At 60.9% G+C, this 98,379-nt stretch carries 90 protein-coding genes and 1 pseudogene (1 of these 91 only partly in view); 52 read left to right on the top strand and 39 right to left on the bottom strand.

Going from position 1 to position 98,379, the window contains the following annotated elements; translation table 11 throughout:
- Positions 1 to 87 precede the first annotated feature (87 nt).
- Together ACI77H_RS27085 and ACI77H_RS27080 are read right to left on the bottom strand one after the other, a co-directional pair.
- Positions 88 to 1,581, bottom strand: a complete 1,494-nt coding sequence (locus ACI77H_RS27085; protein WP_008031364.1) for a CoA-acylating methylmalonate-semialdehyde dehydrogenase — start codon at positions 1,579 to 1,581, stop codon at positions 88 to 90.
- Positions 1,582 to 1,646: 65 nt separating this feature from the next.
- Positions 1,647 to 2,996 (bottom strand): aspartate aminotransferase family protein, encoded by a 1,350-nt coding sequence (locus tag ACI77H_RS27080; RefSeq protein WP_407014776.1) that lies wholly within the window; start codon positions 2,994 to 2,996, stop codon positions 1,647 to 1,649.
- 124 nt (positions 2,997 to 3,120) lie between these two features.
- On the opposite strand from ACI77H_RS27080, the gene ACI77H_RS27075 reads away from it, so the two are divergent.
- The 6 genes from ACI77H_RS27075 to ACI77H_RS27050 all read left to right on the top strand — a co-directional run bounded on the left by ACI77H_RS27075 (position 3,121) and on the right by ACI77H_RS27050 (position 9,618).
- On the top strand, positions 3,121 to 4,041 hold the full coding sequence (locus ACI77H_RS27075; RefSeq protein ID WP_007940170.1) for a LysR family transcriptional regulator: 921 nt from the start codon (positions 3,121 to 3,123) through the stop codon (positions 4,039 to 4,041).
- A 196-nt stretch (positions 4,042 to 4,237) separates the two neighbouring features.
- Positions 4,238 to 4,888 (top strand): TetR/AcrR family transcriptional regulator, encoded by a 651-nt coding sequence (locus tag ACI77H_RS27070; RefSeq protein ID WP_407014774.1) that lies wholly within the window; start codon positions 4,238 to 4,240, stop codon positions 4,886 to 4,888.
- A gap of 7 nt (positions 4,889 to 4,895) precedes the next feature.
- Entirely contained in the window at positions 4,896 to 5,477 is a 582-nt protein-coding gene (locus ACI77H_RS27065; RefSeq protein ID WP_407014773.1) for an IMPACT family protein, read from the top strand.
- 531 nt (positions 5,478 to 6,008) lie between these two features.
- The gene (locus ACI77H_RS27060) at positions 6,009 to 7,574 is read left to right on the top strand and encodes an ABC transporter ATP-binding protein (protein WP_407014771.1); all 1,566 of its coding nucleotides are present in this window, start codon (positions 6,009 to 6,011) and stop codon (positions 7,572 to 7,574) included.
- An 11-nt stretch (positions 7,575 to 7,585) separates the two neighbouring features.
- Positions 7,586 to 8,692, top strand: coding sequence for an ABC transporter permease (locus tag ACI77H_RS27055; RefSeq protein WP_407014769.1), 1,107 nt, complete (start codon positions 7,586 to 7,588; stop codon positions 8,690 to 8,692).
- Positions 8,692 to 9,618 (top strand): ABC transporter permease, encoded by a 927-nt coding sequence (locus ACI77H_RS27050; RefSeq protein WP_407014767.1) that lies wholly within the window; start codon positions 8,692 to 8,694, stop codon positions 9,616 to 9,618. The genes ACI77H_RS27055 and ACI77H_RS27050 overlap by 1 nt, the downstream gene beginning before the upstream one ends.
- Here ACI77H_RS27050 and ACI77H_RS27045 read toward each other — a convergent pair.
- A complete protein-coding gene (locus tag ACI77H_RS27045) occupies positions 9,615 to 10,064 on the bottom strand; it encodes a hypothetical protein (RefSeq protein WP_407014766.1) in 450 nt (149 codons plus the stop codon). The genes ACI77H_RS27050 and ACI77H_RS27045 overlap by 4 nt on opposite strands.
- A gap of 82 nt (positions 10,065 to 10,146) precedes the next feature.
- On the opposite strand from ACI77H_RS27045, the gene ACI77H_RS27040 reads away from it, so the two are divergent.
- The 3 genes from ACI77H_RS27040 (at position 10,147) to ACI77H_RS27030 (ending at position 12,816) form a co-directional block, all read left to right on the top strand.
- Entirely contained in the window at positions 10,147 to 10,497 is a 351-nt protein-coding gene (locus tag ACI77H_RS27040) for a MerR family transcriptional regulator (protein WP_192227000.1), read from the top strand.
- Positions 10,498 to 10,522: 25 nt separating this feature from the next.
- A complete protein-coding gene (locus ACI77H_RS27035; protein WP_407014765.1) occupies positions 10,523 to 11,209 on the top strand; it encodes an SDR family oxidoreductase in 687 nt (228 codons plus the stop codon).
- Positions 11,210 to 11,457: 248 nt separating this feature from the next.
- The gene (locus tag ACI77H_RS27030; protein ID WP_407014764.1) at positions 11,458 to 12,816 is read left to right on the top strand and encodes an 8-oxoguanine deaminase; all 1,359 of its coding nucleotides are present in this window, start codon (positions 11,458 to 11,460) and stop codon (positions 12,814 to 12,816) included.
- 75 nt (positions 12,817 to 12,891) lie between these two features.
- On the opposite strand, the gene ACI77H_RS27025 is transcribed toward ACI77H_RS27030, so the two are convergent.
- Complete coding sequence (locus ACI77H_RS27025; RefSeq protein WP_407014763.1) at positions 12,892 to 13,980, bottom strand: calcium:proton antiporter; 1,089 nt, start codon at positions 13,978 to 13,980, stop codon at positions 12,892 to 12,894.
- A gap of 306 nt (positions 13,981 to 14,286) precedes the next feature.
- Between ACI77H_RS27025 and ACI77H_RS27020 the strand changes: the two genes are divergently transcribed.
- The 3 genes from ACI77H_RS27020 to ACI77H_RS27010 all read left to right on the top strand — a co-directional run bounded on the left by ACI77H_RS27020 (position 14,287) and on the right by ACI77H_RS27010 (position 17,510).
- A complete protein-coding gene (locus ACI77H_RS27020) occupies positions 14,287 to 15,366 on the top strand; it encodes a BMP family ABC transporter substrate-binding protein (RefSeq protein WP_407014762.1) in 1,080 nt (359 codons plus the stop codon).
- Positions 15,367 to 15,509: 143 nt separating this feature from the next.
- Positions 15,510 to 16,478: a 2-oxoglutarate and iron-dependent oxygenase domain-containing protein gene (locus ACI77H_RS27015; protein ID WP_407014761.1), complete on the top strand. Its 969-nt coding sequence runs from the start codon at positions 15,510 to 15,512 to the stop codon at positions 16,476 to 16,478.
- A 78-nt stretch (positions 16,479 to 16,556) separates the two neighbouring features.
- A complete protein-coding gene (locus tag ACI77H_RS27010) occupies positions 16,557 to 17,510 on the top strand; it encodes an adenosine deaminase (protein WP_407014760.1) in 954 nt (317 codons plus the stop codon).
- A 114-nt stretch (positions 17,511 to 17,624) separates the two neighbouring features.
- Here the strand turns inward: ACI77H_RS27010 and ACI77H_RS27005 are convergent, their stop codons facing one another.
- The 3 genes from ACI77H_RS27005 to ACI77H_RS26995 form a co-directional block, all read right to left on the bottom strand.
- Positions 17,625 to 19,007, bottom strand: a complete 1,383-nt coding sequence (locus ACI77H_RS27005; protein WP_407014759.1) for an MFS transporter — start codon at positions 19,005 to 19,007, stop codon at positions 17,625 to 17,627.
- Positions 19,008 to 19,136: 129 nt separating this feature from the next.
- Complete coding sequence (locus tag ACI77H_RS27000) at positions 19,137 to 19,871, bottom strand: ArsR/SmtB family transcription factor (protein WP_407014758.1); 735 nt, start codon at positions 19,869 to 19,871, stop codon at positions 19,137 to 19,139.
- Positions 19,872 to 20,186: 315 nt separating this feature from the next.
- Entirely contained in the window at positions 20,187 to 21,116 is a 930-nt protein-coding gene (locus tag ACI77H_RS26995; protein ID WP_407014757.1) for a LysR substrate-binding domain-containing protein, read from the bottom strand.
- A 117-nt stretch (positions 21,117 to 21,233) separates the two neighbouring features.
- Between ACI77H_RS26995 and ACI77H_RS26990 the strand changes: the two genes are divergently transcribed.
- The 3 genes from ACI77H_RS26990 (at position 21,234) to ACI77H_RS26980 (ending at position 22,878) form a co-directional block, all read left to right on the top strand.
- A complete protein-coding gene (locus tag ACI77H_RS26990) occupies positions 21,234 to 21,527 on the top strand; it encodes a putative quinol monooxygenase (RefSeq protein ID WP_407014755.1) in 294 nt (97 codons plus the stop codon).
- Positions 21,528 to 21,559: 32 nt separating this feature from the next.
- Positions 21,560 to 22,573, top strand: a complete 1,014-nt coding sequence (locus ACI77H_RS26985) for a zinc-binding alcohol dehydrogenase family protein (protein WP_407014753.1) — start codon at positions 21,560 to 21,562, stop codon at positions 22,571 to 22,573.
- A 134-nt stretch (positions 22,574 to 22,707) separates the two neighbouring features.
- Complete coding sequence (locus ACI77H_RS26980) at positions 22,708 to 22,878, top strand: hypothetical protein (protein ID WP_191623755.1); 171 nt, start codon at positions 22,708 to 22,710, stop codon at positions 22,876 to 22,878.
- A gap of 8 nt (positions 22,879 to 22,886) precedes the next feature.
- Here the strand turns inward: ACI77H_RS26980 and ACI77H_RS26975 are convergent, their stop codons facing one another.
- On the bottom strand, positions 22,887 to 24,083 hold the full coding sequence (locus ACI77H_RS26975) for a multidrug effflux MFS transporter (protein WP_407014751.1): 1,197 nt from the start codon (positions 24,081 to 24,083) through the stop codon (positions 22,887 to 22,889).
- Between the two features lie 237 nt (positions 24,084 to 24,320).
- Positions 24,321 to 24,518: a heavy-metal-associated domain-containing protein gene (locus ACI77H_RS26970; RefSeq protein ID WP_407014750.1), complete on the bottom strand. Its 198-nt coding sequence runs from the start codon at positions 24,516 to 24,518 to the stop codon at positions 24,321 to 24,323.
- A 147-nt stretch (positions 24,519 to 24,665) separates the two neighbouring features.
- Here ACI77H_RS26970 and ACI77H_RS26965 point away from each other — a divergent pair, with 147 nt between their 5' ends.
- From ACI77H_RS26965 to cueR, 3 genes are all read left to right on the top strand, one after another.
- The gene (locus ACI77H_RS26965) at positions 24,666 to 25,049 is read left to right on the top strand and encodes a hypothetical protein (protein ID WP_407014749.1); all 384 of its coding nucleotides are present in this window, start codon (positions 24,666 to 24,668) and stop codon (positions 25,047 to 25,049) included.
- Positions 25,050 to 25,277: 228 nt separating this feature from the next.
- On the top strand, positions 25,278 to 27,671 hold the full coding sequence (locus ACI77H_RS26960; protein ID WP_407014748.1) for a heavy metal translocating P-type ATPase: 2,394 nt from the start codon (positions 25,278 to 25,280) through the stop codon (positions 27,669 to 27,671).
- Positions 27,668 to 28,081, top strand: coding sequence for a Cu(I)-responsive transcriptional regulator (gene cueR / locus ACI77H_RS26955; RefSeq protein ID WP_407014746.1), 414 nt, complete (start codon positions 27,668 to 27,670; stop codon positions 28,079 to 28,081). The genes ACI77H_RS26960 and cueR overlap by 4 nt, the downstream gene beginning before the upstream one ends.
- Here the strand turns inward: cueR and ACI77H_RS26950 are convergent.
- Together ACI77H_RS26950 and ACI77H_RS26945 are read right to left on the bottom strand one after the other, a co-directional pair.
- Positions 28,035 to 29,291, bottom strand: coding sequence for an MFS transporter (locus ACI77H_RS26950; RefSeq protein ID WP_407014744.1), 1,257 nt, complete (start codon positions 29,289 to 29,291; stop codon positions 28,035 to 28,037). The two genes, cueR and ACI77H_RS26950, sit on opposite strands and share 47 nt — an antisense overlap.
- Before the next feature lie 192 nt (positions 29,292 to 29,483).
- A complete protein-coding gene (locus ACI77H_RS26945; RefSeq protein ID WP_010463815.1) occupies positions 29,484 to 30,377 on the bottom strand; it encodes a PA4780 family RIO1-like protein kinase in 894 nt (297 codons plus the stop codon).
- 444 nt (positions 30,378 to 30,821) lie between these two features.
- On the opposite strand from ACI77H_RS26945, the pseudogene ACI77H_RS26940 reads away from it, so the two are divergent.
- Positions 30,822 to 31,910 (top strand): annotated as a pseudogene (locus ACI77H_RS26940) (cache domain-containing protein); the annotation flags it as partial.
- Positions 31,911 to 32,000: 90 nt separating this feature from the next.
- Positions 32,001 to 32,768, top strand: a complete 768-nt coding sequence (locus tag ACI77H_RS26935; RefSeq protein ID WP_390959830.1) for a methyl-accepting chemotaxis protein — start codon at positions 32,001 to 32,003, stop codon at positions 32,766 to 32,768.
- 101 nt (positions 32,769 to 32,869) lie between these two features.
- On the opposite strand, the gene ACI77H_RS26930 is transcribed toward ACI77H_RS26935, so the two are convergent.
- Both ACI77H_RS26930 and ACI77H_RS26925 read right to left on the bottom strand, forming a co-directional pair.
- Positions 32,870 to 33,661 (bottom strand): AraC family transcriptional regulator, encoded by a 792-nt coding sequence (locus ACI77H_RS26930; protein WP_407014741.1) that lies wholly within the window; start codon positions 33,659 to 33,661, stop codon positions 32,870 to 32,872.
- A gap of 134 nt (positions 33,662 to 33,795) precedes the next feature.
- Complete coding sequence (locus ACI77H_RS26925; RefSeq protein ID WP_407014739.1) at positions 33,796 to 35,073, bottom strand: acetyl-CoA C-acetyltransferase; 1,278 nt, start codon at positions 35,071 to 35,073, stop codon at positions 33,796 to 33,798.
- A 206-nt stretch (positions 35,074 to 35,279) separates the two neighbouring features.
- Between ACI77H_RS26925 and ACI77H_RS26920 the strand changes: the two genes are divergently transcribed.
- From ACI77H_RS26920 to ACI77H_RS26905, 4 genes are all read left to right on the top strand, one after another.
- Positions 35,280 to 36,632 (top strand): 3-oxoacyl-ACP reductase, encoded by a 1,353-nt coding sequence (locus tag ACI77H_RS26920; protein ID WP_407014737.1) that lies wholly within the window; start codon positions 35,280 to 35,282, stop codon positions 36,630 to 36,632.
- A gap of 2 nt (positions 36,633 to 36,634) precedes the next feature.
- Positions 36,635 to 37,489 carry a MaoC family dehydratase gene (locus ACI77H_RS26915; protein WP_407014736.1) on the top strand — a complete coding sequence of 285 codons (855 nt, stop codon included), beginning with the start codon at positions 36,635 to 36,637 and terminating at the stop codon, positions 37,487 to 37,489.
- A gap of 430 nt (positions 37,490 to 37,919) precedes the next feature.
- The gene (locus ACI77H_RS26910) at positions 37,920 to 39,398 is read left to right on the top strand and encodes a collagen-like triple helix repeat-containing protein (protein ID WP_407014734.1); all 1,479 of its coding nucleotides are present in this window, start codon (positions 37,920 to 37,922) and stop codon (positions 39,396 to 39,398) included.
- 128 nt (positions 39,399 to 39,526) lie between these two features.
- The gene (locus ACI77H_RS26905; RefSeq protein WP_407014733.1) at positions 39,527 to 41,197 is read left to right on the top strand and encodes a ShlB/FhaC/HecB family hemolysin secretion/activation protein; all 1,671 of its coding nucleotides are present in this window, start codon (positions 39,527 to 39,529) and stop codon (positions 41,195 to 41,197) included.
- Between the two features lie 78 nt (positions 41,198 to 41,275).
- Here the strand turns inward: ACI77H_RS26905 and ACI77H_RS26900 are convergent, their stop codons facing one another.
- Both ACI77H_RS26900 and ACI77H_RS26895 read right to left on the bottom strand, forming a co-directional pair.
- Positions 41,276 to 41,689: a response regulator gene (locus ACI77H_RS26900; protein WP_407014731.1), complete on the bottom strand. Its 414-nt coding sequence runs from the start codon at positions 41,687 to 41,689 to the stop codon at positions 41,276 to 41,278.
- 86 nt (positions 41,690 to 41,775) lie between these two features.
- The gene (locus ACI77H_RS26895; protein ID WP_407014729.1) at positions 41,776 to 41,976 is read right to left on the bottom strand and encodes a Flp family type IVb pilin; all 201 of its coding nucleotides are present in this window, start codon (positions 41,974 to 41,976) and stop codon (positions 41,776 to 41,778) included.
- 315 nt (positions 41,977 to 42,291) lie between these two features.
- On the opposite strand from ACI77H_RS26895, the gene cpaB reads away from it, so the two are divergent.
- The 8 genes from cpaB to ACI77H_RS26855 are packed head-to-tail and all read left to right on the top strand — an operon-like array spanning position 42,292 to position 49,796.
- Positions 42,292 to 43,242, top strand: coding sequence for a Flp pilus assembly protein CpaB (gene cpaB, locus ACI77H_RS26890; RefSeq protein ID WP_407014727.1), 951 nt, complete (start codon positions 42,292 to 42,294; stop codon positions 43,240 to 43,242).
- Between the two features lie 21 nt (positions 43,243 to 43,263).
- Positions 43,264 to 44,535 carry a type II and III secretion system protein family protein gene (locus ACI77H_RS26885; RefSeq protein WP_407014726.1) on the top strand — a complete coding sequence of 424 codons (1,272 nt, stop codon included), beginning with the start codon at positions 43,264 to 43,266 and terminating at the stop codon, positions 44,533 to 44,535.
- Entirely contained in the window at positions 44,532 to 45,728 is a 1,197-nt protein-coding gene (locus ACI77H_RS26880; RefSeq protein WP_407014725.1) for a CpaE family protein, read from the top strand. The genes ACI77H_RS26885 and ACI77H_RS26880 overlap by 4 nt, the downstream gene beginning before the upstream one ends.
- Positions 45,725 to 47,005 (top strand): CpaF family protein, encoded by a 1,281-nt coding sequence (locus tag ACI77H_RS26875; protein ID WP_407014723.1) that lies wholly within the window; start codon positions 45,725 to 45,727, stop codon positions 47,003 to 47,005. The genes ACI77H_RS26880 and ACI77H_RS26875 overlap by 4 nt, the downstream gene beginning before the upstream one ends.
- Positions 47,006 to 47,015: 10 nt before the next feature.
- Positions 47,016 to 47,900 (top strand): type II secretion system F family protein, encoded by an 885-nt coding sequence (locus ACI77H_RS26870; protein ID WP_407014721.1) that lies wholly within the window; start codon positions 47,016 to 47,018, stop codon positions 47,898 to 47,900.
- A complete protein-coding gene (locus ACI77H_RS26865) occupies positions 47,897 to 48,787 on the top strand; it encodes a type II secretion system F family protein (RefSeq protein ID WP_407014720.1) in 891 nt (296 codons plus the stop codon). Before ACI77H_RS26870 ends, ACI77H_RS26865 begins: the two co-directional genes overlap by 4 nt.
- Before the next feature lie 10 nt (positions 48,788 to 48,797).
- Complete coding sequence (locus ACI77H_RS26860; RefSeq protein ID WP_407014719.1) at positions 48,798 to 49,508, top strand: hypothetical protein; 711 nt, start codon at positions 48,798 to 48,800, stop codon at positions 49,506 to 49,508.
- A gap of 12 nt (positions 49,509 to 49,520) precedes the next feature.
- The gene (locus ACI77H_RS26855; RefSeq protein WP_407014718.1) at positions 49,521 to 49,796 is read left to right on the top strand and encodes a DUF3613 domain-containing protein; all 276 of its coding nucleotides are present in this window, start codon (positions 49,521 to 49,523) and stop codon (positions 49,794 to 49,796) included.
- A gap of 134 nt (positions 49,797 to 49,930) precedes the next feature.
- On the opposite strand, the gene ACI77H_RS26850 is transcribed toward ACI77H_RS26855, so the two are convergent.
- Positions 49,931 to 50,713 (bottom strand): response regulator transcription factor, encoded by a 783-nt coding sequence (locus tag ACI77H_RS26850; RefSeq protein WP_407014717.1) that lies wholly within the window; start codon positions 50,711 to 50,713, stop codon positions 49,931 to 49,933.
- Positions 50,714 to 50,827: 114 nt separating this feature from the next.
- Positions 50,828 to 51,298: a prepilin peptidase gene (locus tag ACI77H_RS26845; RefSeq protein WP_407014716.1), complete on the bottom strand. Its 471-nt coding sequence runs from the start codon at positions 51,296 to 51,298 to the stop codon at positions 50,828 to 50,830.
- Positions 51,299 to 51,373: 75 nt separating this feature from the next.
- Between ACI77H_RS26845 and ACI77H_RS26840 the strand changes: the two genes are divergently transcribed.
- Together ACI77H_RS26840 and ACI77H_RS26835 are read left to right on the top strand one after the other, a co-directional pair.
- Positions 51,374 to 51,814, top strand: a complete 441-nt coding sequence (locus tag ACI77H_RS26840; RefSeq protein ID WP_407014715.1) for a TadE/TadG family type IV pilus assembly protein — start codon at positions 51,374 to 51,376, stop codon at positions 51,812 to 51,814.
- Positions 51,811 to 54,555 (top strand): ATP-binding protein, encoded by a 2,745-nt coding sequence (locus ACI77H_RS26835; RefSeq protein WP_407014714.1) that lies wholly within the window; start codon positions 51,811 to 51,813, stop codon positions 54,553 to 54,555. Before ACI77H_RS26840 ends, ACI77H_RS26835 begins: the two co-directional genes overlap by 4 nt.
- Here the strand turns inward: ACI77H_RS26835 and ACI77H_RS26830 are convergent.
- The 5 genes from ACI77H_RS26830 to ACI77H_RS26810 form a co-directional block, all read right to left on the bottom strand.
- Positions 54,540 to 56,462: a pilus assembly protein TadG-related protein gene (locus tag ACI77H_RS26830; RefSeq protein ID WP_407014713.1), complete on the bottom strand. Its 1,923-nt coding sequence runs from the start codon at positions 56,460 to 56,462 to the stop codon at positions 54,540 to 54,542. The two genes, ACI77H_RS26835 and ACI77H_RS26830, sit on opposite strands and share 16 nt — an antisense overlap.
- 129 nt (positions 56,463 to 56,591) lie before the next feature.
- The gene (locus tag ACI77H_RS26825) at positions 56,592 to 57,149 is read right to left on the bottom strand and encodes a DUF4136 domain-containing protein (RefSeq protein ID WP_407014712.1); all 558 of its coding nucleotides are present in this window, start codon (positions 57,147 to 57,149) and stop codon (positions 56,592 to 56,594) included.
- Between the two features lie 54 nt (positions 57,150 to 57,203).
- A complete protein-coding gene (locus ACI77H_RS26820; RefSeq protein ID WP_407014710.1) occupies positions 57,204 to 57,818 on the bottom strand; it encodes a DUF4136 domain-containing protein in 615 nt (204 codons plus the stop codon).
- A 12-nt stretch (positions 57,819 to 57,830) separates the two neighbouring features.
- On the bottom strand, positions 57,831 to 58,580 hold the full coding sequence (locus tag ACI77H_RS26815; protein ID WP_253435857.1) for a methyltransferase domain-containing protein: 750 nt from the start codon (positions 58,578 to 58,580) through the stop codon (positions 57,831 to 57,833).
- The gene (locus ACI77H_RS26810; RefSeq protein WP_017336358.1) at positions 58,580 to 58,882 is read right to left on the bottom strand and encodes a MazG-like family protein; all 303 of its coding nucleotides are present in this window, start codon (positions 58,880 to 58,882) and stop codon (positions 58,580 to 58,582) included. The genes ACI77H_RS26815 and ACI77H_RS26810 overlap by 1 nt, the downstream gene beginning before the upstream one ends.
- A 144-nt stretch (positions 58,883 to 59,026) precedes the next feature.
- Here ACI77H_RS26810 and ACI77H_RS26805 point away from each other — a divergent pair, with 144 nt between their 5' ends.
- Positions 59,027 to 59,320, top strand: a complete 294-nt coding sequence (locus ACI77H_RS26805; protein WP_150634530.1) for a hypothetical protein — start codon at positions 59,027 to 59,029, stop codon at positions 59,318 to 59,320.
- A 47-nt stretch (positions 59,321 to 59,367) separates the two neighbouring features.
- Positions 59,368 to 60,717, top strand: coding sequence for an MATE family efflux transporter (locus ACI77H_RS26800; protein ID WP_407014708.1), 1,350 nt, complete (start codon positions 59,368 to 59,370; stop codon positions 60,715 to 60,717).
- On the opposite strand, the gene ACI77H_RS26795 is transcribed toward ACI77H_RS26800, so the two are convergent.
- From ACI77H_RS26795 to ACI77H_RS26745, 11 genes are all read right to left on the bottom strand, one after another.
- Complete coding sequence (locus ACI77H_RS26795; protein ID WP_407014706.1) at positions 60,711 to 61,586, bottom strand: alpha/beta hydrolase; 876 nt, start codon at positions 61,584 to 61,586, stop codon at positions 60,711 to 60,713. The two genes, ACI77H_RS26800 and ACI77H_RS26795, sit on opposite strands and share 7 nt — an antisense overlap.
- An 18-nt stretch (positions 61,587 to 61,604) precedes the next feature.
- Positions 61,605 to 62,387, bottom strand: coding sequence for a DUF4123 domain-containing protein (locus ACI77H_RS26790; protein WP_407014705.1), 783 nt, complete (start codon positions 62,385 to 62,387; stop codon positions 61,605 to 61,607).
- The gene (locus tag ACI77H_RS26785; protein ID WP_407014704.1) at positions 62,384 to 63,700 is read right to left on the bottom strand and encodes a contractile injection system protein, VgrG/Pvc8 family; all 1,317 of its coding nucleotides are present in this window, start codon (positions 63,698 to 63,700) and stop codon (positions 62,384 to 62,386) included. Before ACI77H_RS26785 ends, ACI77H_RS26790 begins: the two co-directional genes overlap by 4 nt.
- A 233-nt stretch (positions 63,701 to 63,933) precedes the next feature.
- The gene (gene speA, locus ACI77H_RS26780) at positions 63,934 to 65,847 is read right to left on the bottom strand and encodes an arginine decarboxylase (RefSeq protein WP_407014703.1); all 1,914 of its coding nucleotides are present in this window, start codon (positions 65,845 to 65,847) and stop codon (positions 63,934 to 63,936) included.
- A gap of 218 nt (positions 65,848 to 66,065) precedes the next feature.
- A complete protein-coding gene (locus ACI77H_RS26775) occupies positions 66,066 to 66,437 on the bottom strand; it encodes a translation initiation factor Sui1 (protein ID WP_008031278.1) in 372 nt (123 codons plus the stop codon).
- A 178-nt stretch (positions 66,438 to 66,615) separates the two neighbouring features.
- Positions 66,616 to 67,173 (bottom strand): NUDIX hydrolase, encoded by a 558-nt coding sequence (locus ACI77H_RS26770; protein WP_407014701.1) that lies wholly within the window; start codon positions 67,171 to 67,173, stop codon positions 66,616 to 66,618.
- 3 nt (positions 67,174 to 67,176) lie between these two features.
- A complete protein-coding gene (locus ACI77H_RS26765; protein WP_407014700.1) occupies positions 67,177 to 68,244 on the bottom strand; it encodes a DUF2333 family protein in 1,068 nt (355 codons plus the stop codon).
- Positions 68,245 to 68,396: 152 nt separating this feature from the next.
- Complete coding sequence (locus ACI77H_RS26760; RefSeq protein WP_407014699.1) at positions 68,397 to 68,873, bottom strand: hypothetical protein; 477 nt, start codon at positions 68,871 to 68,873, stop codon at positions 68,397 to 68,399.
- Positions 68,870 to 69,376: an Hcp family type VI secretion system effector gene (locus tag ACI77H_RS26755; protein ID WP_407014698.1), complete on the bottom strand. Its 507-nt coding sequence runs from the start codon at positions 69,374 to 69,376 to the stop codon at positions 68,870 to 68,872. The genes ACI77H_RS26760 and ACI77H_RS26755 overlap by 4 nt, the downstream gene beginning before the upstream one ends.
- A gap of 15 nt (positions 69,377 to 69,391) precedes the next feature.
- Entirely contained in the window at positions 69,392 to 70,075 is a 684-nt protein-coding gene (locus ACI77H_RS26750; RefSeq protein ID WP_407014697.1) for a hypothetical protein, read from the bottom strand.
- A complete protein-coding gene (locus ACI77H_RS26745) occupies positions 70,072 to 71,223 on the bottom strand; it encodes a DUF2515 family protein (protein WP_407014695.1) in 1,152 nt (383 codons plus the stop codon). Before ACI77H_RS26745 ends, ACI77H_RS26750 begins: the two co-directional genes overlap by 4 nt.
- A gap of 326 nt (positions 71,224 to 71,549) precedes the next feature.
- Here ACI77H_RS26745 and gcbA point away from each other — a divergent pair, with 326 nt between their 5' ends.
- The 14 genes from gcbA (at position 71,550) to ACI77H_RS26675 (ending at position 90,178) form a co-directional block, all read left to right on the top strand.
- Positions 71,550 to 73,220, top strand: coding sequence for a diguanylate cyclase GcbA (gene gcbA / locus ACI77H_RS26740; RefSeq protein ID WP_407014694.1), 1,671 nt, complete (start codon positions 71,550 to 71,552; stop codon positions 73,218 to 73,220).
- Between the two features lie 52 nt (positions 73,221 to 73,272).
- A complete protein-coding gene (locus ACI77H_RS26735) occupies positions 73,273 to 75,219 on the top strand; it encodes a methyl-accepting chemotaxis protein (protein WP_407014693.1) in 1,947 nt (648 codons plus the stop codon).
- 163 nt (positions 75,220 to 75,382) lie between these two features.
- On the top strand, positions 75,383 to 77,122 hold the full coding sequence (locus ACI77H_RS26730) for a protein-disulfide reductase DsbD (RefSeq protein WP_407014691.1): 1,740 nt from the start codon (positions 75,383 to 75,385) through the stop codon (positions 77,120 to 77,122).
- Between the two features lie 131 nt (positions 77,123 to 77,253).
- A complete protein-coding gene (gene aroQ, locus ACI77H_RS26725) occupies positions 77,254 to 77,709 on the top strand; it encodes a type II 3-dehydroquinate dehydratase (protein ID WP_056852465.1) in 456 nt (151 codons plus the stop codon).
- A gap of 24 nt (positions 77,710 to 77,733) precedes the next feature.
- Positions 77,734 to 78,192: an acetyl-CoA carboxylase biotin carboxyl carrier protein gene (gene accB, locus ACI77H_RS26720; protein WP_407014689.1), complete on the top strand. Its 459-nt coding sequence runs from the start codon at positions 77,734 to 77,736 to the stop codon at positions 78,190 to 78,192.
- Positions 78,193 to 78,209: 17 nt separating this feature from the next.
- Positions 78,210 to 79,568, top strand: coding sequence for an acetyl-CoA carboxylase biotin carboxylase subunit (gene accC, locus ACI77H_RS26715; RefSeq protein WP_283189788.1), 1,359 nt, complete (start codon positions 78,210 to 78,212; stop codon positions 79,566 to 79,568).
- A gap of 271 nt (positions 79,569 to 79,839) precedes the next feature.
- Complete coding sequence (prmA, locus tag ACI77H_RS26710) at positions 79,840 to 80,718, top strand: 50S ribosomal protein L11 methyltransferase (protein ID WP_150633365.1); 879 nt, start codon at positions 79,840 to 79,842, stop codon at positions 80,716 to 80,718.
- A gap of 30 nt (positions 80,719 to 80,748) precedes the next feature.
- Positions 80,749 to 81,990, top strand: coding sequence for a DUF3426 domain-containing protein (locus ACI77H_RS26705; protein WP_407014687.1), 1,242 nt, complete (start codon positions 80,749 to 80,751; stop codon positions 81,988 to 81,990).
- A 185-nt stretch (positions 81,991 to 82,175) separates the two neighbouring features.
- A complete protein-coding gene (gene dusB / locus ACI77H_RS26700; protein WP_407014685.1) occupies positions 82,176 to 83,186 on the top strand; it encodes a tRNA dihydrouridine synthase DusB in 1,011 nt (336 codons plus the stop codon).
- On the top strand, positions 83,183 to 83,503 hold the full coding sequence (gene fis / locus ACI77H_RS26695; protein ID WP_007907419.1) for a DNA-binding transcriptional regulator Fis: 321 nt from the start codon (positions 83,183 to 83,185) through the stop codon (positions 83,501 to 83,503). The genes dusB and fis overlap by 4 nt, the downstream gene beginning before the upstream one ends.
- 81 nt (positions 83,504 to 83,584) lie before the next feature.
- Positions 83,585 to 85,192 carry a bifunctional phosphoribosylaminoimidazolecarboxamide formyltransferase/IMP cyclohydrolase gene (gene purH, locus ACI77H_RS26690; protein ID WP_407014683.1) on the top strand — a complete coding sequence of 536 codons (1,608 nt, stop codon included), beginning with the start codon at positions 83,585 to 83,587 and terminating at the stop codon, positions 85,190 to 85,192.
- Positions 85,193 to 85,344: 152 nt separating this feature from the next.
- Complete coding sequence (purD, locus tag ACI77H_RS26685) at positions 85,345 to 86,640, top strand: phosphoribosylamine--glycine ligase (RefSeq protein WP_407014681.1); 1,296 nt, start codon at positions 85,345 to 85,347, stop codon at positions 86,638 to 86,640.
- A 99-nt stretch (positions 86,641 to 86,739) separates the two neighbouring features.
- The gene (locus ACI77H_RS26680; protein WP_407014680.1) at positions 86,740 to 89,517 is read left to right on the top strand and encodes a response regulator; all 2,778 of its coding nucleotides are present in this window, start codon (positions 86,740 to 86,742) and stop codon (positions 89,515 to 89,517) included.
- 64 nt (positions 89,518 to 89,581) lie between these two features.
- Complete coding sequence (locus tag ACI77H_RS26675) at positions 89,582 to 90,178, top strand: MarC family protein (RefSeq protein ID WP_007937197.1); 597 nt, start codon at positions 89,582 to 89,584, stop codon at positions 90,176 to 90,178.
- Positions 90,179 to 90,232: 54 nt separating this feature from the next.
- On the opposite strand, the gene ACI77H_RS26670 is transcribed toward ACI77H_RS26675, so the two are convergent.
- From ACI77H_RS26670 to ACI77H_RS26645, 6 genes are all read right to left on the bottom strand, one after another.
- Entirely contained in the window at positions 90,233 to 91,024 is a 792-nt protein-coding gene (locus ACI77H_RS26670; protein WP_407014679.1) for a hypothetical protein, read from the bottom strand.
- A 419-nt stretch (positions 91,025 to 91,443) separates the two neighbouring features.
- Entirely contained in the window at positions 91,444 to 93,147 is a 1,704-nt protein-coding gene (gene cobJ, locus ACI77H_RS26665) for a precorrin-3B C(17)-methyltransferase (protein ID WP_407014678.1), read from the bottom strand.
- Positions 93,147 to 93,878, bottom strand: coding sequence for a precorrin-2 C(20)-methyltransferase (locus tag ACI77H_RS26660; RefSeq protein ID WP_407014778.1), 732 nt, complete (start codon positions 93,876 to 93,878; stop codon positions 93,147 to 93,149). Before ACI77H_RS26660 ends, cobJ begins: the two co-directional genes overlap by 1 nt.
- Positions 93,878 to 94,504 (bottom strand): precorrin-8X methylmutase, encoded by a 627-nt coding sequence (locus ACI77H_RS26655; RefSeq protein ID WP_407014677.1) that lies wholly within the window; start codon positions 94,502 to 94,504, stop codon positions 93,878 to 93,880. Before ACI77H_RS26655 ends, ACI77H_RS26660 begins: the two co-directional genes overlap by 1 nt.
- A complete protein-coding gene (gene cobG / locus ACI77H_RS26650; RefSeq protein WP_407014676.1) occupies positions 94,497 to 95,804 on the bottom strand; it encodes a precorrin-3B synthase in 1,308 nt (435 codons plus the stop codon). The genes ACI77H_RS26655 and cobG overlap by 8 nt, the downstream gene beginning before the upstream one ends.
- Positions 95,805 to 95,949: 145 nt before the next feature.
- Positions 95,950 to 96,702, bottom strand: coding sequence for a hypothetical protein (locus ACI77H_RS26645; RefSeq protein ID WP_407014675.1), 753 nt, complete (start codon positions 96,700 to 96,702; stop codon positions 95,950 to 95,952).
- Between the two features lie 168 nt (positions 96,703 to 96,870).
- Here ACI77H_RS26645 and cbiE point away from each other — a divergent pair, with 168 nt between their 5' ends.
- Both cbiE and ACI77H_RS26635 read left to right on the top strand, forming a co-directional pair.
- Positions 96,871 to 98,082, top strand: coding sequence for a precorrin-6y C5,15-methyltransferase (decarboxylating) subunit CbiE (gene cbiE / locus ACI77H_RS26640; RefSeq protein WP_407014674.1), 1,212 nt, complete (start codon positions 96,871 to 96,873; stop codon positions 98,080 to 98,082).
- A protein-coding gene (locus ACI77H_RS26635; protein ID WP_407014673.1) for a cobalt-precorrin-5B (C(1))-methyltransferase crosses the window boundary here: on the top strand, positions 98,075 to 98,379 show its 5' portion. 793 nt of this gene lie beyond the right edge of the window; only the first 305 of its 1,098 coding nucleotides appear in the window; its start codon is at positions 98,075 to 98,077; the stop codon falls past the right edge of the window. The genes cbiE and ACI77H_RS26635 overlap by 8 nt, the downstream gene beginning before the upstream one ends.

The following is a 98,379-nucleotide window of genomic DNA, read 5'->3' as shown; positions in this document are numbered from 1 at the left end:
TCTAATTTCACATTTCTGTCATATAGGTCAAAAAAGCCCAGAAACACGAAGGCCGAGCCCAAGGGGCTCGGCCTTCTTCCCTTCTACTTACAAGCTAGGGAACGCAAATTGCGACGCTTCATGGCTCGCCCGTTGCGGCCAGCGCTGGGTGATGGCCTTGCGACGGGTGTAGAAGCGCACGCCATCCGGGCCATACGCATGCAGATCGCCGAACAGCGAACGCTTCCAGCCGCCAAAGCTGTGATAAGCCACCGGCACCGGCAACGGCACGTTAACGCCGACCATGCCGACTTCGATCTCATCGCAGAACAACCGCGCCGCTTCGCCATCACGGGTAAAGATGCAGGTGCCGTTGCCATACTCGTGATCGTTGATCAGTTGCATCGCTTCTTCGAGGCTATTGACCCGGACGACACAAAGCACAGGACCAAAGATCTCTTCTTTATAGATACGCATCTCTGGCGTGACGTTATCGAACAGGCAGCCACCCAGGAAGAACCCTTCCTCATGACCGGCCACGCTCAGGCCACGACCATCCACCACCAAGGTTGCCCCCGATGCAACGCCGTCTTCTACATAGCCACTGACTTTGTCACGAGCCTGACCGGTGACCAATGGCCCCATGTCCAGGCCACAAGTGGTACCGGCACCGATCTTCAATGCCTTGATCTGCGGCGTCAGTTTCGCCACCAACGCATCCGCCACCTGGTCGCCGACACACACGGCTACCGAAATCGCCATGCAACGCTCTCCGCAAGAACCGTAAGCCGCGCCCATCAGTGCGCTGACGGCGTTATCCAGGTCCGCGTCCGGCATCAGCACCGCGTGGTTCTTCGCGCCGCCCAGTGCCTGAACGCGTTTGCCGCGTTTGGTGCCTTCGGCATAGATGTATTCGGCAATCGGCGTCGAACCGACAAAACTCAGCGCTTTGACTTCCGGCGCTTCGATCAGCGCATCTACGGCAGCCTTGTCGCCATGCACAACGCTCAGCACGCCTTTCGGCAGACCGGCTTCCAGCAACAACTGAGCGATCAACAGCGTCGAGCTTGGATCACGCTCGGACGGTTTGAGAATGAAGCAGTTACCGCAAACGATCGCCAGTGGATACATCCACAGCGGCACCATCGCCGGAAAGTTGAACGGAGTAATACCGGCAACCACGCCCAACGGCTGGAAGTCCGACCAGGCATCAATGTTCGGGCCGACGTTACGGCTGTATTCGCCCTTGAGGATTTCCGGTGCCGCGCACGCGAACTCGACGTTCTCAATACCGCGCTTCAGTTCACCGGCTGCATCTTCCAGGGTCTTGCCGTGTTCTTCGCTGATCAGTTGAGCGATACGCGCTTCGTTCTGTTCCAGCAGTTGCTTGAAGCGGAACATCACCTGCGCACGTTTGGCCGGCGGAGTATTGCGCCAGGCCGGGAACGCAGCCTTGGCCGAGTCGATGGCTTTCTGGATGGTTTCACGGCTGGCCAATGGCAGCTTGTGGATCGCCTGGCCGGTAGACGGGTTAAACACGTCGGCGGTGCGACCGTCTTCGGTCACCAGTTCGCCGTTGATCAAATGCGGGATAAGGCTCATGCGGGGCTCCTGAAAAGTTGTCCACAGGCGCCCGTCACCGGGCGCCTCTATATAGAAGGGAAAAATCAGTCGATTTTGTTCAGCACTTCGCCGACCGCGTCGAACAGACGATCAAGGTCTTGCGGCTTGCTGTTGAAGGTTGGGCCGAACTGCAGGGTGTCGCCGCCGAAGCGCACGTAGAACCCGGCTTTCCACAGCGCCATGCCCGCTTCGAACGGACGTACGATGGCGTCGCCGTCACGCGGGGCGATCTGGATTGCACCGGCCAGACCGTAGTTGCGAATGTCGATGATGTTTTTCGAACCCTTCAGGCCGTGCAGCGCATTTTCGAAATGCGGTGCGACGTCGGCCACGCTCTGCACCAGGTTTTCCTTTTGCAGCAGGTCGAGGGCGGCCAGGCCTGCAGCGCAAGCCACCGGGTGCGCGGAGTAGGTGTAACCGTGCGGGAATTCCACGGCGTACTCAGGCGTCGCCTGGTTCATGAAAGTCTGGTAGATCTCGGAACTGGCAATCACCGCGCCCATCGGGATCGCGCCGTTGGTGACTTGCTTGGCGATGCACATCAGGTCCGGGGTCACGCCGAAGCTGTCAGCGCCGAACATCGAACCGGTACGGCCGAAACCGGTGATCACTTCGTCGAACACCAGCAGGATGTTGTGCTGATCGCAGATTTCGCGCAAACGCTTGAGGTAGCCCTCAGGCGGAACCAGCACACCAGCGGAACCGGCCATTGGTTCAACGAATACGGCAGCGATGTTCGACGCGTCATGCAGTTCGATCAACTTGAGCAGCTCATCGGCCAGCGCGATACCGCCCTCTTTCGGCATACCGCGCGAGTAAGCATTGCTCGCCAGCAAGGTGTGCGGCAGGTGATCGACATCCATCAAACCCTGGCCGAACAATTTACGGTTGCCGTTCACACCGCCAAGGCTGGTGCCGGCGATGTTCACGCCATGGTAACCACGGGCACGGCCGATCATTTTGGTTTTGGTTGCCTGGCCTTTCAGGCGCCAGTACGCGCGGACCATCTTCACTGCAGTGTCAGCGCACTCGGAACCCGAGTCGGTGAAGAACACGTGATTCAGATTGCCCGGCGTCAGGTCGGTGATTTTTTCCGCCAGTTGGAACGACAACGGGTGACCGTACTGGAAGCCCGGCGAGTAATCGAGCGTGCCCAGTTGCCTGGCAACCGCTTCCTGGATTTCCTTGCGGGTGTGCCCGGCGCCGCAGGTCCACAGACCAGACAGCGAATCGTAGACCTTGCGCCCCTTGTCGTCCGTCAGCCAACTGCCTTCAGCCGCCACGATCAGTCGCGGATCGCGCTGGAAATTTCGGTTGGCGGTGTAGGGCATCCAGTGAGCATCGAGCTTGAGCTGGCTGGCCAGGGAAGTCGGGGCGTTTTCAGGCAAGTTCATGGGCAAAACCTCGCAAGGCAATAAGCGGCGTGGAGATGAAAAGCGTTCTTGCAGCTAAATTGCCATGGGGATAAAGTCTGTGAAATCCAACTTTTCTAACGTTCAGTCAGGCCGCTACTAAACTATGAGCACTCGTCGCCCCGATCCGCTGGCACAAGTCAGCGACTTTGATATCCGCCTGCTACGGATTTTTCGCAGCGTGGTGGAGTGCGGCGGTTTCTCTGCGGCGGAATCGGTGCTCGGGATTGGCCGCTCGGCGATCAGTCAGCAAATGAGCGACCTGGAACAGCGCCTCGGCCTGCGCCTGTGCCAACGCGGTCGCGCCGGGTTTTCCCTGACAGAAGAAGGCCGCGAGGTCTATCAATCGGCGTTGCAGCTATTGAGTGCGCTGGAAAGTTTCCGCACCGAGGTCAACGGTCTGCATCAACACCTGCGCGGCGAATTGACCATTGGCCTGACCGACAACCTCGTCACCCTGCCCCACATGCGTATCACCCACGCCCTGGCGCAATTGAAGGAGCGCGGACCGGACGTGCAGATTCAGATCCGCATGATCGCGCCAAATGAAGTCGAGCAAGGCGTGCTCGACGGCCGTTTGCATGTCGGCGTGGTGCCGCAGGCCAGCGCACTGTCGGGGTTGGAATATCAGCCGCTCTACAGCGAACGTTCGCTGTTGTATTGCGCGGTCGGCCATCCATTGTTTTATGTCGATGACAAACAACTGGACGACGAGCGCCTCAACAGTCAGGACGCCATCGCCCCGACTTTCCGTTTGCCGGCCGAGATTCAGGCGCATTACCAGGCACTCAATTGCACCGCCAGTGCATCGGACCGCGAAGGCATGGCGTTTCTGATTCTGACCGGGCGCTACATCGGTTACCTGCCGGATCATTACGCCAGCCTCTGGGTACAACAAGGTCGCTTGCGTGCACTGAAACCGAAAGCACGTTTCTATGACTTGAGCCTCGCATCCGTCACTCGCAAGGGTCGTCGCCCGCATTTGGTGCTGGAAAGCTTCCTTGAGAGCCTGGCCGCAACACGATGAAACCTTGTGGGAGCGGGCTTGCTCGCGAAAGTGGTGGGTCAGTCAATATTCATGCGGCTGACCCACCGCCTTCGCGAGCAAGCCCGCTCCCACAGGGGGTGTGGTGTTCGGGTTTTATTGCTTCGGGACTTGTCTGAAAACTGTGGTTGCGCTATCAACGCACTGGTTGCACCCACCCACTTGTCCGGAAGTGCCTATGACCTTTGAAGTCCCCGCTCACGGCGGCAAACCTGCCAGCCGCATTCGTCAGAAGAACGAAGAGACCATCATCAAAGCCGCCGAAGACGAGTTCGCCCGTCACGGATTCAAAGGCACGAGCATGAACACCATCGCCCTGAATGCCGGGTTGCCCAAGGCGAACCTGCATTACTACTTCACCAACAAGCTCGGCTTGTATGTGGCGGTGTTGAGCAACATCCTGCAGTTGTGGGACAGCACCTTCAACACCCTCACCGCCGAGGATGATCCGGCCGAAGCGCTGACGCGGTACATTCGCGCCAAAATGGAATTCTCCCGCCGCCAGCCGCAAGCCTCGCGAGTCTTCGCCATGGAAGTGATCAGCGGCGGTGAGTGCCTGACCGAATATTTCAACCAGGACTACCGCGCCTGGTTCCAGGGCCGGGCGGCGGTGTTTCAAGCGTGGATCGACGCTGGCAAAATGGACCCGGTCGAGCCGGTCAACCTGATCTTTCTGCTGTGGGGCAGCACCCAGCATTACGCGGACTTTGCCACGCAGATTTGCCGGGTCAGCGGCCGTACCAAGTTGACCAAGCAAGACATGGAAGACGCCGGCGACAACCTGATCCGCATCATTCTCAAAGGCTGCGGCCTGACTCCAGCCATTTAAGACTCTTATGCCATTTACCCTCAGCGGCGTTTGCGAATACCGCGAAGAAATTCGCAAAAGCCGCTTCATCACCTTAGCCGCACCGATCAGCAGCCCATCTGAAGCCCAGGCCTTCATCGAACAGCACAGCGACCTGAACGCCACGCACAATTGTTGGGCATGGAAGCTCGGCGCCCAATACCGCAGCACCGATGACGGAGAACCTGGCGGCACGGCCGGGCGACCGATTCTGGCGGCCATCGACGCACAGGATTGCGATCAGGTCGCGGTGCTGGTGATCCGATGGTATGGCGGCATTCAACTCGGCACCGGCGGCCTCGCCCGAGCGTATGGCGGCGGTGCGAACAAGTGCCTGCAAGCGGCACCGAAAGTTGAGCTGATCAGCCGTGTGCCGCTGAGTTGCAACTGCGGGTTTGGCGAATTGACCCTGGTGAAACTTCGGGTGAGCGAACTGGGCGGATTGGTGGTGGAAGAAACGTTCACGGCCAACGGTGTGGAGCTGAAACTGGCGATGGGCGAAGCGCAAATCGAGCAGCTACAAAGCCAGCTCGCGGACCTGAGTCGCGGGCGCATTCTGTTGCAGCGCTGATCGCACCAACAACGCTCAACAGCCTTTCGTCGATCCAGCGTATTTGCCCACATCTACTGTGCACCCGGCTGTGGATAACCTGAGCACATTCCGCTGTAACCCTTCTGTCATGCGGCTTTGCGGCCGTTGTTCATTTTTCATCCAATCTGCGATCAAAACGATCAAATCCACGCAAAAACAATAAGTTAGGGTGGTTTAGCACCTTTAGAAGAAAGCCGGTCAGTGCTTATGCCCGAGCTTTGCGCTTGCGCACAAATACTGTGGAGCAATCTGTGGATAACCCGTTCATGGCTGGCGCGGCCCCATATCCGGCATGGCTTGCAGTGGGTTGCTCGTTTTTTGACCAAATCTGCCTGCGCAAAACCGGAGCCTGTTCAACGGCTTCGCCCTCATGTGGTGCCTGGTTCGGGATCGAAAGATGTCGAAGCAGCCCACCGGAGCCTCGGCCCATACGCTTTTTCATTTTTCCTGACTCAATGGCCAGGAAATTGCTTTATCCACAGGCACAACTTCCATCGACCCGAGCCTGTCATGCCCAACCCCGTGCCGATCCCCGACCAAACGCCTCGCCTGCAACTGCGCAGAATCAGCAAACGCTACCCGGGTTGCCTGGCCAACGATGCCATCGACTTGAGTATTGCGCCGGGAGAAATCCATGCGCTGCTCGGCGAAAACGGCGCGGGCAAAAGTACGCTGATGAAAATTATCTACGGCGTCACCCAAGCCGATGCTGGCGAGATGATCTGGCAAGGCCAACGCGTGACCATGCGCAACCCGGCCCAGGCTCGCGGTTTAGGAATCGGCATGGTGTTCCAGCACTTCTCGTTGTTCGAAACCCTCAGCGTGGCGCAAAACATTGCGCTGGCGATGGGCGCAGCCGCCGGCACACCGAAACAACTTGAGCCAAAAATTCGTGAAGTGTCCCGGCGCTACGGCATGGCACTGGAACCGGAGCGAATGGTCCACAGCCTGTCGATTGGCGAACGGCAGCGGGTTGAAATCATTCGGTGCCTGATGCAGGACATCCGCCTGCTGATTCTCGATGAACCGACCTCGGTGCTGACCCCGCAAGAGGCCGACGAATTGTTCGTCACCCTGCGCCGGCTCGCGGCCGAGGGTTGCAGCATTCTGTTTATCAGCCACAAGCTCGGTGAAGTGCGTGCGTTGTGCCACAGCGCCACGGTGCTGCGCGGCGGTCGCGTGGCCGGGCATTGCGTGCCGGCGCAGTGCTCGGATCAGCAACTGGCGCAGTTGATGGTCGGGGAAGCGGCCGAGCTGATTACTGATTATCCAAAGGTGGTTGGCGATCAGGCATTTTTGAACGTGAGCGGATTGTCGTGGCACAACCCCGATCCGTTTGGCTGCTCGCTGAAGGACATCGATCTCGAAGTGCGCGGCGGCGAAATCGTCGGCATCGCCGGGGTGGCCGGCAATGGCCAGGATGAGTTGCTGGCAATGCTCAGCGGCGAACAACGCCTGCACCGCAATGACGGTGCAACCCTGCGTTTTGGCGGGCAAGCGGTGGCTCATTTAGCCCCAGATGCCCGTCGCACACTCGGCCTGGCATTCGTCCCCGCCGAACGTCTGGGTCACGGCGCGGTGCCGGAGTTGAGCCTGGCCGACAACGCCCTGCTCACTGCATTTCAACAAGGTCTGGTCAGCTACGGGTTGATTCAGCGAAGCAAGGTCAACGCGCTGGCCGAAGACATCATCCGCCGCTTCGGCGTCAAGACACCCGACGCGCAAACGCCGGCCCGCAGCCTGTCCGGTGGCAACTTGCAGAAATTCATCCTCGGTCGGGAAATGCTTCAGCAACCGAAATTGCTGGTGGCCGCGCACCCGACCTGGGGCGTGGACGTCGGCGCTGCCGCGACCATTCACCGCGCGCTGATTGCCTTGCGCGATGCTGGCGCGGCGATCCTGGTGATCTCCGAAGACCTCGACGAACTGTTCCAGATCAGCGACCGGCTCGGCGCCTTGTGCAGTGGACGCTTGTCGCCACTCAAGGCAACTGTCGACACCTGCCTGATCGACGTCGGCGGCTGGATGGCCGGCCAGTTCGACACCCCAACATCACTTGCACCGGCAACGGTTTAACGGAGTTTCACATGCTGCTTTCTCTCGAACCCCGTGGCCAGCAATCGCGGCTGATGCTCTGGTGCTCGCCGTTGTTGGCGGCGGTCCTGACGTTGGGCTGCGGCTCGCTGCTGTTTATCGCGCTCGGCCATGACCCGTTATTGACGTTGCATACATTGCTGATCGCACCGGTCAGCGACCTGTACGGCGTCTCCGAATTGCTGGTCAAAGCGCTGCCGATTCTGCTTTGCGCGTTGGGCCTGGCCGTGGCGTATCAGGCGCGGATCTGGAACATCGGCGCCGAAGGTCAATTGCTACTCGGCGCGCTGGCCGGCAGTGCGTTGGCGGTCAACCTTATCGGCCTGCAAAGCCGCTGGGCATTGGTCTTGATCCTGCTCGTCGGCACGCTGGCCGGCGCAGCCTGGGCCGGGCTGACGGCGTGGTTACGCACACGCTTCAATGCCAACGAAATCCTTACCAGCATCATGCTCAACTACATCGCCCTGAACCTGCTGCTGTTTTGCGTGCATGGGCCGTTGAAGGACCCGGCCGGGTTCAACTTTCCGGAGTCGGCGATGTTTGGCGACGCCAGCCGTTTGCCGCTGTTGATGGAGGACGGTCGGGTTCATGCCGGGGTGTATTTCGCGTTGCTCGCGTTGGTGGCGGTGTGGGTTTTGTTGCAGAAAAGCTTCATCGGTTTCCAGATCAAAGTGCTCGGGCTGGACAAGCGCGCGGCGGGTTTTGTCGGGTTTCGCGAGAAGCGCCTGATCTGGCTGGCGCTGTTGATCAGCGGCGGATTGGCCGGGCTGGCCGGGGTGTGTGAAGTCACCGGGCCGATTGGCCAACTGGTGCCGCAAGTCTCGCCGGGGTACGGCTACGCCGCGATCACCGTGGCGTTTCTCGGGCGACTCAACCCCATCGGGATTTTGTTTTCCAGCCTGTTGATGGCATTGCTGTATATCGGTGGCGAGAGCGCGCAGATGAGCATGAACCTGCCGCAAGCGATCAGCCAATTGTTCCAGGGCATGATGCTGTTTTTCCTGTTGGCCAGTGACGTGCTGATTCTCTATCGACCGCGTTTGAATCTGCGCTGGGTGCGCCGTTCGCCCGCCACCGCCGTTCATGCAGGAGCGCTGTGATGGATATCGATCTGCTGAGCAATATTTTCTACGCCATGGTGCGCTGCGGCACGCCGTTGCTATTGGTGGCGCTGGGTGAACTGATCTGTGAGAAAAGCGGCGTCCTCAACCTCGGCCAGGAAGGCATGATGCTGTTTGGCGCGGTGATCGGTTTTATCGTCGCGTTGAACAGCGGCAACCTCTGGCTTGGCGTGTTGCTGGCGATGCTCGCCGGGATGTTGCTGTCGTCGCTGTTTGCGTTGGTGGCGCTGGTGTTCAACGCCAATCAGGTGGCCACCGGGTTGGCGCTGACGATCTTCGGCGTGGGCCTGTCGACGTTTGTCGGGGCGGCATGGGTGGGTAAACCGCTGGCGGGTTTTGAGCCGGTGGCGATCCCCTGGTTGAGCGAGATCCCGCTGATCGGGCGGATGCTGTTTGCGCAGGATCTGCTGGTGTACCTGTCGTTCGCGTTGTTTGCGCTGGTGGCGTGGGTGATTGTGAAAAGTCGTGTCGGGCTGATCATTCAGGCCGTCGGCGAAAACCCGGATGCGGCCAGTGCGATGGGCTTGCCGGTGTTGGGCGTGCGCACCTTGGCGGTGTTGTTCGGCGGGGCGATGGCCGGGTTGGCCGGGGCTTATCTGTCGCTGGCTTACACGCCGATGTGGGCGGAGAACATGAGCGCGGGCAGAGGCTGGATTGCGTTGGCGCTGGTGGTGTTTGCCAGTTGGCGGGTGTGGCGGTTGCTGCTGGGGGCCTATCTGTTCGGGCTCGCCAGCATCCTGCACCTGGTGGCGCAGGGGTTGGGGCTGGCGATTCCATCGAGCCTGCTGGCGATGCTGCCGTATGTTGCAACCATTGTGGTGCTGGTGCTGTTGTCGCGGGATGCCGTGCGCACACGGTTGTATGCGCCGGTGTCGTTGGGGCAGCCGTGGCAGGCGGGGCACTAGAGGTTGCCTGCACCGGCCCCTTCGCGGGCACCGCTCCCACTTGCCCGCGAAGGGGCCCGAACAGGTAACACTTGAACCACGCCCCACGCCAATTCAAAGACCAGGAAAAGCACCAACAGCGAACTGGCGCCATGGAGCAAGGCATAGAGCTGCCAAGCCGAAAACAGAAATCTGCCGACTGCGTCATAACGGCCATACACCTGCTGCGGATCACGAATCCGCAGCACCGCCCACACGCACACGATCGAGCCCAACAGGTTCGCCATCAGCATGTGCATCGGCTCAAACGCCGGCAGTTCACCGGGCAAATCCAAAGCCTGGCTAACACTCGCCAGCACCCCATGCAACGCCGCAAAACTCCATGGCGTGGCAAACGCGGCCGTCACGATCAAGTCATACCAGGCGCTGCCGCGCACCAAACGGCGATATTGCGCTGAAGTCCACATCCGTCTTGCTCCAAAAAATCAGGGAGCAACAAGGCTAAAGCCTGGAGTATGCTCCAGGGTCAAGCCCTCTCGAGACGTCAGAATGCGCATCGGTGAACTAGCCCAGGCCAGCGCCGTCAGCCGTGACACGCTGCGCTTCTATGAGCAGCGCGGATTGATCGCGGCGCAACGCAGCGCCAATGGTTATCGCGAGTATCCAGACGACATGGTGCAACTGGTGCTCTACATCAAGACCGCTCAACGGCTGGGCTTTACCCTCGGCGAGATCGGCAACAGCGTCGCCGCGTTGTGGCAGTCGCCCGATCCGGACAGCGCCGTCACGCAATTGCTGCAAGACAAACTCAAACTGATCGAAACCCGAATGGACGAACTCGGCGCGTTGCGCAACGAGTTGCAACAACGGCTCGGGCAGCGTTGTCCATTGAATCCGTGATCCTCACTTACCAAGGAAGCCACTCATGTCTACGGCAAAAACCGCACTCATCATCGGCGCCTCCCGGGGCTTGGGCCTCGGTCTGGTGAAAACCCTGCTGGCCGATGGCTGGCAAGTCACCGCCACCGTGCGCAACCCGCAGAACGCCGACGCCTTGCAGGCGCTGGGCAAGGTGCGGATCGAAAAACTCGACATGGATGATCAGCAGGCCGTCATTGCCTTGAGTCAGCAGCTCAAGGGCGAAGTGTTTGATCTGCTGTTCGTGAATGCCGGGGTCAAAGGACCTGACGTGCAGACACCGGGCGGCGCAACGCTGGCGGAAGTCGGTCAGTTGTTCTTCACCAATGCGGTGGCGCCGATCAACCTGGCACAGCGTTTTGTCGGGCAGATTCGCCCGGACAGCGGCGTCCTGGCGTTCATGAGTTCAGTGCTCGGCAGCGTGACCATGCCGGACGCGCCGGAACTGGCGTTGTACAAGGCGAGCAAGGCTGCGTTGAACTCGATGACCAACAGTTTTGTGACGCAATTGGGCGAGCAGAAACTGACCGTGTTGTCGCTGCATCCGGGCTGGGTGAAGACCGACATGGGTGGTGAGGGTGCCGACCTGGATGTGGAAACCAGCACGCGTGGCTTGGTTGATCAGGTGAATGCCTACACCGGCAAGGGCGGTCACCACTTCGTCAATTACAAGGGCGAAACCATTCCCTGGTAATCACCGCCGCCCTTCTGTAGGAGCCGGCTTGCCGGCGATGGTGTGTCAGCTGCATGGATGTCGACTGACACACCATCGCCGGCAAGCCAGCTCCTATAGGTTATTGATCGTCTGGTCGGGCGGGGCTTGCCCGTTTCGCGGTTTTGTTTGAAACTCCGCACCTCGTCCTCGCGGCGACCCTGGATCAGCAGACAGGGTAATCACTGAGCTGGCTAACCTGAACCCCACTTTCAGAGGAGCCGGCCAACATGCCTGCGACCCGTACCTGGTTAAAAAACCCCCTCGCGATCTTCACTGCCAATGGCCTCGATGCCCGTGGCGGTTTGGTGCTGCAAGACGGCTTGATCGTCGAAGTCCTCGCTGCCGGCCAGCAACCGTCCGCGCCCTGTGGACACGTGTTCGATGCTCGTGAACATGTGATCCTGCCGGGGCTGATCAACACTCATCACCACTTCTATCAAACCCTGACCCGCGCCTGGGCGCCGGTGGTCAATCAGCCGTTGTTCCCGTGGCTGAAAACCCTGTACCCGGTCTGGGCACGCCTCACCCCTGAAAAGCTCGCCCTCGCCACAAAAGTCGCGCTGGCCGAGCTCCTGCTGTCCGGCTGTACCACCGCCGCCGATCACCATTACCTGTTCCCGAAAGGCCTGGAAAATGCGATCGACGTGCAAGTCGAAAGCGTTCGCGAACTGGGCATGCGCGCCATGCTGACGCGCGGTTCCATGAGCCTCGGCGAAAAGGACGGCGGCTTGCCCCCGCAGCAGACCGTGCAGGAAGGCGAAGTAATCCTCGACGACAGTCAGCGCCTGATCGCCGAGTACCACGAGCGTGGCGATGGCGCGCAAATCCAGATCGCCCTGGCGCCGTGCTCACCGTTTTCGGTGACCCCGCAAATCATGTCCGCCAGCGCCGAACTGGCGAACAAACTCGACGTGCGTTTGCACACGCACCTGGCGGAGACCCTCGACGAAGAAGACTTCTGCCTGCAACGCTTCGGCCTGCGCACCGTCGATTATCTGGACAGCGTCGGCTGGCTCGGCCCGCGCACCTGGCTGGCCCACGGCATCCACTTCAACCCGGATGAAATCGCCCGCCTCGGCGCGGCCGGCACCGGCATTTGCCATTGCCCGAGCTCGAACATGCGCCTCGCTTCCGGTATCTGCCCGACCCTGGAGCTGACCGCCGCCGGCGCGTTGCTGGGCTTGGGCGTCGATGGCTCGGCGTCCAACGACGCGTCGAACATGATGCTCGAAACCCGCCAGGCGCTTTACATCCAGCGGCTGCGTTACGGCGCCGAGAAGATCACGCCGGAATTGGTGTTGGGCTGGGCGACCAAGGGCTCGGCCAGTTTGCTCGGGCGTAGCGACATCGGTGAACTGGCGGTGGGCAAGCAGGCGGATCTGGCGTTGTTCAAGCTGGATGAACTGCGTTTCTCCGGTAGCCATGATCCGGTTTCGGCGTTGCTGTTGTGCGGCGCGGATCGGGCGGATCGGGTGATGGTCGGCGGGAAATGGCGAGTGATTGACGGGCAGGTTGAGGGGCTGGATCTCAAAGGCCTGATCGCCGATCACAGCCAGGCGGCGCGGCAGTTGATCAGCGGCGCCTGACAGACGCAATCGCCGGCAAGCCGGCTCCTACAGGTTATGCGCGGTGCCTGTAGGAGCCGGCTTGCCGGCGATGTTTTACAGGCCCAACACCGACAACATGATGAACGTCGCAAACAGCACAAAATGGGTCATGCCTTCGATGGCATTGGTTTCGCCATCGTTGAGATTGATCGCGCTGACGATCAGGGTGAGGAAGATCATCACCGTCTGCACCGGCGTCATTGCCATCTGAAACGGCTGGCCGGTGTAGAGCGCCATCGCTTCCATCACCGGCACCGTGAGGATCACCGTCGACAACGATGCCCCCATGGCGATGTTGACCACCGATTGCATGCGATTGGCCAACGCGGCGCGCAACGCGGTCAGAATCTCGGGCGCAGCGGAAATCGCCGCCACCAGAATCGCCGTGATCACCGGCGGCGCACCCGTGCCCTCCAGGCCCAGGTCGAGGGTTTTCGACATCACCTCGGCCAAGGCGCCGATCACCACCACGCCAAACACCAACGTGCCGATACTCAAGGCAAGATTGACCGGCGGCGCTTCATCCTCCGAGGCTTTCTTGCGCCGTTTTTCCGGGTAGCTGTAGCTGAAGAAATAGCTGTGCGGCCCGACCTGCATGCGCAGGAACAGGGTGTAAAGCACGACCATCGCGCCAATGGTGAACGCCGAATACACCTTCCAGTTCGCCTCGGGAATGAACTCCGGCACCACCATGGAAACGCCCATGGCGGTGAGGATCATCACGCTGTAGCTGCGCGCCGAGTCATCGTTGTAAGACTGCTCGCCGTGCTTGATTCCGCCCATCAACGCGGCGAGGCCGAGGATGCCATTGATGTCGAGCATCACCGCCGAATAGATCGTGTCGCGCACCAGCGTCGACGAGGCTTCGTTGCTCATCATGATCGCCAGGATCACCACTTCGACCAGCACCGCGGCCAGGGTCAGGATCATCGTGCCGTAAGGGTCGCCGACCTTTTCCGCCAGCAGTTCGGCGTGATGGGCGACGCGCATGGACGCGGCGACGATGAAGGCGATCAGGGCCAGGCCGGCGGCCAGCGCAATGGGCTGGCCGCTGTGCAGCATCCATGGCTCCAGCGGATAGGCGATGAACGCGGCGATCAGGGCCAGCAGCAGAAATTTTTCTTGCTTGAGGAGTGTGAGCATTGCGGGCCTTTTGCCGAGTGGAGCGAAATCAGTGCGATGAGCTACTGACTGCGGGGCGGCGCTAACGTTTCGTTACACCTTAGCGCACCACGGGCAGGCAGGAAGATTCAGCGGCGCACCGCAGTGCGTCATCGCCAGCAAACTGGCTCCTGCAAAAGCCGATCACCGCGTCCCTGTAGGAGCCGGTTTGCCGGCGATGGCGCCCTCCCAATCACCACAAAACCTGAAACCTGAATTTTAGTTGTCCTGTTGGTCAGCAATTTGCATTACCCCCTCCAACCTCAAAACAAAATGGAGTTGGAATTCATGCATAAACGTCCGTTGAAGCTGCTGTGCGCCGTCGCCGCAACCCTTGGTCTGAGCGTCAGCCTGACCGCCAGCGCCGCCGACCCGCTGAAAGTCGGCTTCGTCTACATTGGCCCGATCGGCGACCACGGCTGGACCTATCAGCATGAACAGGGGCGCAAGGCGCTGGCGGAAAAACTCGGCCCACAGATCACCACCCACTACGTGGAAAACGTCGCCGAAGGCGCCGACGCCGAACGGGTGATCCGCAACATGGCCAAGGACAACTACGACCTGATTTTCACCACGTCTTTCGGCTACATGAACCCGACCCTGAAAGTTGCGAAGCAGTTTCCCAAAGTGACCTTCGAACACGCCACCGGCTACAAGCAGGACACAAACCTTGGCACCTACCTCGCGCGCACCTATGAAGGTCGCTACGTCGGCGGCTTCCTCGCGGCGAAAATGACCAAGACCAAGAAGATCGGTTACGTCGCCTCGTTCTCGATCCCGGAAGTGATCCGCGACATCAACGCCATTCAACTGGCCCTGAACAAGTACAACCCCGGCACCGAGATCAAAGTGGTGTGGGTCAATTCCTGGTTCGATCCGGGCAAGGAAGCCGACGCCGCCAACGCGCTGATCGACCAAGGCGTGGACGTGGTGTTCCAGCACACCGACAGCCCGGCGCCGATTCAGGCGGCCGAACGTCGCGGCGTGTATGCCGTGGGCTACGCTTCGGACATGGCGCACTTCGGGCCGAAAGCGGTGCTGACCTCGATCGTCAACGATTGGGCACCGCACTACATTCAGGCGACCCAAAGCGTGATCGATCATGCGTGGAAATCGCAGGACTACTGGGGCGGTCTGAAGGAAGGCACGGTTGAACTGCCGATCAGCGACCTGGTGCCGGCGCCGGTGAAAGCCGAGGCCGAACAGCTCATCGCGGACATCAAGAGCGGTGCGCTGCATCCGTTTACCGGGCCGATCAAGGATCAGGCCGGCGTCGAGAAAATTGCGGCGGGCGCGACGGCGAGCAACGCGGAACTGGCCTCGATGAATTACTACGTTGAAGGCATGAAGGCCGATATTCCGAAGTAATCCTTTCAATGGAAACACAGTACCTGTGGGAGCGGGCTTGCTCGCGAAAGCGGACTGTCAGTTAACATCTTGCCACCTGACACACCGTTTTCGCGAGCAAGCCCGCTCCCACATTGGATCTTCAGCGTTATTAAGGATTGCGCATGAACAGCCTTCCGATCATCGACATCGCCCCGCTCTACCGCGACGACCAAACTGCCTGGCAAACCGTCGCTACGCACATCGACCGCGCCTGCCGCGAGTGGGGCTTTTTCTACATCAAGGGTCACCCGATCAGCACCGCACGCATCGACGCCGTGCTCGATCACGCCACCCGTTTCTTCGACCTGCCCGCCGCCGAAAAGCTCACCATCGACATCACCCAGACCCGACACCATCGCGGCTACGGCGCGATAGCCACGGAACAGCTCGACCCGAGCAAGCCCAGCGACCTCAAAGAAACCTTCGACATGGGCCTGCACCTGCCCGCCGATCACCCGCAAGTCCTCGCGGAAAAACCGCTGCGCGGCCCCAACCGTCATCCCTCGATACCCGGTTGGCAAGCGCTGATGGAGCAGCACTACGTCGACATGCAGGCGCTGGCCCAAACCCTGTTGCGCGCGATGACGATGGCGCTGAACATCGAGCGCGACTTCTTTGACACGCGCTTCCACGAACCGGTCAGCGTGCTGCGAATGATCCACTACCCGCCGCGCCACACCGCCAGTTCCGCAGAACAACAAGGCGCCGGGGCCCACACTGATTACGGCTGCATCACCCTGCTGTATCAAGACGCGGCCGGTGGCCTGCAAGTGCGCAACGTCAAAGGCGACTGGATCGACGCGCCGCCTATCGAAGGCACGTTCGTGGTCAACCTCGGCGACATGATGGCGCGCTGGAGCAACGACCGTTACCTGTCGACGCCGCACCGGGTGATCAGCCCGCTGGGGGTGGACCGTTACTCGATGCCGTTCTTCGCCGAGCCGCACCCCGACACGCGCATCGAATGCCTGCCCGGTTGCCAGGATGAGTCGCACCCGGCGAAATACCCGGCCACCACCTGCGCCGAATTCCTGCTCTCGCGCTTCGCCGAGACCTATGCGTACCGGCGGGAACAGGACGCGGGAAGATGAACCGCTTGGTCAGGTTTTACCAATTATTGCAGTCAGCATCTGTAGAATGCCGGCATTGCACCTGATGAGATGTCGAAAATGTACGATTGGCTGAACGCCCTGCCCAAGGCAGAACTGCACTTGCACCTGGAGGGTTCGCTGGAGCCCGAGTTGCTGTTCGCCCTGGCCGAACGCAACAAGATCGCCCTGCCGTGGAGCGATGTCGAAACCCTGCGCAAGGCGTACGCCTTCAACAACCTGCAAGAGTTTCTCGACCTGTATTACCAGGGCGCCGACGTGCTGCGCACCTCTCAGGATTTCTACGACCTGACCTGGGCCTACCTGTTGCGTTGCAAGGCGCAGAACGTGATTCACACCGAGCCGTTCTTCGACCCGCAAACCCACACCGACCGTGGCATCCCGTTCGAAGTGGTGCTCAACGGCATCGCCGCCGCGCTGAAGGATGGCGAGCAGCAACTGGGCATCAGCAGTGGTTTGATCCTGAGTTTCCTGCGCCACTTGAGTGAAGAAGAAGCCGAGAAAACCCTCGACCAGGCGCTGCCGTTCCGCGATGCGTTTGTGGCCGTCGGCCTCGACAGTTCGGAAATGGGTCACCCGCCGAGCAAGTTCCAGCGTGTGTTTGATCGCGCCCGTCACGAAGGCTTCCTGACCGTCGCCCACGCCGGTGAAGAAGGCCCGCCCGAGTACATCTGGGAAGCCCTCGACCTGCTGAAAATCCAGCGCATCGACCATGGCGTGCGCGCCATCGAAGACGAGCGCCTGATGCAGCGGATCATCGACGAGCAGATCCCGTTGACCGTGTGCCCGTTGTCGAATACCAAGCTCTGCGTGTTCGATCACATGTCCCAGCACAACATTCTCGACATGCTTGAACGCGGCGTGAAAGTCACGGTGAACTCGGATGACCCGGCGTATTTCGGCGGGTATGTGACCGAGAACTTCCATGCGTTGTACACCGATCTGGGCATGACCCAGGATCAAGCCAAGCGTCTGGCACAAAACAGCCTGGATGCGCGGTTGGTAAAACCGTAAGCCTCACCGCATAACCCCTGTGGGGGCGGGCCCGCGATGACGGAGTGCCAGTCAAGATCGTTGGCCCCTGATACACCGCGATCGCGGGCAAGCCCGCTCCCACAGGTTATGCGTTCAGCCGATGACAGAAGATTCAGTCAACTCCTCCAGCGTCTTGCCCCGCGTCTCCATCCCGAACACCCACACCACTGCCGCCGCAATCGCAAAACACATCGCCCCCAGCGCAAACACCCCACCCTGCCCGGTCATCGGGAACACCAGCCCGGTCACCAACGGCCCAAGCAATGAACCCACGCGGCCAATAGCCGAGGCGAACCCCGAACCCGTGGCCCGCGCCGATGTCGGGTACAACTCCGGCGTGTAGGTGTAGAGCACCGCCCACATGCCGAACAGGAAGAACTGCATCAACAGCCCCGAGGTAATCAGCAAGCCGACATTGCCGCCAAATACCGCGCTCTGACCGTAAAGAAACGCCATCACCCCGCCACCCAGCAGCGTCACCACGCACACCGGTTTACGCCCCCAGCGCTCCACCAGCCACGCCGCCATGAGGAAACCGGGGATCCCGCCGAGGGAAATCAGCACCGTGTAATACACCGATTGCGTCACGGCAAAACCCGACTGTTGCAACAGCGCGCTGAGCCACGACGTCAGGCCGTAGAAACCCAGCAAGGCAAAGAACCAGACGCTCCAGATCATCATCGTGCGTTGGCGATACAGCGGCGACCAGATCTGCTGCAAAGCCGAGAAGAAGTTGCCCGGCGTACTCTCCACACGCGGCAGGCGCACAGGCTCAGGTAAATCCGATTGACCCAGCGAAGCCCGGACCCGCTCTTCGATGCCCAGCAACACCTTGTCTGCCGCCTCATGCCGCCCGGCCTGTTCCAGCCAGCGCGGTGACTCGGGGATGAAAAAGCGGATCGCCAGGACGAACACCGCCGGCACGGCCAGGACCAGGAAGATGTCCCGCCAACCGATCACCGGCAACAGGAAGTACGACAGCACCCCGGCCGCGACGAACCCGAGCGGCCAGAAACCGTCCATCAACGCGATGTAACGCCCGCGTCGTTTGGCGGGAATCAGCTCGGACAGCATCGACTGCGCGATGGGAAACTCCATACCCATGCCGATCCCCAGGAGGATGCGGAACATGGTCAGCGTTTCGACGTTCTGTGCCGTGGAGCACAGATAACTGGCGATGCCCCACAACACGATGCTCCACTGGAATACCGGTTTGCGACCGAAACGGTCGGCGAGCATGCCGGACAGCGACGCGCCCAGCACCATGCCGAAGAAACTCGAACTGGCCAGCAACCCGGCCTGCGCCGTGCTGAGGCCGAACTCGGTTTTGATCGAGCCGAGGAGGAAGGTCATCATCGCCAGGTCCATGGAGTCGAAGAAAAACGCCAAGGCAATGATGATGAAAATGATCCGGTGATACCCACTGACAGGCAGCCGTTCCAAACGTTCTGCCGCGCTGAAGCCACGTGTTTCCATGCCACATCCCCCCCAATCCGAAAGTCCCTGGATCGAGTGTGCGCGATAGCCGCAGAGGGTTATTGCTGGATGCGACATGGCCACAGCTCTGAACGACGCCCGAGATTCCAGACGTCGCTCCCGAGGCCTCTACAACGCCATTTCCAGCTCGGTCTCCTTGGCGAACCGATGGATTTCACGCTGCCCCGCCGCCGTCACGTGCAAGGCCCGCGAATCGTTCGGCAAGCTCAGCCAGCCGGATTGCATGAACAATTGCAGCAACGCCGCGCCCAGCGAACCGCCCATGTGCGGACGTCTTTCGCTCCAGTCGGGACAGGCGCAAGCGGCTCGGCGGGGGCTGTGCGCCAGCGCCTGGACGAACACACCGCGCTTGGCCAACTGCGTGGCGCCCTTGTGAGTGATCGACACCCGCTGATCGAACTGTTCGATCCAGCCCGCATCCAGCAAACGCTGGTAAAGGTCGGCGGCCAACGTGCCCCCCAAATGATCGTCGCAGAGTCGCGCGCGCAACAACGACGAAGGTGCCGCCTGAGGTTTCGAGAGGGGGGCCGTGCTTTTGAAAATGTCCGGGACGTCACGGGGTGTGCTGGCAATCGTTGCACTGGCCAAAGCTTCTATCGCAGCGCCAACTTCGGGTGCGGCCAAGCGGAAAAACCGCTTGCGGCCACGGGTTTCGATTTTCAACAGACCTCCGGCGGACAAACGCCCCAGGTGTGCACTGGCCGAAGACGGTGACAGGCCGGCCAGCAAGGCCAGTTCTTCGGTTTGTCGCGCGGTGCCGTCCATCAAGGCCCACATCATTGCGCTGCGCTTTGGGTCAGCCAGCAACGTGGCGATCTGGCTGATGCAAGGTGCATGTTCCATGTATTCACTCCCTGTTGAATCGTTTCGTCTACTGCTCAGAGACATCTTGACCAGTAATGTGTCGTCGGCCAAGACGCGGAATCCGCGACAAACCGGACAAAGCCATCCACTCACACAAGCCAATGCCTTGCGGATTGTGCAAAGGCTCGGCGATCGACCGCTGGCCTGGGGACTCGAACGCCGGCTCACCATGGCGAGATCGACCGTGCGCCCCTGAGGCGAGCGCTAGTATAAGCGCGTTAACCGTCGGTTCCTGCCCTCTGAAATCGCTTGATGGTGATAGTTCCTGAGTGAAATTTCGCTATTTGCCTGCGACTAATGATCGGTGACCGCCAACATCGGAAATTGACTACTCAAACCGGCGCATCGGCTGGCGAGCATTTCCCGCAAAAGGTTCACCGGCTTACTCAATTGCGCGCGATGGGCGCACAGCAAATTCAGCGGTGCGCGCTCACACAGCAGCTCTGGCATCAGCACTTTCAAGCGACCGGCCAACACATCGGCGGCGACATCCAGCCAGGATTTGTAAGCGATTCCGGCGCCCGCCACGGCCCACAGGCGCACCACATCGGCATCGTCACTGAAACGATCGCCGCTGACGGTCAGGCTGACATCGCGTTTGCCGTCGTGAAAACTCCAGTGGTCGTGAACCCGGCTGCCGAGCATGAACAGCAAACAATTGTGCTGCGCCAGTTGCTCCAGTTGCCGCGGCTCGCCGTGTCGGGCCAGGTAACTCGGGGCGGCACACAGCACGCGGCGGTTTTGCGGGGCGATGGGCAGCGCCACCAGGCTTGAGTCTTCCGGCTCGCCATAACGCAGGGCGATGTCCACCGGTTGGCGAAACAGGTCAGCAATGCGGTCGCCCAACAGCAGGCGTACCGTGAGTTTCGGGTGCTCGCGCTGAAACTCGTCCAGCCACGGCAGCAACAGGTTGCGGCCGAAGTCCGACGGCGCCGACAGTTGCAACACCCCGCTGACCTGATCCTGGCCGCTGGCCAGCAAACGGCGGCCCTCGTCGAGGTTGCTCAGAGCGGCCCGGGCGTATTCGAGAAACCCCTCGCCCTCCGCGGTCAGGCGCAGGCTGCGGGTGGAACGGGCGAGTAGCCGGGCGCCGAGTTGCTGTTCGATGCGCTTCAATGCGGCACTGGCGACCGCCGCCGACAGGTCCATTCCCCGCGCCGCCGCCGACAGACTGCCCAGGTCTGCGGCCCGGACAAACAACTGCAAGTCATCAAAACGCAGCATTCCAGCCTCGATTATCAAAAAAATATTGAAAGAGACTGCTCTTTTAGCGGGTTTTATCTTGCAGAGAAATAGCCAATCATCTGCCCCATCGAAATCATCCCGTTATCGGAGTCGAACATGTCCCAGCCGTTTACCGTCATTGCCACCCTGATCGCCAAAACCGGTCAGCAAGACGCCCTCGAACAGCACCTGCGTGCACTGCTGGAACCGACCCGCGCCGAAGCCGGTTGCAGCCAATACGACCTGCATCAGGACCTGGCCAATCCACTCGCCTTCTACATGATCGAGCAGTGGAGCAGCGACGAAGCCCTGCAGGCCCATGACGCCAGCGCGCACATTCAAGACTTTCGCGCCAAGGCCGGCGACTTTCTCGAGCACTTCGAACTCAAGCGCCTGCGCTCCGTGGCTTGACCCCTTCTTCTATTACTGTTCGGAAATTCCTTATGAAAGCCGTTGCCTACTACACCGCGTTGCCGATCAGCGACGCCAATTCCCTGCAAGACATCGAACTGCCAGAACCGGTCGCCGGCCCGCGCGACCTGTTGGTGGAAGTCAAAGCCATCTCGGTCAACCCGGTGGACACCAAGGTCCGCCAGAACGTCCAGCCTGAAGGTGGCACGGCCAAAGTGCTGGGCTGGGACGTGGCCGGTGTGGTCAAGTCAGTCGGCAGTGACGTGACACTGTTCAAGGCCGGCGACAAGGTGTTCTACGCCGGTTCCATCGCCCGTGCCGGCGGGAACAGCGAGCTGCACGTGGTGGACGAGCGGATCGTCGGCCATATGCCGAAAACCCTCGGTTTCGCCGAAGCCGCCGCGCTGCCGTTGACGGCGATCACCGCCTGGGAATTGTTGTTCGACCGCCTGCAAGTGCGCGAAGGCAATACTGACGAAGGCCAGAGTTTGCTGATCGTCGGTGCGGCCGGCGGTGTCGGTTCAATCCTTACGCAACTGGCCAGCCAGCTCACAGGGCTGAAAGTCATCGGCACTGCGTCCCGTGCGCAAACCCAGAGCTGGGTGCGAGAACTGGGCGCTGACCTGGTGATCGATCACAGCCAACCGCTGAGCGAAGCGCTGAAACGCGAGGGCGTGAATTCGGTGACCCACGTCGCCAGCCTGACCCAGACCGATCAGCATCTGGATCAATTGGTCGAGGCGTTGGCACCGCAGGGCAAACTGGCGCTGATCGATGACCCGAAAGCCCTGGACGTGACCAAGCTCAAGCGCAAAAGCCTGTCGCTGCACTGGGAGTTCATGTACACCCGTTCGCTGTTCGAAACCACGGACATGATCGAGCAGCACAAACTGCTCAACCGCGTGGCAGCACTGATCGATGCCGGGACGTTGAAAACCACGTTGGGCGAACACTTCGGAACGATCAACGCGGCGAATTTGCGGCGTGCGCATGAGCTGCTGGAGAGCGGCAAGTCCAAGGGCAAGATTGTCCTCGAAGGCTTCTGAAACAGATTGATACAAGTGTCGTCCGAATGGACGACACCGTCAGTCCGAAGGTTGACCGTTGTCATAATTGCGATCGTATTCGGGTCTACAATCGAGAACTCTGCGATGCAATCTTTTAACCGAGGAGGTCAGTAATGAAGATCCTGATAAAAGAATTGGCAAAATCCCAGTGGCAGGTCCGCCTGGACCAACACGCGGTGACGTTCCGTAGCGAAGCCGAAGCGCGCGCTTTCACCCGAACCCTCGAAGCACGATTGCTCGCCCCCCATCAGATTCCCGCCCAACAGCAACGCGCTGCTGGCTGAGGCCTTCCTCACACCTGAGCTTTCACTAATGCCCGGGCATTTTGCAAACGCCGGGTGAGCATCGCGATGCTCACCACCAAAATTCCACACAGGCTGATGACCATGGCCATCGGCATGGCGCTGCCGTCGTACAAAATCCCCACCAGCGACGCGGCCCCGGCGGCGACGCTGAATTGCAGGCAACCGAGCATTGCCGACGCACTGCCCGCGCGCGCGCCCTGCCCGTTCATGGCGCAGGCCGAGGCGTTGGGCAGGATGCAACCGAGGCTGGCAATGCAGATAAACAGCGGAATCAGCAACGGCCACAGTTGCTCGGTGTGCAGCGAGCTGACCGCTAACAACGCCAGACCCGCCGCAAGGTAGATCCACACGGTGCGCGCCAGCAGGAACGCCGGGCCACGCTTGGCCAGTAGCCGTGCGTTGACCTGCGCTACCAGAATGAACCCCGCCGCATTGGTGCCGAACAACCAGCCGAAGTGCTCGGCCGGCACGCCGTAGAGTTTGATGAAGACGAACGGCGAACCGGCGATGTAGGCAAACATCCCGGCGATGGCGATGCCACCGGTCAGGGCGTGGCCGAGGTACACCGGGTCCGATAACAGCCGACCGTACTGACGCAGTGCGCCGGACAACGGCTGGCGCGGCACATCCGCCGGCATGCTTTCCGACAAACCCAGTGCCACGGCCAGCGCAGCCAAGGCACTGAAACCGGTCAGCACGAGGAAGATCGATTGCCAGCCCGTGGTGTTGACCAACAACCCGCCGAGCATCGGCGCGAGAATCGGCGCCAGGCCCATGACCAGCATCAGCTGTGAAAAGACTTTCGCCGAACCCACCGCATCGCATTTGTCACTGACGATCGCCCGTGAAATCACCATCCCCGCACAACCGCCCAGCGCCTGGACGAACCGCGCGCCGAGCAGCCATTCCAGGTTTGGCGCGTAGGCGCACGCCAGGGAAGCAACGGTGAACAGGCCGACACCCGCCAGCAACGGAATGCGTCGGCCAAAACGATCCGCCACTGGGCCGTACATCAGCTGACCGATGGACAAACCGAGGAAATACGCTGCCAGCGTCAGTTGAACGTGTTGTTCATCGGTGCCGAACGCCAGCGCCATGGCCGGGAACGCAGGCAGGTAGAAATCGATCGCGAGCGGCCCAAAAGCGCTCAGGGCGCCAAGTATCAAAATGGTACGGAAGTTCATCGGGCATCCAGTGGGACGGAGGTCGGCGGCCCCGCAGTTTAGCCGCGCATCGACGCCTTGAACATTCAGATAGCTCGCTAACTATTAAAAAACCACGGACAGCTGATACCTGTCAGTTAAAACTCAGAAACTGTGGGAGCGAGCTTGCTCGCGATAGCGATGCAACATTCAACATTTCGGTGACTGTCAAACCGCTATCGCGAGCAAGCTCGCTCCCACAGGTTTTTGCGTTTGGCCTTAAGCGACTTTCACTTCGTAGCCTTCTTCGCTGATCGCGGCGATCACTTGATCCGCAGTCAACGCACTTTCGACGCCGACTTCCTTTGCCGCCAGGTCGATCCGCACGCTGGCCGCAGGATCCTTGGCTTGCAGCGCTTGAGTGATCGCTTTGACGCAATGACCGCAGGACATGCCTTGAACGTTGAACACTTGCATGGAATGACTCCTTGAGTGAGGTTGCGAGCAGTCTCGAGCTTGCCACCATGGCAAGGTCAAGTTCTGAAGTGATCTGCCGGGCTGGCAATCGGCGCCGCGCTCGGCCAAGCTGCGTGCATCAATGACTCGATCTCAGGAGATTCAGCCATGCGCTGGTCAGCTCTCAGCCTGTTTGGCTTACTTAGCCTTTTCGCCGCCGTGCCCTCGGTCAATGCGGCCGGGGAGGATTACGGCGTGTTGATCATTTCCCGCGAGCGCCTGGAAGTGTCGACCAACTGCGAAATCGGCGTGTACCTCCAGGATCAACTGTCTGCACGGCTGTTTCAGGAGCAAACCACCTCGTTCAACCTGCCGCCGGGTAATGTTTCCCTGCGTTTGAAACTGCTGCCGGGCCAGGCGCCGGGCTGCAATCCAGGCATGCTCGCGCCGGGGTCGCAGATCATCACGCTCAAGGCCGGCGATGTGTTGAAGTTCCGGATTGCGATGACGCAGGAAGGGATGTATCTGAAGCCGACAGCCCTCGATTACTGATCTTACCTTCGATGTTGAACGTTATGGCCTCTTCGCGAGCAAGCCCGCTCCCACATTGGTTCTGCGGTGTACACAGATCCAATGTGGGAGCGGGCTTGCTCGCGAAGGGCGCGACTCGGTCCTCCTGCCCAAACCAAACCGAGCCTGCGACAATCTGCAGATTGGCGCTTGACCTTACCAGCATGGCAAGGTTGATTCTGTAGACATCTTCTACAGGGAGCGCGACCGATGTCCGAATCCACCACGTTTGATCTGCCGATTGCCGGCATGACCTGCGCCAGTTGCGCCGGGCGTGTCGAGCGTGCCTTGAGCAAAGTCATCGGCACCAGCGCTGTCAGTGTCAACCTGGCCACCGAGCAGGCACGGGTTCAAGCGTCCAGCGACAGCTTGCCGGCGTTGATCGACGCGGTGCAGCAGGCCGGTTACAGCGTGCCGCAGCAGACTCTTGAATTGAGCATCGACGGCATGACTTGCGCCTCCTGCGTCGGTCGGGTCGAACGGGCGCTGGCCAAAGTGCCCGGGGTCAACAGCGTCAGCGTCAATCTGGCCAACGAACGCGCCCACCTCGAACTGCTCGGGCAGATCGACCCACAAAGCCTGATCGCTGCCGTGACCAAGGCGGGCTACAACGCCAGCGTCCGGGAGGTCGAACACCCGTCAACCGACACGCAACATCAGCGCCTGCACCGCGAACGCTGGGTGTTGATCATGGCGATCGCCCTCGCCTTGCCGCTGGTGTTGCCGATGCTGCTGCAACCGTTCGGTGTGCACTGGATGCTCCCGGCCTGGGCGCAATTCGCGTTAGCCACGCCGGTGCAGTTCATCTTCGGCGCACGCTTTTATGTAGCCGCCTGGAAAGCGCTGCGCGCCGGCGCCGGCAACATGGACTTGCTGGTCGCCCTCGGCACCAGCGCCGGTTATGGCTTGAGCCTCTACGAATGGGCCACCGCCGCCGGGCACATGCCGCACCTGTATTTCGAAGCCTCTGCGGTTGTGATCGCCCTGGTGCTGCTGGGCAAATACCTCGAAAGCCGCGCCAAGCGCCAGACGGCCAGCGCCATTCGCGCGCTCGAAGCCTTGCGCCCGGAGCGGGCGATTCAAGTCATCGACGGTCGCGAGCAGGACGTGGCCATCAGCGCCCTGCGCCTGAATGATCTGGTGTTGGTCAAACCCGGTGAACGCTTTCCGGTGGACGGCGAAGTGGTCGAAGGCCAGAGCCACGCCGACGAAGCGCTGATCAGCGGCGAAAGCCTGCCGGTGCCGAAACAACCCGGCGACAAAGTCACCGGCGGCGCGATCAACGGTGAGGGTCGCCTGTTGGTTCGCACCCTGGCATTGGGTGCGGAAACCGTGCTGGCGCGGATCATCCGTCTGGTCGAAGACGCGCAAGCGGCGAAAGCACCGATCCAGAAACTGGTGGATAAAGTCAGCCAGGTGTTTGTGCCGACGGTGCTGCTGATTGCACTGGCGACCTTGATCGGTTGGTGGCTGTACGGCGCACCAATGGAAACCGCGCTGATCAACGCCGTCGCGGTCTTGGTGATCGCCTGCCCTTGCGCCCTCGGTCTGGCCACGCCAACCGCGATCATGGCCGGCACTGGCGTGGCGGCGCGCTACGGGATTCTGATCAAGGACGCCGAAGCACTGGAACGTGCCCATGAAGTCAGCGCGGTGGTGTTCGACAAGACCGGCACGCTGACCTCGGGTGCGCCGCGCATCGCTCATCTAAGCGCCATCGACGGTGACGAAGCCGCCCTGCTGCAAATGGCCGGCGCCCTGCAACGCGGCAGTGAGCATCCATTGGCCAAGGCGGTTCTGGATGCCTGCGCCGAACGCGGGTTGACCGTGGCCGATGTCAGCGACAGCCAATCCCTGACCGGGCGCGGCATTGCCGGCAACCTCGACGGTCGGCGCCTGGCGCTGGGCAATCGTCGTTTGCTGGAAGAAAGCGGGTTGAGCGCGGGCCCATTGGCCGATGCGGCAACTGCATGGGAAACCGAAGGCCGGACCCTGTCCTGGCTGATCGAGCAAAGCCCCGCGCCGACCGTGTTGGGTCTGTTCGCCTTCGGTGACACCCTCAAACCCGGTGCGCTGCAAGCGGTGCAACAACTCAGCGCCCGCCACATCAGCAGCCACTTGCTGACCGGCGATAATCGCGGCAGCGCCAAAGTGGTCGCCGAGGCATTGGGCATCACCGACGTGCACGCCGAAGTGCTGCCGGCCGATAAAGCCGCCACTGTCGCCGAACTGAAAAAAACCGGGGTGGTGGCGATGGTCGGTGACGGCATCAACGACGCCCCGGCCCTGGCCGCTGCCGACATCGGCATTGCCATGGGCGGCGGCACCGATGTCGCCATGCACGCAGCGGGCATCACCCTGATGCGCGGCGATCCACGGCTGGTGCCGGCGGCGCTGGAGATCAGCCGCAAGACCTACGCGAAGATTCGTCAGAACCTGTTCTGGGCTTTTGTCTACAACTTGATCGGCATTCCGCTGGCAGCGTTCGGTTTCCTCAACCCGGTGCTGGCCGGCGCGGCGATGGCGTTGTCGAGCGTCAGCGTGGTGAGCAATGCGCTACTGTTGAAAACCTGGAAACCCAAGGACCTGGAGGACAACCGATGAACATCGGCCAAGCAGCCCGCCAAAGTGGCCTGAGCGCGAAGATGATCCGTTATTACGAGTCCATCGGTTTGCTCAAGGCGGCCCATCGCACCGACAGCGGTTACCGGGTTTACGGCGCTGACGACTTGCACACGCTGGCCTTTATCAAGCGTTCGCGGGACTTGGGGTTCTCCCTGGAAGAGGTCGGCAAACTGCTGACCCTCTGGCAGGACCGTCAGCGCGCCAGTGCTGACGTGAAGGCCTTGGCTCGTCAGCACATCGACGAGCTCAACCAGAAAATCCTCGAACTCGGCCAATTGCGCGACACCCTGCAGGACCTGGTCGAACACTGCCACGGCGATCACCGCCCGGACTGCCCGATCCTCAAAAATCTTGAGTCGGGTTGCTGCGCCGGACCCGCTCGCCCCTGATCGCGAGCACCTTCACCACCAGCAAGGTGGTAAGGGGAATGCCGTGAAACAACAGCACCACCGCGCCGGGCGTCCACCATGAATAGAACGGCGCGGCGATCAGCATGCCGATGCCGAAGCCGGTCATTTGCAGCAAGGTCAGGAAGCTGAAAATCGGCAGGCGCAGATTGTCCGGTTCCCGTTGCAGACGCGACATCAGGCCGACTTCAGAGAAACCGTCGCCCAACCCTGCTGGGAGCGAGAACAGCAACAAACCGTAAAGGGTCTGTTGCTGGAACATCAGGATGAAGCCGCAGGACATCAGCAGCACGCCGAAGAAAAACCGCCGCTCCAGATTGACGTTGTCCGAGCCTTTCAAGCGGCTGGCGATCCGCGCGCCGATGAGCTTGCCAACGGCCCATACCGCCAGCATCAGGCCCAGGGTGGTGCTGGCCGATTCCGGCGTCATTAGCTTTGAAACAATCGGCAAGCCGACGTTGTGTGCGGCGCTGCCCAAGGTGTCGGCCATGGCGACCACGAGCATGGCCGCCACCACCGGTGCAGTGCGCAGGCCTTGGCGCAGCGCTGACCATTCGCCGCGTTCATGATCGGGCTTGGCACCGGGAGACGGTCCGGCAAACCGCAGCGGCAGGATGAACAACGCGGCCAGCAGATAAGTGACCACGTTCAGCGCAAAAACCGTTTCAAAGCCGAACGCCGCCACCAACAGCCCCGCCACCAGACTTCCGCCGACCATCGCCGCCGACGAGGCGGAGGTGATCCAGGCGTTGGTCTTGAGCAAGTGCTCGCCATCGATCAAATGCGGCAACTGGCTGTTGAGGCCGATGGCGAACATTGAATTGCCCAAGCCCAGACCAAACGCGATCACCGGCAGCAGAAGCGCTTGTTGGCTGACGGGCAGTACCAGCAGCAGGCCCAGCAATCCGGCGCGCAGCAGATCGAAAGCGATCAACGGCAGGCGCCCGGCCCAGCGGCGATAAAACCTCGTGCCGATCAGGCTGGCGAAAATCCCTCCACCCACGCGACTGGCGAGGAAGATACCGACGCTCATGGCACTGTTGCTGAGCAGGTAAACGTAGGTGGCCAGGGCGACCATGTTGAGGAACGCCCCGAAGTCCGAGACCAGACGGGCGGCGATGATCAACTGGGCGTTGCGGGTGGAGGTGTTCACATTCAATCCTTGAGTGTGGGATGCATGGCCGTTGCGCATTGTCTGGTCTGACGCCATCGCGGGCAAGTCGGATCGCCGCACCGCACGCTCCCACAAGTTGAGTGTCAGCCGCTAATTCAATGGACGACACATGACCTGTGGGAGCGTGGCTTGCCCGCGATGCAGGCGACGCGGTTTCAAAACAGTGCATCCATAAAAAACCCGGCCGAAGCCGGGTTTCTTTTCAACCGATCACTGCATCCACGGTGGAGGCGGCTCTTCGGTTTTGCCCGGTGGCGCATCATCTGCCGCTCGGACCGCTTGTTTGCGTTCTTCATCCAAGCGTGCCGCCTCGATTTCGCGTATGACCCCGCCAACGTCGGCCAACTCTTCCGGCTCATCGAACTCGCCGGTCAAGACACTGGCCGGGTGCAAGGTGCCGGCTTCGTACAAGGCCCACATTTCCTTGGCGTACTTGGTCTTTTTCAACTCCGGGGCAAACCGCCCGAAGTAGGAGGCCATGTTGCCCACGTCGCGCTCCAGCATGCTGAACGCGTGGTTGTTGCCCGCCGCGTCGACCGCTTGCGGCAAGTCGATGATGACCGGGCCGGTCGGCGTCAACAGGACGTTGAACTCGGACAGGTCACCGTGCACCAGACCGGTACACAACATCAGCACGATCTGCGAGATCAGGAACGCGTGATATTCGCGCGCCTGGTCCGGCTCCAGCACCACGTCGTTCAGACGCGGCGCGGCATCGCCGTACTCGTCGGCGACCAGCTCCATCAACAGCACGCCTTCAAGGAAGTCGTAAGGCTTAGGGACCCGAACACCCGCGCCGGCCAGACGGAACAGCGCCGCCACTTCGGCGTTCTGCCAGGCGTCTTCGGTTTCTTTCTTGCCGAACTTGGAGCCCTTGGCCATCGCCCGGGCCTGACGGCTGTTGCGCACCTTGCGGCCTTCCTGATACTCGGCCGCCTGACGGAAACTGCGTTTATTCGCCTCCTTGTAGACCTTCGCGCAACGTAACTCGTTGCCGCAGCGCACCACATAAACAGCTGCTTCTTTACCACTCATGAGTGGGCGCAGCACCTCGTCGACCAGACCGTCCTCGATCAGGGGTTCAATGCGTTTTGGAGTCTTCATCAGCTTTTATTGTGGGTCCTTTATTACCAAACACGCGAAAGTCATTCGTTATACGGCAATCCACTCATTCGGGGGAGGGGTTGCCGACCTATGAACGTAGCGGAAGCACACAATGTGCCGAAAAAAACCGGTAAACCCGCCGATGTTCATCGACCGACAAGGATCATAGCTGAGCCGCCAGCACTTGTTGGAGAAGGAATGCGAGGGGATTTACGACAGAGTCCGACATACCTATCCCTATCCGCCGCAGGATTTTTTTCAATGACCCTAAATTTCCGCCTTCAGCGGCCGAAGTCATCAGTAACAAAGTGAATTGTCCGACGATCGTTCCGACAGAAAACGATGACGTACCCAAGGGATCGGGTTCAAAAATACGTTTACGGCTGCCAATAATTCCGCGAGTCATCTGCACTGCGTGGGCCTACAAGAAAATCTGGAGCGCGGATGAACATCAAACAGAAGTTGACGTGGGCGTTTGCAATCATTGCCTGCTTGCCCGTGGTACTGGTCGCCACCCTCGTTGTGCTGAACTTGCGCAGTGATGCCAAGGACGAATTCGTCGACAACAGCGGTCGCGAAATCCGTCAGGTGAGCAATGCCATGCAGCTGTTCTTCGACGGCATCAGCCAGAACGTCGAATACCTGGCCAAGCAACCGCTGATCACGAACTCCGACGACAGCCTCAAGACCTACATGAATGCCAACGCCGCCAGCATTCCTCAGGGCGAGACGGACAAAAAAGTCTTCGGCTTCCTGCAAGACCTGGGCAACGCCCATCCGTCCTACGCCTACGCCATTCTCGGCACTGCGGCCGGCGGTTACGTGTCGTGGCCGGATGATGCCAAGCTGGCCAACTACGACCCGCGCCAACGTCCGTGGTACAAGGCGGCCCAGGCCAAACCGGGCAAGCCGTTCCGTACCGAGGCCTACTACTGGGCCGAAAATGATACGTCCTATGTCAGCACCGTGCGCACCATCGACAACAAGCTGGGCACCAACGGCGGCGTGGTCAGCATCGACGTGTCGCTCAAACAGCTGACCGAACTGGTCAAACAGATCAAGCTCGGTGAAACCGGCTACCTGATGTTGCTGGAAAACTCCGGCACCGTACTGGTCGATCCGAAACAACCGGAGCACAACTTCAAGGCCCTGGGCAGCCTCGGCGAGGGTTATGCGCAACTGGCCAAGGCCGGCAAAGGCCTGGTCGAAGTCGAACTCAACGGCGAGCGCTACATGGCCAACGTCTGGCCGTCCGAGCAACTGGGCTGGACCTTCATCGGCCTGATCAAGCAAAGCGATGTGATGAGCACCGCGACCCAACTGACCTGGTTGATCGCAATCATCGCCGCCGTGCTGGCCGTGGTCTTCGCCATCGTCGGTGCCAGTTTCGCCAGCGTCATCGTGCGTCCGATCCGCAGCGTGGCCGAAGGCCTGGAAGGCATTGCCCAGGGTGAGGGCGACCTGACCAAGAACCTGCAAATCCGTGGCAGCGACGAAACCGCGCAACTGGCCAACTGGTTCAACCAGTTCCTGACCGCGATTCGCAACCTGATTCAAAGCATCGGCGGCGCCGCGACCAAAATCCTCGCCACCTCCAAGAGCTCGACCCAGGTCTCCAGCGACATGGCCGAGGCGGCCGGACGTCAGCGCGAAGCGGTGGACATGGTGTCCACCGCGTTCCACGAAATGGTTGCCACCGCCAACGAAGTCGCACGCTCGTGCAGCCAGGCGGCAGAATCGGCCGACAGTGGCCAGCGCCAGGCGCGTGAAGGTCAGCAACAGATCGATGCGGCCGTGACCAGCGTTGATCGCCTGAGCCAGGAAATCGAGCAATCGGCCCAGTCGATGCAACAGCTGGAGCGCGACAGCAACGACATTCAATCGATTCTCGGGACTATCCGTTCAATCGCCGAACAGACCAACTTGCTGGCGCTGAACGCCGCCATCGAAGCGGCGCGGGCCGGTGAACAAGGTCGTGGTTTTGCGGTGGTGGCGGATGAAGTGCGGGCCCTGGCCAAGCGCACTGCCGATTCCACGGCGGAAATCGACGGTCTGCTCGGCAACCTCGCCAAGCGCACCAGCCAGGTGACTCAGCAAATGCACGCGAGCCTGGAAGTGTCGCAGCAGTCGGTGACTCGCATCGGCGAGGCGCGCAGCAGCTTCGGGCAGATTCGTGAATCGGTGGACGTGATCCGCGACATGAACACCCAGATCGCCACGGCCGCTGAACAGCAGCATCAGGTGGCCGAAGACATCAACCGGCACATCAGCCAGATTCATGGCGATGCACAGTTGGTGGCAGAACTGGCGAACTCGGCGCGGCTGGATTCGCAGAGCCTGGCCGGGTTGTCGAATGAGCTGGATGGGTTGGTTCGCCGTTTCCGCACCTGATTCAAAATCCCGGTGGCCGCTCGCGGCCATTCGCGAGCAAGCCCGCTCCCACAGGATTTGCGTGATCCCTTGTGGGAGCTGGCTTGCCAGCGATGGCGGTCTCACTGCCGAAACAATTCTCCCGGGGTAAACCCAAACAACCCTTTAAACGCCGCTATAAACGCCGACGTCGAGTCATATCCACAAGACAACGCGGCATTCGTCACGCTGTCCCCCTGCTCCAACAAATTCAACGACGACAGCAGTCGCATCCGCTGACGCCAGCCGCGAAAACTCAGCCCGGTTTCACGCTGGAACAGGCGCATCAGGGTTTTCTCCGACGTGCCCAGTCGCTCCGCCCACTCCTGCAAGGTCACGCTCCGCTCCGGACTTTCGATCAGCTCGTTGCACAGGCCCAGCAAGCGCTCATGACGCGGCAACGGCAGCGAGAAACCGACTTCGGGCAGATTCGCCAACTGGTCCAGCAACACACTCACCAGCCGCGCTGGCGGGCTGTCGCCCTGGGGGTATTCCACCGGCAGCGCACAAAAACTCTTGATCAGTTCCCGGGCCAGCGGCGTCACTTCCAAAACACGACAACGTCCGTCCGCCCATTGGCAATCCTCGCGACGCACATAAAGGCTACGCATCTCGGCCCGCATCGAGGTCACGACCTGATGTTCGAGATCCGCCGGAATCCAGATCCCCCACTGCGGCGGCGCAAAGAAACTTCCCTCGGCGGTGTGCACGCCGAGAACGCCGCTGATGGCGTAGGAAAATTGCACCCAGTCGTGGCGGTGAGACGGCGTCCACGAACCGGCGTTGAGGCTTTCCGCCCGCGCATACAGTGGGCGCGGCAGCACGGTCAGCGCGGGAATCGACCGTTCGAGGGATTGTTGTCCGTTAGTCGGCATTGACTGGCCTTGTGTCGCGAGATGGCATTTAGGAGGCCGACGTTAGGGCATGTAACACATGTATTCAACACCGCTGATCCCCCTGTGGGAGCGGGCTTGCTCGCTCCCACAGGTCTCGGTTTCACCTAATGAAATCAGCGCTCGATGATTGCGGTGACGCCTTGCCCACCCGCCGCACAAATCGAAATCAAACCCCGGCCCTTGCCGGCGGCGTCGAGCAACTTCGCCAGGCTCGCCACAATCCGCCCGCCAGTAGCAGCAAACGGATGCCCCGCCGCCAGTGAACTGCCTTTGACATTGAGCCGGCTGCGGTCGATGGAGCCCAGTGGCGCATCGAGGCCGAGGCGGGTTTTGCAGTACTCCGGATCTTCCCAGGCCTTCAAGGTGCAGAGCACTTGCGCGGCGAAGGCTTCGTGGATTTCGTAGTAATCGAAGTCCTGCAAGGTCAGGCCATTACGCGCCAACAATCGCGGCACCGCGTACACCGGCGCCATCAACAGCCCTTCGGCACCGTTGACGAAATCCACCGCCGCCGCCTCGCCATCACGCAAATACGCGAGGATCGGCAAGCCACGCTCCTTCGCCCATTCTTCACTGCCCAGCAGCACCAGCGACGCGCCGTCGGTGAGCGGCGTCGAGTTACCGGCGGTCAGCGTGCCTTGGGCGCTTTTCTCGAAGGCGGGTTTGAGCGAGGCGAGTTTTTCCAGGGTCAGGTCCGGGCGCAGGTTGTTATCGCGGGTCAGACCGAGGAACGGCGTCATCAGGTCGTTGTGCCAGCCTTCGGTATACGACGCTGCCATTTTCTGATGACTTTCCAGCGCCAGTTGATCCTGCTCGGCGCGCGCAATGCTCCAGGTCTGCGCCATCAACTCGCAATGCTCGCCCATCGACAAGCCAGTGCGCGGTTCGCCGTTGCGCGGAAACTCCGGAATGAGATGCCCAGGTCGCAGTTGCAAAAAGGTTTTCAGTTTGTCGGCGGTGGTCTTGGCACGGTTGGCTTGCAGGAGGATTTTGCGCAAACCTTCGTTGATGCCGATCGGCGCGTCGGACGTGGTGTCGACGCCACCGGCAATGCCGCACTCGATCTGGCCCAGAGCGATTTTATTGGCCACCAGCAACGCCGCTTCCAGACCGGTGCCGCACGCTTGCTGAATGTCATAGGCCGGCGTGGTCGGCGACAGCCGTGAGCCGAGCACGCATTCGCGGGTCAGGTTGAAGTCCCGGGAGTGCTTGAGCACCGCGCCCGCCGCCACTTCGCCCATGCGCAAACCGTGCAGGTTGAAACGCTCGATCAGGCCTTCGAGGGCGGCGGTGAGCATCGCCTGGTTACTCGCGGTGGCGTACGGCCCGTTGGAGCGGGCGAAGGGAATCCGGTTACCGCCGATGATCGCGACGCGGCGCAGCTGAGTCATGAAAAGCTCCTGATGAAAATCCAAATGTGCGCACCACCCCCCTGTAGGAGCCGCCCGCAGCAAGCCGGTTCCTACAAGGATTACGCTACAAAATCCCGGAATAAAACCAATCTGCAATGTCCAAGCGTAGGCCTTATCTCGTGGATCGAACGACTGATTGCCATTCGTGGTCCACACTTTGAACCCCAGCTGCTGGAGCGCGTTCCATGTCTGACCGCTATATCGACTTCGCCAATTCATCCATCGGCCATCGTTTGGTCGGGGCCTTGGGTCTGCCGGCGCCGGTTCGGCTGGAACGCTGGCAAGCGGGCCGGCTGCGCCCTGTCGAAGGGGCGCTGCTGATCGGCGGCGGGCCGCTGGCGCAGAACGTCAGCGCTTTCGCCCAGCGCCTGACCGATGCGATTTACAGCTACGGCAGCGAGCCCTCGATCGCCACCGCGTGGATTCCCGGTCACGGCCCGAAACTCAAGGCGGTGGTGTTCGACGCCAGTCATCTGGTGCACACCGATCAGCTCAAACAGCTGCGCGAGTTCTTCCAGCCACTGATGAAAAACCTCGACGACTGTGCGCACCTGGTCATTCTCGGGCGCGCGCCCCAGACGTTGAGCGATCCGTTTGCGGCCAGCGCTCAGCGTGCCCTGGAAGGCTTCAGTCGTTCGCTGGCCAAGGAACTGCGCAGTGGCGGCACCTTGCAACTGATTCACGTCGGCGTAGGTGCCGAGGATCAATTGGAAGGCCCGCTGCGGTTTTTCCTTTCGCCCAAAAGTGCGTTCGTCTCCGGGCAAGTCATTCACCTGAACCCCTGCGCCACGCCGGTGACGGACTGGACGCGTCCGTTGTCGGGGCGCAAGGCGCTGGTCACCGGCGCCGCGCGCGGCATCGGGGCATCGATTGCCGAAACCCTGGCCCGTGAGGGCGCCGAAGTGATCCTGCTCGACGTGCCGCCGGCGAAAACCGATCTCGACGCCCTCGCCGCACGCCTCGGCGGGCGTAGCATCACCCTGGACATCTGCGCCGACGACGCCGCCACGCAGTTGATCGAGCAGTTGCCTGACGGCGTTGACATCGTGGTGCACAACGCCGGCATCACCCGCGATAAAACCCTGGCCAACATGACTCCGGAATTCTGGGACGCGGTGCTCGCCGTCAACCTCAATGCCCCGCAAGTGTTGACCAAGGCAATGCTCGACAGTGGCACCTTGCGCGACAACGGCCGGGTGATTTTGCTGGCGTCCATCAGCGGCATCGCCGGCAATCGCGGGCAAACCAATTACGCGGCGAGCAAGGCGGGTTTGATCGGTCTCGCCGAGGCGTGGGCGCCGCTGCTCAGCGAGCGCGGCATCAGCATCAACGCGGTGGCACCGGGTTTCATCGAGACGCAAATGACCGCGCACATTCCATTCGGCCTGCGTGAAGCGGGCCGGCGCATGAGTTCGCTGGGCCAGGGCGGCCTGCCGCAAGACGTTGCCGAAGCGGTGGCCTGGCTGGCGCAACCGGGCACCGGCGCGTTTACCGGACAGGCGTTGCGGGTCTGCGGCCAAAGTGTTTTGGGGGCTTAGTGATGATCACCGATTGGCACACACTCAACCGCGAACCAAGCCTGCCTGGGTTGTACGTGCAGGCCGCGATGCGCCGCAAGATCACCGGCACCACGCTGCCCGATTCGGCATTGCGTTGCTGGGTCGATGTCGATCCGAAACGCCTGGCGGCTTATCGTAAGGTCTGCGGGTTTGTCGACAACGGTTTGTTGCCGCCGACGTATCCGCACATCCTGGCGTTCGCGTTGCAGATGCAATTGCTGACTGACAAGGATTTCCCGTTTCCGCTGCTGGGCTTGATTCACCTGAGCAACCGCATTCGCGTCTTGCGGCCCATGGGCGGGGTGAACCGTGCGCGCGTCAGCGTGCAGGTGCAGAATCTGCAACCCCACGCCAAGGGTGCGACGTTCGATCTGCTGACCACGCTCGATGATCAGTTGGGGCCGTTGTGGGAGGCGCAAAGCCGGATGCTCTGTCGTGGGGTCAAACTGCAAGGGGAGCCGGTCGAGGACGTTCTCGCTCCAACGCTGCCGTTGACCGAAGTCACTCGCTGGAAAGCGCCGACGGACGTTGGCCGGCACTACGCCAAAGTGTCCGGGGACTACAACCCGATTCACCTGAGTGCGGTCAGCGCCAAACTGTTCGGCTTCCCGACAGCCATTGCCCATGGGCTGTGGAACAAGGCGCGGACTGTGGCTGCGCTAGCCGATCATTTGCCCACGGCGAACGTCGAGATTGCCGTGCAGTTCCGCAAGCCGGTGCGGCTGCCCAGCGAGGTGACATTGCTCGCCAGCGCGGCGGGCTCCAGTGGCGATTTTCAGTTGGTGGGCGCGGGTGATCTGGAGCACATGGTCGGGCATTGGCGACCGGTTGCCTGACACCCGCTTCGAACCCCACACATAACCTGCAGGAGCTGGCTTGCCAGCGATGAGACCTTCGGATGGGCATTGATTTTCAGGCCGCCATCGCTGGCAAGCCAGCTCCCAAAGGATCGCGTCGGGTCAGTGACTCGGGAGGGATACATGGTTAATTGTGTGTATATAACTTAAGTTTTCCTGCTGCCTCCAACCCCCTCCCCCCAAACCGCCCCATTGATTTAAAACAGATTTTTCTTTGACACCTCTCCCAAGGTATTAGTCCTTAGGCGGCAGCCGCACGCCCGTATACAAGGGGTTAATACCAACTTGAGAATGGCGCTGCAGAGCCCTTGCGATTGTGATGTGGACAACGGACGAAGGCATCGCCGACGACAGAAACGGCGAGCTATCGAAAACAACGACGTTGTTACAGGTGCAAGGAATCTCACTCATGAACACTCAGGTTATCTACAAATCGGCAACAGCATTGGCGCTCATTCTGTCTCTTGGTCTGACCGGTTGCAGCAGCGGCGGTGGCGGTCATCACAGCAGTTCCGACAGTTCATCCCCGGACAGCACGACCGCCGCAGGCGCCGGCGGTGCAAGCGGTGGCGGCACCGGTGGTGGAACTGGCGGTGGGGGCACCGGTGGTGGAACTGGCGGTGGGGGCACCGGTGGAGGTACAGGCGGTGGTGGCACGCCCACGCCGACGGTCTCGCCGCTGGTGACCACCACACTGGTAAAGGATCTCGGCACAACAGTCAGCGGCCTCGGCGATGGCGTCGGGCAGCTCGGCAACTCCCTGAGTTCAGTTCCCGTGGTGGGTGGCGTGGTTCAAAGCGTCGCCAACACCGCAGGCAATGTGGTCACCACACTGGGTGACGGCTTGGGCAACGGCATTGGCAAACTGGCCACCGACCCGAATGGCCTTGGCGTCACGGCCGCCTCGGTGGGTGGCGTGGTGCAGGATGTCGGCAACGGTGTCTCCGATGTCAGTGGCAAGCTCGCCACCGCGACCAGCAGCGTCCCGCTGGTGGGCGGCGTGGTAACCAAAGTCGCGCCAGTGCTGGATGGCGTCGGCGAGAGAGTCACCATGCTCGGCGATACCTTGAGCACTGCAACCACCACAGGTCCTTTGGGTTCGGTGACCAAGGAAGTAGGCAGCAAACTGGTACCGGTGATTGCTCTGGTCGAGAACACCACGGACAAAGTGGGCGACGCCACCGGCCTGGGCGATCCGCTCAAAGGCGTGATCAAGAAAGTCGGCGATACCGTCGATGGCGTGGGTGACAACGTCGCCGATGCCGGCAATGGCAATCCAGTGACGGACACCCTCGGCAACGCCCTGAGCAACACCGGCACCACGGTCGGCAAGGCCGGTGGCCTGGTGTCCAACGGCAAAGGTTCAGGCACCGGCAGCGGCGGTGGTCTGGGTGGCAACGGCCTGCTGGAAACTGTCGGCGGCGCGGTGGTCAATCTCGGCCAGGGCCTGAGCGGCAGTAACGGGGTGGTCGGCACGGCTGGCAAAAACGCGGTTGCCGGCGGCAATCTGGTCGCCACTGTCGGCGGCGGCCTGGGCGGCAGCGGTGTCGCCAATCTCGGCCCGACTGCAGCACTGGCCAGCGTCGGTGGCAACATCGGTACAGCGCTCAACCCCGTGACCAGCGCCGTCACCGGCCTCACCCAAAACGTCGGCGCCGCCACCGGCCTCGGCAGTCCGATCGCGGGTCTGACCGGCCAGGCCGGCGGCGCGGTCGCCAACCTCGGCGGCGCCATTGCCGCCAGCAATGCCAACCCGGTCACCGCTGCACTCGGCAACACCGTGACCTCATTGGGCAACACCGTCACCGCCGCTGGCGGGATCGTCAACGGCGGTACTGGCGGTGGCCTCGGCGGCCTGCTCGGTGGCCTGACCGGCAACAAACGCTGATTTGCACCTGGCCGATTCGACGGCCTTACATACAGCGCCTACGCTTGGTTGAAGGCGGAAGATTCGAATGAGTCTCCCGCCTTTTCTTTGGACATGAAGGTCCAGGCAAATTGAACAGGGAGTGTCCTATGCGCGTCATGGCTTCGTTGCTGTTGTTCACCGTTAGCACCTGCGCCCTTGCAGATACCCTTCCCGGCTTTCTCAACAGCAACGACACCATCCGCAACCTCCCCGTCCCGAACCTTCCCGCCGACGCCTACCGTCCGACGGCCACGCCGTTGCAGGTGCCGGAGCCCGGAGCGACCCAGAGCCAACCGTTGATGATGGGGACCAAAGTCACCCTCAAAACCGTGCAGATCGAAGGCGGGACGATTTACCCGCTCGGCGAACTGGCAACGCTCTTCCAGCCGTTGCTCGGCCACGAAACCAGCCTCGCCGATCTGATCGAAGCCACCCGCAGCATCACTCGTCGTTATCAGCAGGACGGGTATCTGCTGTCCTACGCGTTTCTGCCTCAACAGTCGTTCGATAATGGCGTGGTGCGCGTGGTGCTGGTGGAGGGTTACATCAAGGATTACCGGTTGCAGGGCGACGTCGGACGGGTCAAGGGCCTGCTCGACAAACTGGTGGCCAAACTGCAAACCGAGCGGCCCCTGACGCGCAAGACTTTCGAGCGCTACACCACGTTGATGAGCCGCATTCCCGGCGTGACCCTGCAGGCACAAGTGCCGCCGCCAGGCACCACCGACGGCGCGGCCTACCTCGTTGCCCAGGCCAGTCGAAAGCCGTTTACCAGCTCACTGAGTGCTACCGAGGACAACCGCAACGGCACCCAGGCCTTGCTCGGCGCGAGCAGCAACTCGCAGACGGCCATGGGCGAACAACTGAGCCTCAGCGGACTGTTTCCACCCGGGGACGACGATGAGCATTACTACCGTCTGGACTACAACCAGTTCCTCAACGCAGAAGGCACGCAGCTGGCCTTGTCCGCCTCGCGTTACCGCGCCGACCCGGGCACCAACGTGCAACTGGACAACGGCATCGAACTCAAACCGCACCGGGAAAACGATCGCTATTCCATCGGCTTCAGTCACCCGTTAATTGCTTCACCCAACGAGCTGCTCAGCGCCGGCGCGCGGTTGTACGCGGTCAACGACAAGACGCGTTACCAGGTCGTCGGCTTCCCGCTGACCCTCGAAGAACGCACCGACATTCGTGCCCTCGCCTTCGAAAGCGACTGGCGCAAGGCCGATGAAAAACAACTGCGTATTCTCAGCGGCGGGCTGTATCAGGGCATCGACGGCATGGGAGCAAAAACCAACAACTCTGGCCTCGACCTGGACTTCTTTCGCTTGCGCTTCTCAGGGGTGCAGAGCGACAAGTTTTTCGACAATTGGCAGGGGGTAATTTCGGCCGCGCTGTACTGGAGTGACGACACCTTGCCCGAAAGTGAACGCGCGGTTTTCGGCGGACAAAACTTCGGTCGTGGTTACCCAGACGATCAGTCCTCGGGCGACAAAGGCTGGGGCGTGGCGTATGAGCTGAACTACAGCTTCAACCGCGACGGCAACTGGGTCAGGGTTCTGCAACCTTATGTGGTGATGGATCGCGCCAAGACCTGGTTCAACGAGTTGCCGATCAAGGGCAGCAACCTGTCCTCGGCGGCGGTCGGATTGCGATTTGGCGACGCGAAGTACTACAACATCGCGCTGGAAGCGGCCAAGCCGATGTCGGATGAGGCGCTGGATACGTTCAATCGCAAGCCGAGGTACAGCATCAGTTTCAGTTATCAGCTGTAGGTCGTAACGAACCGGATGAGGGCGGTTGTCAGACCGCCTTCGCTGGCAAGCCAGCGCCTGACGGGTCCGGGGGGGGATTTACAGATTGACCAGATTCAACCGTGGCTGCGGAAACAGGTTGTTCAGCGTCTCCAGCAGCCGCACGTGATAGATCGGCTTGCGGAACAGGTCGAGCACCTGCAGTCGCAGCAGGTCGCTGACGTCCTCCATGTCCGCGTGGCCAGACGTCACGATCACCGGCAAATGTTGCCGGGACGTATGTTCGCGCAACCGTTTGATCAGCGACATGCCGCTCTCTTCAGGCATCCGCAGATCGGTGATGACCAGCGCGATATCCGGGTGGCGAGTCAGATGGTGCAGCGCGAGCTTCACCGAAGTGGCGGCAAAACAATGAAAGCCCTCGCCTTCCAGCAACTCTGCCAACTCCAGCAACGCGTCCTCTTCATCATCGACCAGAAGAAGTTGTTGGCGTGGAAGTGCGGGAGCGTTCATGGGCAACACCTGAAATGAACTAAGCGCTGACGTTAGAACCCCTTGGAGGGGGATCGGCAAGTTGCCCTGCGGCACTTCCACCGCGGTTATGTCAGCGCCGTCCTGATGTTGTTGAACAGGGTGGTGATCGCCCCTTCGATACCCGAACTCAACCCCGCAATTACCAATGCAACCATTGCGGCCACGACCGCGTACTCAATACCCGAAGCACCCTCGGTATCTTTGGCCAGCCCTTTGTAAAAAACGATTTCGGATTTGATCTTCTGAGCGAGCTTGGTGAAGGTCATGACATTTCTCCTTGATGACGACGGGTGTTGCGCAGTCGCAACATGATTCCCCTATGCCAGCATCAGCATTGTCGGCATTCCCCCTGTCAACAACTGTAAAAACGAATTATCACTAAAGTATTAGCCCTTTCGTTGACGCCAAAAGACCGCGTCTTTTGCGCCCTCCGTTAGTTATTTTCACAACAGTAATGGCGTTTCGCTCTAGCTGCGCTACCGTCAAATAGCGAAATAGTTCAAGTTCATAGCTGCCTGTTTGAGAAGTTGCCTCGTTGGATAAGACGGGGTTGTTTGAGCAGCAGGAAAAGGAGAGCCGTTATGAACAGTCGTGTCACCCTGGGCCTGGCCGGCGTGCTGCTGGTGGGCGCCATGATTGCCGGTTACTGGGGCCTCACACTGAGCCGTCAACCCACTGCCGAACCAGTCGCGCAAGTTGACAGGGGCTCGTCCGATCCAACCCCACCGGCACCTGTTTCCGTCGAGGATCCCACCCGTCATCCGGTGGTAGTGCTGCTGCGTGACGTCGCGCCGTTCGAGCAAATCACCGCCGCCGACGTGGCCGTGGAAAAACTCGCCATCGTCCCCGCCGGCAGCCTGAGCCGGATCGATCAAGCCATCGGCAAGACAACCTGGCGCGCCCTGACCGCCGGCACCTGGCTCAATGACGAAAGCTTCGAGGCCGGCAGCAAACTGGCGCGAATGATTCGCCCCGATGAGCGCGCCCTCGCCGTGGCCGTCGATGAAGTTATCAATGCCGGAGGGCAGCTGACACCGGGGGACTATGTGGATGTGCTGCTGTTTTTGCGCCTGGACAGCAACAACCCGCAGCCATCGGCTCAACTGGTGGTCCCGGCCCTGCGCGTACTTGGCGTCGGCGAACAGTTGGGGCTGACCAACGACGGCCAACCCGCCAGCCCGGCGCGCAGCAGCGAAGAAAAGCTCAAGCAGGAACAGTCGCGCGTCAGCGCACGAACGGTGGTGCTCGCCGTTCCCGAAGCACTCTTGAGTCGTCTGATGCTTGCGGCTCAGGCCGGGGTGTTACGCCTGGCGGTGCGTAGCGCCGAGGAGAAACGCCTGGCCCGTTACTGGGCTGGCGCAAGCGATGCTTCGGCCAAACTCGCCAGCGCCAACCGCGAGCTGATCCAGTTCAACCAACTGGCCATGACGCCCGCGCCCAAGCCCATCACCACCAACAGCAGCGTCGCAGCAACGCGTAAGTCGAGTGTGGAAGTCATTCGCGGCAACGAAATCACGCAACAAACTCCCTGAGTCGAGCAAGGACGCATCTAAATGCGCAGACGTTCCATGCCAATGTTTCAAGGCCTGCTCTGGGTCTGGTTATTAAGTGGACTACCGTTCACCGTGACGCTCGCCTCAGTCGGTAATTGCGCCGCACTCGGCCCGTTGCCGGCAGTGCTGGAAGTTGGCGAAGGGCTGCAACAGGCGTTGCAATCGCCGGTGGCAATTACTCGGGTAGCCGTCGGCGATCCGAAAGTCGCCGATGTGCGGGTCAATGGCAATCAGGCGCTCCTGCTGACCGGCATGGCGCCCGGCGCCACCAGCCTGATGGTCTGGACCGCCTGTGCCAGCGCGCCGCGCCAAAGCATGGTGTTCGTTCAGGGCCGGGCCACCGCGGCCATGACCAGCACCCCGCAATTGCCGTCCGATGACCCGCTGCTGCCGTCGCAAGTGCAGACCGATATTCGCTTCGTCGAAGTCAGTCGGACCAAACTGAAAGAGGCCGGCACCTCGATTTTCGGCAAAGGCTCGAATAACTTTCTCTTCGGTGCTCCCGGCACCGTCCCCAACACCGCTGTGACGCCGGGCGTAGTGCCGCTGTTCAACATCGACCCACGGATTGCAGTACCGAGCATCCCGTTGCTCAACGACAGTTTCAATATTGTCTGGGGCGGTGGCAGCAGCAAATTCCTCGGCATCGTCAATGCACTGGAAGGCAGCGGCTTCGCTTATACGCTGGCTAGACCGAGCCTGGTGGCCCTCAGCGGGCAGAGTGCGAGTTTCCTCGCGGGCGGCGAAATCCCGATCCCGGTGCCCAGCGCCAACAGCAACAGCTACTCCATCGAATACAAGGAATTCGGTATCCGTCTGACGCTCACGCCGACCGTGGTCAGCCACGACCGCATCGCTCTCAAAGTGGCACCGGAAGTCAGCGAACTGGATTACAACAACGGCGTGACCATCGGCGGCACTACCGTGCCGGCGTTCACCATTCGCCGCACCGACACCAGCATCTCGCTGGCCGACGGTGAGAGTTTCGTCATCAGCGGTTTGATCAGCACGCACAACGCGTCCGAAGTCAGCAAGTTTCCCGGGCTGGGCGATATTCCGATTCTCGGCGCGTTCTTCCGCAACTCTCAGCTCAAGCGCGAAGAACGCGAACTGCTGATGATCGTCACACCGCACCTGGTGCAACCGCTGGCCGCCAACGCACAGTTGCCCTCGTTGCCCGGGGAAAAACTGCGCAACTACGACCCGAACTGGTATCGCTTGTATTTCCTCGAAAACGGCAACTTCGACAAACGCAGCGGGTTATCGCAATGAGCCAGAGTCCAAGCCTGAGTCAGACCTTCCTCGCGATCACACGCAACAGCACCGACCTTGAGTGGCTGCAAGGCGCCCTCGCGCCCTTGGGCCAGGTGGTCAGCGCCGGTGGCGGCAGCCTCGACGAGTTGCTGGCGCTGGTGGACGTGACCTTCGCCAGCCTGGTGTTCGTCGGCCTCGATCGTGAACACCTGGTGACCCAGAGCGCATTGATCGAAGGTGCGCTGGAAGCCAAACCGATGCTCGCGATCGTCGCGTTGGGCGACGGGATGGACAATCAGCTGGTGCTCAATGCCATGCGCGCCGGGGCCCGGGACTTCGTCGCGTATGGCTCGCGCTCCAGTGAAGTCGCCGGCCTGGTGCGCCGGCTGAGCAAACGGATGCCGTCGGTGGCGCCGAATACGCAACTGGGCGGGTTGACCGTGCTCTACGGCGTGCAGAGCAACGCCGACGGGGCACTGCTTGCCACCCACATGGCGCAAGTGGTGCAGAAGAGTGGCCAGCAAACGCTGTTGCTCGACCTCGGCCTGCCACGCGGCGACAGCCTGGCACTGCTCGGCCTGGAAAGCTCGTTTCACTTCGGCGATGCCCTGCGGCATCTGCGACGCCTCGATGCGACGCTGATCGACAGCGCGTTCACCAGCTGCGATGCCGGGCTGCGAATCCTCGCCTACGCCAACAACGATGAACCTCTGGAACACACTAGCGCCGCCGAGTTGTACATGTTGCTCAGCGCCTTGCGCCAACACTTCCAGCACATCGTCGTGAACCTCACCGGCCAGCCCGACAGCGAAGCCTTGCGCACCTTTGTCAGCCATTGCGACAAGTTGATCTGGTACACCGACCAGAACGTGATCGACTGCCGCCGCAATCTGGCCCTGCTCACCCTCTGGCGCGAAAAAGGCATGAAGCTCGATCACGCCAAACTGCTGGTGGACCGCTACCTGCGCAATGTCGCACCGGACTCGGAAACCCTCGGCAAAAGCTTCGGCATGGAGGTTATTGCGACCCTCGCCTACAGCCCGGAAGTGCGCCTCAATGCCAAAAACCAGGGCGTGACCCTGTTCGAACTGGCACCACGCGAAGGTCTGACGCAAAGCCTGCGCAGCCTCGGCGAACGCTTGGCCAAACGCTCCGAAGGGCTGGCCAAACCCAAGGCGGGCTGGTTCACCCGCTTGAGGGGCACGCCATGAACGGCGAAAAACTGTTCGGTGCTCCGGTGCGCACCACCACCGGCAACACAGACCACGAAGGCCTGAAACTGGTGCTGCACCGCTACATCATCGACGCTATCGAAGAGTCCGGAAAAAACCTGCTGGAAGGCTCACGGCAAGTGCTTTCGCAATTCGTCATCGACAAAGTGGCCGAGTACATCGCCCGTTTGCACCTGGCGATTTCCCGTTATGAGATGGAGCGTCTGGCCGAAGAAATCGTCGATGAGCTCACCGGATTCGGTCCACTGGAAGTGTTGTTGCGCGATCCGGCGGTCAGCGAAATCCTGGTCAACGGGCCGCATCGGGTGTTCGTCGAACGCGACGGCGTCCTGCATCAGAGCGATCTGCGTTTTATCGACGCGCATCACGTCGAACGCGTGATGCAGCGGATCCTCGCGCCCCTCGGCCGACGGCTGGACGAGTCGTCACCGATGGTCGATGCGCGCTTGCCGGATGGCAGCCGGGTCAACGCGATCATCCCGCCGATCGCCCTCGACGGCCCGTGCCTGTCAATTCGAAAGTTCCGCAAGGACATGCTCAAAAGCACCGACCTGATGGCGATGCAAACCATCGATCAGGCGATCCTGGATTTCATTCAGGAGGCCGTGGGCAAGCGCTGCAACATCCTGATCAGCGGCGGCACCGGCACCGGCAAGACCACGTTACTGAACATCCTCAGCCAGTTGATCAACCCACATGAGCGGCTTGTGACCATCGAGGACGTGGCCGAGCTGCAACTCGGCCACCCGCACGTTGTGCGCCTGGAGACACGCCCGCCGAATGCCGAGGGCCACGGCGAAGTGAAGGCCAGCGACCTGATCCGCAACGCCCTGCGGATGCGTCCCGACCGGATCATCCTCGGCGAGATTCGCGGCGTCGAAGTGGTCGATGTGCTCACCGCGATGAATACCGGCCACGACGGTTCCATGAGCACCGTGCACGCCAACAACGCCCAGGACGCGCTGTTGCGCCTGGAAACGCTGGTCGGCCTGACCGGACGCACCATCGCCGAACGGACCCTGCGGCAAATGATCTGCGCGGCGCTGGACGTGGTGATTCAGTTGACGCGCATGCCCGATGGCCGCCGCTGTGTCAGCGAAGTGGTGGAGGTAATCGGCATCCGCGACGACGTCTACGTCACCAACACCTTGTTCCGTCTCGACCGGCGCAGCGGTGTCGGTTTCCTGCGCGAGGCGGTCAACCCCGCCGGCGACAAACTGCGCCGCGAGTCGGCGCTTTCTCCCTCCGCGTATTGAAGGCCACGGCATGCTCAAACCGCTGTTGCTGATCCTCGTTTGCCTGGGTTTGTTCGGGTGGTCGGTGCGCTTGTTCTATCGCGGCCTTCGCCAGTCCGGGACCGATCGGGTCCTTGATCGACTGGCCCATGAGCAGCCGCAGCGAGTGATCGAGAAATCCTCATGGGCCGGCCTGGAACGGGCGTTTTTGCGCGCCGGACTCGGCCGCCCCACCGAGCGCATCGGCCTGTGGCTGACACTCTGGGTGTTTGGCATCCTGCTCGGTTTTGCCGTCGGCAGCTGGATCGGCGCCCTGCTGTTGTTACTGGTGCCGCCCCTGGCGGTGCGGCTGTATGTCAGTTGGCGTTATCAGCGCCGGCTCAAACGCATGATCGAACAACTGCCGCAGCTACTCGATCACGCGGTACGCAGCCTGAAGTCCGGGCGAACCCTGGCGGATGCGGTGCTGGGCGCCATCGAGACCGCGGAACATCCGCTGAAACAGGCCATGGGCCGGGTGCAGCGCAACGTGCAATTGGGGGTCAGTTTGCCGGACGCCGCTTCTGACCTCGCCAAGTTGTATGAAAGAGACGAACTGCATTTGTTTGCCCTCGGCTTGAAGGTCAACCATCGCTACGGCGGCAACGCCAGCGAGCTGCTGGAGAACCTGATCAAGATGATCCGCGAACGCGAACAGGCTGCGCGCCAACTCAGCGCCATGACCGGTGAAACCCGCGTCACAGCGTGGGTACTGGGCTGTTTGCCTATTGGCCTGGCCGGCTATTTCCTGATGGCCAATCCTCACTACTTGCTTGCCATGTGGCACGACCATTCCGGGCGAATCATGCTCGCGACGGCGTTCGGCCTGCAGTTGGTGGGCAGCCTTGCGCTCTGGCGCATGTTGCGCAGCGTATGAAGATCCCCTTGCTGATCAGCGCGCTGCTGTTTTTGGCCGCCGGGCTCCTGCTCATTAGTGGATTGCTGAAGCAGCAGCGGCAGGTCCGACAGGTGTCTCAAAGGCTGGACGGCAAATCGCCGAGCGACAACCGCGTCGGGCATTGGCTGCAAGCCTTGGGCAGCAGCCGCATCGGCCAGCGCTCGGTCAATCTGGACAATGAAACCCAGATCCTGCTCAACCGTCTGGGCTGGCGCAGCACCCGGCGACGCTCGTTGTTCGCGGCGTTCCAGGTGGGCGTGCCGGTGCTCGCACTGGCCTTGAGCTTGCTGGTCCAAAGCCTGTTCTTCCCGCCTGTGGAAAACCACTGGATCGCCCCTGCCTTCGCCACCGGCATCGGCTACCTGCTGCCCAAACGCCTGCTGGCTGCGGCCGCCAAACGTCGACAAAAACAACTGGCCATCGAGATTTCCACCTTCATTGCGCTGCTGCGCATCCTGTTCGAATCGGGCATGGCAGTGGAGCAGTCGCTGCGCGTCCTGAGCAACGAAGGCAAACAGTTGCTGCCGGCGCTGACCCATGAACTGCGCCTGGTGCTGGCCCGTGTCGATTCCGGCCTGGAGCTGGGCGACGAACTGAACAAGGCCGCCCGGCTGCTGGCGGTGGAAGAGTTCACCGACACCTGCGTGATCCTTCAGCAGTTGATCCACCAGGGCGGCGGCGCGATGAAATCCCTGCAGGCCCTCAAACAGTTGCTCGATGACCGGCGCCTGACGCGCTTGCAGGAATACATATCGAAGATGTCCGCCAAAATGTCCGTCGTGATGATGCTGTTTCTCTTCCCGGCGTTGTTGATTGTGCTGGCCGGCCCCGGCTTTACCGCCCTGGCCCGGGCCTTTGCTTCCTAGAGGGAACCTGATGAAAGCCATGATTGCCGGTTTGAGTCTGCTGCTGTTGAGCGGTTGTGCGAGCAACGGCCAGACGCCCTGGAGCGCCCTGACCAACACCACCAGTTGCGGCAAGCTGAGTTCCGATGAGCAGCTGTCGATGAACCTGGCCGACGACATGGCCAACGACGGCAAACTGCACGCCAGCCTGGCCAACCTGCAAAGCCTGCCCGACAACCTCGCCGACGTCCGCCTGCGCAAGGCCAAGGTCTACCGACTGTTGGGCCGCAGCGAAGCCGAGCCGTTGTACCGCAGCCTGCTCGGCAGTTGCCTCGCTGCCGAAGCCGAACACGGCCTGGGCCAACTCGCCGCCACGAAGGGCGATAACGGTCAGGCTCAAGCCCACTTGCAACGGGCTGCGCGGCTGGCACCCACCGACGAAAAAATCCGCAACGACCTCGGCGTGGTGTACCTCAATCAATTGCGCGTCGAGGATGCGCGCTTCGAGTTTCTGACGGCGATGGAACTCAAGCAAAGCGATCAACTGGCGGCGTTGAATATGGTGACGTTGCTGATCTACCAGGACGATTGGAGCCGCGCCGCCCAACTGGTCAGCCGCCTCGGCCTGAGCCCCGCCCAAGTCACCGAAGCCCAGGCCCGCGCGGAAAAACTCAAGGCCCCGGGCAAAACAGTCCCGACCAATGCCAACCAGGTCGCCGCCGTCACGGCCCCGAACCTTTAATAGGGAGACGTCATGAAAATGACACTGATCTGCTGCCTCGGCCTGCTGACCCTGCCTATCGCTGCGCACGCAATCGACGCTGGCCCCGCGTCGCCGCAACAACAGGAAACCGAAGGCTGGCTGCAACTGCAAAGCCGCAACAAGGCTGCATCCACCAAACAGCAAACCTCAACCGCGACGGAGCGCGAGTTGAGCATGCAGCGCTGGCTGAAGAGTTATGAGCATGAGATCCCACAGTTCTTCGATCAGGATGAGGGCGGGAAGGTTGACAGTGGATCGGGGGGATAACAGCCCCCTTAACGAGCCTAAGTGGCGCGATGGATGCGAAAGTCCCGATCATGCAGGCAACAGCTTGCCAGCGAAAGATTTGGGATTCTGGATGCCTTCGCTGACAAGCCCATGCATTGAGACGGCGCACAGCGCTAGTGAGCCGTAACCCTCTGGCGCAAACCCGAATTGCTGGGCGACAACGCCAACGCCAGCTGCGTCCGATTATGCATGTGCGTCAACCGCAACACCTGCGACACGTAAAGCTTCACCGTGTTCTCGGTAATCCCCAGCTCACAGGCAATCTGATAGTTGGTCTGTCCCTTGCCCACCAAACGCGCCACATCCAACTGCCTGGGCGACAGTTGATTGAAAACCGCCGGGATCTCAATCCGATCCAGATCACTGACATCGCTATCAGAAGAATCCGATAACTGCGGACGACGCCGAACCTTGTCCAGATCCTGATACAGGTCATCGATCGACTCGGAAAGATACTGCAACTTCTGATTCAAATGCCCCAGCTGCAAATTCTTCTGCCGCTCCTGCAACGCCACCTCCTGTCGCGCAATGCCCTCGAGCAACTCATCCAGGTCAATCGGCTTCTGATAGTAATCGGCAATCCCGGCACGCAAAGCCTTGATCACATCCTGCTTGTCCGCGCGCCCGGTGAGCATGATCGCTTCGAACGCTCGATGCTTGCCGGACAGCCGCTGCAGCTCCTGGACCAACTGGATGCCGTCCAGGCCGGGCATGTGCAAATCGCAAAGCACCAGGCCGATGTCCGCGTCTTCAGTGAACCGCTCGACCGCCTGTGCGCTGGACTCACATGGCACGCAACGGTAACCGCTACTTTCAAGAAACTCGCAAAGCTCTTCAACAATCAAAGGTTGATCATCAACCACAAGGACTTTCACCGCGGAGGTAGGCTTGTTCACACACAACTCCCTGCAAAACCAAAGGCTGGCTGTTCCTATACCGACAGCCACGGGCTGTACAACTACTGATTTGAAAGTAGACGTACTTTTTGACTATGTACATAGAACAGGTGACTAGTGGATCCAGGCGAGGGAGAGCAAAAAACCGAGCAGCACGAACGGTGCAAATGGCTGCTTATTTGACGTTCCGGGCCCTAGATATCGAAGATGATTCCTAAGGCCTTGACTCATATGAAGCCAGACTCTTGGCGCCAGCAGCAGCCAACACACACTGGCCAATCCGGCGCCAATAAATGTGCCAAGTACAAGCCTACCGTCCGTCGCAAGAGCCAATGCTGTCATCAGTTTCACATCGCCTGCGCCCAGGCGCCGCGCCGCATAGCCGGGCAACGTGAAGGCCAGCGCCAACAGAAAAGCCCAGCCGCCCTGCACGGCTTCGGCCCCGAGCCAGGTGCGGCCGGTCCACCCCATAAACACCAGTGCCACCACGCTTGCACCCAGGGTCAGGTGATTGGCGATGTGCCGCTGCCGGATATCCTGCGCGGCGCATAGGATCAGCCACATCAGTAGGAAAAAACTCTGCATTCGGTAAAAAACGTCCGTTTTGGCTGAATGATTCTATGCTGACATTACGCAGTGATTGTCAGGGTAGACGCACTCATGAAAACCAACCTCCCCCACCAGCAAAAAGGTGCCATCGCGATTGAATTCGCCCTGGTGTTCGTCATGTTTTTCGCTGTTTTCTACGGCATCGTCACGTACAGCCTGCCGCTGTTGCTCATGCAATCGTTCAACCAGTCGACCGCCGAAGCCGTGCGCCAAAGCGTCGCGCTCGACCCGAACACCCCCGGTTACGACACCGTAATAAAGACCGTTGCCACGGCTGAACTGAGCCGGCAACTGGCCTGGATTCCGGCGGCGCTGAACTTCAACGTCGCCACCGATACCACCACCACTTACGCAGGCGGGGTATTGAAGGTCTCCATCAACTACCCCACCAGCAAACTCAGGCAAGTCATCCCGTTTCTGACCCTGCCGGGGATCGGTTCGGTACCCAATCTGCCGGCCACGCTCACCGCCAGTTCGAGCCTGCAATTTTGAGTTCCGGGGACAGACTGTTCGGGCGCCTGCTCAACCGCCGACCGCCACCGACCCAGGACGCTCCGGGCGGCTTGAGCGTGCCGGATGTCGGTTTACAGATGCATCTGGATGCCGAAGGCCGGGTGCTTTATCTGACCGGTCCGCTGCGGCATGGGCTGGCCCAGCAACTGACCGCCGCGCGGGCGCCGCACCTGATGGATTTTCTCCTGCCCCACAGCTGCCTCGCCGTTGAAGGCACACCGGCCGATTGGCAAGGGCAACCGCTGGATCTGGACTTTTACAGCCTCAGCGGGCAACCCCTGCACCTGCGTGGCTGGGTGCAGCCGTGGGCTGACGCGTGGTTGCTGCAGTTGCTGGACATCGGCGACCTGTTGCACGAACGCCAGCAATCGCGCAGCCGCGAACAATCCCAATGGCTCGCGACGCAGATCGGCGACCAGTTGCGCCTTTGCAGCCTGGCCCGTCTGCCCGAGGTGTTGGCGGAGCAATTGCAGAGTCTGGCGCAGCGTTATCACATCCCCTGCATCGCCCTGGCGTTGCTGGATGAGCACGAAGACGGTTGGCAGATCCACCAGCACTACGCGGGCTTCGACGCCCCACAACTGTGGCAAAACGGTCAGCGCCTGGGCACCGGGCTCGACAGTTTGAACGGTTCCGCCCCGCAGCCTCTTGCCCTCGGCGAGCACCCGCGCCTGCAAGCCACTTTCGGCAATGCTGAAGGGTTTGCAGTGCCCTATCACGATGCGCAAGGCGTGGTCGCGTGGTTGCTGTGCGGGTTTTACCCGGTGCAGCAGCGAGCACCCGACGTCGGCGTCCGCGACTGGTTGCAGCTCGCCGCGGCACTCGCCGGCCCGTTGCTGGAGCGCTTGCGCGAGCATCAGCACCATGTGCAACTGGAGCGGCTGGACTCGTTACAATCCCTGCTGGGCACCGGTTGGTGGGAAGTCTTCAGCGACCGTGCCGAGGTGCAATTGGCGCCATCGCTGGCCAGCACCCTCGACCTGCCCGGCACACGCCTGCCCCTGCCTGACTGGCTTGAGCAGATCCATCCCGCCGACCGCGAAGAACTGCGCAGTCGCCTGCAAGACTTGCAGGATGAGGACACGCCTTTGCTGCTCTGTGTGCGCCTGCATCACCGCGACACGCCGATCTGGTATCGCCTGCAGGGCCAAGCCTTGGGCATCGGCAAAAACCGGCGGCTGGTGGGCTTCATGCTCGACATCAGCGACATCAAGAATCAGGAGCAGCAGGCGGCGGCAGCCCATGCCCGACTGGACAACCTGATCGCCAGTTCACCGGCGGTGATCTATGTGCAGCGCTATGCAGAAGGCGCGCTGCAACCGAGCTTTTTCAGCGACAGCCTGTTGCCTTTGCTGGGGTGGACCCTCGCAGATTGCGCAGCTGTAGCGCTGGTAGAACGGGTTCATCCCGAGGACCGCGACCGCTATTTCGAACGCTCTCGGCAACTGCTTCGCGAAGGGTCAGTCCGTGCGCGCTACCGGCTGCGTGACAGTCGCGGCGACTACCACTGGTTGCTCGACGAAGCCAAGCTGTTACGCGACGACCTTGGCCTGCCGGTCGAAGCCGTCGGGTTATGGCTGGACGTGACCGACGCAACCCTGGCCGCCGAGCAAGTCAAACAAAGCGAAGAGCGCTATCGGATTCTGGTCGAGGATTCCCCGGCGATGATCTGCCGTTATCGGCCGGACCTGACCCTGACCTTCGGCAATCGCCCGTTGGCAACGTATCTGGAATGCCAGCCCGAGCAACTGCCAGGCGTGAACCTGGGCAGCTGGATGTCGGCGGAACAACAGGAAGCGTTTCTGCACCGACTGGGCCAACTGAGTCCGGAGTTTCCGGTCAGCACGGCGGAAATCAACCTGCAGCTGCCGGGACGGGAACACGCCTGGTGGGTCTGGTCGGATCGCGGCGTATTCGATGCGCAAGGTCGCTTGCTTGAGGTTCAGGCCGTGGGCCGCGATAACACCGAAGTCCGCCGTTCGCAGCAGCAACTTGCCCAGAGCGCGAAAATGGCCACGCTCGGCGAAATGGCCACCGGCCTGGCCCATGAGATCAACCAGCCGCTGAACGTGATGCGCATGGCCATCGTCAATGTGCTCAAGCGCTTGAGTAACGGCGATGTGCAGATTGATTACCTGACCGACAAACTCAACCGCATCGATGCGCAGGTCCAGCGAGCGGCGCGGGTGGTGGATCACATGCGGGTGTTCGGCCGCCGCTCGGAGATCGAACAGCACCCTTTCAATCCGGTTCAAGCCATCGAAGGCACGCTGTCGTTGCTGGCCGAAGGCATGCGCGGCAAAGGTGTCGAGTTGCGGGTCAGCGAGACCGGCTTCGAAGCTCTGGTGCGCGGTCATGTCGATCAGCTGGAACAGGTCCTGATCAACCTGATGGTCAACGCCCGGGATGCGCTACTCGGCAAACGTGAGGCTGATCAACAATTCAAACCGTGGATTTCGCTGTACGCCGAACGGGATGCGCAGTCGGTTCGACTGTGGGTCGAGGACAACGGCGGCGGGATCGATCCACGCCTGTTGGAGCGGATCTTCGAACCGTTTTTCACCACCAAGCCAGTCGGCGTCGGTACCGGGCTGGGCTTGTCGGTGAGCTATGGGATCGTCGAGAACATGGGCGGCAAACTCAGCGTACGGAACTCGGCCGAGGGCGCACGGTTCTGTATCGAGCTGCCGATTGTCGCGGACGATCAGATCACCAGATAGGCTTTGCCTTTTTGCCCGCAGGTCAGGTTAAAACCCACGTCGACCTTGTTGACGTCAATCCCGAGGTTGAGCAGCAGATTGTCGACGATCGGGTCAATCAGTGGCGCGATCAGGCCACTGATGGCCGTGACCAAAAGCTGGGTCACGTCGGCCAGGGTCGACAGCAAGGTATTGAGCAGCGCGCCTAACAGACTGCCAATGGTTGGAGGGTGTTGAATCAACGTGATCCCTGTGAGCGTCCCCTTCAAACTGCCCACGACACCCGACACCGTCACCGGGTGCGTAGGGGCTGGCGCCACATTGACCTCATGCGGATTGGCGAAGGTGTAATTGGGCTCGCTGGTGCCGGCAACGGGGCTGTCGATCATGAGTTCCGAACCGCCGCCGCCGAACGGTGTGCGCGCGCCGCAGCTGAGCAAGTGGCAAGTCTTCGACCCGATATCCACCAAGGTCAACGGCGACAGGCTGGGCGCCGCAGAAGAGGAGAGCCAGATCACCGGATCGATTTTGCCGACCTTGAGTTGCACCGCAGAAATATTGGTGGTGGCGGTGAGGCTTTTGTTTGCAGGGCTGGCGCAGGAGTAATTGGTGACGTAGCTGCTGCCGACACCGGCTTCAAGACCGACGTTGAGGTTCAATCCATTGGGCAGTAATAGCAGGTCCGTCTGGGTGCAGTTCCCCAGGATGCAGCCCGGCGCCAGAGCTGTATTGATCAGGCCTATCACCGTCTGCAACAGCGCATTGACGGTTTGCAGGACGCTATTGATCAGCGTCAGGTCCACCGACACAAGGATGCGGATTTGTGCAGTGCGCACGTATATTTTGTTCGCACCCAGCGGTGCCAGTTTCGCCAGCGCGGGGTCCCCTACCGCAGAAAACTGCGGCGGCTGAATGACCTTGATGCGGGTGGTCATGCCGGCCAGCCCCAGCACATTCACCGGCAATACCGCGGCCACCGCGCTGTTCTTGTTCGCCAGTTGCACAAACCCTTGAACCAACTGGAACAGTTGCACCGTCGCGTCGAGACCGGCCGCTTGTGTGCCGGTTTGCAGCTGGAGCAAGTCACCCAACTTGATCGGTGAGGCATTGGTGGCCGCCAATTGCAGATTACCCAGCGCGGTCTTGACGGTCGCCGTGGAGCCGTTAGCGGGAAGTACGTCGGCGGCGGCCTGGATGAACTGGGTCACGCTGGCTTGCGTATTCAACAACGTGGTGTAGTCACCCGCCGCCACGCCCAGTTTTATCGCCAGTCGATCCATGAACTTCAGCAAGTTGACGTCGGTTTTGATCAAACCGTCCCAGCCCACGGCCGTGAGGTTGACGTTGCCGCCCAACAGAGTCGAGAACAATGGGTTCAACAGGTTCGATCGGGAGGTATCGGCGCCCACGAGGCTGCTTCGAATGCTGAGTTGCGCCAATGTCAGCTTGGGCTCGGCCGCCACGGCGGTGGCACTGAGCCGGGTGGTGAGCGCGACGGGCCCGCCGGACAGCAATGCGCCGATGCCGGCGGCCACGCTGGTGGCAACGGCTTGGGTGGCGATGACGCGCACGGCGGCGCTTTTTGTCGAGTCGACGGTGAAAGCGCGCAGGTTGTCCGCGCCGGTCTGCAAGATGCCGCAACTGACCGTCAGCGTGCCGTTGGCGTTGACGGTAAAACCGTTACGTGTCGCACTTTGCGTGGCGTAACTGGCAGCGCTGAGCCCGGACAGGCAATTGCCATCGCGCGTCACGGCCTCGAGTGCCGCGGTATCCGCCACCCGCTGCAATTTCCGTTGTTCCAGATAGAGCCGGCCGCTATCGATGACCAGCAACGTGAATCCCAGGGCCATGGCCAGGGTCAGCGCCGCCATCAAACCGATCGCCCCCCGTTGTCGGACCGGGCTGCGAAACTGCAAGCGGGGAGACATGGCCACTCCTTTGCCGGCGCACTGCCGAGCGCTACCTCCATTGGTGAAAAGCAGTGTAGACAAGGCTGGGAGAGCCTGCTGGCAACCCGCCATTCCAGCAAAAAAAACCTGTGGGAGCGGGGTTCCGATTTACCTGGGTGGGTAGTTGGCAAGTATCCGGCCGACCGTTTCGCGTATCGCCGTGCTGCGGTCCGAAGGGTTCGGTGAGCGGCTGAGAATTTGTTCGTCACTGCCGCGCCACACCAGTTTGCCGTCCTTGCCGTCGAGCAGGTCAATCTGGATGATCGCCACCTTGTAGCTGATGTTGCGGGTTTCGTTGTACATCGGCCCGCCCCAGTAGCCATTCCATGGGCCACCCCAACCGCCGCCGTAGTTGGTCGTCACTTGTTGCTGACGGTCTTCGACGATCAGGTAGGTTTGCACGCTCACATCGCCCTTTTTGCCCGCAGCGGCCGGGCGCAGGCCACGCTGATCCAGTTGATCGGCCACCGACTGACGAATGCGTTGCTCGGTCAGGTCGCTCTTGATCCGTGGGTCATCGGGGCGATATTGCAGGGCGGGGTCTTTCCAGCTCCAGCTGCGATAGGCGGCGAAATCGCGGCTGGCATCGAAGTCATGATTGACCTGGTTGCCGGCGCAGGCACTGAGGAGCGCGGCCACGGCCAGTAAAACGAGACGGCGGAACATGATGATTCTCCGGTTGAAGACATGAACCTGCGGAGCGCTTCTCGATTGCAGAAGCTAACTGGGAGGATACGCCGACATGGCCTTTTCCACAGCCTCCCGAATGGCATCGGCGCGTGCACTCTGGCTGCCTTTGTTGCTGGTTTCGGCGCTCGCACTCCAGACAGGTTGACCGCTTTGCGCATCGAACAGGTCCACCCGCACCACCACAACCTGCTCCGAATAAGTGCGAACAATCGGCACCGTGTTGTACATGCCATAACCGCTGCCGTAGCGGTTGTAACCGCCATACCCGCCGCCGTAGGAGCCGTAGTCGTCCTGAACCTGCCGCAAGCGGGTTTCCAGATGCAGATTGGCGCTGACGAACAGGTCTGCCGGGCGATTGTCGTGCAGCGGGCGCAAGCCGCGCTGATCGAGGGCATTGCTCACGGCTTCGGCGACTTGTGCCGAATCCGCCCAGGCCGACCCCGGCGGCAGTTGCCCATTGAGCCAGGCCCAGCTGCGGTAGCGACCGTAGTCACGCGGCGCCGCCGGATAGGCGCTGCGGTCGAACGTGTTGGCGGCCTCGGGCGGCGCCGGCGGCAAGGGTTTGGAACTTGCCACATAGGGATTGGTGCTCTGGCAGGCAGCCAACCCCAGACAGATCACCAGTAACCCTGAACGAGTTTTCATTTCGCGCTCCGATCAGACCGGCCGACAGATCCAGTGCAAGTAACGCCCAAGCCCGGCAAAACTTGGGTGACGCCGGTGGGCCAGTTCCATTTCCAGCAAATCCACCAGTTCGGCGCGGGCCTGGAACTCGACCGGCATGTAATCGTGGAAAACCCGCACCCCGCTCTGGGTTTCGACCTGCCACAGGCCTTCAAGTTGCGCCGCCAATTCACGCGGATCAAGCGGCTGTTGCGGCGTCAGGCTCTGCTTTTCGCCGGCCATGTCATTCTTGCGCATTTTGCGGAAGTGGCCCTTGAGCAGGTTGCGGTAGATAAGCGCATCGCGGTTGTAGAAGGCCAGGGACAACCAGCCGTCCTGTTTCGTCAGTTGATGCAGCACCGGCAGAATCGCGTGGGGTTCGGCCAGCCATTCCAGCACCGCGTGGCACAGCACCAGGTCGTAGGGTTCGGTGAGCTGACCGAGCAGGTCTTGCCACGGCGCCTGAATAAAAGTGGCCGTCTGGCCGGCTTCGGCAAAACGCTGGCGGGCGCCTTCGAGCATTGGCTCGGCGGGTTCGGCCAGTGTCACGTCGTGCCCGCGCTGGGCCAGCCACAACGACATGTGGCCCAGACCAGCGCCGATGTCGAGTACTCGCAAGGGTCGGTCCGGCAGGGTTTCCGCCAGGTCGGCCTGAAGCACCGCCAGACGGATCGCACCTTTGGCGCCACCGTAGATCTTTTCGGCGAAGCGCGTCGCCAGTTGATCGAAATGACGGTCGCTCATCAGCTGAACCTCCGTTCACTGTCCGCGAGCTTGCTGCGCACCACTTCATTCATGTCCAACCCCAACTCGCTGCACAACAGCAATAGATAGAGCACGATGTCGCCGACTTCCTGCCCGGCATGGGCCAGTTTGTCCGCCGGCAATTGGCGCGACTGGTCTTCGCTCAGCCATTGGAAGATCTCCACCAGCTCGGACATTTCCACGCTCGCGGCCATGGCCAGGTTTTTCGGGCTGTGAAATTGCCGCCAGTCATTGCGGTCACGGATGGCGTGCAGGCGTTCGGTCAGTTCAACAAGGTTCATCGGGCTCTCCTGAAGGCGTATAGCTTCGGGGGGATGATGCGTGAAGGCAAGCGGCACACGCCGCAAAACCACTATGCTTGCAGGGAACTCGCCACCGCGTTCAATGGCCCAAGGCTCAACCACTTACATCAGGACGTTAACGACATGCAGGTAGAAAGTTTTTTCGAATGGCTCGGCCAGGCGCTCGGTTCGGTCATCCGCTTTATCATTGACGCCCTCAGTGGCCTGTTCAATCTGTTGAGCAACGCCGGCGGCAACTTCGTCGAAGGATTGTCCCGCGCGCTGGGCATGGATACGTCGATCATCAACATCATCGCGTTGATCCTCGGGCTGATGCTGTTGTGGTCGGCGATCCGGGCATTCATGAATGCGTCGATCATCATGGGGATCATCTGGTTGCTGCTGGGGTTGTGGTTGTTGAGCTGGATAATCCACTAGCCCCGCCCCTCCCTGTCGCTACAATGCCCGCTCCCCGAGGAGCCCGCATGTCCAACCTGATTGCCGACTGGCGCGACCGTCCGACCCATCGCCGGGTCTGGGCGCTCGCCGCACCCATGATCCTCTCGAACATTTCCGTGCCGCTGGTGGCGCTGGTCGACAGCACGGTCATCGGCCACTTGCCCCACGCCCATCAACTGGGCGCCGTCGCGGTCGGGGCCAGCCTGTATACCTTTCTCGCCTGGGCCATGGGCTTTCTGCGCATGGGTTCCACCGGGTTTGCCGCCCAGGCCGCCGGACGCGGGGACGGCGCGGCGTTGCGGCAGATCCTGTTGCAGGGGCTGTTGCTGGCCATGGGGCTGGCCATTGTCTTGGGTGCGCTGGGTGTTCCGTTGAGCGGTGTCGCGTTGCACTTCATGCAACCTTCGGCGGAACTGGATCAGTTGACCCGCGAATTCTTCCACACGCGATTGTTCGGCCTGCCCGCGGCGCTGGCCAGTTATGCACTGGTCGGCTGGTTCCTCGGCACGCAAAACGCCCGGGCGCCACTGGCGATTTTGCTCAGTACCAACCTGGTCAACATTGCGCTGAACCTGTGGTTCGTCCTCGGCCTGGAATGGGGCGTGGTCGGTGCGGCCCGGGCCTCGGTGATTGCCGAGTGGACCGGTGCGCTGATCGGCCTGCTGATGACCCGCAAGGCCCTGCGCGCCTACCCCGGCCACATCGCTTGGGCCGCGCTGGCGCTGTGGCAGAGTTGGCGACCGCTCCTGGCCGTCAACCGCGACATCTTCATTCGCAGCCTGTTGCTGCAATCGGTGTTTTTCCTGATCACCGTGCAAGGTGCGCGGCTGGGTGACGCCACGGTCGCCGCCAACGCTTTGCTGCTCAATGGTTTGCTGCTGACGGCCCACGCGCTCGATGGCTTGGCCCACGCCGTGGAAGCGCTGTGCGGGCACGCGATTGGCGCTCGTGATCGGGATGCCCTGCGCCGTTCTTTGGTTGTCGCCTGCGGCTGGTCGTTGTTGGCGAGCGTGGGGTTTGCCGTGCTGTTCCTGTTCGCAGGGAACCTGTTCATCGAGATGCAGACCGACATTCAGAGCGTGCGCGACACGGCGTTCATCTACCTGCCCTACCTCGCCACCCTGCCCTTGATCGCGGTCTGGAGCTACTTGCTCGACGGGCTGTTCATTGGCGCAACCCGCGCCCGGGAAATGCGCAACGGCATGCTGTTAACCGTGATTCTGCTGCTGCCGTTTGGCTGGGCATTACAAGGTTTGGGCAACCACGGACTGTGGATAACCTTCCTGTTGTTCATGGTGCTGCGCAGCCTGACCCTTGGTGTGATTGCCTGGTTTTTGCGCAACAACGACGGCTGGTTCAGCGGTCGGGCTCACTGACCCGGCGTCGCCTTCACGAACGCGGCGACCTGCTCCAGCACCGGCGCCAGACCGCGCATCGGTCGTGACAGCGACGCTACCAGCGTGGCATGGCCGGGACGCGAAAAGTACAGGTCCTGCACCGGCACGCCCGCCTCGCGCAGCTTGCGTGCCAGCCCGCCGGTGTTGCGCGTCGGGTTGACCAGATCATCGTCCGTCGCGGCCATCAACAAGGCTGGCGGCGCGCCAGGACTGACGTGATTGATCGGCTGCGACTGCGGCGGTGAATCCGGCCAGAAAAACACCGGGCGTACGTGCGGATTCTTGATCGGCAAAAAATCATACGGTCCGGCCAGACCGATCCAGCCGCTGAGATTGTGCGGCGACAGGCCCACCGCGCCGAGCAGGCCGGGGTCCAGCGCCAACATCGCCGCGTTGTACGCCCCGGAACTGTGGCCCATCAGGTACAACCGCTGCGGATTCCCGGAAAACTGCCGAATGTGTTCGTGTGTCCAGGCAACCGCCTGTGCGCCATCCTCCAGGAACAGCGGATAACGCACCTGCGGATACAGCCGATAGTCTGCCAGCACCGCGACAATCCCCCGAGACGCCAACGCCTCGCCGACAAACGCGTAATCGCTGCGCGAACCGCTGTTCCAGCTGCCGCCATAGAAAAACACCACCACAGGGGCGTTTGCCATGAGATGGCGCGGCACATACACATCGAGTTTTTGCCGTGGATCAGCACCGTAGGCGATGCCCTCGGTCTTGTCGAAACTCCCGTCGGGGGTCAGGGCATTGAGCAATTTCAGCGGCGAGCACGCCGTCAGCGCGAACAGAAGATACCCGCCGATTGCCAGGCTGAACATTCGCCGCAGCGTACTTGCCATCAATGCAGAACCTCGTGTTCAGGGTTGATCGTTCTGCCACCGCTTGCGCAGGCTATCGAGGCGCTCCTGCTGGGTCAGCCCCGACAACGGCGGCACCAGCGAAGCGCGGGGGTACTGCAAGCGTAGCCATAACCAGCCATCGAGTACCGGCCGCTCGCTGAAACCCAGCGCCAGCCCTTCCTGCACATGGGACCACAGGCGGCTGTAATCGGTCCCGGTGGATTGGCTCCAGTGCCAGGTATGCTGTTCCAGCAGGCAGGTTTGCAGGGTTTCGCGCTGACGGGGGCTGAGGCTTTCTTCGACCGCCAACGGGCTGACGGCGAGCCCCGGATTGAGCAAGTGCTGCCAGCCCTGACTGCCAATCGCGCGATCGGCCCACGTCCCGCCGAACCAGTGCAACTGGCTGATCGGACCCAGCCAGCGACTCAGCTCCCGGGCATCGCAGGCGTCGAAAAAGTAACTGGCTGTGTTCGGGTTGTAATAACTCAACAAGGCCCGATGGTGCAGCCCACAACTTACGGTGAGCATGCGGCGTAAATGCTCCAGCAATTGCGATGACGGCACCTCGCTGACGATCAGCAAGCCACGCCAGGCCTGCGTTTGGCTGTAGCACAACTCGGCCAGCGCCGGGCACGTTCGAAGGTCGACCAGCGCCGGGCCGTCTTCGCGCAACGCCTGCAGTTCGGTGCCCTCGAACAACCAGAACCACTGGGCCTGCGAGAACGCCTGTTGCAGTGCTGCGCTCGCTTGAGGCGCACTCGGGACGTCCAGCAACAGCCATTGCGGGGTTGCGCCAATCATGCAGCACCGCTCTGGCCAAACAGCGTCGCTGCCCGACAGGTACAGTGCGCCTGCGAGCAGTGACTGAAGCTGCCGCCGCCGGGCAACAGACACAACAGCACCAAGGGCTCGCCCGAGCGCAGGAGCTCCAGCAAGCCGTCATGGGGTGAGCCGGCCTCAGGCGGGCTGGGCTCCTCAACCGCCTCGATCGACGACGGCGTGTGAAGAAACCCGCAAATCAGCGGCTGATCCGGATCGCCCTCGATAAAGCTCACCACCACCTCGGTCCCTTCGCTCAGCGGCGAGACGGACGGCCCTTGCAGTTCAGCCGCCAGCGGCAGCCAGCAATGACTGGGCGTCGCGCCTTCGCCCTGATAGAGCCAGTCAAACTGCACGGCAATCGGTCTGGAGGGATCGGGCCGTGGCTCATCGATATTAACCACCCAGGCCCGTTGCAGGCTGTGCATCCGTGGTTTCGCCGCGCAATGCGGCGAGACGAAAGGCAACTGCCAGTGAATCGCGCGGATCTGGTTGCTGTACGGGGCCAGTGGATCCTGACTGCCCTGGTGGTCGACATGGGTCAGCAACCACAGATGATTCCACTCGCCGAGCGGATGGCCAGACAACGGCATCAACTGACCGCTGCGCAGCGTCGGCAGATCCGTGCAACCTTCGGCACTTTGCGCGGTGCGTTGCCCCGCCTGACGCTGAAACTGGCGCACCGCAGGGGAAGCTTGCTCGACCGCGAACACCACGTTTTCGCCGAGGCGAAAATGCCCGTGACCGTCGCCAAAAACCACACAGTGCCCATCGGGCTGATGCTCGAAATGGTAGTGAAGGCGTTCCTGGGCGCACAGCCGCTGGAGAAACTGCAGATCCGATTCCCGATACTGCGTACAGAAATCACGGGGCGGGTAAGCGCCAGACAATTCGAAGCGCCGATCCTTGCCGGTAATGCCGTGTTCCTTGAGCACCTGGCTGAGGATCTCAGGCACCGACAGCGCACTGAAAATGCGCTGGCTGAAACGTTGGGACAGGCACGCCAGCTTCGGCCCCAGTCGGACGTGGCAAAGCCTGACCTCCGGGCCATGGTCACGCTGGACCAGTTCATGCAATTGCCCGTGAAAAACGCTGCCCTCAGGCCCGACCTGCAAAACGGCCGGACGGTACAGCAAGCTTGCAAGGTCGAGCGTCGGGTCATCGATCAGCAGATCCACATCGAACACAAAGGGCTCGCTGATCGCTTCTTTACCGGTAAAGGCCAGGACTTCGAAAGGGTCGGGCAGACCGGCTACATCCAGACGAAATGAAGGTTCGTTGACTGGATCGAACATCGGCGATTCTCTACAGGAGGGGCGGCCGGGGATTCTCGCCGAGAGACATGGCCGAGTAGAGTGCCGAAGTACAACTTAGGAAATGGCCTACGAGAAAAGAAGACCATATGGCTTTGATAGTCGGGAGTGTGGGACGTTTCGCTGAAAAATAGAGAACCGTCGCACCAGGTCATCTGAAATTTCCGCAGCGTGCGGAACATTTTCAGACAACCTGGCGAGAACGGCGCCTTACCTCAAGAAGACAGGTAAGACGAACGGGTCAGGCCCAGGCGCAGGGCGTCAAGGAACTGCGTGCGTTCGGCGGCGGTGATGCGCGCACTGGCGCACTTGTCGCGGTAGTGGGTCATCAGCTCTTCCGGCGACAAATGCACGTAGCGCAGCATGTCTTCGATGGTGTCGTGGGTTTCGATACCCGCGTGGTACACGCTGCCGTCGGCATTCTGGTAGATGTTCACCGAGTCGGTGTCACCGAACAGGTTGTGCATGTCGCCCAGAATTTCCTGGTACGCGCCCACCAGGAAGATCCCCAGCAGGTAGTCTTCGCCCTCGTTCAGTGCGTGCACTGGCAGGCTGGTTTCGATGCTCTGCTCGTCGACGTATTGCTTGATCTTGCCGTCGGAGTCGCAGGTCAGGTCTTGCAGCACCGCGCGGCGCAGCGGCTCTTCGTCGAGACGGTGCAGCGGCAGGATCGGCAGGACCTGGCCGATGGCCCAGGTGTCCGGCAGACTCTGGAACACCGAGAAGTTGCAGATGTATTTGTCGGCCAGTTTGTCGTTGAGTTCGTCGAGCACCTGACGGTGAGAACGCTGACGCGCCTTCAACGAGTTGTGCAGGCGACGGCACACGGCAAAGTAGCATTGCTCGGCCAGGGCTTTTTCGGCCAGGGTCAGCTTGCCGTCGGCGTACTGGGTGGCCACGTCGCTCATGTAGTGGGTAGCGCGCCAGTAGGTTTCGGTGACCATTTCGATGTCGGTCGGGCCGAGCAGGTCAACCAGCCACTGCACGGTTTCCGGCAGCGCTTCCTTGTTTTCGATCTGCGGCACGTCGTCGTTGTGTTTCTCAACGTCGGTGACTTGCACCACCAGCATGGCGTGGTGCGCGGTCAGGGAACGGCCGCTCTCGGAGAAAATGTTCGGGTGCGGCAGGCTCTGCGCGTCGCAGAACTCCTTGAGCATCCCAACCACGACACCGGCGTAATCGTCCATGTCGTAGTTGATGGAGCTGGCGTTACGCGAGTGCGTGCCGTCGTAATCGACGCCCAGACCGCCACCGACGTCGATGTGATCCACCGGCAAGCCAAGGTTGCGCAATTCGCCGTAGTAACGGATCGCTTCCTTGAAGCCGTGCTGGTAGTCCGCCAGGTTGGCGATCTGCGAGCCCATGTGGAAGTGCAACAGACGGATGCCCTGGTCCAGGCCCGCCGCGCGGAAACGCTCGACCACCGACAGCAATTGCGCCGCCGACAGACCGAACTTGGATTTCTCGCCACCGGTGTCCGCCCACTTGGACGATGCCAGCGACGACAGACGCACGCGCAGACCGACCTGCGGCTTGACCTTCAGCGAGGCGGCTTCTTCGATCACCAGGCCGACTTCGGATTCTTTCTCGATCACGATGAACACGTTGTGGCCGAGCTTCTGGCCAATCAGCGCGAGGCGGATGAACTCGCGGTCCTTGTAACCGTTGCAGACGATGGTGCCGCCCTTCGGCGCCAGGGCCAGCACGGCCAGCAGCTCAGGCTTGGAGCCGGCTTCCAGGCCGATGGACACGTCCTGGGTGGCGATGATGTTCTCGATCACCGCTTCTTGCTGGTTGACCTTGATCGGGTACAGCGCGGTGTACTTGCTCTGGTATTCCAGGCGTTCGATGTTGGCATCGAAGGCACCGGTCAACTGACGCACGCGGTCTTGCAGGATATCCGGGAACCGCACCAGCAATGGCAAGGACAAACCGCTTTTGCGCAGCTGGTCGACTTGCTCGAACAGGTCGATAGGCGAACTGGTCGGACCGTTCGGACGAACTTCGACGCGACCGGCGTCATTGATCGCGAAATATCCGGCCCCCCAATGGCGGATCCCGTAAACACTGCGGCTGTCCGCAACTGTCCATTGGCTGCCATCGTCTTTGCGTGTGCGTCTTACGGACATTGAAGTCCCCTATAAAGAAGTCATAGAGCGTCGCCTGGGTTCAGGCCGGCGCAGTCTAAAGGATGAAAATGACGGTTCGTCAACGAGGGGATAGACCTCGCTGACCGCAGTGAGTTTAGAAACCGGTCAGAACAGGCTCTGTGAAAACCATGTGGGCGACACCGGACCGGAAGGAAATCGGGACCGGGTCAAGCCGAGGGTGGTTTTCACAGAGGCTGCTAGCCGCCGGACTTCTTTGCCTTGAAACCGAGTTTGATCAGCTCACCCAACAACAGCTCGACATGATCGCCCTGGATCTCAATGATTCCGTCTTTCAACGCCCCACCGGTGCCACAGCGTTTCTTCAACGTGGTGGCCAGGTCCTTGAGCGCGTCTTCAGCCAACGGCACGCCAGTGATGGTGGTCACCGTCTTGCCGCCACGGCCCTTGCTTTCGCGACGCACACGAGCGATGCCGTCGCCGGCCGGGATAACGGTCTGTTTGCAGATACAGGCGTCCACCGGTTTACTGCAATCCGGGCAATGACGACCTGCGTCGGTGGAAAATACCAAGCCACCAAGGGCGGCGAAGGATGCGGCTTTTTTGGCCACCGGCAATCCTCTTGGGAGGACAAAGACTGGTCGCGGCAACCTGGGCAGGTGCCATCGACCGCGAAGCCCCACTCAGGCAGGGGCAGCGCTACTGAACCAGGATTTGCCGGCTCAGCTTGAAAAGGTCGCGCAGTGTAACGGCAAAAAGCCGACTTGCTAAGAGCCAATCGGCGCCAATTTATGCCTCTTTTGCGACGCCGCCGCCACGAGCCCGGAGATAGCGCTTCAACGCGGCCAGAGAGTCCGGGCAGTAAGGCTTTTCGTCGATTTCCCGAAGCACTTGATCGATGGGCAAAAAGCGCGCTTCGAGCACCTCTTCCGGTTGCAGGACCAACGGCCCGTCCCACACCGCCGAAAATGCCGAACACCACAAACGATTACCGGTGTCTTCGAAGAAAAAGTGATCGTGGGCCGTGAGTTCCACCCCGCCCACGCCCAGCTCTTCTTCGAGCTCACGGGCGGCCGATTCGGCGTAGGTTTCGCTGGCGAGCACCATGCCCCCCGCCGCCACGTCCCAATAACCGGGATAAATCGCTTTGCTCAGGGTGCGCCGGTGAACGCAGAGTTCGCCAGCCGAATTGAACAGCATGATGTAGGTGCCGCGCCCGATCAGCCCGCGCTCACGCAGGTCCGAGCGGACCAGCGCGCCGAGCAGGTTGTCCTGCTCGTCGACCCAGGCAATCTGTTCGGCATCCGAAGCCGCGCGGTGTGCCGCCTCTTTGGCGTTATCGACCATGACTCAGCCCTGATTGAGCAGTTGACGCAAATCGATCACTGCAGCGTTGGCCCGGGAAATGTAATTGGCCATGACCAGCGAGTGGTTGGCCAGTACGCCGAAGCCGCTACCGTTGAGGATCATCGGGCTCCAGACCGGTTCCTGCGACGCTTCCAGCTCACGAATGATCTGGCGCACGCTGACGGTCGCGTTCTTCTTCGCCAGCACATCGGCGAAGTCGACTTCGATGGCGCGCAACAAGTGGGACAAGGCCCAGGCCTGACCGCGAGCTTCATAGAACACGTTGTCGATCTGCATCCACGGGGTTTCGACGATCTCCTCGTCCACCTGTGGCACCTGACCCGGCGCAACCACTTCAGTCTTCAGCGCGGTATTGAGCTTGACCCGCCCAACGCTGGCCGACAGGCGTTGCGACAGCGAACCCAAACGGGTGCCGACATCGCCCAGCCAATTGTTCAGGTTGTCAGCGCGGGCATAGAACAGCGCGTTTTTCTGCGAAGGATCGGACAGGCGTGCCTGATAGCGGCTCAGGGAGTTGATGCCTTCCTGATACTCGGACTCGCTGGATGGCAGCACCCAGCTTTTATTGTCGAAGTTGAAACGCGGCTCGGCCTTGGCCAGATCGGAGTCTTCGGCCGATTGCGATTGCGAACGGGCGAAGTCTTTGCGCAACGCCCGCGTCAAGTCGCGGACCTGGACCAGCACGCCGTATTCCCAGCTCGGCGTGTTGTCCATCCACAGGCCCGGCGGGAAACGGTCGTTGGAAATATAGCCACCCGGCTTGTTCAGCAACGTACCGGCGACGGTCTTGAGGGTTTCGACCGTGGTGTAGCCGATGACCATCTGCTTGCCTTCTTTCTCGGCCGCCAGCTGGGCGTTCTGTTGGACCGGGAACAGCGCCGGCTCCTGGCTCCAATACCAACCCAGCGCAATCGCGACCAGCAGATAAAGACCAATCAGTGTGGCCAGCGCCCGGCTGAACAAGAGGCCGCCAATGTAACTGCGGGTGGCCGATTTCGGTTCGGCGGCACGTTCAGGCGCGCTGCCCGCGCGGTTCTTCCAGTCCAGCATGGCGATATCCTTTCAATTACTTGAGTTCATCGGTTCGACCACAACCATACAACAACGTGCCTTTGCCCGGCACCCGTCGTTGGGTTATCCGGATAAATTTGCGTCGGGTAGCAGTGACAACCGTGCGCCCATGAACTCAAGCGCCGCCTGGGTTAAACGCCGATGATCGCCATCGATATCTGCTGCACCCCGGGCGAAACAAACAGATGCGCAATGCCTGCGCCGTCGGTACTGCGCGGCGCAGTGCCCCCATCCACCGTCGCGATGTAGTGACGCTGCGGCAGCGGCTCACCGGTTGCGCTGCCTACGAGGAGAAAGATTCTGGGTGACCTCGAAGGCTGGACGGGCGGGTTTTGCATCAGTTCCATCACCCTTGGATCAAAGGTGCGATCAGGCACTTTCCAGTCAGCGTAGTCGGCTTCAGGCCTGACCAATCGCCATTCTCCCCGCTCGATCTGGTCAAGCACCTCGCTGTCTATATCGATCAGCAGCCCCATACGCAGCTCGTTCATTCCATCGATGGGCTGCCGATCCAGCAGCGCCTGGCGCACAAGCCCCAGCGCTTGCTCACGGGGCAAGGCATGTTGGCGCTCCCGTTCGGACAGATGAACGTCATTGACCAACCTCATTGCTGCACCTCGGTGTTCCAATCATCGGAACCCATGGTGCGGCTGACTTCATGCCGCCAATTAATTCGCCGGTAACTGAAGTGGACTTTCTCCAGTTGAGTCAGGTGCGCGGTGCCGGGATCCTGGCAATGGGGCATCAGCACTTCAGCGCCGATGATCAGCGCGTCTTCCAGCTCCATTGTGTAGAAATGCTCTTGGGTGCCCTGAGCCGAGGTGCGATACCACTCTACGCGGCACTCTTTGAGCAACTCTCCCGAACACAAAGCGTTGATGATCAGCGGTGTCGCTTTGTCGATGGTCTTGGTGATGATCAGCGGCTTGTGCATCCGATGCCCGCTCCCCAACCCATTCGGCACGAAAATGCCGTGGTTCAGGGCTTGAATCATGATCCGGTCTTCACGACCCAGTTGGTAAACGTTGCCGACTGAAGCCTCGGTAAAAGCACCAGCGCTGATCAGGCCTTGTCGCTCGCCGCGAAGGGTCATGAAGGCGGGGGTTGGCATGGTGGGGCTCCTTTTTTATTTGGGTTGCGGGGCGGGGAAGTGACTGGGTTCGTCGTACATGTCTTCGATTTCGTCGAAGGGCGTCCAGGGTTTGGCGAGTGCAAGGGTGATGAGGTAGCGCTCTTCTGCAGGATTTCGATAATCCTCGAAACGTCCCAATATCAACATGGCCTGGTACTTATCCCCCGCCAGCCAATAGGACCGTCCGGCAAGAATTCCTTCGCGAAGCCATTCACGCCACTCAGGGGTATCGGCGATCGTGGGATTGTTTCGTAGCCCCTTTGCCACCCAACCTTTTTCACGCCATTGGTCTTGCAGATCGAGAACTACGTTGAGGGCATCATCGATTAGCAGCGGTTCGACCTGCGGGGACATGCGGATACCGGAAATGACATAGTCGTCAAAATTGACAGTGAAAAAGCGCGCCGCCGGCGTGGTGAATCCGAACTGTGGATCAACAAATCGCAATCGTGCGTCGGTCATGGGAATGCCGAACCAGATGCGGTCACGGATCTCCGGACTAAAGGGAGCTGAAGAGTTTCTGAGCAGGTTTTCATACGTCCCCCCCATTTCCACGACGATTTCGGGTTCATCCCAGAGAGGTTGCGTCAGGCGGTGTATGACGGCCCACGTCAGGCCAGCCAGGACAAGAAGATAGGCGCCGCAGCGCCAGCCAAACCAATGTGATCGAAGAGTCATTGACTACTACCGCTTGCTGCGATCTCGTTGATCGACTGCTCCAATGCATAACGGTTGTGGTCACCGAGCATCTGATCAAAACGCGCGGCGGCCTGAAGCACGAATTCCATTCGCTGCTTAATATCGGACAAGTCCGCCAGTGGGCTGTCGCCAAAATCGATGGTGCGCCCATCCTCGACACGTTGACATTGGCTGGTAAGCGTCAACTCAATCGCTTGGGCAACGCCTGAAGGAAACCCCGTGACGTAGGATGCGTGATTGGCACGCAGCAAAGCCACCAGTTGGCGGTCCTGGTAAATCGTTGGCTGGAGGATATTCTTCTGCTCATGCCGCGCCAAATGCCTAACACTACCAGCAATATCTCCGTCTTCTATCGCCTCAAAACCCAGAAAAATCTCGGTGTAATCCAGCCCGAATTCCAGCGTTTCCTCCCCCACCGGCCACAACACCGGGAACTTCGGATGCCCGTAAATTCTCTTGCGGGCTTCCAGACACTTTTTCATCTCTCTGAACCCACGTTTCGCATAAAACTCATGCAACGGAAAAACATCCAGAAACAGCGTGGTATTCCCCAGCGCCATCATGTCGTGCACATGCCGGAACTGTTGTTGCACCAACGACAAGTCGTCCCCCGTCGCACGAAAATCCACAGAGGGCACCGGATTACGTGCATCCGCTTCTTTATAGTCGCGCAGCTCACCCGCCTGCTCGGACATCTTGTCGGGCGTCAGCAGCCCGAACTCGCGGCGGCTATCGCGCACACGCTGCAGCGACTCATATTCATCACGAATATGTTCAATACTGTCCGCCGCATGCAGCAACCCGCAGCCGACCTGCTTGGAGGCAAACGCCGCCAGCCCGGCCCACTGAAACCTTAAATCGTGCAGCCACAGGCGAGCGTAGGCAGCGTTGATCACGCGGTTGCGCTCTACCGGGTCGGCAATCAGTACCCCACCGGGTGCAACAATCTCTTCCGCCTCGCGCTGGTAGTGTCGCCATAGGCAGTCGCACGTAAGGATTGGCACTTCGGTAATGAGCGTCCTGGTGCCGTAAAGCAGCTCCTCTCTGCATTCACATTCAGCCACGGGGGTGCTGTTGTGGTTGAGGCGCTGCTGATCGCTGGGGTGGTCTTTGAAACACTGGGTCATGATTCACGGCTGGCATCTAAGGGTTTCCCTGACACCCTACCAGCCAAAAAGCCGGCTCGAATCCAGCACGCTAAAAACCAGAATCCCCTGACAAATAACGCTCGCGGAGCTTACGGACGCTTCGCACAAAAACAAAAAAAATGGCCTGAGACACCCAACCCATGGGGCTTTCCAAATAACCTTCAGGCATTTTCAGACCTGCCAGTCAGAAACTGAATGACGTTGCTTTGCAGATTATTGACGTACGACACTCATGTGACGGAAAAGAGGTGCTAGCATAGAGCCACCAGTCGATCTCAGCATGCACCCTAACTAGTAGTCAGGATATGACCGAGCCAGAAGACCCCAGCCGTGAGCGCCTCAAGCACCACTTTGCCCAGCGGGTAATTCATCAGGCACGTCAAATTCTTGAGATCTGGCAGCGCCTGCAACGCAGTGAGTGGTCCACCACCGACTTATCGGAGCTGAGCGAAGCCAACCTGCGCCTGCTGCGTTTCGCCGAGCGTTTCGAACAACCGGAACACTCGCAACTGGCGCGCCACATCGGCCAGTCGCTGGAGGCTGTCGACGCCAATCGCGGACGCCTCAGCAGCGGCCTGATCACTGACCTCAATCGCTTGATGCAGCGCCTGTCGCGCACGGGCCTGCGCCATGGCGATCAGCTCGAACAAACCTTTCTGCCGCCGCTGCGCAAACCGATCTACGTGATGCTGCAGGATCACGACCGTGCCGAGCGCCTGGCCAAACAACTGGAATTTTTCGGGCTCAGCGCCCAGTCCCTCGACAGCGTGGCGGCATTTCGCTCCTCGATGGTCGAACGTCTGCCCGCCGCCATCGTCATGGACGTGGACTTCAGCGGCCCGGGCATCGGCCTGAAATTGGCCGCCGAAGCCCAGGTCGGTCTGGATGAGCCGTTGCCGTTGCTGTTTTTCAGCCTGCTCGAAACCGACACCCCGACCCGCCTCGCCGCCGTGCGCGCCGGTGGCCAGGAATTTCTCACCGGCACCCTCGAAGCTTCGAGCCTGCTGGAAAAGATCGAAGTCCTGACCTGCGTCGCGCAGTACGAACCTTATAAAGTGCTGATCATCGACGACTCCCGCGCTCAGGCGTTGCACACCGAACGCCTGCTCAACAGCGCCGGGATCGTTACGCGGACCTTGATCGAGCCGATCCAGGCCATGGCCGAACTGGCGGATTTCCAGCCCGACCTGATCATTCTCGACATGTACATGCCGGCCTGCACCGGCACTGAACTGGCGAAAGTGATCCGCCACAACGACCGTTATGTCAGCGTGCCGATCATTTACCTGTCGGCCGAAGATGACCTGGACAAACAGCTCGACGCCATGAGCGAGGGCGGCGACGACTTCCTGACCAAACCGATCAAGCCCCGGCACCTGATCACCACTGTGCGCAATCGCGCGGCGCGGGCGCGCAATCTGAAAGCTCGGATGGTCCGCGACAGCCTCACCGGGCTCTACAACCACACGCACATCCTGCAATTGCTTGAAGACTGCACCTTCCGCGCCCGCCGCGAGAGCAAGCCACTGAGTTTTGCGATGCTCGACATCGACCACTTCAAACGGGTCAACGACAGCCACGGCCACCCCATGGGCGACCGAGTGATCAAAAGCCTGGCGCTGTTCCTCAAGCAGCGTTTGCGCAAGACCGACTTCATCGGCCGCTACGGTGGTGAAGAATTCGCCATCGTCATGCCCGACACCGATATTGAAGCGGCCTGCATAGTCCTCGACGAAATCCGGCAGCGCTTCGCCGAAATCCACTACCCCGCTCAGCCCCAGGACCTCTGGTGCACTTTCAGCGCCGGAGTGGTCGAACTGTGCGAAGACTCCGACGGCCTGATGATGGCCAGCCAGGCAGACGAGGCGCTGTACCGCGCCAAGCATGCCGGACGCAACCGCGTACAAGCCGCACGGACGTCAAAGCAAAGTGCCACTTTTTCATCGGAATCGACCCAGTCAGTCATAACCCTGTAACAGAAACGCAATAACTTCAGGCACTTACCATTTAGCCGTTGGTAGTACCGCGATGCGCCTGAAGCTGCTGACCAATCTCAACACCCTCCTTTTAGTCGCCGTGTGCGTGGCCCTCGGCGCCACGCTTTGGTGGTCGCAAAAAGCCCTGGAACGCCCCTATCTGTTGATGGAGCGCTACCTCGGGCTGTCCCAGCAATTTCAAAATGAAGTGGCGCGCAACATTGAGGACTACCTCGCCAGCGGTGATGCCCTGCGCCTGAGCAGCGCCAGTCAGGCCATCGACGGCCTGCAAAAGGAACTTGGGGAATTACCGCCGACGTTGGCCGACAGCTTGCGCCCGAGCCTGTCGAACCTGGATGAATTCAGCAAAACCGACCTGCTGGCCGCTGGCAAACTCGCGGGCGATCCTCAGGCGCTGCTGCTGCAAGCCGAACGCGAACTCGGGGCCAGCCTCGATCAGCTGAGTCAATACGCCAGCGCCAACGCGAGCTATCTGACGCCACTGCTCGCGGCCTCTCAACACCTGGGCAAACTCAGTCTGGCGCGGGACAAACTGGTCAGCAGCGGCCGCAGCGAACTGGCCGCCGATGTCGAGCGTGAAGTCACCAGCATCCGCACGCAAGCCGAACTTCTGAACGCCTTGCCGCTCCTGGGCGTGACCAGTAAAAGTGAATCGGGCACGGATGACTTCGCGGCGCTGATGGGCCTGGAGAACACTGAAAAAACCGTTGCGGAAGATGCTGGCGTCGGCCTCAAACGTGAGCTCAACAGCCTGCTGACACGCTACCCCGCCGAACTTGCGCGCACCCGCGAGCAGATCCAGAAACGCGCCGACCTCAGCGCTGCGACGCACCAGAAAATCGCTGCCGTGCAACAGTCCATCGCCGGGCTGGAACCGGTGGTCCGTGCCCAGCACGGGCAGATCCAGGGCGAAGTACGACTGATGCAAGGGGTGATGATCGGCCTGATTCTGCTGATCGCATTGCTTATCGACACCCTGCAACGGCGCCTGGCCCGGACACTGACCAACCTCGCGCCGGCACTCTCGACCTGGGCCGAAGGCGACTTCAGCCGCGACATTGAATTGGGCAAGACCAATCGCGAGTTGCATGACATCCAGGCCTCGCTCAATCGTCTGCGCGCCTACCTCGTCGACCTGGTCGGGACCATCCGCCTAAACGCCGAGCAGGTCGCCGGCAGCAGCCGCACCCTGGCCGAGTTGAGTAATGACTTGCACAGCGGCGCCGAGCATCAGGCGGGGGACACCGCGTTGATCCGCGATTCCCTTGGTGAACTGGAAGCGACCATTCAACAAGTCGCCGGCGATGCCAGCCAGGCTGCCGACGCCAGCCGCCATGCTGGTTTGGCGGTGGAACACGGACAGAAAGTCATCGGTTTGAGCCTCACCGGGCTGCATGCGCTGGTGGGCGAAGTTCAAAGCAACGCACAGATGATCGAACACCTGGCCTCGGAATCGGCCACCATCGGCGGCGTGCTGACGGTGATTCGCTCGATTGCCGACCAGACCAACCTGCTGGCCCTCAACGCCGCCATTGAAGCGGCCCGTGCCGGGGAAATGGGTCGCGGTTTTGCCGTCGTGGCTGAAGAGGTTCGCTCACTGGCACAACGCACCGCGGGCGCCACGGCCGAAATTCAGGTCTTGATCGCCGGATTACAAACAGCGGCGCAACAATCGGTGGAGGGCATGCGCGCGCAGGTCGAGCATGCTGAAGCAACGGCTAATCAGGCTCAGGCCGCTGACGGTGCGCTGGATAAAATCGTCGGGGCAATCCAGACCATTTCCGACACCGCCGTGCGCATTGCCGATGTCACTGCCCAGCAAAGCGGCGCTGTCAGCGAGATCCGCGATCACAGTGAGCGGATTCACCAATTGGGTGGGGATAACTTGCTGCGTATCGGCGAGGGGCGCGAACAGGGCGAACATTTGTTGGTGTTGGGCGGGCGGTTGCATACGGCCGTTCAGGCTTTCCGCGTCTGATAGACCGCCATCGCCGGCAAGCCGGCTCCTACAGGTACGGCGGCGTCCTTGTGGGAGCAGGCTTGCTCGCGAAGGCGTTAGAACAACCACCGCAAAACTCCCCGCTCTGCACCCCCCGCAACTGTCCGCTATCATGCCCCCAACTCCGATACGCGAGATCGTCATGCGCCGTTTGCTCTGCCTGCTGCTATTTGTCCTCGCCCTGCCGGCCAACGCCGCCGGTTTGCTGGAGAGTCGGCCCAGTTCCACCCTGGGCTCGATCAACAACAGCGCCGACTTCCTGCCGGTGCGCAAAGCCTTTCAACTGAGCCTGGTAGAAAGCACGCCACAATCGATCAAGCTGCGTTTCGTCGCCACCGAGGGTTATTACCTTTACCGGCATCGCTTCCAGTTTCGCGCCGATCCCGTCGAGGTCGTCGTCGGCCCGGCGCAACTGCCCAAGGGCGAGCAGAAGCACGATGAGTACTTCGGCGACGTCGAGGTTTACCACGGGATTCTCGATGTAGAACTACCGCGCAGCGATCAACGCTCCTTCACGCTCGCTGTGACCTATCAAGGTTGCGCCGACAAAGGCCTGTGCTATCCACCCGAGACTGAACGCCTGACGATCGAGGGCAGTGGCGGCACCAACACAAGTTGGAGCTGGCGAGCGCTGGCATTGTTCTTCCTTGCGGGCCTGGGCCTGACCTTCACCCCTTGCGTGCTGCCGATGCTGCCAATCCTGTCCGGCGTGGTGTTGCGCGGCCAGGTGGGTGGCTTGCGCGGCTTCAATCTGTCGCTCGCGTACGTGCTGCCGATGGCCGCTTGCTTCGCTTTGCTCGGTGCGTTGATGGGGATGTTCGGCGCGCAGCTCAATCTTCAGGCGCGACTGCAATCGGCGTGGGTGCTGGTGCCGTTCGCGATGTTTTTTGCGCTGTTTGGGCTGGCGATGTTCGGCGTCTTCGAACTCAAGTTGCCGCAGGCGATCAGCAGTCGGCTCGACCGGATTGCCGGGCGCACCGAAGGCGGCTCGTTGTGGGGCGCAGCGGTGCTGGGCGTGGTTTCCAGCCTGCTGGTTTCGCCCTGCGTCTCGGCACCACTGGCTGGCGCGTTGCTGTATATCAGCGCCAGTGGCGATGCGTTGGGCGGCGGCTTGAAACTGTTCATGCTCGGCCTCGGCATGGGCGCTCCGCTGTTGCTGGTCGCCACCGGTGGCGCTGCCTGGTTGCCGAAAAGCGGACCATGGCTGGTCTATGTGAAAAACGCGATTGGCGTGCTGTTGCTGGGTCTGGCGATTGGTCTTCTCAGTCGGGTTTTGCCGGGGCAGATCACCTTGCTGCTGATCGGCTTACTCGCCGGTGGCGTCGGTCTATTCATGGGCGCGCTGGAGTTCGTCTACAAACCTCCGCGAAAACGCGTAGGTCAGTTGCTCCGGATGTTCCTGCTGTTTTATGCGCTGGCCTGTTGGTACGGCGCCTTCAGTGGCCAGACCGATCCGCTCAACCCAATCAGCCAGCCCCGCATCGTCAGCAGCAATGAGCAGCGGCAAAGCACCAGCGACTGGCAAACCCTGACCACCCCGGCGGAACTGGATCGCGTGCTCAGTGAGGCCAGATCCTCCGGCACGCCAATGCTGCTCGACTGGTACGCCGACTGGTGCATCAGCTGCAAAGTCATCGAACACGAAGTGCTCAACGACGCGCAGGTCGTCGAACGCCTCAAGGGCTATCGGTTGATCCGCTTCGACATCACCGCGAGCAACGCCGAGCAACGTGCGCTGCTCGACCGCTACAAATTGTTCGGCCCACCGGCGCTGATGTTTTTCGGCAAGGACGGCGTCGAACGCACCGAGGTGCGAGTGATCGGCGAGATCAATGCCACGGACTTCGCCGAACGTGTCGCGAAAGCAAATGACCGGATTTAATCACCCGGTCACATATTTCGCGCAAACATCGGCCATCGTGCTGGCTATTGCATAGAACTGGACAGTCACAAAGGCTTTGCGGCATAGTCGCCGGGTTCTGACAATTGCACATGGATAACAAGGAACAGCAGATGGCGACCCTATTGGTTCTGCACGGCCCCAACCTGAACTTGCTCGGCACCCGTGAACCGGGCACCTATGGCGCTACGACGCTGGCGCAGATCAACCAGGACCTGGAGCGCCGCGCCCGCGAAGCCGGCCATCATTTGCTGCACTTGCAAAGCAACGCCGAGTACGAATTGATCGACCGCATCCACGCTGCCCGCAGCGAAGGTGTGGACTTCATTTTGATCAATCCAGCAGCTTTTACGCACACAAGTGTCGCATTACGTGACGCGCTGCTGGCGGTGAGCATCCCATTCATCGAAGTGCATTTGTCTAACGTGCACAAACGCGAACCTTTCCGCCATCACTCTTACTTCTCCGACGTAGCGGTGGGAGTGATCTGCGGCCTTGGCGCCAGCGGTTATCGACTGGCCCTGGAGGCTGCACTAGAGCAGCTTGAACAACAAGCTATACGCCCCTGACCGACCCTTGGGAGTTGATGATTCATGGATATCCGTAAAGTTAAGAAACTGATCGAACTGCTGGAAGAGTCCGGCATCGACGAGCTCGAGATCAAGGAAGGCGAAGAGTCCGTTCGCATCAGCCGCCATAGCAAGACCCCGGCTCAGCAGTACTACGCACCGGCACCAATGCACGCTCCGGCTCCAGCGCCTGCCGCTGCCCCGGTTGCGGCTGCCGCACCTGCTGCTCCGGCCGCACCAGTGCTGAACGGCACCGTTGCCCGTTCGCCAATGGTCGGCACCTTCTATCGCAAATCTTCGCCAAGCTCGCCGTCCTTCGTTGAAGTCGGCCAGACCGTGAAGAAAGGCGACACCCTGTGCATCGTCGAAGCCATGAAGATGATGAACCACATCGAAGCTGAAACCAGCGGTGTGATCGAATCCATCCTCGTCGAAGACGGCCAGCCGGTTGAGTACGACCAACCGCTGTTCACCATCGTTTGAACCGCGGAGAAACTTTGATGACTGCGAAGTTGGAAAAAGTTCTGATCGCCAACCGCGGTGAGATCGCACTGCGGATTCTGCGTGCCTGCAAAGAGATGGGCATCAAGACCGTCGCCGTTTACTCCAAGGCTGACAAAGAGCTGATGCACCTGGGCCTGGCAGATGAATCCGTCTGCATCGGTCCGGCCTCCGCCGCCCACTCTTACCTGCACATCCCGGCAATCATCGCTGCGGCTGAAGTGACTGGCGCTACCGCCATTCACCCAGGCTACGGTTTCCTAGCGGAAAACGCTGATTTCGCCGAACAGGTCGAGAACTCCGGCTTCGCCTTCATCGGTCCGAAAGCCGACACCATTCGCCTCATGGGCGACAAGGTTTCGGCCAAGCACGCGATGATCGCTGCCGGCGTTCCAACCGTTCCGGGTTCCGACGGCCCGCTGCCGGAAGACGAAGAAACCGCTCTGCGCATCGGTCGCGAAGTCGGTTACCCAGTGATCATCAAAGCCGCTGGCGGCGGTGGTGGTCGTGGCATGCGCGTTGTGCATAAAGAAGAAGACCTGATCTCCTTCGCCAAACTGACCCGCACCGAAGCAGGCGCGGCGTTCGGCAACCCGATGGTCTACCTGGAAAAATTCCTGACCAACCCACGTCACGTGGAAGTTCAGGTGCTTTCCGATGGCCAGGGTCACGCCATCCATCTGGGCGACCGCGATTGCTCGCTGCAACGTCGTCACCAGAAGGTCCTCGAAGAAGCGCCGGCACCGGGCATCGACGAGAAAGCACGGGCTGAAGTCCTCGCACGCTGCGTTAAAGCGTGCATCGACATCAACTACCGTGGCGCGGGCACTTTCGAGTTCCTGTACGAGAACGGCGCGTTCTATTTCATTGAAATGAACACCCGCGTTCAGGTTGAGCACCCGGTTTCGGAAATGGTCACCGGCATCGACATCGTCAAGGAGATGCTCAGCATCGCCGCCGGCAACAAGCTGTCGTTCACCCAGGATGACGTGGTCATCCGCGGTCACGCGCTGGAATGCCGGATCAACGCCGAAGACCCGAAAACCTTCATGCCAAGCCCAGGCACGGTCAAGCACTTCCACGCCCCAGGCGGCAACGGCGTTCGCGTCGATTCGCACCTGTACAGTGGTTACGCCGTTCCGCCGAACTACGATTCGTTGATCGGCAAGCTGATCACCTACGGCGCAACCCGTGACGAAGCCTTGGCGCGCATGCGCAATGCGCTGGACGAAATCGTTGTCGACGGGATCAAGACCAACATCCCGCTGCACCGCGATCTGGTCCGCGATGAAGGCTTCTGCAAAGGTGGAATCAACATCCACTACCTGGAACACAAGCTGGCTGGCGAAAAGCATTAAGCTTTAGCCCGATCAACAAAGCCGCCTTCGGGCGGCTTTGTTGTTTCTGGGCATTTCATCAAACCTGCAACCCTTTACAGTCCCTGTGGGATCGAGCTTGCTCGCGAAGGCGTCGGCACATCCAACATCAATGCGATAGACAGTCCGCTTTCGCGAGCAAGCTCGCTCCCACAGGTACAGTGGACTCCCACAAAAGCATCGCGCTCGCGTAAACTTGCGCGCTTCTCGCAGCCCGCTAGGCTGCAATCAATATTTTTCAAAGGTGCCCGCCATGCCTTGGCTGCAAGTCCGTCTCGCCATCAGCCCAGAACAAGCCGAAACCTACGAAGACGCTTTCCTTGAAGTGGGCGCCGTATCGGTGACCTTCATGGACGCCGAAGACCAGCCGATCTTCGAGCCGGAACTCAACACCACCCCGCTGTGGTCGCACACTCACCTGCTGGCCCTGTTCGAAGGTGGCACCGAAGCCGCCACCGTACTGGCGCACCTTGAGTTGCTGACCGGCAGCCCGCTGCCCGAGCATCACAGCGAAGTCATCGAAGACCAGGACTGGGAACGCACCTGGATGGACGATTTCCAGCCAATGCGCTTCGGCCAGCGCCTGTGGATCGTGCCGAGCTGGCACGCGGCTCCTGAACCCGACGCCGTGAACATTCTGCTGGACCCGGGCCTCGCATTCGGCACCGGCACGCACCCGACCACCGCGCTGTGCCTGGAATGGCTCGACGGTCAGGACCTCAAAGACTGCAACGTGCTGGATTTCGGTTGCGGCTCGGGAATCCTGGCGATTGCAGCCCTGTTGTTGGGCGCCAAGGAAGCCGTCGGCACCGACATCGACGTGCAGGCGCTGGAAGCCTCGCGCGACAACGCCGGTCGCAACAACATCGCCGAAGCGCTGTTCCCGCTGTATCTGCCGGAAGATCTGCCGCAGGTTCAGGCCGATGTACTGGTGGCCAACATCCTCGCCGGCCCGCTGGTCTCGCTGGCACCGCAACTGTCCAGCCTGGTCAAACCGGGCGGTCGCCTGGCGCTGTCGGGCATCCTCGCCGAACAAGGTGATGAAGTGGCCGCCGCCTACGCGCAGGACTTCGATCTTGACCCGATCGCCAATCGCGATGGCTGGGTGCGCATCACTGGCCGTCGGCGCTAGAATGGGCGCCTGCATAATCCGGATCGCCGCATGACCGACAGCTTCGTCACCCAGTGCCCGCAATGCCAAACCAGCTTCCGCGTCAGCCATGCGCAATTGAGCGTGGCCCGTGGAGTGGTTCGTTGCGGCTCGTGCCTGCAGGTGTTCAACGCCGCCAAGCAATTGCTTGAGCAGGCGGGCAAGGAAGTGATCCTCCCGGCGGCTCCGGCCATCGTCGAGACAGCCGAGCCAGAACCTCGGGCCATCAGCCAGAAGCAGTGGACTGCCGCCGAACTGGACCTCGACAGCCTGGATCTGGATGAAGAGCTCGCTCGCCTGGAACAGCGGGAAATCCAGCCGACTACCGAGTTCGGCCGCCACCGCGAAGACAGCCTGAGCGCCCGTCGGGATAGCGCCGAGCACGACGAAGAGCCGTGGTCCGACAGCCTGTTCAGCGAATCGGCCGCCGATCGCGCCGAAGCGGCGGAAGCGGCGGAAGTCATCCTCACGCCAGAGCCGACGATCGAGCCGAGCAAACCTTCGCGCACCGAACCCTCGCTGTCCCTGGAGCCGGTGGAACTGGACGAAGAGACGCTGCCGCCCCAACTGCGCCTGAACGATCCGCTCGACGCCCCGCTTCATCACGAACGCCTGTCAGCGACCGACGCCAGCGACGACATCGACGACGACCTGCCGTCGATCGAGCCGCTGCGCAAGCGCCGCGAACGCAGCGAACCGGGCGTACGCGCCGAAGTCCTGCAAGACCTGACCGACGACCCGCTGCAACTCGATTGGCAAAAACGCCGTTCACCCTGGGGCCGACGGTTTTTCTGGTTGCTGTTGATCCTGCTCGGCGCTGGCGCGCTCGCGGGCCAATACATCGCCTACCATTTTGATGAACTGGCGCGTCAGGATCAGTACCGTCCGTGGTTCCAGCAGTTTTGCCCGCAAATCGGCTGCACCGTGCCGTCAAAAGTCGACATCGCGAAAATCAAGAGCAGCAACCTGGTGGTGCGCAGCCATCCGGATTTCAGCGGCGCACTGGTGGTCGACGCCATCATTTACAACCGCGCGCCCTTCTCCCAGCCGTTCCCGTTGTTGGAGCTGCGTTTTGCCGACCTCAACGGTCACCTGATCGCCAGCCGTCGCTTCAAGCCCGGCGAGTACCTCAACGGCGATCTTGAAGGCATGGCCGAAATGCCACCGCAAACACCGATCCACATCGCCCTGGATATCCTCGACCCAGGCGCCAAAGCCGTGAACTACAGCCTGAGCTTTCATTCGCCCGAGTGAAACGGTTCAGTATTGCGGGTTTGACGGCACATTTCTGACAGAGACCGCTCATACCAAACTGCTGGCGATAACAGAATAACTGTTCAGATTTTGTTCAATTCAGCCTTTATCCAGTCATCGAGAGCGGGTATCATGCCAACCCTTTTTCGAACTCTCATGATCCGGCCCCACAACAGGGAAGTCCTATGTCGGCGGTACGCATCGGTCCATATACATTGCACAACGGCTTGATTCTCGCCCCTATGGCGGGCGTCACCGACCAGCCCTTTCGTCAGCTGTGCAAGCGACTGGGCGCAGGACTTGTAGTGTCGGAAATGGTCACCAGCGACATGAGTTTGTGGAACACCCGCAAATCGCGCATGCGCATGATCCACGAAGGTGATCCCGAGCCACGCTCGGTACAGATCGCCGGTGGCGATGCGCAGATGCTGGCGGATGCGGCCCGGGCCAACGTCGAACTGGGCGCACAGATTATTGATATCAACATGGGCTGCCCGGCGAAGAAGGTCTGCAACAAGGCTGCCGGTTCTGCGCTGTTGAAGGATGAAGCACTGGTGACCGAGATCCTGCAGGCCGTGGTGGCCGCGGTTGATGTACCGGTTACCTTGAAGATCCGTACCGGCTGGGACCGGGACAACAAGAACGGCCTGACGGTGGCGAAGATCGCCGAGCAGGCAGGCATTACGGCGTTGGCGGTTCATGGCCGCACCCGTGCCGATCTGTACATCGGTGAAGCCGAGTACGACACCATCGCCGCGATCAAGCAGGCGGTGTCGATGCCGGTCTTTGCCAACGGCGACATCGATTCGCCGGAGAAGGCCCGTTACGTGCTTGACGCGACCGGTGCCGATGGATTGTTGGTTGGACGGGCTGCCCAGGGGCGGCCATGGATTTTTCGTGAGATCGATCATTTTCTGCGTACCGGCGAAAAACTCCCGGCGCTGGAACTGATCGAGGTGGAACGCATTCTGCTAGAGCATCTGGCCGCACTGCACGTCTTCTATGGCGATGTCATGGGTGTCCGGATCGCTCGGAAGCATGTGGGCTGGTATCTCGCAACCTTGCCGGGCGCCAGGGAGTTCCGCGCCCACTTCAATCGTTTGGAAGATACGGAAGCACAATGCGCCAACGTTCAGGGCTTCTTCGCCGAACGTTACAAGAGCCTGACAGGGGACGGAGACGAGGTGGCCGCATGACGATGATGACCGAGACTTTAGTGAGTGGAACAACACCCGTGAGCGACAACGTGAATTTGAAACAGCACCTCAATACGCCGAGCGAAGAAGGCCAGACCCTTCGCGGGAGTGTCGAGAAGGCGCTGCACAATTATTTCGCCCACCTTGAGGGCGCTGCCGTCACGGATGTGTACAACCTGGTGCTCTCCGAAGTCGAGGCGCCTCTGCTCGAGTGCGTGATGAACTACGTCAAGGGCAACCAGACCAAGGCCAGCGAGCTGCTCGGACTGAACCGAGGCACCCTGCGCAAAAAACTCAAGCAGTACGATTTGCTGTAAGCATTCAATCAAACCAGAAAGGCGCCCGCGTAAAAACGGTCGCCTTTTTTGCTGACTCCTTTGCTTTTGATGGAAATTGAAATGACCGACCAGACTACCCGCCTGCCGATCCGCCGCGCCTTGATCAGCGTTTCCGACAAGACCGGGATCCTCGAATTCGCCAAAGAGCTTGAAGCCCTGGGCGTCGAGATCCTCTCCACCGGCGGAACGTTCAAGCTGCTGCGTGATAACGGTGTTGCCGCAGTGGAAGTCGCGGATTACACCGGTTTCGCAGAAATGATGGACGGTCGGGTGAAAACCCTGCACCCGAAAATCCACGGCGGGATCCTCGGTCGTCGCGGTATCGACGACGCGATCATGAACGAGCACGGCATCAAGCCGATCGATCTGGTGGCGGTCAACCTGTACCCGTTCGAAGCCACCATCAACAAGCCAGGCTGCGACCTGCCGACCGCCATCGAGAACATCGACATCGGCGGCCCGACCATGGTCCGTTCCGCAGCAAAAAACCATAAAGACGTGGCCATCGTGGTGAATGCCAGCGACTACGCCAGTGTTCTCGAAGGCCTGAAGGCCGGCGGCCTGACCTACGCTCAGCGTTTCGACCTGATGCTCAAGGCCTTCGAACACACCGCTGCCTACGACGGCATGATCGCCAACTACATGGGCACGGTGAACCAGGCCGCTGAAACACTCAGCACCGAAGGTCGCAGCGAGTTCCCGCGCACCTTCAACAGCCAGTTCATCAAGGCACAGGAAATGCGCTACGGCGAGAACCCGCACCAGAGCGCGGCGTTCTACGTTGAAGCCAAGCCTGCTGAAGTCGGCATCGCCACCGCGACCCAACTGCAAGGCAAAGAGCTGTCATACAACAACGTGGCCGATACCGACGCTGCGCTGGAATGCGTGAAGAGTTTCGTCAAACCTGCCTGCGTCATCGTCAAGCACGCCAACCCGTGCGGCGTTGCCGTCAGCCCGGACGCCGAAGGCGGCATTCGTCAGGCTTACGAACTGGCCTACGCCACCGACACCGAATCCGCCTTCGGCGGCATCATCGCCTTCAACCGCGAACTGGATGCCGAGACCGCCAAGGCCATCGTCGAGCGTCAGTTCGTCGAAGTGATCATCGCCCCAAGCGTCAGCGCAGAAGCCCGCGCCATTGTGGCGGCCAAAGCCAACGTGCGCCTGCTGGTCTGCGGCGAGTGGTCGGCTGACCGCGCCGCTGCCTGGGACTACAAGCGCGTCAACGGCGGCCTGCTGGTGCAGAGCCGCGACATCGGCATGATCGGCGCCGATGACCTGAAAGTCGTGACCAAACGCGCTCCGACCGAACAGGAAATCCACGACCTGATCTTCGCCTGGAAAGTCGCCAAGTACGTCAAGTCCAACGCCATTGTCTACGCCAAGAACCGTCAGACCATCGGTGTCGGCGCGGGCCAGATGAGCCGCGTGAACTCGGCCCGTATCGCTGCGATCAAGGCTGAACATGCCGGTTTGCAGGTGGCGGGTTCGGTCATGGCATCCGACGCGTTTTTCCCGTTCCGCGACGGTCTGGACAACGCGGCCAAGGTTGGCATCACTGCGGTGATCCAGCCAGGTGGCTCGATGCGTGACAACGAAGTGATTGCTGCGGCTGACGAGGCCGGCATCGCCATGGTCTTCACCGGTATGCGCCACTTCCGTCACTGATACACGCACCCACTGTAGGAGCCGGCTTGCCGGCGATGAGGCCAGCGATACATGTTGCGTTCTTGCGACCGCCATCGCCGGCAAGCCGGCTCCTACAGTCAGCGTCCAGTGGGATGCTCTCTTAGAATTCAGCGTCATCCGAGGTTTTTGAAATGAATGTTTTGATCATTGGCAGCGGTGGCCGTGAACACGCCCTGGCCTGGAAAGTGGCTCAGGATCCGCGCGTGCAGAAAGTTTTCGTGGCTCCCGGCAATGCCGGCACCGCCATTGAAGCCAAGTGCGAAAACGTCGCTATCGATGTGCTGGCCCTTGAGCAACTCGCCGACTTCGCCGAGAAGAACGTCTCTCTGACCATCGTCGGTCCGGAAGTGCCGCTGGTTGCCGGCGTCGTCGATCTGTTCCGCGCCCGTGGCCTGGACTGCTTCGGCCCGACCGCTGGCGCCGCTCAGCTGGAAGGTTCGAAAGCCTTCACCAAAGACTTCCTGGCACGCCACAAAATCCCGACCGCCGACTACCAGAACTTCACCGAGATCGAGCCAGCGCTGGCTTATCTGCGTGAAAAAGGCGCGCCGATCGTGATCAAGGCTGATGGCCTGGCCGCCGGTAAAGGCGTGATCGTTGCCATGACGTTAGCCGAAGCCGAAGACGCCGTGCGCGACATGCTCGCGGGTAACGCGTTTGGTGACGCCGGCTCGCGTGTAGTGATCGAAGAATTCCTCGACGGCGAAGAAGCCAGCTTCATCGTCATGGTCGACGGCAAGAACGTCCTGCCGATGGCCACCAGCCAGGACCACAAACGCGTCGGCGACGGCGACACCGGCCCGAACACCGGCGGCATGGGTGCTTACTCCCCTGCCCCGGTCGTCACCAGCGAAGTGCACAAGCGTGTCATGGACCTAGTGATCTGGCCGACCGTGCGCGGCATGGCCGAGGAAGGCAATGTCTACACAGGTTTCCTGTATGCCGGCCTGATGATCGACAAGGCTGGTAACCCAAAAGTCATCGAATTCAACTGCCGTTTCGGCGACCCTGAGACCCAACCGGTTATGCTGCGTTTGCAGTCGAGCCTGGTGTTGCTGGTCGAGGCCGCCCTGGCGCAAGCGCTGGACAAGGTCGAAGCCCAATGGGATCCACGTCCGAGCGTCGGTATTGTATTGGCGGCGGGCGGCTATCCTGGCGACTACGCTAAAGGCGTTGCCATCAACGGTCTGGATGCAGCCGCCGCATTGGAAGGCAAAGTCTTCCACGCCGGTACTGCGCTCAAGGACGGTCAAGTGGTGACGGCCGGCGGTCGGGTGCTTTGCGCCACCGCCATGGGTGCCAGCGTCGATGCTGCTCAGCAGCAGGCTTACAAGCTGGCCGCGAAGATTGAATGGGACGGCTGCTTCTATCGCAAGGACATTGGCTACCGCGCCATTGCCCGTGAACGTGGCGAAAATCAGGAATAAGCGATCCATTCGGCAGGGCTTGGGATTCAGGCCCTTGCCGGACTATTCCGGCGCCGCGCATAGTTATATTCTGGCATCAACCTACGAAGGGATTTCGCCGTGCGCTGGCTCAGGATTGCCATAGGTTTCACTGTCACGCTGCTGACGCTGCTCTGCATGCTCCCGGCCCAAGCCGCGCAAGGCAGTGGTTGGGCGCTATTGCTCGACGAACAGGGCGACCTGCAGCTCAGCGACATCCGTTCCGCTCGCTTCACCAATCAATTCAGCCCCATCGAACTCGAACGCCTCACCGCAGCCGAACGCGGTGGTGCGCTATGGCTGCGCTTCAGGCTGGCACCCGGCAAGCATGAGCAATTGCTGCGGGTGTTCGCTCCTGACCTGTCGCACCTCAATCTTTATGTGCTGGACGGCGACAAGCTGATCGAGCAATTGAACACCGGCACCGAACAGCCCCAGGCAGAACGACCATTACCCAACAGCGACTTCATGTTGCCGTTGCCGCAAAGCGACAAACCCCTCGACGTTTACCTGCGCCTGGTGTCCGAACACCAGATGCGGCCTTACATCACCCTGCAATCGGCAATCATGACCGCGGCCAATCAGAGCCAGACGCTGATTTACGGTCTGTTGTTCGGTTGCATCGGGATGCTGATTCTGCACAATCTGATCCGTTACGCCTACACCCGGTCGCGCAGCAGCCTGTGGCTGGCGGGTTGTGAAGCGTTGTTGATGCTCAGCCTGGCGTTGCTGCTGAACCTCGCGGGCCCATGGTTGCCGGACTGGCATGCGCTGCAAACACCCGGCGCTTACCTCGCCCTGCTGCTGACCGCGCCGTGCGGGCTGATGTTCGCCTACCGATTCTTCGCCCCGCTCGGCCCGCACCCGCTGAACAAGCTGCTGCTGGGCGACATTCTGTTCATTGTGGCCTGCGGCCTGCTGCTGCTGTTCGTCAACACGCTGCCGCTGAACATCATCACCTACGCATTGGTCGCCCTCGCGGGCCTGACGATGTTGTTCGTCAGCGCCTGGCACTGGCAACAAGGCTATCGCCCGGCCCGACTGTTCGTCGCCGCCATGGTGGTGTTCAACGTCGGCACGCTGATTATCCTGCCGGCGCTGCTCGGCCTCACGCTGGTAGAACCGCAAGGCCTGATCATTGCCCTGCTGGTGTTCATTTGTATCAGCGGCCTGTTGATGAGCATTGCCCTGAGCGAACGCCAGCGCAGCATCACCGAAGACCGTTTCAGCGTCAGCCGCGATCTGGCCGCCAGCAACGCCGAGATCAATGCCAAGGCCGAGTTCCTGGCGAAGATCAGTCATGAAATCCGTACCCCGATGAATGGCGTGCTGGGCATGACCGAGCTGTTGCTGGGCACGCCACTCTCGGTCAAGCAGCGCGACTATGTGCAGACCATTCACAGCGCCGGCAACGAACTGCTGACCCTGATCAACGAGATTCTCGACATCTCCAAGCTCGAGTCCGGGCAGATCGAACTCGACGATGTGCAGTTCGATCTCAATGCGCTGATCGAAGACTGCCTGAGTATCTTCCGCGCCAAGGCCGAACAGCAGAACGTCGAGCTGATCAGCTTTATCCAGCCGCAAGTACCGCGGGTCATCAGCGGTGACCCGACGCGCCTGCGCCAGACGCTGCTGAGCCTGCTGGAAAACGCCCTGAAGAAAACCGACGAAGGCGAAATCCTGATCGTCGTCGCCCTCGACGAGCGCACGGCCAAACCGCGTTTGCGCATTGCCGTACAAGACAGCGGCGAGCCGATGGACGCCGAAGAGCGTGACGCGCTGATGCACGCCGAACTGCACAGCAAGAACTTCCTTTCGACCACCCGCCTGGGCGGCAACCTCGGGCTGGTGATCGCCCGTCAGTTGATCCGTCTGATGCAAGGGGAATTCGGCATCAAGAGCGGCACCAGCCAGGGCAGCACCTTATGGCTGACCTTGCCGCTGGACCCCGACCGCCTCGAACACCCGACGTCCGACCTCGATGGCCCGCTGCAAGGCGCACGGGTGTTGGTGGTGGACGACAACGACACCTGCCGCAAAGTACTGGTGCAACAGTGCAGCGCCTGGGGCCTGAATGTCAGTGCAGTCTCGTCCGGCAAGGAAGCCCTGGCACTGCTGCGCACAAAGGCTCACCTGCGCGACTACTTCGACGTGGTCCTGCTGGACCAGAACATGCCCGGCATGACCGGCATGCAACTGGCGGCCAAGATCAAGGAAGACCCGAGCCTGAACCACGACATCCTGCTGATCATGCTCACGGGCATCAGCAATGCGCCGAGCAAGATCATCGCGCGCAACTCCGGGATCAAACGCATCCTCGCCAAACCGGTGGCCGGCTACACCCTCAAGACCACCCTGGCGGATGAACTGAATCAACGCAACAAGGGCCTCGCGGTGTCGCAGTTTCCAGCCACCGGCCCGACTCTGCCGGTCAAGGTCCCGAGTGATTTCCGCATCCTGGTGGCCGAAGACAACAGCATCTCGACCAAGGTGATTCGCGGCATGCTGGGCAAACTCAACCTGCATCCGGACACCGCCAGCAATGGCGAAGAAGCCTTGCAGGCAATGAAAGCCCAACGTTACGACCTGGTGCTGATGGATTGCGAAATGCCGATCCTCGACGGTTTCTCGGCCACCCAGCAACTGCGTGCCTGGGAAGTCAGCAACCAGCGGGTCCGCACTCCCGTGGTCGCGTTGACCGCACACATCCTCGCCGAGCATAAAGAGCGTGCCCGCCAGGCGGGCATGGACGGCCACATGGCCAAACCGGTCGAGCTGTCGCAGTTGCGCGAGCTGATCGAACATTGGGTTGCCCAGCGCGATCAGCAGCAACGGACGGCGACGCAACCGTCCTGAGCCGACAGACCCTGCAACGCCTGATAGACTCCCCCACGACTTCTCTCGCCAGTGAGCCTGCACCATGCTCCACGTGTTGTTCAGCGTTTACCTGAAGATGCTGGTGCTCTACAGCCCGTTCTTCGTATTGTCCTGCTTCATCAGCCTGACCCGCGGTTATTCGCGCAAGGAACAACGACGGCTGGCCTGGAAAGTGGCGACGGCCACACTGGTTTCCAGTGTCTTGCTGTACTTGTTCGGACGGGTCATTTTCAGTGTTTTCGGCATCACCGTGGACGCGTTCCGCATCGGTGCCGGCAGCGTACTGTTCATCTCGGCACTGGGCATGGCCCAGGGCAAATCGGCGGTCCAGACCGATAACGTGCAGCAGGACGTCACCATCGTCCCGCTGACCATTCCGCTGACCGTCGGCCCCGGCACCATCGGCGCCTTGCTGGTGATGGGTGTGAGCCAGCCCCACTGGGATGACAAGCTCACCGCCATCCTCAGCATTGCCCTGGCCAGCTTTACCGTCGGCGTGGTGCTTTACCTGTCGAACCGCATCGAGCGCATTCTCGGCGACCAGGGTTTGCAGATTGTCAGCCGGTTAATGGGGTTGTTCGTGTGTGCGCTGGCAGCCCAGATTATTTTCACGGGCGTAAAAGGGTATCTGGTGCCTTAGTGCCAACCCGTTGCTGAAAGCCAGAGGCTTACTGGCCCTGGCGGCCGGGTTACATTAAACCGGGGCAAACTCCATGAAAACGGCCTCTCTGAGATCATCAAGGTACTTGATGCATTCAGCCTCTTTCCTCAAGTCTTCCTCGTGAATGGTAAAGTGCGCCTTACCTTGAAAAATCGGAAGCTCAGAACTATCCCACTCCACAAAAAGAATTTTTGCATTATTGTCCAATGAGTCGTAACGGACCGTCGCCACGGCCATTGTTACTTCAGCTTCTTCGTCTTGCTTGCAAACGGACACGCCAAAGTTGCCACCACTGGCCTCAGTAGCATGACGCTCAAAAAGTTTGACGGCCTCAGGTTGTTTCTTCAGCGCATCCATGGTTTTGTCCGCAACAACTTTCAGCGCATTCGCGGCTGTGCCCGCCAGGCCACCCGCCACAGAATGAACAATATCCAGCGCTACATTATCCAGCGTCAACTTGGCAGAGGTGGATTTGTACTGGGTAAAGGCACTGTGGTATTCGGTCCAGCCCGTGGCAAACATCAGCTTTTTAAAGCACTCGTATCGGGCAAGTTTTTCGTCTTTACCAGGAAACAGCACTTTTGAAGCGATATCGGCGTACGCGTACGTGTTTTTTACGATGCGCTTGTTACGCCTCGACATCCCGTCCAGGAAGCCAACCACGCCGCTGCCCATGATCGCGGCATTCATTTCATCCCGATCAAACGGCAACTTTACTGCAGAGCGCGCCTGGATCTTCGGGCCGGAAAGCTCAAGCTTGGCCCGACACTGTTCAAGACATTGATCGAAATAAAGACAGGCGTCTGCTTCATTCACTTTATTCATTTTGTTAAACCTTAAATTTAAATGTATAGAAAAGCCGAAATGGCTCTATCAAAAAAACTATCGCACTCACCGAATAGATTCAACCGCGCCAGACTTTATAAAAACCCAACAAAATCCAGACAAGTACTTAGATGTAACAACTCACTATCAATTACAACAAAACAACAAGATTTAAATAAAATGGAAAACCCCAACAAACCCGCACACTCCTGCACGAACCAAAAGAAAAACCAAAACCAAACTTACACGAACAGGTAAATAATCCGACTCACCAATAGAGTTCGAAAGTAAATTCTCCCTGCTCATGCAGGAATTAACCTACATCCTCTAGCGAATGTTTTTTACGGCACCGCAAAGAAAAAGCCACGGCAAATCGAGTAACAACTCGGCCGTGGCTTTTTTGAGCGAAGCGCAGCACTTCAGGTGGCAGGCTTTTCTCCGTACCAACGCGGCGTGTACACCCAGTCACCGCCCTCCATACGCGCAAACACGCAGGTCGTAGACGAACCCACCAGGACCATGGTGCGCATATCTACCTGATCCGGAGTCAACTGACCGAGTGTCGTCACTCGCAGCGTCTGTCCCGGGCGACCGATGTCACGGCCCAAAACCACCGGCGTCTGCGGGGTGCGATATCGCGCGACGATCTCCAGCGCCCGGCCCAGTTGCCATGGCCGGGACCGTGAAATCGGGTTGTAGAAAGCCAGGGCAAGGTCAGCCTGTGATGCAAGGTCCAGACGCTTCTCGATGATTTCCCAAGGCTTGAGGTTGTCCGACAGCGACAGCACACAGAAGTCATGCCCCAGCGGCGCACCCGCCTGAGCAGCGGTCGCCAGAGACGCAGAAACCCCTGGCAGAATCTCCAGATCGACGTTGTGCCACGCCGGATCGTTGGACTCGTGAAGTGCTTCCAGCACCGCAGCCGCCATGGCGAACACTCCCGGATCACCGGAAGAAACCACCACCACCGAACGCCCTTGCGCCGCCAGTTCGAAGGCGTGACGCGCGCGCTGCATCTCTTCGCGGTTGTCGGTGCAATGCATGACTTGATCAGCACGGAACGGGCCAGCCATGCGCACATAGGTTTCATAACCGAGCACATCGTTGGCACGCGCCAGTTCGGCCTTGACCGCCGGCACCATCAGGTCGGCAGCGCCAGGGCCAAGACCGATCACTGCCAGGCGACCGCGAGGACGACCGATCGACAATGGGTGCAGAGGTTGCTCGGCCACCGCGATGGCAAGGGTGTCATCGCCGAAGATCTTCACCGACTGACCGAGGGCGTTGCGCACCAGCTCACTGACTGCGCCGACATCGTTGCCAAACCGCAGCGGCACACCCAGCTCAAGCGCCGCTTCACGCAGCGCCGCACTCGACATGTCGCTATCGGCGGCCAGCAGGCAAGCCACCGATTGCACGGCGATTTTTGCCTGATGCAACGCTTCGCGAACCGCAGCTGGCAGATCGGCCACGCCGGCACTGACGGCCACCAACACGTTGCGCGGATAGATCAACAGCTCGTTGGCCGCCGGCGAACGCTCGACATGACCGATGTGAACGGCCAGCCGCGCCTGTGGGTCCTCGGGCAACTGCGCCTGCGCCAACCACGGTGCCGCGCCTTCGATTCGCACCGTTTCACCGGCCAGCAAATCGGAAACGAAGCGCTTGCCCAATTCCAGATCGCCCAGGGCATAACCGCTGGGTGGATTGAGCAGGCAGGTGCCGAAGCGCAATTCACCGCTGGTGGTGATCGCCGCCGCCACGTCCAGCGCAGCCGCCATTTCTCGCGCCATGACGTTCACGCCGCCCAGGCCACCCAGCAGCGGCACCACCGCGCTGCCGTCTTCAGCAACGGCCAGCACCGGCGGCTCGGCCCCCTTTTCCAGCAGCAGCGGCGCCAGGGTACGAATCACGATGCCAGCGGCGCACAGGGCAATGATCGGTGTGTTCTGTTGATAGAGCTCGCGCAGGGTGGTGCCGAACTCGTGATAGACACGGTCCGCGCCCTCGACCCGCTCGGCCAGGCCGTGGATCAAGGCGCCCGGGTACACCTGCTGAATTGTGCGCGCGGTCGCGAGGCTGCCATTACCGAGAATGACAATCGCCGGAACTGGACGAGTCATCAGCCTTGCCACCTTTCACCTGGAACGATGATCAGCGAGAAGTACGGCGAGGACATCGGCTCGACCTGATCCAGCGGCACAATCTTCTGATTGGCCATGGTCGCGCGCTCGACGTACAGGGCACGTTCGGCCAACCCGAGTTCTTCCAGCACCTGACGGACTTTGGGAAAGTTACGCCCCAGCTTCATGATCACCGCCGCATCCGCGTCGGCGAGACGACGCTTGAGATCATCGGGCGGCAACACGCCGGACAGCACCGACAGGCTCTGATTGCGATACACCAACGGCGCGCCAAGTACCGAAGCGCCGCCAAGCATCGAACAGACACCCGGCACGACTTCAGCCTCATAACGCTCGGACAGGCGATCGTGCAGGTACATGTAGGAGCCGTAGAAGAACGGGTCGCCTTCGCAGATCACCGCCACGTCTCGGCCCGCATCCAGGTGCGCGGCGAGTTCTTCGCCGGCCGCGTCGTAGAAATCGCTGATCACCTGTTCATAGGACAGCGGGGCCGGCAAGGCTTCGGTGGTCACCGGATACACCAGCGGCAGCAGGGTTTGAGCGTCCTGCAAATGTGCTTCGATGATGCCGAAGGCGTTACCCTTTTTGCCCTTGGCGACGAAGTACGCCACCACTGGTGATTCGCGCAGCAGGCGCAGGGCCTTGACGGTAATCAGTTCAGGATCACCGGGGCCGACGCCGAGGCCGATCAAACGTCCAGGTTGCTGCATCATTCGATCTCCGTGGCGAGGGCATTGACGGCGGCGGCGGCCATGGCGCTACCGCCCAGCCTTCCTTGCATGATGACGAACGGCACGCCGCGACTGTCAGCGGCGAGTGCAGCCTTGGATTCGGCGGCGCCGACGAAGCCCACCGGGAAACCCAGAATCAGCGCCGGTTTCGGTGCGCCGGCGTCGAGCATTTCCAGCAGATAAAACAGTGCGGTCGGCGCGTTGCCGATCACCACCACACTGCCTTCCAAATGCGGGCGCCACAGTTCCAGTGCTGCGGCGGACCGGGTGTTGCCCAATTCACGGGCCAGCTCCGGAACGCTTTCATCGCGCAGGGTGCAGATGACCTGATTGTTCGCGGGCAAACGCGTGCGGGTTACGCCTTCGGACACCATCCGTGCATCACACAGGATCGGCGCACCGGCGGCCAGTGCCTCGCGCCCGGCCTTGCCCGCGCCTTCGGAAAATTGCAGACCATCAATCGCATCGACCATGCCGCAGGCGTGTATCACCCGCACCGCGAGTTTTTCCAGGTCGGCCGGGATTCGTTCGAGGTTGGCCTCGGCGCGAATGATCGCGAAGGAATTGCGATAGATCTCCTGACCGTCGCGGATGTAATCAAGCATCAAGGGGGCTCCGTGAGCGGACGTCGAGCAAGGCTGCGACCGCTTCAATAGTAAGGTTGCGTGCGTGCAGGGCGCCGAATCCCGGCTGCCCTGCTTCGCGAAAATAGAGGTCGTAATGACCGGGGGTGACGGCCAATAAAGTGACTGGCGCGCTATGCGCGGCGGCACAGGAACGCGCACAACCGCTCAGATGCACATTCAGCACCTGGCCATGACGCTGCAGCAGCGCGGCCAGTTGCAGGGCGTCGCCCTTGGTGTCGGCCAGGCCTTTGCCGCAGCCAGTGGAACCGGTGCAGGCAATCAACCGCGCCAAGGGCTGATCGGCGTCGCCCAGCAGGCCCAACTGATGCAGGCGGCGGATGACTTCATCGGCGTTGTCGTGGCGAATGTTCGGCAACAGCAGGCTTTGCCATGGCGTAAACCGCAGCGTTGCATCGCCGTATTCCTGCGCCAGACGAGCGGCGCCCCGAAGCATGGCGCTATCGAGACGTCCCAGCGGCGGCACGGCGCCGACATAGACATACCCGGCTTGCGCCTGCGGATGGGCGCCAATGTGCAGAACCTCGTCATTGACTGAACGTTGCCAGGTGCCAACGGGTTGAAAGCGCAGCCGCTCAGCGAGGCGAACGAGAAATTCGGCAGGAGCGACGTCGACCAGCAAATGACGCATTCGCGTGTGTTCAGGCCCCGCCAGTTCCAGGAACAGCTCAAGCACGGCGACCACCAACGCGTGGCCATTTTCCAGTGGAACACGACCGGCCGGTTGATCGGTGGGACATCCCGCCAGACCGAAAGCCAGCCAGCGCTCGCCCTCTCGCTCGACCGCAGACAGCCAAAGATCATGGGGATGTTCGAGCATCGCCAGGCGTTCGCCGCCATCCAGTTGCACGGCGAATTTGGCGCTGAGAGTGTGAAAGCGCTCTTGCCCTTGCAGGGTGGCGAGAATCTGTCCGGCCAAATCTCGCGTGTCGAACAGCATCTGCCGATCGATGCCCGCACTCGGGCTCACCATCAGATTACGCACGTCGTCGCCCGCCGCATGCGAAGGGCCAAGGCCTGCGGCGAGCAGACTTTCGATCAACGCGGCCTGCTCATGTTTGATGCCGCGAATCTGCAGGTTGGCCCGGTTAGTGGCCTCGATCACTGAACCGGCATACCGCTGCGCACCCTCGGCAATGGCGTTGGCCTGCTCGGAACTGAGGGTGCCGCCGGCGAGTTTTATCCGGCAGATACCGCCATCTCTGGCCTGGACGATACGCAGCAACCCCGGACAGGCCGAGGGGCGTATAGCGCGGGACATAGGGAGTTCGTTCAAAGGCATGACCGGATCTGAAGTGGGAGCGCCCCCCGTCGGAGGCGAGCGGTATTATGCCTGCTTTGCCGCGCGGCATCATAAGACCGCGTGTCGCAAATGCTCCGACCTTGCATCCATCAGCTGGCCACCCTCACAGGCGCTCTGAATAGAACTCGAATATGGCGTCAGCGATTCGGTCGAGTCGGTCCTTCAACTGCGGGCGGATCTCTTCGAAGCGTGCTTTGTTCAGGGTGAAAGGAGCGGCTCGATGCGTGAGCGTCACGCTGCCTTCCTTCCAGTCCCAAAACAGAAAATCCTCCCGCTGTGCCAGCGCTCTGAGCGAAAAGTCATTCAGGTCCAGTGATAACTTCCCTTGTTTGTCGTATTCGGCGGGCGCAATGGAAAACTCCCTGCCACGCCGACTTTCGGTGGCCAATGACCAAAGCGCCGACGAATTAGCCAATAGCGATTCAAACATGTCTTTTGTAACTATCGCCATCTGACTATTCACAGCGGCCATTCTATTGAAATAAACCTGACTGACTTTGCCAGCGAAGTTACTGTAACTTTTCTCGACAAGCCTGCGCTCGTCAATGTCCCAGCCCAGATCCCATAACACCACGGCAAACAAGGAAAACCAGCCCTGAGGATCTGTTTCCCGACTGCGCTCCTGACTCGCATACCACTGCGCATAGCGCACGCTCGAGTTGACGTCGCGCTTGTCCTGACGCGACACGCCCCTGGCCGTGCTGACCAGGTTGCCGCCCAATAGCGACCCGGCCGCGCCATGCTGATCCGGCGGGGCATAACGCCGAGAGAACTTTGTTTGCCGTGGCGCGAAGTCCCGGTTAAAAGCATCACAATAAGCCGTCAAGTCCAGGTTCGCGGAGTTATCAATAACCATAGTCAATTCCTTTTAAACCATTATCAGAGCAACCAAAGAAGATTCAGGCTATATAACTTCCCCGTCGCCAACCACAGACTAAGCAAACCAACTTAAAACATTCTATTACTCGCATTCACTGCCGACGCGTATCATGTGCCGCTTTATGCAGATCAATAGAGATTACACATGGCACGCTGGCTGACCGTGACAGGCATTGGTGAGGATGGCTTCAAAGGTCTGGGCAGGAACGCCCGGCATGCGTTGCTGGCTGCATCGAAGATCTTCGGCAGTCAGCGGCAACTGGACCTGCTGCCGCCGTGCATTCGCGGCGAACGCCAACTGTGGCCGAGTCCATTCTCGGTTGATCCGGTGTTGGCCTTGCGGGGTGAGCCGGTGTGCGTGCTGGCCAGCGGTGATCCGATGTTCTTCGGGGTCGGCGCCAGCCTCGCCCGGCAATTGCCCAGCGCTGAAATGTTGATTCTGCCGGCGCCCTCTTCCTGCTCGCTGGCCGCTGCGCGAATGGGCTGGCCGTTGCAGGAGGTGGTCACACTGTCGGTGGTCGCGCGCCCGGTCGCGGCGCTTAACGCGCAGTTATACAGCGGTGTGCGCTTGCTGGTGCTCAGCAACGATGGACAAAGCCCCGCCGCAATTGCGGCGTTGTTGCGCGAGCGCGGCTTCGGGCCGAGTCGCCTGAGCGTGCTGGAACATGTGGGCGGCGAGGCCGAGCGACGCATCGACGCTGTCGCCAACGACTGGGCCGATCCGGCGATCGCCGACCTCAACCTGATCGCCATCGAGTGCATCGCTGAACCCGATACGCCACGCCTTTCGCGACTGGCTGGCCTGCCGGATTCAGCCTTCAGGCACGACGGTCAATTGACCAAGCGTGATGTGCGCGCAATCACTCTCGCGCGCCTGGCCCCGGTTCCCGGTGAACTGTTATGGGACGTCGGCGCCGGCAGCGGCTCGATCGGCATCGAGTGGATGCGCGCCCATCCAAGTTGTCGGGCGCTGGCGGTCGAGGCCGATGAAGGTCGGCAACTGTTGATCGAGCACAACCGCGACGCGCTCGGCGTGCCCGGCCTGCAACTGGTTCGCGGCAGTGCGCCGCAAGCCCTCGCCGGACTGGAACGCCCGGACGCGATCTTCATCGGTGGCGGCGTCACCCGCGAAGGCGTGCTGGACGCCTGCTGGGCCCGGCTCAAACCCGGTGGCCGACTGATTGCCAACGCGGTCACGCTGCAAAGTGAAATGACCCTGATGGCCTGGCGCGAGCAACACGGCGGCGAGCTGACGCGTATTCATATCGCCCAGGCGCAACCCCTGGGCGACTTTGATACCTGGCGCCAGGCCTTGCCGATTACCCTGCTGGACGTGGTCAAACCTTTCGATGCGTGACGAAACCGCCGAACAACCCGCACCGCTGCGCAGCGGCCTGACCACCGGCAGTTGCGCCACCGCCACCAGCCTGGCGGCCGCTCGCTTGCTGCTCGGCGGCGAGCGCGCGGACGCGGTGGAGATCGTCCTGCCCAAAGGGAAGCAGGTGCAGATGCGTCTGGAGTTCTGTCGACTCCTGGATGACGGCGCCGAAGCCGGCACGATCAAGGATGCCGGCGACGATCCAGACGTGACCCACGGCGCGCTGCTGTTTTCCCAAGTGCGATTGAACGCCGAACCGGGCATTCGTTTCAGTGC

The sequence above is a fragment of the Pseudomonas sp. O230 genome (assembly GCF_045447035.1).
Lineage (GTDB): Bacteria > Pseudomonadota > Gammaproteobacteria > Pseudomonadales > Pseudomonadaceae > Aquipseudomonas.
Note: the sequence above shows the minus strand (reverse complement) of the source record. Positions and strands in the feature narration are given on the sequence as shown.

Excerpts from the sequence above, each read along its gene's own strand:
- ACI77H_RS26770 (WP_407014701.1), bottom strand. The coding sequence starts at position 67,173 with ATGGTCGATAACGCCAAAGAGGCGGCACACCGCGCGGCTTCGGATGCC.
- ACI77H_RS26885 (WP_407014726.1), top strand. The coding sequence starts at position 43,264 with ATGCGCAGACGTTCCATGCCAATGTTTCAAGGCCTGCTCTGGGTCTGG.
- gcbA (WP_407014694.1), top strand. The coding sequence starts at position 71,550 with ATGACCGAGCCAGAAGACCCCAGCCGTGAGCGCCTCAAGCACCACTTT.
- ACI77H_RS27045 (WP_407014766.1), bottom strand. The coding sequence starts at position 10,064 with ATGTGGACTTCAGCGCAATATCGCCGTTTGGTGCGCGGCAGCGCCTGG.
- ACI77H_RS26875 (WP_407014723.1), top strand. The coding sequence starts at position 45,725 with ATGAACGGCGAAAAACTGTTCGGTGCTCCGGTGCGCACCACCACCGGC.
- ACI77H_RS27040 (WP_192227000.1), top strand. The coding sequence starts at position 10,147 with ATGCGCATCGGTGAACTAGCCCAGGCCAGCGCCGTCAGCCGTGACACG.
- ACI77H_RS26730 (WP_407014691.1), top strand. The coding sequence starts at position 75,383 with ATGCGCCGTTTGCTCTGCCTGCTGCTATTTGTCCTCGCCCTGCCGGCC.
- ACI77H_RS27060 (WP_407014771.1), top strand. The coding sequence starts at position 6,009 with ATGCCCAACCCCGTGCCGATCCCCGACCAAACGCCTCGCCTGCAACTG.
- ACI77H_RS27085 (WP_008031364.1), bottom strand. The coding sequence starts at position 1,581 with ATGAGCCTTATCCCGCATTTGATCAACGGCGAACTGGTGACCGAAGAC.
- ACI77H_RS26865 (WP_407014720.1), top strand. The coding sequence starts at position 47,897 with ATGAAGATCCCCTTGCTGATCAGCGCGCTGCTGTTTTTGGCCGCCGGG.
- ACI77H_RS27000 (WP_407014758.1), bottom strand. The coding sequence starts at position 19,871 with ATGGAACATGCACCTTGCATCAGCCAGATCGCCACGTTGCTGGCTGAC.
- ACI77H_RS27070 (WP_407014774.1), top strand. The coding sequence starts at position 4,238 with ATGACCTTTGAAGTCCCCGCTCACGGCGGCAAACCTGCCAGCCGCATT.
- ACI77H_RS27055 (WP_407014769.1), top strand. The coding sequence starts at position 7,586 with ATGCTGCTTTCTCTCGAACCCCGTGGCCAGCAATCGCGGCTGATGCTC.
- ACI77H_RS26660 (WP_407014778.1), bottom strand. The coding sequence starts at position 93,878 with ATGCAGCAACCTGGACGTTTGATCGGCCTCGGCGTCGGCCCCGGTGAT.
- ACI77H_RS26975 (WP_407014751.1), bottom strand. The coding sequence starts at position 24,083 with ATGAACTTCCGTACCATTTTGATACTTGGCGCCCTGAGCGCTTTTGGG.
- ACI77H_RS26755 (WP_407014698.1), bottom strand. The coding sequence starts at position 69,376 with ATGCCAACCCCCGCCTTCATGACCCTTCGCGGCGAGCGACAAGGCCTG.
- ACI77H_RS27020 (WP_407014762.1), top strand. The coding sequence starts at position 14,287 with ATGCATAAACGTCCGTTGAAGCTGCTGTGCGCCGTCGCCGCAACCCTT.
- ACI77H_RS27030 (WP_407014764.1), top strand. The coding sequence starts at position 11,458 with ATGCCTGCGACCCGTACCTGGTTAAAAAACCCCCTCGCGATCTTCACT.
- cobJ (WP_407014678.1), bottom strand. The coding sequence starts at position 93,147 with ATGACTCGTCCAGTTCCGGCGATTGTCATTCTCGGTAATGGCAGCCTC.
- ACI77H_RS26805 (WP_150634530.1), top strand. The coding sequence starts at position 59,027 with ATGCAGGTAGAAAGTTTTTTCGAATGGCTCGGCCAGGCGCTCGGTTCG.
- ACI77H_RS27015 (WP_407014761.1), top strand. The coding sequence starts at position 15,510 with ATGAACAGCCTTCCGATCATCGACATCGCCCCGCTCTACCGCGACGAC.
- ACI77H_RS26900 (WP_407014731.1), bottom strand. The coding sequence starts at position 41,689 with ATGAACGCTCCCGCACTTCCACGCCAACAACTTCTTCTGGTCGATGAT.
- ACI77H_RS26825 (WP_407014712.1), bottom strand. The coding sequence starts at position 57,149 with ATGTTCCGCCGTCTCGTTTTACTGGCCGTGGCCGCGCTCCTCAGTGCC.
- ACI77H_RS26845 (WP_407014716.1), bottom strand. The coding sequence starts at position 51,298 with ATGCAGAGTTTTTTCCTACTGATGTGGCTGATCCTATGCGCCGCGCAG.
- ACI77H_RS26750 (WP_407014697.1), bottom strand. The coding sequence starts at position 70,075 with ATGACTCTTCGATCACATTGGTTTGGCTGGCGCTGCGGCGCCTATCTT.
- cbiE (WP_407014674.1), top strand. The coding sequence starts at position 96,871 with ATGGCACGCTGGCTGACCGTGACAGGCATTGGTGAGGATGGCTTCAAA.
- ACI77H_RS26895 (WP_407014729.1), bottom strand. The coding sequence starts at position 41,976 with ATGACCTTCACCAAGCTCGCTCAGAAGATCAAATCCGAAATCGTTTTT.
- ACI77H_RS27005 (WP_407014759.1), bottom strand. The coding sequence starts at position 19,007 with ATGGAAACACGTGGCTTCAGCGCGGCAGAACGTTTGGAACGGCTGCCT.
- ACI77H_RS26870 (WP_407014721.1), top strand. The coding sequence starts at position 47,016 with ATGCTCAAACCGCTGTTGCTGATCCTCGTTTGCCTGGGTTTGTTCGGG.
- accC (WP_283189788.1), top strand. The coding sequence starts at position 78,210 with ATGACTGCGAAGTTGGAAAAAGTTCTGATCGCCAACCGCGGTGAGATC.
- ACI77H_RS26970 (WP_407014750.1), bottom strand. The coding sequence starts at position 24,518 with ATGCAAGTGTTCAACGTTCAAGGCATGTCCTGCGGTCATTGCGTCAAA.
- ACI77H_RS26815 (WP_253435857.1), bottom strand. The coding sequence starts at position 58,580 with ATGAGCGACCGTCATTTCGATCAACTGGCGACGCGCTTCGCCGAAAAG.
- prmA (WP_150633365.1), top strand. The coding sequence starts at position 79,840 with ATGCCTTGGCTGCAAGTCCGTCTCGCCATCAGCCCAGAACAAGCCGAA.
- ACI77H_RS26990 (WP_407014755.1), top strand. The coding sequence starts at position 21,234 with ATGTCCCAGCCGTTTACCGTCATTGCCACCCTGATCGCCAAAACCGGT.
- aroQ (WP_056852465.1), top strand. The coding sequence starts at position 77,254 with ATGGCGACCCTATTGGTTCTGCACGGCCCCAACCTGAACTTGCTCGGC.
- ACI77H_RS26965 (WP_407014749.1), top strand. The coding sequence starts at position 24,666 with ATGCGCTGGTCAGCTCTCAGCCTGTTTGGCTTACTTAGCCTTTTCGCC.
- ACI77H_RS26785 (WP_407014704.1), bottom strand. The coding sequence starts at position 63,700 with ATGTTCGATCCAGTCAACGAACCTTCATTTCGTCTGGATGTAGCCGGT.
- ACI77H_RS26910 (WP_407014734.1), top strand. The coding sequence starts at position 37,920 with ATGAACACTCAGGTTATCTACAAATCGGCAACAGCATTGGCGCTCATT.
- ACI77H_RS27050 (WP_407014767.1), top strand. The coding sequence starts at position 8,692 with ATGGATATCGATCTGCTGAGCAATATTTTCTACGCCATGGTGCGCTGC.
- ACI77H_RS26800 (WP_407014708.1), top strand. The coding sequence starts at position 59,368 with ATGTCCAACCTGATTGCCGACTGGCGCGACCGTCCGACCCATCGCCGG.
- ACI77H_RS27025 (WP_407014763.1), bottom strand. The coding sequence starts at position 13,980 with ATGCTCACACTCCTCAAGCAAGAAAAATTTCTGCTGCTGGCCCTGATC.
- ACI77H_RS26945 (WP_010463815.1), bottom strand. The coding sequence starts at position 30,377 with ATGAAGACTCCAAAACGCATTGAACCCCTGATCGAGGACGGTCTGGTC.
- cobG (WP_407014676.1), bottom strand. The coding sequence starts at position 95,804 with ATGTCCCGCGCTATACGCCCCTCGGCCTGTCCGGGGTTGCTGCGTATC.
- ACI77H_RS26880 (WP_407014725.1), top strand. The coding sequence starts at position 44,532 with ATGAGCCAGAGTCCAAGCCTGAGTCAGACCTTCCTCGCGATCACACGC.
- fis (WP_007907419.1), top strand. The coding sequence starts at position 83,183 with ATGACGATGATGACCGAGACTTTAGTGAGTGGAACAACACCCGTGAGC.
- ACI77H_RS26790 (WP_407014705.1), bottom strand. The coding sequence starts at position 62,387 with ATGATTGGCGCAACCCCGCAATGGCTGTTGCTGGACGTCCCGAGTGCG.
- ACI77H_RS27065 (WP_407014773.1), top strand. The coding sequence starts at position 4,896 with ATGCCATTTACCCTCAGCGGCGTTTGCGAATACCGCGAAGAAATTCGC.
- ACI77H_RS26855 (WP_407014718.1), top strand. The coding sequence starts at position 49,521 with ATGAAAATGACACTGATCTGCTGCCTCGGCCTGCTGACCCTGCCTATC.
- cpaB (WP_407014727.1), top strand. The coding sequence starts at position 42,292 with ATGAACAGTCGTGTCACCCTGGGCCTGGCCGGCGTGCTGCTGGTGGGC.
- cueR (WP_407014746.1), top strand. The coding sequence starts at position 27,668 with ATGAACATCGGCCAAGCAGCCCGCCAAAGTGGCCTGAGCGCGAAGATG.
- dusB (WP_407014685.1), top strand. The coding sequence starts at position 82,176 with ATGTCGGCGGTACGCATCGGTCCATATACATTGCACAACGGCTTGATT.
- ACI77H_RS27010 (WP_407014760.1), top strand. The coding sequence starts at position 16,557 with ATGTACGATTGGCTGAACGCCCTGCCCAAGGCAGAACTGCACTTGCAC.
- ACI77H_RS26705 (WP_407014687.1), top strand. The coding sequence starts at position 80,749 with ATGACCGACAGCTTCGTCACCCAGTGCCCGCAATGCCAAACCAGCTTC.
- ACI77H_RS26980 (WP_191623755.1), top strand. The coding sequence starts at position 22,708 with ATGAAGATCCTGATAAAAGAATTGGCAAAATCCCAGTGGCAGGTCCGC.
- ACI77H_RS27035 (WP_407014765.1), top strand. The coding sequence starts at position 10,523 with ATGTCTACGGCAAAAACCGCACTCATCATCGGCGCCTCCCGGGGCTTG.
- accB (WP_407014689.1), top strand. The coding sequence starts at position 77,734 with ATGGATATCCGTAAAGTTAAGAAACTGATCGAACTGCTGGAAGAGTCC.
- ACI77H_RS26930 (WP_407014741.1), bottom strand. The coding sequence starts at position 33,661 with ATGCCGACTAACGGACAACAATCCCTCGAACGGTCGATTCCCGCGCTG.
- ACI77H_RS26905 (WP_407014733.1), top strand. The coding sequence starts at position 39,527 with ATGCGCGTCATGGCTTCGTTGCTGTTGTTCACCGTTAGCACCTGCGCC.
- ACI77H_RS26670 (WP_407014679.1), bottom strand. The coding sequence starts at position 91,024 with ATGAATAAAGTGAATGAAGCAGACGCCTGTCTTTATTTCGATCAATGT.
- ACI77H_RS26795 (WP_407014706.1), bottom strand. The coding sequence starts at position 61,586 with ATGGCAAGTACGCTGCGGCGAATGTTCAGCCTGGCAATCGGCGGGTAT.
- ACI77H_RS26960 (WP_407014748.1), top strand. The coding sequence starts at position 25,278 with ATGTCCGAATCCACCACGTTTGATCTGCCGATTGCCGGCATGACCTGC.
- ACI77H_RS26820 (WP_407014710.1), bottom strand. The coding sequence starts at position 57,818 with ATGAAAACTCGTTCAGGGTTACTGGTGATCTGTCTGGGGTTGGCTGCC.
- ACI77H_RS26950 (WP_407014744.1), bottom strand. The coding sequence starts at position 29,291 with ATGCGCAACGGCCATGCATCCCACACTCAAGGATTGAATGTGAACACC.
- ACI77H_RS26645 (WP_407014675.1), bottom strand. The coding sequence starts at position 96,702 with ATGGTTATTGATAACTCCGCGAACCTGGACTTGACGGCTTATTGTGAT.
- purD (WP_407014681.1), top strand. The coding sequence starts at position 85,345 with ATGAATGTTTTGATCATTGGCAGCGGTGGCCGTGAACACGCCCTGGCC.
- ACI77H_RS26985 (WP_407014753.1), top strand. The coding sequence starts at position 21,560 with ATGAAAGCCGTTGCCTACTACACCGCGTTGCCGATCAGCGACGCCAAT.
- ACI77H_RS26995 (WP_407014757.1), bottom strand. The coding sequence starts at position 21,116 with ATGCTGCGTTTTGATGACTTGCAGTTGTTTGTCCGGGCCGCAGACCTG.
- ACI77H_RS26915 (WP_407014736.1), top strand. The coding sequence starts at position 36,635 with ATGATCACCGATTGGCACACACTCAACCGCGAACCAAGCCTGCCTGGG.
- ACI77H_RS26830 (WP_407014713.1), bottom strand. The coding sequence starts at position 56,462 with ATGTCTCCCCGCTTGCAGTTTCGCAGCCCGGTCCGACAACGGGGGGCG.
- ACI77H_RS26920 (WP_407014737.1), top strand. The coding sequence starts at position 35,280 with ATGTCTGACCGCTATATCGACTTCGCCAATTCATCCATCGGCCATCGT.
- ACI77H_RS26735 (WP_407014693.1), top strand. The coding sequence starts at position 73,273 with ATGCGCCTGAAGCTGCTGACCAATCTCAACACCCTCCTTTTAGTCGCC.
- speA (WP_407014703.1), bottom strand. The coding sequence starts at position 65,847 with ATGTCCGTAAGACGCACACGCAAAGACGATGGCAGCCAATGGACAGTT.
- ACI77H_RS26655 (WP_407014677.1), bottom strand. The coding sequence starts at position 94,504 with ATGCTTGATTACATCCGCGACGGTCAGGAGATCTATCGCAATTCCTTC.
- ACI77H_RS27080 (WP_407014776.1), bottom strand. The coding sequence starts at position 2,996 with ATGAACTTGCCTGAAAACGCCCCGACTTCCCTGGCCAGCCAGCTCAAG.
- ACI77H_RS26925 (WP_407014739.1), bottom strand. The coding sequence starts at position 35,073 with ATGACTCAGCTGCGCCGCGTCGCGATCATCGGCGGTAACCGGATTCCC.
- ACI77H_RS26675 (WP_007937197.1), top strand. The coding sequence starts at position 89,582 with ATGCTCCACGTGTTGTTCAGCGTTTACCTGAAGATGCTGGTGCTCTAC.
- purH (WP_407014683.1), top strand. The coding sequence starts at position 83,585 with ATGACCGACCAGACTACCCGCCTGCCGATCCGCCGCGCCTTGATCAGC.
- ACI77H_RS26860 (WP_407014719.1), top strand. The coding sequence starts at position 48,798 with ATGAAAGCCATGATTGCCGGTTTGAGTCTGCTGCTGTTGAGCGGTTGT.
- ACI77H_RS26810 (WP_017336358.1), bottom strand. The coding sequence starts at position 58,882 with ATGAACCTTGTTGAACTGACCGAACGCCTGCACGCCATCCGTGACCGC.
- ACI77H_RS26760 (WP_407014699.1), bottom strand. The coding sequence starts at position 68,873 with ATGAGGTTGGTCAATGACGTTCATCTGTCCGAACGGGAGCGCCAACAT.
- ACI77H_RS27075 (WP_007940170.1), top strand. The coding sequence starts at position 3,121 with ATGAGCACTCGTCGCCCCGATCCGCTGGCACAAGTCAGCGACTTTGAT.
- ACI77H_RS26745 (WP_407014695.1), bottom strand. The coding sequence starts at position 71,223 with ATGACCCAGTGTTTCAAAGACCACCCCAGCGATCAGCAGCGCCTCAAC.
- ACI77H_RS26935 (WP_390959830.1), top strand. The coding sequence starts at position 32,001 with ATGGCCGAGGCGGCCGGACGTCAGCGCGAAGCGGTGGACATGGTGTCC.
- ACI77H_RS26765 (WP_407014700.1), bottom strand. The coding sequence starts at position 68,244 with ATGCTGGACTGGAAGAACCGCGCGGGCAGCGCGCCTGAACGTGCCGCC.
- ACI77H_RS26840 (WP_407014715.1), top strand. The coding sequence starts at position 51,374 with ATGAAAACCAACCTCCCCCACCAGCAAAAAGGTGCCATCGCGATTGAA.